This window comes from Citrobacter sp. FP75, assembly GCF_018342065.1.
Taxonomy (GTDB): Bacteria; Pseudomonadota; Gammaproteobacteria; order Enterobacterales; family Enterobacteriaceae; genus Citrobacter.
Genome location: NZ_JAFDOE010000004.1, coordinates 402230 through 486128, shown reverse-complemented (window position 1 = coordinate 486128; position 83899 = coordinate 402230). Strand labels below are relative to the sequence as shown.

Below are 83899 nucleotides of genomic sequence, written 5' to 3'. Positions count from 1 at the left end.
GCGGCTTGTAATCCGTTGTTCCGTGTCAGTGGAGGCGCATTATAGGGAGTTATTTCAGGCTGACAAGGGGAAATTTAAAATAACTTTCTGAGTGCGTATTTTTTCATCAAAAGCGTCATTAACGTGCCATAAAATAAGCAACTTGCCGTTTTTGCAACCGCAATCACACTTCCTGGTGGCATACTAATGAATAAGAGAAAGAGTAAGGAAGAATATTCATGCCTTTAAATGCCCAACAATTAGCCGCACAGAAAAACCTTTCCTATGTTCTGGCCGAAAAGCTGGCTCAGCGAATATTAAAAGGTGATTACGCGCCAGGCTCTATCCTGCCTGGTGAAATAGAACTGGGCGATCAGTTCGGCGTGAGCCGTACTGCAGTAAGGGAAGCGGTAAAAACGTTAACGGCAAAAGGAATGGTATTACCGCGCCCGCGTATCGGTACTCGCGTTATGCCCCAGGCAAACTGGAACTTCCTCGATCAGGAGCTGCTCACGTGGTGGATGACGGAAGATAATTTCCCTCAGGTCATCAAACATTTTCTGGTGATGCGCATTAGCCTGGAGCCCCAAGCCTGTTTACTGGCTGCCACCATCGGCACGGCGGAACAAAAAGCGCACCTGAATACCTTAATGAAAGAGATGGTCGAGCTAAAAAAGAACTTTAAGCGCGAGCGCTGGATTGAAGTTGATATTGCCTGGCATGAACACATTTATGAAATGAGCGCGAATCCATTCCTTACCTCCTTCGCATCATTGTTCCATTCTGTGTACCAGACCTATTTTACCTCTATTACCTATAACGACGTGGTGAAGCTGGATTTGCATCAGGCCATTGTGGATGCCATAGAGGACAGCGATGGCGATCGCGCCTTCACCGCCTGTCAGGCATTACTGATAGCCCCCAATGATCTCCCGGACAAATAACATGCCAGAAAAGAAATCACGCAGTATGGCCGGGTTGCCATGGATCGCCGCCATGGCTTTTTTTATGCAGGCATTAGACGCCACTATCCTTAATACTGCGTTACCCGCCATCGCACACAGCCTCAACCGCTCCCCACTCGCCATGCAGTCTGCCATCATCAGCTACACCCTGACGGTAGCGATGCTGATCCCGGTGAGTGGCTGGCTGGCAGACCGCTTCGGGACCCGACGTATCTTTATGATTGCCGTGAGCCTGTTTACCCTGGGCTCACTTGCCTGTGCGCTATCTGGCTCTTTAACCGAACTGGTTGTTTTCCGGGTGATACAGGGTATTGGTGGCGCAATGATGATGCCGGTTGCCCGCCTGGCGCTACTGCGCGCCTACCCGCGTAGTGAACTACTCCCGGTACTTAACTTCGTGACCATGCCGGGACTGGTGGGGCCGATTTTAGGCCCGGTTTTAGGCGGGGTTTTGGTTACATGGGCCAGTTGGCACTGGATCTTCCTGATTAATATTCCAATTGGCATTGCCGGTATCTTCTATGCCCGCAAATATATGCCGAACTTCACCACACCACGCCGTGGCTTTGATATGACCGGTTTCTTTCTCTTTGGTCTGAGCCTGGTGTTGTTTTCCAGCGGAGTGGAGTTGCTCGGTGAGAAGCTTGTCGCCAGTTGGATAGCGCTGAGCATTATTCTTGGCAGCATTTTGCTGCTGCTCGCCTACATCCGCCACGCGCGCCACCATCCAACACCGTTAATTGCGCTCCCGATCTTTAAGACCCGAACGTTCTCGGTCGGTATCGCCGGAAACCTTGCCACACGACTGGGGACGGGATGCGTGCCTTTCTTAATGCCGCTGATGTTGCAGGTAGGTTTTGGCTACCCGGCGCTAATAGCCGGTTGCATGATGGCACCGACAGCGCTGGGGTCCATTCTGGCGAAATCGATGGTGACACAGGTCCTGCGTCGGCTTGGCTACCGCACAACGCTGGTCGGCGTGACGGTATTTATCGGCCTGATGATTGCGCAGTTCTCTTTGCAATCTCCCGCCATGCCAATCTGGATGCTGATCCTGCCGTTGTTCATTTTAGGTATGGCAATGTCCACCCAGTTTACCTCGATGAATACCATTACCCTTGCGGATCTGACCGATGAAAACGCCAGCAGCGGCAACAGCGTGCTGGCCGTTACTCAGCAGTTATCAATCAGTTTAGGGGTCGCCATCAGCGCCGCTGTATTGCGTATCTATGAAGGCATGGAAGGAACCAATACGGTCGAACAGTTCCACTATACCTTTATTACGATGGGCGCTATTACGGTGATATCAGCGCTAATGTTCATGCTGCTAAAAGCCAAAGATGGCCGCAACCTGATCAAAGAGCGGCATAAGTCTAAACCGACCCCCGCACCATCAGAACAGGAGTAAGCTGCAGGCGCTGTTGCTGCAAGGTGGGTTGCGCCATACGGTGGATTAACACATCGATGGCCAGCTCGCCCAGTTCATCTTTAGGTTGATGGATGGTCGTAAGCGGCGGCGTCATGTAGCGCGCCAGTTCAATATCATCATAGCCTACCACCGCCATATCCTGCGGGATGCGCAATCCTGACTGGTACAAAGCCTGATACGCCCCCACCGCCATTGCATCATTGCCCGCGAAAACGGCCTGTGGTCGCTGTTTATGCGACAACAGCGTTTGCATGGCTTCAAATCCGCCGCCAAACTCGAAATCACCTGTAATTTCGTAGCCTTGCGGAATCGCTAACCCAGCCCGTTTCATTGCCGCGCGATATCCTTCCAGACGTAAACGTGCCGGCGTTTTATCCAGCGGCCCGGTGATACAGGCAATGCGCGTAAAACCTTTTTCGATAAGATGCTGAGTAGCTAAATCCCCACCCAGCAGGGAATTATCCTGAATCAGGTCGCTTTCACCCTCAAAAGGTGACCAGTCCATCATCACGGTGGGAATAGAAGGGTAACGCTGCATGATCTCCATGGAAGGCTGATGGGTTTCGGTGCAGAGCAGCAGCAAGCCGTCCACCCGTTTTTGCATCAACGTTTCCAGATTACGGTTCATGCGCTGTTCATCGCCTTCGGTGTTGCATAACACCAGGCTGTAGCCGCGTTCAAAACAGCTACGCTCAACGCCGCGCACCAGTTCGGAATAAAAGGGGTTGGTACTGGCAGTAATTAACATGCCGATGGTGCGGGTCTGATTTAACTTAAGGCTACGCGCCAGCGCGGAGGGCGCGTAGTTAAGCTGTTTAATCGCGGCGTCAACTTTGTCGGTGATAGCCTCGCTGACAAACCGGTCTTTATTAATGACGTGAGAAACCGTCGACGTGGAAACACCCGCCAGGCGGGCAACGTCCTTCATTGTAGCCAAGCGTTACCTCTGCTGACCTAAAAACGCCTCAATTTCTTCGCGCCACGGAACGGAAGGCTGTGCACCTTTACGCGTTACCGCAATCGCTGCGGCCGCATGTGCAAAGCGAATCGCCTCAGGCAACGGTGTCTCTTCCAGCAGCGCGGTAATTAACGCGCCGTTAAAGGTGTCTCCGGCAGCGATGGTATCAACAGCGTCCACTTTAAAACCAGGAACACGGTGACCATCACCGTTTACGCTGGCCCACACACCACGACTTCCTAAGGTAATTAGTACGGTGTGAATACCCTTCGCGTGCAACGCCTGCGCTGCTTTAGCGGCATCTTCATCGTTTTCTACCCGGATCCCTGTCAGCTTTTCAGCCTCGGTTTCATTCGGGGTAATGATGTCCACCAGCGACAACAGCTCGTCAGAAAGTTCTCGTGCCGGAGCCGGGTTAAGCGCAACCGTGGTGTTATGTTGACGCGCAATTTTTGCCGCAGCCAGTACGCTTTCGATGGGCGATTCTAACTGCATCAGTAAGGCCGAAGCCTGCGCAATACGGTCTCGCTGAGCTTCCACCAGCGCAGGAGAAAGTGCGGCATTCGCCCCGGCATGAATAGCAATAACGTTCTCGCCTTCAGCATTGACAAAAATCAGCGCCACACCGGTCGCTTCGCCAGAAATCACGCTAATAGGTGTAATATCAATGCGATCGCTGGCTAATTGTTTACGTACACTTTCACCAATATCGTCATCACCCGTACAGGCAATGAATGAGATATTTGCGCCACTACGACCCGCAGCAACCGCCTGGTTCGCGCCTTTTCCGCCAAATGCGACCTGATATTGGCTACCGGTTACGGTTTCGCCTGGTGTCGGAAAAGAGTTAAGGTTGAGGATATGATCGGCATTAATGCTGCCAAGAACAACGAGGTTGCCTGCGGTTTTCATGTTCGGTATTCCAAGTCAAAGTGCGCCACCGGGTTAGGGTGGCGCGTGCCCTGCTTTTCTTTTTACGCTTTCATCTTCAAATATCTGAGGATGGCGTATTTATGTCGCCATCAGGCCGTTCACTGCCTGAATCGCTATTACTGCTTGATGACCAGCTTCAGGTCAACCGGATATTTAGCCTGAACCTTCTCGCCTTTCAGTACCTTATCCGCAGTCTCAACGCCTTTCGCGCCAATCTGATCCGGTAATTGAGCGATGGTCGCAGCCAGTTTGCCATCATTTACGGCTTTTTCGCCATCAGGCGTGCCGTCAAATCCAACCACCATCACATCAGATTTACCCGCAGTTTGCAGAGCACGCAGCGCGCCCAGCGCCATTTCATCGTTCTGAGCAAATACGGCCTGCACATCAGGGTGCGCGGTCAGCAGGTTCTGCATGACGTTCAGACCTTTGGTACGGTCAAAGTCTGCTGGCTGGCTGGCCAGCACGTTAAATTTGTGTGCAGCAACGGCCTGCTGGAAACCTTCTCCACGCTCACGCGCCGCTGATGTTCCGGCAATACCTTGCAGTTCAATGACTTTCGCGCCTTCACCTGCTTTCTTCGCAATGTAATCACCGGCAATTTTGCCACCCAGCACGTTATCAGACGCGATATGGCTGACAACTTCACCTTTACTTGCCTGACGGTCCAGGGTGATCACCGGAATTTTCGCCTGGTTAGCCATTTTCACGGCATTACCCACGGCATCGGAGTCGGTCGGGTTAATCAGCAGAATTTTAGTACCACGAACAGTTAAGTCCTGAACGTTCGCCAGCTCTTTCGCCGGGTTGTTCTGCGAGTCCAGAATCACCAGGTTGTAACCCAGCTTATCGGCTTCTTTTTGCGCCCCATCCTTCAAAGAGACAAAGAACGGGTTGTTAAGGGTGGAGACCACCAGCGCAATGGTATCTTTTGCCATCGCATTCGCACTCACGGTGGCGCTCAGCGCAACAGCAGAAACCAGGGTAGCCAGTTTTTTCATGTTCATATTTAAGATGTCCTGTAGTCGTTGTTACTGCTTTTTGTTGTCTACCAGTACCGCCAGCAAAATCACCACCGCTTTAACGATCATCTGGTAATAGGAGGAAACACCTAACAAATTCAAACCATTATTGAGGAAACCGAGAATCAATGCGCCGATCAGCGTCCCAACAATACGTCCTTTACCGCCCGCCAGGCTGGTACCGCCTAATACCACCGCCGCGATAGCATCCAGCTCATAGCCAGTACCCGCCGTCGGTTGCGCAGAGGAGAGACGCGCCACTTCGATGATGCCTGCCAGCGAGGCCAGCAGCCCACAGAGTGAATAAACGATAATTTTGATTTTACTGACGCTGATACCGGACAAACGCGTTGCCGCTTCGTTGCCACCCAGCGCATAGATATAGCGACCCAGACGCGTATGGTGCAGCATGTACCACGCCGCCAGGAAGACAATTCCCATAATCCACACCGGCGTAGGGACGCCTAACGGACGGCCAATACCAAACCAGCCAAACAGATCGGCATTTTCGGTAAAACCGGTGTTTACCGGGCTGCCGTTGGTATACACCATGGTCACGCCGCGTAGCAGCAGCATCATAACCAGGGTCGCGATAAACGCCTGCACCCGGCCTTTTGCCACAATTACCCCGGTCACGGCACCAATTGCCGCGCCTGCTGCCAATGCAGCCGCAACGGCCACCAGAGCGTTAACTTCAATCCCGACAATTGAAGCAGCAATCGCACCGGTGAGCGCCAGCAGAGAACCGACGGATAGATCGATACCCGACGTCAGAATCACCAGCGTCATGCCAACAGCCATAATGGCGTTGACCGACGTTTGCTGGAGAATGTTGAACAGGTTATTAACGGTAAAAAAGTTGGGGCTCATGGTGGAAACAATCGCGATCAGCACTAACAGAGCAATGAGCGACTTTTGCTCCAGAAGCCATGCTTTAGTGAAATAACGGCGACCAGAAACAGCCTGGGTAGTCATCTTTTTACTCCTGATTCACGCGATTAAGCTTGCCCACAGCGGCAGCCATTAATATTTCCTGAGTGGCCTGCTCGCGAGTAAACTCACCGCCGAGATGCCCTTCATGCATGACGATAATGCGATCGCTCATGCCCAGTACTTCTGGCATCTCCGAGGAGACCAGAATGATGCTCAGCCCATCGGCCTTAAACTGGTTAATAAGCTGGTAAATCTCTTTCTTGGCCCCAACATCCACGCCACGCGTTGGCTCATCGAGAATCAGCACTTTGGGTCGGGTCATCAAACCACGCGCAATCGCCACTTTTTGCTGATTGCCGCCGGAGAGCAGGCCGATAGCCTGTTCCATTGAAGGCGTTTTAACATTGAACAGACGGATAAAATCATCCACCGCCTGCTGCTCATCTTTATGTTTCAGGCTGCCGCCCGCACGACTGAAGTAACGCAGCGCGGTCAGTGACATGTTCTCTTTCACCGACATGCCCAGCACTAAACCATCGCGTTTACGGTCTTCAGAAATATAGACGATGCCGTTAGCCAATCCATCCTGCGGCGAACGGGTAACAACTTCATGGCCATCAAGCGTGACGTAACCGCTGGTGCGCGGCAATGCGCCGTACAGCACTTTCATCAGTTCGGTACGTCCGGCGCCCATCAGCCCCGATACGCCAAGGATCTCACCTTTGCGCAGCGTGAATGAAACATCGTTTACGCCAGGGCCGCACAGGTTATCGACCTTCAGGCGAATATCACCCGGTGCTTTATCCAGCCGCGGATACTGATCTTCTAGCTTACGTCCCACCATCATTTCAATGAGCGAATCTTCGGTCAGCGAGGTCACTTCACGTTCGGCAATAAACTGCCCATCGCGGAACACCGTCACGTCATCGCAAATCTCGAAAATTTCTTTCATACGGTGAGAAATATAGACAATGCCGCGCCCCTGCGATTTCAGCTCGCGGATCACGCGGAACAGGGATTCGGTTTCGGTGTCGGTCAGCGCATCCGTCGGTTCATCCATAATGATGACTCTGGATTCAAAGCTCAGCACTTTGGCGATTTCGACCATCTGCTGATCGCCAATCGACAGCTCACCGACCAGTCTGTCGCTTTTAAAACGCAGATTGAGTTTGGCGAGCAGCAAATCGGCTTCGGCATACATCTTCTTCCAGTCGATTTTGCCAAAGCGATTCACAAACTCACGGCCAAGGAAAATATTCTCGGCGATGGTGAGTTGCGGGATCAGGTTCAACTCCTGGTGGATGATGCCGATCCCCGCTTCCTGAGAGGATTTAGGACCGTTAAAGGTGGTTTCTTTCCCCAGCCACAATAACGAACCGGCATCACGAGTGTAGATCCCGGTCAGCACTTTCATCATGGTGGATTTACCCGCACCGTTTTCGCCCACCAGCGCCATAACGCGGCCTGAGTAGACATTTAACGCGGCGCCGGATAGCGCTTTAACGCCCGGGAACGCTTTATCGATCCCTTTGAGTTGCAGTAATGCGTTCATGATGGCCTCAGAACGTGACGCCAGCACAAAGAATGATATTCGCATACGGAGAACATTCTCCGCTGCGAATTACCGCCTGACTGTCTGCGGTCTGTTTTTTAAATTGTTCATGCGTGGTGTAACGAATTTCTATGGTATTTCCCTGGTGTTGTTGCAGTTGCTCAATGTGGCTGAGCAACGTTTCGTGGAGTTGTGGATTATGTTGTTTGATTTCCGTCGCGAGAATGGCCGTCTCGACCTGCATTTCACGTGTGACCACATCCAGTACCTGCATAAAAGAAGGTACGCCCTGGGTTAATGCCATATCGATACGCGTTGTGCTGTTCGGGATGGGTAAACCCGCATCACACACCACCAGCGTATCGGTATGCCCCAGACGGGAGATCACCGATGAAATTTCAGAGTTGAGTACCGTGCCTTTCTTCATTTTCTTTCCCCACTAGCGAAACGTTTCGCTGAGAATTAGTTTAGTCTGAAGGATGCACAGAAAACCACCTCGAGGTTACGAAAATGTGATCGCCATCGAAACGTTTCGCAAGCCGTATCATCGGATGAAAGGAAAAGGGTGAGGGAGAAAACAAAACGCCCCCTTTCATGAGGAAAGAGGGCGTCATTAACGTTAAATCTCGACCTGAGTACCGAGTTCAATCACCCGGTTCGGTGGGATCTCAAACTGGTCCGGCGCACGCAGCGCATTGCGCTGCAACAGCAAATACAGCTTACCGCGCAGACGTAAGTACCACGGACGCTTGCCGACAATCAGCGACTCGTGCGACATAAAGAACGAGGTTTCCATCATCCGACAGCTTAAACCTTCCAGACCGCAGCGATGGAACACTTCCTCGACGTTCGGCGTTTCGCGCCAGCCGTAACTGGCAACCACGCGCCAGAAGGTTGGCGACAGCTGCTCAATTTGCACCCTACGCACATTATGAACATACGGTGCATCTTCTGTACGCAGCGTCAGCAGGATCACGCGTTCATGCAGCACCTTGTTATGTTTGAGGTTATGCAGAAGTGCAAACGGGATGACATTCATGGCACGGGACATATATACCGCCGTACCCGGTACGCGCACCGGCGGCGATTTCTCCAGGGAAGCAATCATCGCCTCCAGAGAGTTGCCGTGCTCATGCATACGACGCAGCAGACGGAAGCGTTCGCTTTTCCAGGTAGTCATGATGGTAAACATCACCAGACCCAGCGTCAGCGGTAGCCAACCGCCAGAAATCAGTTTATCGAGGTTCGCGGAGAACAGCGGAATATCGATGCACAGGAAGGCCACCAGAATAAGGAAAACGAAGTATTTGTTCCAGTGCCAGTTTTTGCGTGCCACGGTAGTCGACAGAATAGACGTCAGCACCATCGTCCCCGTGACCGCAATACCGTACGCGGCGGCCAGGTTACTGGAGTGTTCAAAGCTGACAATCACAATCACCACTGCGATATACAGCATCCAGTTGACGAACGGAATATAGATCTGCCCGGATTCCATCTCTGAGGTATGGATGATGCGCATAGGCGACAGATATCCCAGACGTACCGCCTGACGCGTCAATGAGAATACGCCGGAGATAACCGCCTGCGAGGCGATAACCGTGGCCAACGCGGCAAGGATAAGCAGGGGAATCAACGCCCAGTCCGGTGCCAACAGGAAGAACGGGTTTTTGATCGCTTCAGGATGTTTTAACAGCAACGCTCCCTGACCAAAGTAGTTCAGCACCAGCGAAGGTAACACCACGGAGAACCACGCCAGGCGAATGGGGAATTTACCAAAATGGCCCATATCGGCGTACAGCGCTTCAACGCCGGTTATCGACAGAACCACCGCCCCCAGCGCAATAAATGATAGCGTTTTGTATTCGAGGAAGAAATGCACTGCCCACATTGGGTTTAACGCCTGCAGCACTTCCGGGTTAGCAATAATGCTACGCACGCCCAACACCGCCAGTACCAGGAACCAAACCAGCATAATGGGAGCAAAAAGCTTACCCACTGTTCCGGTACCGTGCTTTTGAATCATAAACAGCAGCGTCAGGACAATAATAGAGAGTGGAACTATCCAGGTATCCAGCTGTGGCGCCACTATCTCCAGACCTTCAATCGCCGACATCACCGAAATGGCAGGCGTAATCACCACCTCACCATAGAAGAAGCTGCCGCCAATCAACCCCATAATAACCAGCATCGAGGTCGTTCGCGCCGACGTATTGCGACCGGCCAGCGACATCAACGTCAGGATCCCGCCTTCCCCGGCGTTATCGGCGCGCATGACAAACGTCAGGTATTTGATGGAGACAACAAAGATCAGTAGCCAGAAAATCAGCGAGAGGAAACCAAACACCGCATCGCGTTCAACGCCAAAACCAAACTGCCCGGACAAACATTCACGGAGTGTATAAAGTGGGCTGGTACCAATATCACCGTAGACAACCCCAATCGCCGCGAGGGTAATCGCAGACAATGATTGCTTATTATCAGTGCTCATAGACTCGTCTTTCGTTTATACACATCATCATTCAGGCCACTTTCATTGACTTCACTCGTTATTCCGCCCATCCCAGGAGATAACTCATTTACCGTCTTAGCGTAGCTTGATTGATTTGGTGTATATATAAGAAATGTGTGCGTAGTCCCTTGGCCCACAAAAAGGCGCACAGTATGCACGATTAATCGCAAAATCGTACCCCTAAATGAGGCCAGATTAATCTGGCTCAAAGAAAAATAGGCGCACCTTCAGTCTATTACTGCACTGGTGTGAAGCATCTATACTCGCAGTTTACGCAGTACATTTGGCGAAAGGACGCCACTTCATTATGGCTCACCCACATTTATTAGCGGAAAGAATTTCCCGTCTGAGCAATGCGCTGGAAAAGGGACTTTATGAACGTAGCCACGCCATTCGTCTTTGCCTGTTGGCGGCTCTTAGCGGTGAGAGTGTGTTCTTACTCGGCCCGCCCGGAATCGCAAAAAGCTTAATTGCGCGTCGACTGAAGTTTGCGTTTAAAAACGCGCGCGCGTTTGAATATCTGATGACGCGCTTCTCTACGCCAGAAGAAGTTTTCGGCCCTTTGTCAATTCAGGCCCTGAAAGATGAAGGACGCTATGAGCGCTTAACAGCAGGTTATCTTCCAGAAGCTGAAATCGTCTTTCTCGATGAAATCTGGAAGGCGGGCCCGGCAATCCTCAACACGCTGCTGACCGCCATTAACGAACGCCACTTCCGCAACGGCGCCTTTGAGGAAAAAATCCCAATGCGTCTGCTGGTGGCGGCCTCCAACGAGCTGCCTGAAGCAGACAGCAGCCTGGAAGCACTGTATGACCGTATGCTGATTCGTCTGTGGCTGGACAAGGTGCAGGACAAGGCCAACTTCCGCTCCATGCTGTTAAGCCAGCAGGATGAAAGCAACAATCCGGTCCCGGCAACATTACAGGTGACGGATGAAGAGTATTACCAGTGGCAAAAAGATATCGGCACCATTACGCTTCCCGATCGCGTCTTTGAGCTGGTCTATACGCTGCGCCAGCAGTTGGATGCGCTACCGAACGCCCCGTACGTTTCTGACCGTCGCTGGAAAAAGGCAATCCGCCTGTTGCAGGCCAGCGCCTTCTTCAGCGGACGCGAGGCAGTTGCACCTATCGATCTTATCCTGTTGAAAGATTGCCTGTGGTACGACGCGCAAAGCCTGAACCTGATGCAGCAACAGCTTGAAATATTGATGACCGGACACGCCTGGCAGCAGCAGACAATGCTAACGCGTCTCGGCACTATTGTGCAGCGCCGCCTCCAGCTACAGCAGCAACAGAGCGATAAAACAGCCTTTACGGTCATTCGTCAGGGTGGGATGTTCAGCCGTCGTCCTCATTATGATTTACCTGTGGACGTTAATGCGTCGGTTGTGACATTACTGCTGCAAAAGCCCTTAAAGCTGCACGATATGGACGTTATCCATATTGCGTTTGAACGTAGCGCGCTGGAACAGTGGCTGACCAAAGGCGGTGAGATCCGTGGCAAATTAAACGGGATCGGCTTTGCCCAGACGCTGAATATGGAAGTTGACAGCGATCAGCATCTGGTCGTGCGCGACGTCAGTTTGCAAGGCTCCCGCCTGGCGCAGCCGGGTTCATCAAAAGAGAGCATACCCAGCGAGATAAAAGAGCAGCTTGAAGCGCTCGATAACGAGTGGCACCAGCAGCACCGCGAGTTTAGCGAACAGCAAAAATGTCTGTTTATTCATAGCGACTGGTTAGGTCGGATTGAAGCCAGCCTACAGGACGTCGGTGAGCAGATCCGCCAGGCACAACAATGCTGACCCTTGATACGCTCAATATCATGCTGGCGGTAAGCGAAGAGGGGATGATCGAAGAGGTGATCCTCGCGCTGCTGGCCTCTCCACAGCTGGCGGTTTTTTTTGAAAAATTCCCCCGGCTAAAGAAAGCGATAGCCAACGATCTTCCCCGCTGGCGCGAAGCATTGCGCAACCGTCTGAAAGATACCCGCGTGCCGCCAGAACTGACGGAGGAAGTGATGTGCTACCAGCAAAGCCAGCTCCTTTCCACCCCGCAGTTAATCGTCCAGTTACCGCAAATATTATCGCTACTGCACCGGTTGCATTCCCCCTACGCCGGGCAAGCCCAGCAGTTAGTCGATAGCAATAGTACATTCACCCCTGCACTGCATACGCTGTTTCTACAGCGCTGGCGTTTAAGCCTGGTGATTCAGACCACCACGTTGAATCACCAGTTACTGGAAGAAGAGCGCGAACAGCTGCTCAGCGAAGTTCAGGAGCGGATGACGCTGAGCGGACAATTGGATCCGGTACTGGCGGAAAACGACACCGCTGCAGGTCGTTTGTGGGACATGAGCGCAGGTCAAATCAAACGCGGCGATTACCAGCTGATTGTGAAGTACGGCGATTTCCTGACGCAGCAACCCGAACTCCAAAAATTGGCCGATCAGTTGGGTCGCTCCCGGGAAGCCAAATCGGTACCGCGTAAGGACGCGCCAATGGAAACCTTTCGCACACTGGTACGAGAACCCGCCACCGTCCCGGAGCAGGTTGATGGCATCCAGCAAAGCGACGATATTTTGCGTTTACTCCCCCCGGAACTGGCAACGCTTGGCATCACCGAGCTGGAGTATGAGTTCTATCGGCGGCTGGTGGAAAAACAGCTGCTGACGTACCGCCTGCACGGCGAAGCCTGGCGTGAGAAAGTCACCGAGCGTCCGGTTGTGCATCAGGATTTTGACGAGCAGCCTCGCGGGCCTTTTATTGTCTGTGTGGATACGTCGGGCTCAATGGGGGGATTTAACGAGCAATGTGCGAAAGCCTTTTGCCTGGCGCTGATGCGTGTTGCGCTAGCAGATAATCGTCGCTGCTTCATTATGTTGTTTTCTACCGAAGTGGTGCGCTATGAGCTGTCCGGCCCGGAAGGAATTGAGCAGGCGATCCGCTTTCTGAGCCAGCGTTTTCGCGGCGGTACGGACATTGCCAGCTGTTTTCGCGCCATTATTGAAAGGATGCAGGGACGGGAATGGTTTGATGCCGACGCCGTCGTTATTTCGGATTTCATCGCTCAGCGATTGCCCGATGAGGTCGTCAGCAAAGTAGGGGAATTACAGCGGGTGCACCAGCACCGTTTTCATGCGGTCGCCATGTCAGCCCATGGTAAACCCGGCATCATGCGCATTTTCGATCATATCTGGCGCTTTGATACCGGGATGCGAAGCCGCCTGCTCAGACGCTGGCGGCGTTAATTTTTACAGCAGAGAGGCGACGCTTTCGCGGACCTGCGCTGGCCATACACCACACTGAACTTGACCAATATGTGGTAACTGCAGCAGCAGCATGGTCAAACGTGACTGGCCAATACCACCGCCAATGGTCTGCGGCATTTCGCCACGCAGCAGCGCCTGGTGCCATTCCAGACTCAGGCGATCTTCGTCACCGGTCAAAGACAGTTGGTGTTTTAATGCGTCGGCATCCACACGGATCCCCATTGAAGACAGCTCAAACGCATCTTCCAGAACCGGGTTCCAGACCAGAATATCGCCGTTCAGACCGGCATAACCCAGCTCGGAAGCAGAACTCCAGTCATCATAATCAGGTGCACGCACATCATGACGATGACCGTCACTGAGCTTGCCGCCTATCCCCACCAGGAATACCGCCCCCAGATCTTTCGCGATTGCGCGCTCACGCCCTTTTGCATCGAGATCTGGGTAGCGAGATAGCAGCTCCTGGCTGTGAACAAAATGGATCTGTTCTGGCAGGAACGGTGCCAGACCAAATTCTTTGCTTACCGCCGCTTCGGTCGCTTTAATTCCCGCCCAGATAGCCTCTACCGTGCTTTTCAGAGTGGAGAATTGACGTTCGCCGTCGCCCATTACGCGCTCCCAGTCCCACTGGTCCACATAGACCGAGTGAAGCGGAGAGAGGCGGTCTTCATCCGGGCGCAGGGCTTTCATGTGCGTGTACAGCCCTTCGCCTGCGCTGAAGTCGTGTTGTCCCAGCGTTTGACGCTTCCACTTCGCCAGTGAATGCACCACTTCGAACTGGGCGTCTGGCAAGGCTTTCACTTTCACCTGCACCGCTTTTTCACAGCCCGACAAGTTATCCTGCGTGCCATCTCCTACCCGACTCAGGATCGGTGCCTGGACTTCAATCAGTCCCAGACGCTCTTCCAGTTGACGAGAAAAGTGAGATTTCACGAAGCTAATTTGACGTTGTTTGGCAATGTAAGCGGTTTTCATTATGTTTACTCCTGTGTCCTGTTGCCTATGATTAAGCAACAGAATGCGGTCAATATTCAATAATCAACAAACAAAAAGCCGCATTAGATTTTGATTCGTTAAAATTACCCGCTAAAATAGAGTGAATCATCAATCTACATAAGAAAAACCTATGGAAAATTATCAGATCGACAATCTGGACCGCGGCATTCTTGACGCCCTGATGGAAAATGCCCGTACCGCCTATGCAGAACTGGCCAAACAGTTTGGCGTCAGCCCGGGAACGATCCACGTACGTGTAGAAAAAATGAAGCAGGCCGGGATCATTACCGGTGCGCGCATTGACGTCAGCCCTAAACAGCTGGGTTATGACGTTGGCTGTTTTATCGGCATCATCCTGAAAAGCGCGAAGGACTATCCGTCCGCACTGGCCAGGCTGGAAAGCCTCGATGAAGTGACCGAAGCGTATTACACCACCGGCCACTACAGCATCTTTATTAAAGTCATGTGCCGATCCATCGATGCCTTACAGCAGGTACTTATCAACAAGATCCAAACAATCGATGAAATTCAGTCCACTGAAACCCTGATCGTCCTGCAGAACCCGATTATGCGTACTATTCGTCCATGATCGTTTTTTTTAATCCCCTATTTTTCCACAGGTAGATCCCAGCTCGTTCACAGCGTACAATAGCCCCTCTTTATCAGGATGGGCTTTTATGGCGGACATTACTCTTATCAGCGGCAGCACCCTTGGCGGTGCCGAATACGTTGCAGAACATCTGGCTGAAAAGCTGGAGGATGCGGGTTTTTCAACCGAAACCTTGCACGGCCCGCAAGTAGAGGAGCTCTCACCCTCTGGCATTTGGCTGGTGATCAGCTCAACGCACGGAGCGGGAGACATTCCGGACAACCTGCTTCCCTTCTATAAAGAACTTCAGTCTCAGAAAACCGATCTTTCCCAGGTTCGTTTCGGTGCAATAGGTATCGGCAGCCGCGAATACGACACCTTCTGTGGCGCGATCGATAAATTACAGGCTGAACTGACCTCTTCAGGTGCAAAACAGATCGGCGAAACGCTCAGGATCAACGTCCTCGAACACGATATTCCGGAAGATCCCGCAGAGGTTTGGCTCGGATCCTGGATTAATTTACTCAAAAATGTGTAAAGATCGTGCGATCGAGTGTGGATAACTCTGGTAGTAAGCTTGGATCAACCGGTAGTTATCCAAAGAACAACCGTTGTTCAGTTTTTGAGTTGTGTATAACCCTTCATTTTGATCCCAGCTTATACGGACCAGGATCACCGATCATTCACAGCTAATGATCCTCCACAACGTGTTGATCTTATTCAGAGGATCGCCCTTATCCACAGAAAGTCGCGATCCTAATAAGAGATCACAATAAAACAGATCTCTAAATAAAAAGATCTTCTTTTTAATACCCAGGATCCTAGGTCTTTCTCGATCGACTAAAGTTGAGTAGAATCCACGGCCCGGGCTTCAATCCATTTTCACACCGCGTTATGCGAGGCAATTACCATGTTTTATCAGGATCCTTTTGACGTCATCATCATTGGCGGGGGTCATGCAGGCACCGAGGCCGCGATGGCTGCGGCGCGAATGGGTCAACAGACCCTGCTGTTGACACACAATATCGACACTCTGGGGCAGATGAGCTGCAACCCGGCTATCGGCGGTATTGGGAAAGGACATCTGGTAAAAGAAGTGGACGCACTCGGTGGGTTGATGGCCAAAGCGATCGACCATGCAGGCATTCAGTTTAGGATACTAAACGCGAGCAAAGGACCGGCAGTTCGCGCCACCCGTGCTCAGGCCGATCGTGTCCTGTATCGCCAGGCCGTACGCACCGCGCTGGAGAATCAGCCAAACCTGATGATCTTCCAGCAGGCAGTTGAAGATCTGATTGTGGAGAACGATCGTGTTGTCGGCGCCGTGACCCAGATGGGCCTGAAGTTCCGTGCCAAAGCCGTGGTCTTAACCGTGGGAACTTTCCTCGACGGTAAAATACATATCGGTCTGGACAACTACAGCGGTGGCCGTGCGGGCGATCCGCCGTCTATTCCACTGTCACGCCGTTTGCGTGAACTGCCACTGCGCGTCAGCCGCCTGAAAACAGGTACTCCGCCGCGCATTGATGCGCGCACTATCGATTTCAGCGTGCTCGGTCAGCAAAACAGTGATAACCCAATGCCGGTCTTCTCGTTTCTTGGCAATGTCTCTCAACATCCGCGCCAGATGCCGTGTTATATCACGCACACTAACGAGAAAACCCATGACGTTATCCGTAATAACCTCGATCGGAGCCCGATGTATGCAGGCGTGATCGAAGGGATCGGCCCACGCTACTGTCCGTCGATCGAAGACAAAGTGATGCGGTTTGCCGACAGGAACCAACATCAGATCTTCCTCGAGCCGGAAGGACTGACTTCCAACGAAATTTATCCGAATGGCATCTCCACCAGCCTGCCGTTTGATGTGCAGATGCAAATTGTTCGCTCAATGCAGGGGATGGAAAACGCCCGAATCGTCCGCCCTGGCTACGCAATTGAGTATGATTTCTTCGATCCGCGCGACCTGAAACCCACCCTGGAAAGCAAATTCATTCAGGGCCTGTTCTTTGCCGGGCAAATCAACGGTACAACAGGCTACGAAGAAGCCGCTGCACAAGGTCTGCTGGCGGGTCTTAACGCTGCTCGCCTGTCAGCCGACAAAGAAGGCTGGGCGCCAGCGCGTTCTCAGGCTTACCTTGGCGTGCTGGTGGACGATCTCTGCACGCTGGGCACTAAAGAACCGTACCGCATGTTTACCTCACGCGCGGAATACCGTTTGATGCTGCGTGAAGACAATGCCGATCTTCGTCTGACCGAAAAGGGACGTGAGCTGGGCCTGGTGGACGATGAACGTTGGGCGCGCTTCAATGAAAAACTCGAGCGCATTGAACAAGAACGTCAGCGCCTGAAATCGACCTGGGTGAACCCGTTAGCCGAGACAGCTGCCGAAGTGAACGCTTACCTGGCGACACCGCTGTCACGTGAAGCCAGCGGTGAAGATCTGCTGCGTCGTCCGGACGTAACCTACGCGCAGCTGACGTCTCTGGCTGCGTTTGCGCCTGGTCTTGACGATGCTCAGGCCGCTGAACAGGTTGAGATTCAGGTTAAGTACGAGGGTTATATTGCCCGACAGCAGGAAGAAATTGAAAGACAGCTGCGTAATGAAAACACCCTGTTGCCTGCGACCCTGGATTATCGTCAGGTCTCCGGCCTGTCGAATGAAGTTATTGCTAAACTGAACGATCACAAACCTGTGTCAATCGGTCAGGCATCGCGCATTTCTGGCGTGACACCTGCTGCCATCTCCATTTTGCTGGTATGGCTGAAAAAACAAGGTATGCTGCGCCGCAGTGCTTAATACGTTGGAAATTGCCCGGTGGCGCTGCGCTTACCGGGTCTACAAATATCTTCTGTAGGTCGGATCGGGCGAAACCGTTATCCGGCGGAATTAAAACAGGTAACGACCGTGCTCAACAAACTCTCTCGTCTGCTGGCTGACGCCGGTATTTCTCTTACCGATCACCAGAAAAATCAGCTGATAGCGTATGTCGATATGCTGCACAAATGGAACAAAGCGTACAACCTGACGTCGGTACGGGATCCCAACGACATGCTGGTACGCCATATTCTGGACAGTATTGTCGTCGCACCTCACCTGCAGGGGGAGCGTTTTATTGACGTCGGTACCGGCCCTGGTCTGCCGGGTATTCCGCTCTCCATTGTGCGCCCTGAAGCTCATTTCACTCTGTTAGACAGTCTGGGAAAACGCGTACGCTTTTTGCGTCAGGTTCAACACGAACTCAAGCTGGAAAACATCACCCCTGTACAAAGCCGGGTTGAGGACTTTCCTTCGGATCCGCCTTTTGATGGCGTGATCAGCCGTGCATTTGCCTCGCTGAACGATATGGTGACCTGGTGCCATCATTTGCCCGGCCTGAACGGACGCTTTTATGCGTTAAAAGGGGTGTTACCTGCGGATGAAATTGCCTCTTTGCCCGCTGAATTTAGCGTCGAATCTGTTGAAAAATTGCGTGTCCCACAACTGGATGGTGAACGTCATCTGGTGGTGATTAAGCCAAACAAAATTTAATATTTGTCAAAAAAAATAGAAAAAAAACGGTGCTTCAGGTGTTAAAAAACAGGGGGCATCGTGTGGTCAAATGTTGTTACATTACACGGGTGACTTACTGTTTTGCATCATAACTATAACGTACCGTTTTTTGTTAAAAGTGAAACAAGTCAACTGTGAAAATATCAGGCTGCTAAAAATAGAACCGAAGAACCACTGAGTTATGTTAATTTTTTATTATAAATGTCAATGAGTGGTTTTTTTGTTGTTGGTTGATATTTTTAAAAGAGTAACGAAATTTAGGCTTAAATATCAAAAAGATGAAAAGGCATCATTTGACACGTAATTAAATTATGCGAAGGTATAAATGTTTAATATGTGATCTGATGCACGCTTTGTAGCCAGTGTTTACGTGGTGTTTGCAGTTTTGCATGATCGTTCACAGTTTGCCAAAAAGTAATAAATGTGGCCCAGAGAAAAATATTTAAACATTTATTCACTTTTTAGCTACTTATTGTTTGAAATCACGAAGGCGCACCGTATAATTTGTCCGCTTTTTGATGCTTGACTCTAAGCCATAAAGAACGTTTTATACGACACGCGGCATACCTCGAAGGGAGCAGGAGTAATAACGTGATGTCTATGTCGCTCTTGAGTCGAAACGTTGCTCGTAAGCTTTTGCTCACACAGCTTCTGGTGGTAATGGCAAGTGGATTGCTGTTTAGCCTCAAAGACCCTTTCTGGGGCATCTCCGCATTATGCGGTGGATTGGCAGTGTTACTGCCTAATATGTTGTTTATGATATTTGCCTGGCGTCACCAGGCGCATACACCAGCAAAAGGCCGAGTGGCCTGGTCGTTCGCCTTCGGCGAAGCCTTCAAGGTGTTAGCGACGCTGGTTTTGCTGGTGGTGGCGTTGGCGGTTTTGAAGGCGGTGTTTATGCCGCTGATCGTTACGTGGGTTTTGGTGCTGGTGGTTCAGATACTGGCACCGGCTGTAATTAACAACAAAGGGTAAAGGCATCATGGCTTCAGAAAATATGACGCCGCAGGATTACATAGGACACCATCTGAATAACCTTCAGTTGGACCTACGTACATTCTCGCTGGTGGATCCGCAGAACCCCCCAGCCACCTTCTGGACGCTCAATATTGACTCCATGTTTTTCTCGGTGGTTCTGGGTCTGTTGTTCCTGCTTATGTTCCGTAGCGTGGCCAAAAAGGCGACCAGCGGCGTACCAGGTAAATTTCAGACCGCGATTGAGCTGGTAATCGGCTTTGTGCATGGTAGCGTGAAAGACATGTACCATGGCAAAAGCAAGCTGATTGCCCCTCTGGCCCTGACGATTTTCGTCTGGGTATTCCTGATGAACATGATGGACTTACTGCCTATCGACCTGCTGCCATACATCGGCGAGCATATCTTTGGCCTGCCGGCTCTGCGTGTGGTTCCGTCTGCTGACGTGAACATCACCCTGTCGATGGCGCTGGGCGTATTTATCCTCATTCTGTTCTACAGCATCAAAATGAAAGGCATCGGTGGCTTCACGAAAGAGTTGACGCTGCAGCCGTTCAATCACTGGGCGTTCATTCCTGTCAACTTAATCCTTGAAGGGGTAAGCCTGCTGTCCAAACCTGTTTCTCTTGGTTTGCGACTGTTCGGTAACATGTATGCCGGTGAGCTGATTTTCATTCTGATTGCTGGTCTGTTGCCGTGGTGGTCACAGTGGATCCTGAATGTGCCATGGGCCATTTTCCACATACTGATTATCACGCTGCAAGCCTTCATATTCATGGTTCTGACGATTGTCTATCTGTCGATGGCGTCTGAAGAGCATTAATTTACCAACACTACTACGTTTTAACTGAAACAAACTGGAGACTGTCATGGAAAACCTGAATATGGATCTGCTGTACATGGCTGCCGCTGTGATGATGGGTCTGGCGGCAATCGGTGCTGCGATCGGTATCGGCATCCTCGGGGGTAAATTCCTGGAAGGCGCAGCGCGTCAACCTGATCTGATTCCTCTGCTGCGTACTCAGTTCTTTATCGTTATGGGTCTGGTGGATGCTATCCCGATGATCGCTGTAGGTCTGGGTCTGTACGTGATGTTCGCTGTCGCGTAGTAAGCGTTGCTTGAATTAAGAGCAATATCAGAACGTTAACTAGATAGAGGCATTGTGCTGTGAATCTTAACGCAACAATCCTCGGCCAGGCCATCGCGTTTGTCCTGTTCGTTCTGTTCTGCATGAAGTACGTATGGCCGCCGTTAATGGCAGCCATCGAAAAACGTCAGAAAGAAATTGCTGACGGTCTTGCTTCTGCGGAACGAGCACATAAGGATCTTGACCTTGCAAAGGCCAGCGCGACCGACCAGCTGAAAAAAGCGAAGGCGGAAGCTCAGGTAATCATCGAGCAGGCGAATAAACGTCGCGCTCAGATCCTGGACGAAGCCAAAACTGAAGCAGAGCAGGAACGTACTAAAATCGTGGCACAGGCGCAGGCGGAAATTGACGCCGAGCGTAAACGTGCTCGCGAAGAACTGCGTAAGCAAGTCGCTATCCTGGCTGTTGCTGGCGCCGAGAAGATCATCGAACGTTCCGTGGATGAAGCTGCTAACAGCGACATCGTGGACAAACTTGTCGCTGAACTGTAAGGAGGGAGGGGCTGATGTCTGAATTTATTACGGTAGCTCGCCCCTACGCCAAAGCAGCTTTTGACTTTGCCGTTGAGCACCAAAGCGTTGACCGTTGGCAGGATATGCTGACGTTTGCCGCTGAGGTGACGAAAAACGAACAAATGGCAGAGCTTCTCTCTGGCGCGCTGGCGCCGGAAACGCTCGCTGAGTCGTTTATCGCAGTCTGCGGTGAGCAGCTGGACGAAAGCGGCCAAAACCTGATTAAGGTGATGGCTGAAAATAATCGTCTGAATGCGCTCCCGGATGTTCTTGAGCAGTTTATTCACCTGCGTGCAGCCAGTGAGGCTATCTCTGAGGTAGAAGTCACTTCTGCCAATGCGCTGAGTGATGAACAGCTTGCGAAGATTAGCGCAGCGATGGAAAAACGTCTGTCACGCAAAGTTAAGCTGAATTGCAAAATCGATAAGTCTGTAATGGCAGGCGTAATCATCCGTGCGGGTGATATGGTCATTGATGGCAGCGTACGCGGCCGTCTTGAGCGCCTTGCAGACGTCTTGCAGTCTTAAGGGGACTGGAGCATGCAACTGAATTCCACCGAAATCAGCGAACTGATCAAGCAGCGCATTGCTCAGTTCAGTGTTGTGAGCGAAGCTCATAACGAAGGTACTATTGTTTCTGTAAGTGACGGTGTTATCCGCATCCACGGCCTTGCCGATTGTATGCAGGGTGAGATGATTTCCCTGCCGGGTAACCGTTACGCTATCGCACTGAACCTGGAGCGCGACTCCGTAGGTGCAGTTGTGATGGGTCCATACGCTGACCTCGCCGAAGGCATGAAGGTTAAGTGTACGGGTCGTATCCTTGAAGTTCCGGTAGGCCGTGGCCTGCTGGGTCGTGTGGTGAACACTCTGGGTTCCCCAATCGACGGTAAAGGTCCGGTTGATAACGATGGCTTCTCGCCAATCGAAGTTATCGCACCGGGCGTAATCGAACGTCAGTCCGTCGATCAGCCGGTGCAGACCGGTTATAAATCCGTTGATGCCATGATCCCAATCGGACGTGGTCAGCGTGAGCTGATCATCGGTGACCGTCAGACCGGTAAAACCGCGATGGCAATCGATGCGATCATCAACCAGCGTGACTCCGGCATCAAATGCGTGTACGTGGCTATCGGCCAGAAAGCGTCCACCATTTCTAACGTGGTTCGTAAACTGGAAGAACACGGCGCACTGTCCAACACTATCGTTGTTGTGGCTACCGCGTCTGAATCCGCTGCACTGCAATACCTGGCGCCGTATGCCGGTTGCGCAATGGGCGAATACTTCCGCGACCGCGGTGAAGATGCGCTGATCGTTTACGATGACCTGTCCAAACAGGCTGTTGCTTACCGTCAGGTTTCCCTGCTGCTCCGTCGTCCGCCAGGACGTGAAGCATTCCCGGGCGACGTATTTTACCTCCACTCCCGTCTGCTGGAGCGCGCATCCCGCGTTAACGCGGAATACGTTGAGAAATTCACCAATGGTGAAGTTAAAGGTAAAACCGGCTCCCTGACCGCTCTGCCGATTATCGAAACTCAGGCGGGTGACGTTTCTGCGTTCGTTCCGACCAACGTAATCTCCATTACCGATGGTCAGATCTTCCTGGAAACCAACCTGTTCAACTCCGGTATTCGTCCGGCAGTTAACCCGGGTATCTCCGTATCTCGTGTAGGTGGCGCAGCGCAGACCAAGATCATCAAGAAACTGTCCGGTGGTATTCGTACCGCACTGGCACAGTATCGTGAACTGGCCGCGTTTTCTCAGTTCGCTTCCGACCTGGATGAAGCTACGCGTAAGCAGCTGAGCCATGGTCAGAAAGTAACTGAACTGCTGAAGCAGAAACAGTATGCCCCAATGTCTGTTGCACAACAGGGTGTAGTGCTGTTTGCGGCTGAACGCGGTTACCTCGAAGATGTGGAACTGGCGAAGATCGGTAGTTTCGAAGCTGCTCTGCTGGCTTACGTCGACCGTGACCACGCTCCGCTGATGCAAGAGATTAACCAGTCCGGTGGCTATAACGATGAAATCGAAGGTAAGCTGAAAGCTATCCTCGATTCCTTCAAAGCAACCCAGTCCTGGTAACGTCTGGCGGTCTGTCTTAGGACGGACCGCAAGGCATTGAGGAGAAGCTCATGGCCGGCGCAAAAGAGATACGTAGTAAGATCGCAAGCGTCCAGAACACGCAGAAGATCACTAAAGCGATGGAGATGGTCGCCGCTTCCAAAATGCGTAAATCGCAGGATCGCATGGCGGCCAGCCGTCCTTATGCAGAGACCATGCGCAAAGTGATTGGTCACCTTGCGAATGGTAATCTGGAATATAAGCACCCTTACCTGGAAGAACGCGACGTTAAACGCGTGGGCTACCTGGTGGTGTCGACCGACCGTGGTCTGTGCGGCGGCTTGAACATTAACCTGTTCAAAAAGCTGTTGGCGGATATGAAAGCATGGTCCGATAAAGGCGTTCAGTGCGACATCGCAATGATCGGCTCTAAGGGCGTGTCTTTCTTTAACTCCGTTGGCGGTAACGTGGTTGCTCAGGTAACCGGTATGGGGGATAACCCTTCCCTGTCCGAACTGATCGGTCCGGTTAAAGTGATGCTGCAGGCCTACGATGAAGGCCGTCTGGACAGACTGTACGTTGTCAGCAACAAATTTATTAACACCATGTCACAGGTTCCGACGCTCACTCAGATGTTGCCATTACCGGCATCAGAAGATGACGAGTTGAAACAAAAAGCCTGGGATTACCTGTATGAACCCGACCCGAAACCGCTGCTGGATACCCTGCTGCGTCGTTACGTTGAATCTCAGGTTTATCAGGGCGTGGTAGAAAACCTGGCCAGCGAGCAGGCCGCACGTATGGTGGCGATGAAAGCCGCGACCGACAATGGCGGCAGCCTGATTAAAGAGCTGCAGTTGGTATACAACAAAGCTCGTCAGGCCAGCATTACTCAGGAACTCACCGAGATTGTCGGTGGTGCATCCGCGGTATAACCAGGTTAATTCGTAGAGGATTCAAGATGGCTACTGGAAAAATTGTCCAGGTAATCGGCGCCGTAGTTGACGTCGAATTCCCTCAGGATGCCGTACCGCGTGTGTACGAAGCCCTTGAGGTTCAGAATGGTAATGAAGTTCTGGTGCTGGAAGTTCAGCAGCAGCTCGGTGGCGGTATCGTGCGTACCATCGCCATGGGTTCTTCCGACGGTCTGCGTCGTGGTCTGGAAGTTAAAGACCTCGAGCACCCGATCGAAGTCCCGGTAGGTAAAGCAACACTGGGTCGTATCATGAACGTATTGGGTCACCCAATCGACATGAAAGGCGACATCGGTGAAGAAGAGCGTTGGGCTATCCACCGCGCGGCACCGTCCTATGAAGAGCTGTCCAGCTCTCAGGAACTGCTGGAAACCGGCATCAAAGTTATCGACCTGATGTGTCCGTTTGCGAAGGGCGGTAAAGTGGGTCTGTTCGGTGGTGCGGGTGTAGGTAAAACCGTAAACATGATGGAGCTGATCCGTAACATCGCGATCGAGCACTCCGGTTACTCTGTGTTTGCGGGCGTGGGTGAGCGTACTCGTGAGGGTAACGACTTCTACCACGAAATGACCGACTCCAATGTTCTGGACAAAGTATCCCTGGTATATGGCCAGATGAACGAGCCGCCGGGAAACCGTCTGCGCGTTGCGTTGACCGGTCTGACCATGGCTGAGAAGTTCCGTGATGAAGGTCGTGACGTTCTGCTGTTCGTTGATAACATCTATCGTTACACCCTGGCCGGTACGGAAGTATCCGCGCTGCTGGGTCGTATGCCATCAGCGGTAGGCTACCAGCCGACCCTGGCGGAAGAGATGGGTGTTCTTCAGGAACGTATCACCTCTACCAAAACCGGTTCTATCACCTCCGTTCAGGCGGTATACGTACCTGCGGATGACTTGACTGACCCATCTCCAGCCACCACCTTTGCTCACTTAGATGCAACCGTGGTACTGAGCCGTCAGATCGCATCCTTGGGTATCTACCCGGCCGTTGACCCGCTGGACTCCACCAGCCGTCAGCTGGATCCGCTGGTTGTTGGTCAGGAACACTACGACACCGCGCGTGGCGTACAGTCCCTGCTGCAGCGTTATCAGGAACTGAAAGACATCATCGCCATCCTGGGTATGGATGAGCTGTCTGAAGAAGATAAACTGGTGGTAGCACGTGCGCGTAAAATTCAGCGCTTCCTGTCCCAGCCGTTCTTCGTTGCGGAAGTATTCACCGGTTCTCCGGGTAAATACGTTTCCCTGAAAGACACCATCCGTGGCTTTAAAGGCATCATGGAAGGCGAATACGACCACCTGCCAGAGCAGGCGTTCTACATGGTTGGTTCTATCGACGAAGCCGTGGAAAAAGCGAAAAAACTTTAACGCCTTAATCGGAGGGTGATATGGCAATGACTTACCACCTGGACGTCGTCAGCGCAGAGCAACAAATGTTCTCTGGTCTGGTCGAAAAAATCCAGGTAACGGGTAGTGAAGGTGAACTGGGGATTTTCCCGGGTCACGCACCGCTGCTCACCGCCATTAAGCCTGGTATGATCCGCATCGTTAAACAGTTCGGTCATGAAGAGTTTATCTATCTGTCCGGCGGCATTCTTGAAGTGCAGCCTGGCAACGTGACCGTACTGGCTGATACCGCGATTCGCGGGCAGGATCTCGATGAAGCGAGAGCCCTGGAAGCGAAACGTAAGGCTGAAGAGCACATTAAAAGCTCTCATGGTGACGTGGATTACGCTCAGGCATCTGCGGAACTGGCCAAAGCGATCGCCAAACTGCGCGTTATCGAGTTGACCAAAAAAGCGATGTAACACCGGCTTGAAAACACAAAAACCAGTCTGATTTCAGGCTGGTTTTTTTTATCTTCGTTCTTTACCCCTCAAGACCAAATTGGTCTTATCCGCTTTTCGACGTCTACTGAATCACATAAATATAATCGCGCTTTATTGCTTCAATTCTTTATTCATGCGGCAAAAAAATAGCAAAAACATTAACCTAAGGCTTTAATAAGAGCAGTCTTCTGTTTTTGTTGAGACAAAAGGCGCATATATAGACGAAAATAGTGGATTAAACGATAGGTAATTTCCCCTATTGAACGTTTTATCTTCGGTCCATTTCACGATGAAAAAAATGTAGTATTTTCAATGTGAAACGGTATAAATTCGTTCTTAAATTACAGTCAGGACGTGTATGTTGAATAGTGCTATGAGCGTCGTGATCCTTGCCGCAGGCAAAGGCACACGTATGTATTCCGAACTCCCTAAAGTGCTGCACACCCTCGCGGGAAAATCGATGGTCCAGCATGTCATTGATGCTGCTAATGAATTAGGCGCAACCCACGTACATCTGGTCTACGGACACGGTGGTGATTTGCTGAAGCAGACGCTGAAAGATGGCAACCTGAACTGGGTTCTGCAGGCAGAGCAGTTAGGTACGGGTCATGCTATGCAGCAGGCGGCGCCATTCTTTGGTGATGACGAAGACATTTTGATGCTTTATGGCGATGTTCCGCTCATCTCCACCGACACTTTACAGCGCCTGCGCGATGCGAAACCGCAGGGCGGTATCGGTTTGTTAACGGTGAACCTGGATGACCCAACCGGCTACGGGCGTATTACGCGTGAAAACGGCAACGTCACCGGCATCGTCGAGCACAAAGATGCTACCGACGAGCAGCGCCAGATCCAGGAAATCAACACCGGCATCCTGATTGCCAACGGCGCTGATATGAAGCGCTGGCTGGCAAAACTCACCAATAATAATGCGCAAGGTGAATACTACATCACCGATATTATTGCGATGGCATATCATGAAGGGCGTGAGATTGCTGCGGTGCATCCGGCACGTATTAGCGAAACGGAAGGGGTGAATAACCGCCTTCAGCTTTCCCGTCTGGAGCGTGTTTATCAGTCCGAGCAGGCAGAAAAACTGCTGCTGGCCGGCGTAATGTTGCGCGATCCTGCACGTTTTGATTTACGCGGTACGCTTATTCACGGGCGCGATGTTGAAATTGATACTAACGTTATCATTGAAGGTAACGTGACCCTAGGCGATCGCGTCAAGATTGGTGCTGGCTGCATCATCAAAAACAGCGTGATTGGTGATGACTGTGAGCTTAGCCCGTACAGCGTAGTGGAAGATGCACGCCTGGACGCGGCATGTACTATCGGTCCGTTTGCGCGTTTGCGCCCGGGTGCTGAGCTGCAGGAAGGCGCGCACGTGGGTAACTTCGTCGAAATGAAAAAAGCGCGCCTGGGTAAAGGCTCCAAAGCCGGTCATTTGACGTATCTCGGCGATGCAGAAATTGGCGATAACGTGAACATCGGTGCGGGAACGATTACCTGCAACTACGATGGTGCCAATAAGTTTAAAACCATTATTGGTGACGATGTGTTTGTCGGTTCCGATACTCAGCTGGTGGCACCTGTCACTGTGGGCAAAGGCGCGACTATTGCCGCCGGGACCACCGTAACGCGTAATGTCGCCGATAACGAACTGGTTTTAAGCCGTGTACCGCAGGTCCATAAACAGGGCTGGCAGCGTCCGGTGAAGAAGAAGTAATCAATTTTTGTCGGGTGGCGTTAGCGCTCATCCGGCAGATATGGGCTGAGGAGGTAAATATATATCTCCCGCCCAAAGCAGTACCTATAAAAATAACCCCACTCTCTACAAGGCTCGGGGCGCCCGGAATACGGGTATTACCCAAAGTATTTCGCGCTGTAGCAAGGCGGCAAGCTTGGGAATCTACGGGAGCTTACTAAAGTAAGTGACCGTAGTGAGCAAGCGTAGCCAACGCAGCTACGGAGTGAAAGACGAAGGGGAAACAGGTTGACCGACAACGACAGGCATAATGCCTAAATTCGGAATCAAAAAATATGTGTGGAATTGTTGGCGCTATCGCGCAGCGTGATGTTGCTGAAATCCTTCTCGAAGGTTTACGTCGTCTGGAATATCGTGGTTATGACTCTGCCGGTCTGGCAGTTGTCGATGCTGAAGGCAAAATGACCCGTCTGCGTCGTCTGGGTAAAGTACAGATGCTTACCGCGGCTGCGGAAGAGCATCCGTTACATGGTGGAACCGGTATTGCTCACACTCGTTGGGCAACTCACGGCGAACCTTCAGAAGCGAACGCGCATCCGCATGTTTCTGAACACATTGTGGTGGTACATAACGGTATCATCGAAAACCATGAACCGCTGCGTGAAATGCTGAAGACTCGGGGTTACACCTTCGTTTCAGAAACCGACACCGAAGTGATTGCTCACCTGGTGCACTGGGAGCTGGAACAGGGCGGTACTCTGCGTGAAGCGGTGCTGCGGACTATCCCGCAGCTGCGCGGTGCATACGGCACGGTGATCATGGATACCCGTAACCCGGAAACCCTGCTGGCGGCGCGTTCTGGTAGCCCGCTGGTGATTGGTCTGGGCATGGGTGAGAACTTTATCGCTTCCGATCAGCTGGCGCTTCTGCCGGTAACCCGTCGCTTCATCTTCCTGGAAGAAGGCGATATCGCGGAAGTAACGCGTCGTTCAGTCACCATTTTCGATAAGTCTGGCGCCGAAGTGAAACGTCAGGATATTGAATCCAATCTGCAGTATGACGCGGGCGAAAAAGGTGTCTATCGCCACTACATGCAGAAAGAGATCTATGAACAGCCGAACGCGATCAAAAATACGTTGACCGGGCGCATCAGCCACGGTGAGGTGGATTTGAGCGAGCTGGGCCCGAATGCCAACGAGATGCTGTCTAAGGTTGAGCATATTCAGATCATCGCCTGTGGTACGTCGTACAACTCCGGTATGGTGTCCCGCTACTGGTTTGAATCGCTGGCGGGTATTCCGTGTGATGTGGAAATCGCCTCCGAATTCCGCTATCGCAAATCAGCCGTGCGTCGCAACAGCCTGATGATCACCCTTTCCCAGTCTGGTGAAACGGCGGATACCCTGGCGGGTCTGCGCTTATCAAAAGAGCTGGGCTATCTGGGATCGCTGGCGATTTGTAACGTACCGGGATCGTCGCTGGTGCGCGAATCCGACCTGGCAATGATGACCAACGCCGGAACCGAAATCGGCGTGGCCTCCACGAAAGCATTTACCACCCAGTTGACCGTTCTGCTGATGCTGGTGGCGAAATTGTCTCGTCTGAAAGGCCTGGATGCGTCGATTGAACATGACATCGTTCACGGTTTGCAGGCGCTGCCGAACCGTATTGAGCAGATGCTGTCTCAGGACAAACGCATTGCCGCCCTGGCGGAAGATTTCTCTGACAAACACCATGCGCTGTTCCTTGGCCGTGGCGATCAGTACCCAATTGCGCTGGAAGGCGCACTGAAGCTGAAAGAGATCTCTTATATTCACGCGGAAGCTTACGCTGCTGGCGAACTGAAGCACGGTCCGCTGGCGCTGATTGATGCTGATATGCCGGTTATCGTCGTGGCACCGAACAACGAACTGTTGGAAAAACTTAAATCCAATATTGAAGAGGTTCGTGCTCGTGGCGGTCAACTGTACGTCTTCGCCGATCAGGATGCGGGCTTCACCAGTAATGAAAATATGCATATCATTGAGATGCCGCATGTGGAAGAGGTGATTGCACCAATCTTCTATACCGTTCCGCTGCAACTGCTGGCGTATCACGTGGCGCTGATTAAAGGCACCGACGTCGATCAGCCGCGTAACCTGGCGAAATCGGTTACCGTAGAGTAATCCGGACTTAGCTGAACTGAAAATGCCCTGCTACAAGCGGGGCATTTTTTTAAACTTGTTCTGTTTTTAATCAATTATCCCGCCTGTTTTATGTGACAAACCGTCATCTTCAGCTACTGTTTTCAGTGTCATAAAAAGAAAATTTTAGCGAAATGTTATTGTCATTATGTCGACTAATATCTTGTTTTAAATGTGTTTTTCTCTAAAAAATTTCCCGTGTTTTTCATTGTCATAAAACTGTCATATTTCGTACATTTAACTGTCACCTGTTTGTCCTATTTTGCTCACAGTAGCAACTCAAACAACAATTTACGAAAACCGTGCAGGAGACATTATGAAAGTTATGCGTACCACTGTCGCAACTGTTGTCGCCGCGACCTTATCCATGAGCGCGTTCTCTGCCTTTGCTGCAGCGAGCCTGACAGGTGCAGGTGCAACTTTCCCTGCGCCAGTGTATGCCAAATGGGCTGATACTTATCAGAAAGAGACCGGTAGTAAAGTCAACTACCAGGGTATCGGCTCCTCCGGTGGTGTAAAACAAATTACGGCCAATACCGTTGATTTCGGCGCTTCTGATGCACCGTTGTCTGATGAGAAACTGGCACAGGAAGGCTTGTTCCAGTTCCCGACAGTTATCGGCGGCGTGGTGCTGGCGGTGAATATCCCTGGCCTGAAATCCGGCGAGCTGGTGCTGGACGGTAAAACGCTGGGTGACATCTACCTCGGCAAAATCAAGAAGTGGGATGATGAAGCCATCACCAAACTGAATCCGGGTCTGAAGCTGCCTTCGCAGAACATCGCCGTTGTGCGTCGTGCTGATGGTTCCGGTACTTCCTTTGTCTTCACCAGCTATCTGGCAAAAGTGAACGAAGAGTGGAAATCTAAAATTGGTGCCGGCTCTACCGTAAACTGGCCGACTGGTTTGGGTGGTAAAGGTAATGACGGTATCGCCGCGTTCGTCCAACGTCTGCCTGGTTCCATCGGCTACGTTGAATACGCTTATGCGAAGCAGAACAACCTGGCCTATACCAAACTGATTTCTGCTGACGGCAAGCCGGTAAGCCCGACTGAAGAAAACTTCGCTAATGCGGCCAAAGGCGCTGACTGGAGCAAAACCTTTGCCCAGGATCTAACGAACCAGAAAGGTGACGGGGCATGGCCAATCACGTCCACCACATTCATCCTGGTTCATAAAGAGCAGAAGAAACCTGAGCAGGGCGTTGAAGTGCTGAAGTTCTTTGACTGGGCGTATAAAAATGGCGGCAAACAGGCCAGTGACCTGGATTACGCCAGCCTGCCGGACAGCGTGGTTGAGCAGATTCGTGCTGCATGGAAGACCAACGTGAAAGACAGCAACGGTAAGGCATTGTATTAATTTAGCATTCTAACGAAAATAGCGGGTGGCGCTTGCGTTTACCCGCCAATTCGTAAACGCGTTTAACTTAAAGAGTGATTTATGGCTGCAACCAAGCCTGCTTTTAACCCACCAGGTAAAAAGGGTGACATGATATTCAGCGCGCTGGTAAAACTGGCTGCGCTGATTGTGCTATTGATGTTGGGTGGCATTATTGTCTCTCTGATCATCTCCTCCTGGCCAAGCATTCAGAAATTTGGTTTCTCATTTTTGTGGACCAAAGAGTGGGATGCGCCAAACGACATCTACGGCGCGCTGGTACCCATTTACGGTACGTTGGTGACCTCTTTTATCGCCTTGCTGATTGCCGTTCCGGTGAGCTTCGGCATCGCTTTATTCCTGACTGAGTTGGCACCGAACTGGCTGCGTCGCCCGCTCGGTATTGCGATTGAATTGCTGGCGGCGATCCCAAGTATAGTTTACGGCATGTGGGGTCTGTTTATCTTTGCCCCGCTGTTTGCAACCTACTTCCAGGAGCCGGTCGGGAACATCCTTTCCAACATTCCGTTTGTTGGCGCGCTGTTCTCCGGTCCGGCCTTTGGTATCGGTATACTGGCGGCAGGCGTGATCCTCGCCATTATGATTATTCCGTACATCGCGGCGGTAATGCGTGATGTGTTCGAACAAACGCCGGTACTGATGAAAGAGTCAGCCTACGGCATTGGCTGCACCACCTGGGAAGTCATCTGGCGTATCGTCCTGCCATTCACTAAAAATGGGGTGATTGGCGGCGTGATGTTGGGTCTTGGCCGTGCGCTGGGTGAAACCATGGCAGTGACCTTTATCATTGGTAACACCTACCAGCTCGACAGCGCTTCGCTGTATATGCCGGGCAACAGCATTACCTCTGCGCTGGCGAATGAATTTGCTGAAGCGGAATCAGGGCTGCATGTCGCTGCGCTGATGGAGTTAGGTCTGATTCTGTTTGTGATCACCTTCATCGTACTGGCGGCGTCTAAGTTCATGATCATGCGCCTTGCGAAAAACGAGGGGGCTCGCTAATGGCTACGCTTGAAATGCAAAACACCATCGCTCTGGCTGAATCCCGCCGCAAGATGCAGGCACGTCGCCGCTTGAAAAACCGCATCGCGCTGACGCTCTCAATGGGGACAATGGCGTTCGGTCTGTTCTGGCTGGTGTGGATCCTGTTCTCGACGGTGGTTCGCGGTATCGACGGTATGTCGTTGGCGTTGTTCACCGAAATGACGCCGCCGCCGAATACGGCGGGTGGCGGTCTGGCGAATGCCCTGGCCGGGAGTGGACTGTTGATTCTGTGGGCTACCGTGTTTGGTACGCCGCTGGGCATTATGGCGGGAATTTACCTGGCGGAGTACGGACGCAAATCCTGGCTGGCTGAGGTTATCCGCTTTATCAACGACATTCTGCTGTCTGCGCCGTCGATTGTGGTGGGTCTGTTTGTTTACACCGTGGTCGTAGCGAAAATGGAGCACTTCTCCGGCTGGGCAGGCGTGATTGCGCTGGCGCTGCTGCAGGTGCCAATTGTTATTCGTACCACCGAGAACATGCTCAAGCTGGTGCCGGATAGCCTGCGTGAAGCGGCCTATGCGCTGGGTACGCCGAAGTGGAAAATGATTTCTGCGATCACCCTGAAGGCATCTGTCTCCGGCATTATCACCGGCGTCCTGCTGGCGATTGCGCGTATTGCCGGTGAAACCGCTCCGCTGTTGTTTACATCGCTCTCCAATCAGTTCTGGAGCACCGACATGATGCAACCGATAGCCAACCTGCCGGTGACCATCTTTAAGTTTGCGATGAGTCCATTTGTGGAATGGCAGCAACTGGCCTGGGCCGGGGTGCTGATTATTACCCTGTGCGTACTGCTGCTGAACATTCTGGCGCGCGTTATTTTCGCGAAGAAGAAACACGGTTAATTTTTTACGGCGCGGCCAACGATGGCGGCGCTGGATGAGGATGAGATTGAAATGAGTATGGTTGATACTGCCCCAGGTAAGATTCAGGTTCGTGATTTGAACTTCTACTATGGCAAATTCCATGCCCTGAAGAACATCAACCTGGATATCGCTAAAAACCAGGTCACGGCGTTTATCGGGCCATCAGGCTGTGGTAAATCAACGCTGCTGCGTACCTTCAACAAAATGTTTGAACTGTACCCGGAGCAGCGTGCAGAAGGTGAAATCCTGCTGGATGGCGACAATATTCTCACTAATACCCAGGATATCGCGCTGCTGCGTGCCAAAGTGGGGATGGTATTCCAGAAGCCGACGCCGTTCCCGATGTCGATCTACGACAACATCGCGTTTGGCGTGCGTTTGTTTGAGAAACTCTCGCGTGCAGATATGGACGAGCGCGTGCAGTGGGCCTTGACCAAGGCCGCATTATGGAATGAAACCAAAGATAAACTACACCAGAGCGGATACTCTCTCTCCGGTGGTCAGCAGCAGCGTTTGTGCATTGCTCGTGGTATTGCCATTCGCCCCGAAGTGTTGCTGCTGGATGAACCGTGTTCAGCGCTTGACCCGATCTCTACCGGACGCATCGAAGAGCTGATCACCGAGCTGAAAGAGGATTACACCGTCGTTATCGTCACCCACAACATGCAGCAGGCTGCGCGTTGCTCCGACCACACGGCGTTTATGTACCTGGGCGAGTTGATTGAGTTCAGCAACACGGACGATCTGTTCACCAAGCCCGCGAAGAAACAAACTGAAGATTACATTACTGGCCGCTACGGTTGATCGGGAGAGAACTGTGGACAATCTGAACCTTAATAAACATATTTCCGGCCAGTTCAATGCCGAACTGGAAAGCATCCGCACCCAGGTGATGACTATGGGCGGCATGGTAGAGCAGCAGCTTTCTGATGCCATTACCGCTATGCACAACCAGGATAGCGAGCTGGCGAAGCGCGTCATTGATGGCGACAAGAACGTCAACATGATGGAAGTTGCGATTGATGAAGCTTGCGTGCGCATTATTGCGAAACGTCAGCCGACGGCGAGCGACCTGCGTCTGGTAATGGCAATCATCAAAACTATCGCCGAACTGGAACGTATTGGCGACGTGGCGGACAAAATCTGCCGTACCGCGCTGGAGAAATTCTCTCAGCAGCATCAGCCGCTATTGGTAAGCCTGGAATCACTGGGTCGCCATACCGTGCAAATGCTGCACGATGTTCTGGATGCGTTTGCGCGTATGGATCTCGACGAAGCGGTACGTATTTATCGTGAAGATAAGAAAGTCGACCAGGAGTATGAAGGCATCGTGCGTCAGCTGATGACCTACATGATGGAAGACCCGCGTACCATTCCAAGCGTGTTGACCGCGCTGTTCTGCGCCCGTTCTATTGAGCGTATCGGCGACCGTTGCCAGAATATCTGCGAATACATCTTCTACTTCGTGAAGGGGCAAGATTTCCGTCACGTCGGCGGCGATGAGCTGGATAAGCTGCTGGCGGGGAAAGATCCGAAAGAGTAATTCGTTGTTAATGGCCCGGTGGCGTAAGCTTACCGGGCCGACAGCATCTAACGCGTAATATCCCACCCGCGTGCTTTCCACAATGCCGGCAACTGTGCCAGATCGGTAAAGGTCGTCACTTTGGGATGATCGATTGGTTTGTTGTGCGGATCGGCGCAGAAGTAGAACACCTCCATCCCGGCATCAATCCCCGATTGCGCGCCCGCAGCAGAATCATCCACCAGAATGCAGTTCTGCGGATTGACGTTCATGGCCTTCGCCGCATGGAACATCAGCGCAGGATCGGGCTTCCAGCGTTGAATATCATAGCCGCTGAACAATAAGTCCGGGAAATGATGCAGCATGCCCAGCTTGCCCAACGAGTGCTGCATTTTGCTGACTGGACCGTTCGATACCACGCACATCGGCACAGCCATGCTATCCAGCAGCGCATTGGCTCCCGCAATAACCTCCAGTTCTGTATCGAACAGGCGTGCGACCTCGGCGCGGTAAATGGGTTCTAATTCGGCTTTTGCCAGTTCGACCCCGTGCTCTTCGTTGATAATGTCAATGATCTCGTAGAGTTTTACCCCTTTGAAACGTTTAAACGTCTCTTCAAGATCGAGCGTAATGCCGAACGCCTGGAACATGCTGACATACGCGCGAGAACAGATGACTTCACTGTCGACTAGGGTTCCGTCACAGTCAAAAAATACGGCTTCTATCTGGGACATGTCATTTCCGTTTTAACAAGTTTAACGTTTACGTAATGCATTATTGGGCGACGCAATCGTTGCCGTATAAGCAAAATCAATGGAAAAAAATCGCTCATAACCCACCCTATTGTCGCATTTTGGTATAGGATAGCGACGAATTTTCCCTCCTTGTTCGGAAATTGATAATGAGTCAACAACACACAACCCAGGCTTCTGGCCAGGGCATACTGGAACGCGTGTTTAAACTGCGCGAACATGGCACGACGGCACGGACCGAAGTGATCGCCGGTTTCACTACTTTCCTGACGATGGTTTACATCGTTTTCGTCAACCCGCAAATTCTGGGCGTAGCTGGAATGGACACCAGTGCCGTCTTCGTGACCACCTGTCTGATTGCGGCGTTGGGCAGTATCCTGATGGGCGTATTCGCTAACCTGCCGGTGGCGCTGGCGCCAGCGATGGGTCTGAACGCCTTCTTTGCGTTCGTCGTGGTACAGGCAATGGGCCTGCCGTGGCAGGTTGGTATGGGCGCGATCTTCTGGGGTGCGGTGGGTCTGCTGCTGTTGACTATCTTCCGCGTGCGTTACTGGATGATTGCCAACATTCCGGTCAGTCTGCGCGTCGGGATCACCAGCGGCATAGGTTTGTTTATCGGCATGATGGGGCTGAAAAATGCCGGCGTTATCGTGGCGAACAAGGACACGCTGGTTTCCATTGGTAACCTGACCTCCCACAGCGTGCTGCTTGGCGTGCTCGGCTTCTTTATCATCGCGATTCTGGCGTCCCGTAACATTCACGCGGCGGTGCTGGTATCGATTATCGTCACCACCCTGCTGGGCTGGATGCTGGGCGATGTGCACTATAGCGGCATCGTCTCTGCGCCACCGAGCATCACCACCGTGGTTGGCCATGTTGACCTTGCCGGGTCGTTCAACCTGGGGCTGGCTGGGGTGATCTTCTCCTTCATGCTGGTTAACCTGTTTGACTCCTCCGGTACGTTGATTGGCGTGACGGACAAAGCGGGCCTGGCTGATGAAAAAGGCAAGTTCCCGCGCATGAAGCAGGCGCTGTTTGTGGATAGCGTCTCCTCGGTTGCCGGTTCCTTTATCGGCACCTCTTCGGTTACGGCGTATATCGAATCGTCTTCCGGGGTTTCAGTTGGTGGGCGTACTGGCCTGACAGCAGTCGTTGTGGGGATCCTGTTCCTGCTGGTTATTTTCCTGTCACCACTGGCGGGTATGGTGCCGGCCTATGCGGCAGCGGGTGCGCTGATTTACGTCGGCGTACTGATGACCTCCAGCCTGTCACGCGTGAAGTGGGATGACCTGACCGAAGCGGTCCCGGCGTTTATTACCGCCGTGATGATGCCGTTTAGCTTCTCAATTACTGAAGGTATCGCACTGGGCTTTATTTCTTACTGTGTGATGAAAATCGGTACCGGACGCTTCCGCGACCTCAGCCCTTGTGTCGTGGTTGTTGCACTGCTGTTTGTGCTAAAGATTGTCTTCATCGACGCACATTGATTTGTTTGTCTCTTCAGCCTCAGAAAACGAGGCTGAAGAGATTCCCCATCCCCATCCCGTCTGCAATCCTCTCTCTTCCCTGATTTAAAACAATTCGCACGCGTCAATCGCGGTCTGGCGGCCTGTAGTTTCATTTAATCAAATATATTGTTAACAGTTTGAAATATTTTGCTTTCAATATTTTTGAAATATCAAAAATACCCTTAATAAATGCAGGGGCTGTTTCACCTTTCGCACTGGCTTTTTTCGTTACTGTTTCTCATCTCTATGAAAAGGAGTTTAGAAATGAAGAAGACTGCCATTGCGACGTTCTGCGTCTCTCTGTTTTTCCCACTATTCGCGTACTCAGCCACCAGCGTGACGCTGGATGGTCATTCGCTGACACTCGATGATGCCTGGGCTATCGCCCATGGGGAAAAACAGGTCGACATCGCTTCAACTGCGATGGAGCGCGTCGATAAAGCCAATAAATTATTGATGATCGCTGCTGGTAAAGGTGTTCCGGTTTACGGACTGACGGTGGGAGTGGGTCTCAATAAAGATAAATCACTGTTCGATGCGCATGGAAAACTGACTCCAGAAGTGATTCAGGCCTCTCGTGAGTTTAATATCAACGCGTTGCATGCGCATGCGGCGGGTGTTGGTCCTGATATGCCGGATGAACTGGTGCGTCTGGCAATGGTGATTCGCCTGAATACGATGTTAACGGGAAACACCGGCGCCCAGCCGCAGGTTGCCAAAATGTATCAGCAGTTTCTCAATAAACATATTACCCCTGTCGTGCCCTCGCGTGGTTCGGTTGGTGAAGCGGATATAACTCTTGCCTCCCATATTGGCGACGTGATGATTGGTGAATGGCGCGTACGCGTGAAAGGCGTCGAGATGGATTCGGCAAAAGCGCTGAAACAGGCGGGTATTGAGAAACTGGAACCGCTTGGCAAAGATGCGCTTTCGATTCTCTCCTCAAATGCGATATCAACAGCTTACTCCGCTCAGGCTCTGCTGGAGTCCAGACAGATTATTAACGTTACCCCAGCGGTGTTCGGCTTGTCGCTGGAAGCTCTGGATGGCAACGTTGCGCCATTCCTGTACCAAAGTTTAAGCGTACGGCCTTTCCCTGGAATTCAGGATACCGCCGGAAGTATTCGTACTGTGCTCACAGGTTCTTATCTCTGGCAGCATCAGGATGGACGTCCTTTACAGGATCCGCTCTCTTTCCGTACGACGGTATTTGTGCTTAATGAAGCGCGTCGTGAGTGGAATGAAGCTTATCAAATGCTGGACATCCAGATGAACAGCTCGGACGACAACCCGGCGGTAATAGTGAATGCCGATCGTTCATTGGCGGAAAATAGCCAGGTTGAGCAGTACTTCGTTAGCGCAAAAGAGGCCAATGGTGAAACCATCAGCGGTGCGATTTTCCCAACTTCTAATTTTGAACCGTTGCCTCTGGCGTTGGCGATTCAGAATCTGTCTTTGGCGATGGGGCATCTGGCGCATAACAGTGTTCAGCGCACTTTGCATTTATCTGACGATCATTTCACCGGGCTGAGTCGCTTCCTCGCTTCTGACACCAATCAGCAGGGACATGCTTTCGGCGCTATTCAGAAGCCTCAGGTTGCGCTACTGGCAGATATTCGCGACCTGGTTAACCCGGTATCACTAGATGGTCAACCGATGGCGGGCACGATTGAAGATACCTACACCAACAATCTTCGGGCGTCCAAGCGTTTGGGGCAAATCGCAGATAATATGCGCAACATATATGGTCTGGAACTATTGCACGCCAGTCAGGCTGTCGATCTACGGAAACAGAAAAATCCTGACCTGAAGCTGGGGGAGGTGACCGGCAAGCTCTTTGCTGCCTATCGCGAAAAGATACCTTTCGTTTCGCAGGATCGGATTTTCACTGACAACATTGCTGATTCATCCGCGTTAGTCGCATCGTTTCCTTCCGGTTCCCTGGTCAGTACGCAAGCAGGGAGCAAATGACGACAATGAAAAAAACCGTTAATGCGTCGCGGCGAGCCTTTTTAACGAAAAGCACGATTCTGGCGACCGGCGGCGCACTTACGGCGCTGACTGGAAAGGCGCTGGCGCAGGATAACTGCGCCCCATCGTCGGCGGTTCGTTACCATAAAGTTTATGATGTGATCGTCGTCGGCAGTGGTTTTGCTGGACTGGCCGCCGCGCTTGAAGCTTCCCAGGCAGGCCGCAGCGTGCTGGTGATTGAAAAGATGCCTGTTTTTGGCGGCAACTCCGCGATTAACGGCGGCGCGGTTGCCGTAGCCGGATCGCCTGCGCAGAAAAAAGAAGGGATCGTCGATTCACCAGAGTTGATGTTTAAGGACATGCTGAAAGCTGGGCGTGGGTTAAATGATAAAGATCAGTTAAAGATTCTCGTTAATAACACGAATGCTGCATATGAGTTCACCCTTAAACACGGCGTAAAATACAAACCGTTCGTGCAACACTTTGGTGGCCATTCTGTTCCCCGTACACTGCAAACGGTTGAGAGTTCTGGCGCGGGTATTACCCGACCGCTAAAAGAATCTGCCATGAAAATGGGCGTTGTTTTTCGCTCACAATGCAAGCTGGAATCTTTTTTGCAAAATTCACAAGGACGCGTTATTGGCGTGAGGGTGCGTGACGCTTATCGTTTCCCTGACGAACAGACCGGGCAGATTCGTCATTACGCCGCACGTTACGGTGTGGTGATGTGCTCAGGCGGTTTTTCCAATGATTTACGTTTTCGTAAAATGCAAAACCCCATGCTGGATGAGCGTGTCGATTCCACTAACCATCCCGGTGCTACGTCGGAATGTCTGGTACAAATGCTGCGTATTGGCGCAACGCCGGTACAGCTTGATCTTATCCAGCTAGGCCCATGGTCGTCGCCAGACGAACGTGGATTTGGTTACGTATCGCAGTTCAATACCATTTCAGGCTTTCCTAACGGGATTATGGTTAACCCGCGCTCTGGTCATCGCTTCACAAATGAACTTGCGGATCGTAAAGAGCGTGAAGAGGGCATTCTGGCGCAAGTGGATGAAAAGGGGGATCCGCTTTATCCCATCTGTTTCACCACGCTTGATGGCGCCAAACAGGCGCAGAGCCTTGGGCATGCCCTGCACTATGGCGTGGCCTGGCAGTTTGATTCACTGGATCAGTTGGCAACGCATTTCGGCATACCTTACGACGTACTGCAAGAAGAGGTAGATGCCTACAATGCGGCCGTCGCGCGCAAAGGCGGCGATCGCATGAAGAAAGATGTAAGTCGCGCAGTGCCGCTGGATAAAGGGCCATTTGTCGCCGTGCGCGTGTGGCCCAAAGTGCACTATGTCATGGGGGGAGTACAAATCAGTATGCGTACAGAGGTACTCAACGCGGCTGATAGTAAACCGATCCCTGGTCTGTACGCTGCCGGAGAGGCTACCGCAGGCTCACACGGTGGAAGTCGTCTGGGCAGTTGCGCCGTTGCTGATTGCCTGGTTTTTGGGCGGATTGCGGGTCTCAGCGTTGCCTCTGCGACCGCTGCGGATGATGCCTTTGATGTTGAGGGAATTTAACATGGCAAAATTATGGATAGCCCTGCTGCTGTGTATTGGTTGTTTTTCCCAGGCGATTGCTGCGGCCGATGACGAAGCTGCTTTTCATCAGCAACTGAATGCCATGAACGTCAAACCGTACCATCATTCTCTGGAGGCCACCGGACGCGATACATCATGTCAGTTATGTCATGGTTCCAGCACGCCTGTAGCAGCGCCGAATGATAAATCTTGCCTGAGTTGCCACGGTTCGCGCGACCAGATTGCCGGACTAACGCAACCCAACCTGCAGGACAAGAATGCAGAGCCCAACCCACATGACTCGATGCACTACGGCAAAGATGTTCCTTGTACCGCTTGCCATAACGAACATAAACCCTCGGTAATTTATTGTAATAATTGCCACCTCTTTAAATATCCGGATATGAAGCCATGAGGGACATCATGTGCGGATTGTTAACAAGGAGCTTATTTTTATTGCTGGTGGGATGGGTGCCCTTGTCGGGATATTCTGCGCCAGTGCCGACAGCACAACTCAATCAACCTTGTCTGGCATGTCACGCTGATGGCGATATCCAGGGGATCTCGACGGACAAAGTGCAGGCGAATTTGTTTGTCTCTGCGGATAAATACCACGACGGCGTGCACGGCGAGGTGCCGTGTATTGCCTGTCATCAGAGTAAACCCGGAAGCGCGGGATTTTCTGTCACTCCGCATGTCCTGAAGCCTGGCGATAATAAGAACTGCGAAAGTTGTCATGGCGTGGTAATGCGCGATACGGTGCATGCCGTACAGCAGAGCGTGCACAGTGAAAAAATCGCCAAAGGACTCTTCTCCTGTACTTCATGCCATAACGCGCACACCATGACGGCGGGAGAGCTAAATCACCCCGGTAAACAACGGGTTGCCGACGACAATTTGATGTGTACCAATTGCCATTCACGGGCTGGGGTTTTTACGCAGTTGTCAGGGGGAAAACGCTCTGCGTCTCAGGATATGGCGCACTCGGCACTGCCTTATGCCTCTGAGCATCTCAACAGCTTACGCTGCATTGACTGCCATGCTGATGTTGCGGATGCCTCTTTGCATCGCATTCTTCCTGCCTCACAAGCTATCAGTTGTGAACAGTGTCATGGTGACGGAATGCTGCTTACCGCTCGCCTGAAAACGTTCGCGCCGGATGAAAATGTCATTGCAGGTAGTTTGCTGGGGAAAGGGTTATTTGACGATATAGCTCTTAGAGAAAAACTTGCGACGGTAGCGGCCCCTGTCTCTGCGGTTCGTCAGATTGATGGCGCGTTGTTTACTGACACCTACATGATGGGTAATAACGGCAGCGGTCAGGCCGATCGCTTCATTGCCTGGGCGCTGGGCGGCTTCGTTGTTTTGCTACTTTGCCATAGTCTGGGACGACTTATCATGTCTCGCCGTGCCACTGATACGCCGTTGGAGAAACGTTATATCTATACGCTGCCTGTTCGTTGCTGGCACTGGCTGAATGCGCTCTGTTTTGCCGCGCTCGTCATCAGCGGTTGCGCATTGCACTGGGTGAGCACGCGATTTTCGCTGTGGGTTGATGTACATAATATTGCGGGCGTATCGTTATGTGTTATCTGGCTGGGCTTTATCCTGGTGGCGATGTGCGGCAACGGGCATCATTATCGGGTGCGTTGGCAGGGTATTGCGGGGCGGATCATCCGTCAGACACGCTACTATCTGTATGGTATTTTCCGTGGGGAACCTCACCCGGAGCATGCGTCGCCGGCGGCTAAATTCAATATCCTCCAGCAACTGGGTTATATTTGCGTGATGTTCCTGTTATTGCCGCTGCTCATCGTGACCGGGTTATTGATGATGTATCCTGGTTATACACCAGAAACGCTGTTTGCGTTGCCGGGCAAGCAGGTTGTGGCCTGGCTCCATTATGGTCTGGCTGTCGTCATGGCGGCATTCATCCTTGTGCATCTTTATTTGTGCAGTACTGGTGATACGCCGGGAGCGCTGATTAAAGGTATGCTTGACGGTTTCCACCGTGCCAGAAAACAAAAATAAAGGCTGCTCCCCTTTTCCTGAAGAGGGAAAGGGGACGTCAGATTATTTTTCTTTCACCACAATGCCCAGTTTTTTTATTTTGCTGTACAGCGTATTGCTGTTTACGCCAAGCAATTCTGCTGCTCCGCCTTTACCTGATATTTTCCCTTGGCTTTGTTGTAACGCCATTTGGATATGTTGACGCATCGCGTCATCAAGAGAGGAGATTGCTATTGAATTCCTTCCCCTCGGTAAAACAATGTGAAGCTCATTACTCGTGCAACGTAAAAACGCGTTTTCTAATAGTCCGATCAATTCCGTAATGTTGCCCGGCCAGTGATACTTCAATAATAAGCGTAGTGAATCATCACCCAGGACAGGCAAAGAGGAGTATTTATACTGGCTTGATAGCTTCCTCAGGTAGTACGTCAACAGCAGAGGAATGTCATCATAGCGATGCCGCAGCGGGGGCAATGTAATGACCTGACAAAGTGTGTTTGCATAACGTTGGTTTGTCAGACAGTGAGTGGATACATCGTGATTGAGTGTGTTTTTTACCATTGAAAATGGCTGGGTTTGCATGGCAATAATCTGTAATTGACAATATTCACGATAATTTGAATGAAGTTCCAGTAAAAAAGTTTGCCAGCGCTCTGGCAAAGAATTGATTTCCTTTATCAGTAAAGAACCCTGATGCAATATCAGAAATGAAGCAATGTTGGGTGGCTGGCTAAAATCGATAGTGATTGCGCGGTTCAGGATACCATTACGCATAATGACTAACTGTCCCTGAGGATTAATCACTCCAGAATACCCGCCGCGATTTGAACTTTGTTGTTGCAGTTCAGAGGCAAGTGTATTTTTTCCAACGCCTTTCTCACCCAGTAATAAAACAGGCAGTTCACTGTTCGCCAGCTTATTCAATGAATGATACAACTGAAAAAGAGGGAGATTAGTTTGACTAACGACAAATTTTTCACTTTCTTCTGTGGCAGATAACTCAGGAATAGCTGGTGGCGTATTATTCAATAAAAGGTTATGTCTGGACAGGGCAATAAAGGCCAACAAGGAGAGTTCTCCCCGCACTGATTCGAATAATTCAGCATGTTGAGGTGTGAAAGCATTAGCGTGGTGACTAAATATACCCATCGCACCCAGCCGTAGACCATCCAGGTGCATACGCATCAGGATCAGCGATTTGATATTACGAAAGCAGGTGTTAACGACATATTCAGTCAGCGGGCATTGGCTCAGAGTATCGATAAGTTGAGTGGAGAAATTATCTGAGTGATTGAATTGTCTGGCAATGTTTTCAGGGATTGGGATGACATCCCGTTTCAGTCGCGCTGTTTTGTGTGTCGCTAATGCTAAAAACTGGATACAGCGAATATCACTACGATAATAGTTAAAGAAAATACCATCACAAATAATTGAATCAGGTATCGACTGTAGACAGGCATACATGGATTTCTCCAGTTGTGTACTGCTACATAATGCGGTTCTTAGATGTGAAAATGTCCTGTCCATGGCATATCCATTGTTCACGGTAGACAAAATGTCGGGATAATATTAGATATATTGGTTGATATTATTGCAACTGCAATATCTGGTAACACTATGCCACAATAATGAAGGGGAAAAAACAGACAAAAGTGGGTTATGGACAGGTTTACGCAAATAAAAAAATAATCCAGAAGCATAGGCGCTTACTGGATTATTTAAGAGTACCAGGCAAATGTTGTTATCAGGCTTTTACACGCTGAATATACTCACTGAAGGCGGCCAACTGACCTGTCAGGTGATCCAGCGTACTTTGATCAATCACTTCGCCGGTTTGCGCATCCACCTTGTTCTGAATGACACCGCCCATAAATTCCGGCTTGTTCATTACCATTGCGTCGAGGAACACCAGAATCTGGCGCAGATGATACTGACAGCGTGCGCCGCCAATCGCGCCCATTGAGCTGGTCTGGATCAGCACCGGCTTACCCGCCAGCGGCTGATCGGGCAGACGGGACAGCCAGTCGATGCCGTTTTTCAGCCCGCCGGGTACCGAATAGTTATATTCCGGTGTGACAATCACCACGCCATCCGCTTTTCTGATCTGTTCCGCCAGCGCTTCTACGCTTGCCGGAAAACCCTCTTCCTGCTGGAAATCGGCATCGTAAAGTGGGATATCGCCAATCGACGGTAATGCGTTGACGTCCATCCCGGCAGGGGCAATTTTTGGCAGCGTACGGGCAACCATTGCATTAAACGAGCCTTTGCGCAGGCTCCCCAGTAACGTAACAACATTCAATGTTTCAGACATGGTTACTCCTGTTTCATCATGAAAGTTAAGTCAGTTAAGCGTATAGCTCTTCGCTGCGGATAATTGAGAGAAGCGGATAAGGCGGCCCGTTGGCTCATTGGCGCGAGTCTGGATATTGGGCAAACTTTTCCAGTCCTGTTTACCATCAAACTCCCAAACCTTGAGCTTTTCAATGGCTGGCGTCACCGCGACCGACCACACCAGCACGTCTTCGGCATCGCAAATGGCTTCTATTTGTGCCGTATGAGCGCATTTCAGACGCCCGGCGCCGGGTAATAGCTGGAGTTCACGCGGATCGTCATTGCTCATATCACCGGTGAGTTTGAGTACGCTCTGGCGTAGGGTAATGAGCTGCGCACGTGCTTCATTGGGATCGCTTTGGTTGTTGATCCACAGCTTTTCGTTACTGGAGAAGCGCCAGGTGCCCACCGAATGTGGAGAGTTAAACCCGCCGATCGCGCGCTGAAGTTCCATATCCAGGCCGCATGCGCCTTCTGTCGTCAGGGCAACACCGACGATATTTCCCGCATATGAAATCGAAAATCCTGGCAGATTTTTATCGCGAAAAACGGGTTTACCTTTGGCCTGAACAACGATTTCGGGCAGCGTGCTGGTGCCGTAAAGCATAAACATCAGTTCAGCGAGCAGGCTTCTGGAGGCCAGGAAGCGAGTTCGGCGATGCGTGGGTAGATTTTTTGCTTCGACATGACATGGAGAAGGGAGGCGAACTGAAACCAGGTGTCCCTCCGTAAGAATCCCTCTGGCAAAATGTGTCGCCATTTTTCGCTCCGTGATTAATGGTCCGTGATTATTACCAGAGTAACATTTACGTAGCCTATAGGCAGGCTTTGCTGCCTGAAAAACAGGCTAAAATGGGATACATTACGCGACTTTTACATTTCTGCTGCCAGAGTGGTTAATTTAGCAACAATGTGGTGACGGATAGTCAGGTCATATCGCGATAAAGCGTTTTGATCGTGTCTTTCAGCCAGACGATTTTCGGGTTATGGCTGTTGCGTTTATGCCAGAGCAGGGTGAACGGTACGCGCATTTTTTCCAGCTGTGCGGCATCAAAGGGCAGCGGGCGAGCCACAAGTGGAAGCTGGTGGAGTTGATTATAGCGCTGACAATAGACTGGGGCAGTGGCTATCAACGCGTGATCCGGTTGGGCGGCCATAAACAGCGACTGCTCAAACCCCGGCAGGCTCAGGGAAATAGTACGTTTGCGTCCCATCTCTTGCAGCACATCGTCCAGCGCCCAGGTGTCACTTTGTTCCCAACTGATGCTGATATGCGGGTAGCGCAGGAATGTTTCCAGGTTCCACTCTTCTTGTAACGCCGGATGATCTTCGCGCAGCCAGACGCAGGGGAGATCGGAAAACAGCACTTCATGGTCGATAGACAGCGGCAGCAGGCTCAGTAACTCGCGCGATCGCGGGTGGCTTTCACGCCCGGTAAAACCGATATCCACCTCTCCGCGAATAATGGCGTCCAGCGAATCGTAATCCCAGTTGCGCACTTTGATCGAGGCTTGCGGATAACGTTGATAGATCTGCTGTGAGAGTGAGTTGAACATGATCATCACTAGCGGCGTCTCGGCCACCAGATCAAACTTAAGCCCGCGCGGTGCTTCATGATGTGGCTTATCGAGCAGCTGATTGCCCATCTGCATCCATTCCGCCAGGCTCTGTTCCATACTGACCATCAGCGGCGTTGGCGTCAGCCCCAGAGGTGTGTTTACAAACAGTGGATCGTCAAACCAGGATCTCAGTTTTGCCAGCGATTTACTCACCGCCGACGGCGTGACGTTCATCCGTTTGGCGGTTTTGGTAACGCTGCGCTCCTGCATCAGGAGCTGCAGGCAGAGCAATAAATTAAGATCGAGACTGCTGAGGGATTTCTTCATGAGTGGGCGCGGACCGGTTAGGAGCAACAGTGAAAATCAGCATGATGCTCACTATGCTACAGCCAATCAGAATCCCGATCAGCATATTCAGCGCGTCGAGTCCGAGGATAGCCGCCAGCCAAATCCACAGCGATGAGCCACAGACCTGGGCAATGCCTAACGTTGAGCTGGCGACGCCTGCTCGCAGCGAGAACGGCCCCAGCGCCTGGCTCATGGCAACACCGAAACCGACCGAGAATCCGGCACAGATTAACGTCAGCCCAAACAGCGTGACGGCATGCGTGCTGGCGAGGGTTAACACCACGCCAGCGGCCAGGAACAGAACCTGCGAGGCCAGCATCAGGGTGCGGGGCTTAAACACACTCAGGGCGAACGGCGTGGAGAAAGAGACCGCCATACTGACGCCAGCGGTCATCGCCATTGTCGTGGCGTATTCGCCACGGTCGAAGCCCATCACTTCCATCAGCAGTACCGGAGAGGTATTCACAAAGGTCAGGATCACCGACACGCTCAGCGTGGTAATAGCCAGACGACTTAAGAAAAAGCGGTTTACCAGCGACTCGACTTGTTGATCAACTGCCTTCGACGTCGAGAGCCTCGCTGGGCGCGATTCTCGCAGGATAAACACCGACAGCAGGCAAACGACTACGCCCATACCGATCATCGTGTAGAACAGGCTCTGCCACGGGTATTTGAGCATAATCAGATGCCCCATCACCGGTGCCAGTACCGGCACGATACAGGTGATGCCGTTCAACAGAGACAGCACTTTTGCCCGGCGGCGATCGTCGAGCGTATCGCGCAAAATCGCAAATGCCACCACATAGCAGCAGCCTGCGCCAATCCCCTGAATGAAACGTCCTACCAGGAATGGCGTACCGCTTTCGGCGAATGAACACAGGGTGGAGGCGAAGATAAAGATCAGGGCGCCGACAATAGCGACCGGCTTGCGACCCGACTGGTCGGCGACCTTACCAGCGAACAACATCGCCGTGGCCATACCGGCCAGATAGACCGAAAATGCGATATGCAGCTGCGCTTCGCTGGCGTTAAGGTCGGCGGCAATACGCGGCAATCCCACCAGATACATATCAATACCGGCAGGATAAAGCAGAACCAGGGCAAAACTGCAGATTAAAAAGCGTGTCATAGCGACCTCATGAGGAATGTGGCGCTAAGAATACGGGGAGAGAGTCAGTAGCACGAGTTGCCATTCGGACAACAGTGATTTCCTGAGAGGAAATCTATTACTGCCTTAACCGGTACAGGGATCTTGTGAGCCCGGTAAGCATCGCGCCACCGGGCAACACAACGTTACTTACCTATACAGAAGCTGGAGAAAATCCGTCCCAGCAGGTCGTCGGAGGTAAATTCCCCGGTGATCTCACTGAGGTTCTGCTGCGCCAGGCGCAACTCTTCTGCCAGCAGCTCTCCGGCCCATGCACCCAACAGCTGAGCTTTGCCTTGCTGGAGATGCTCAGCCGCTTCTGCCAGTGCCTGCAGGTGACGACGGCGCGCCAGAAAGCCGCCTTCCATATTGGTTTCAAAGCCCATGCTCTGTTTGAGATGGTTACGCAGCACGTCCACTCCTTCACCAGTACGTGCGGAGAGGCGAACCAGTGAGTGGCCATTTACTTCGCTAAGGCCCAGCGTTTCGCCGGTGATGTCCGCTTTGTTGCGCACCACGGTGATCGGCAGCTTTGCAGGCAAACGCGCAATAAAATCAGGCCAGATGTCGGCAGGATCAACGGCATTGGTGGTAGTGCCATCCACCATAAACAACACGCGGTCGGCTTGTTCGATTTCCTGCCAGGCGCGTTCGATACCAATGCGTTCAACTTCATCGCTGGCATCGCGCAGACCGGCAGTGTCGATGATGTGCAGCGGCATACCGTCGATATGAATATGCTCACGCAATACGTCGCGAGTCGTCCCCGCAATGTCGGTCACAATCGCCGCCTCACGGCCTGCCAGCGCGTTCAGCAGGCTCGATTTCCCGGCGTTCGGGCGACCGGCAATGACTACCTTCATCCCTTCGCGTAGCAGACTGCCCTGACGCGCTTCGGCACGTACGGCATCAAGATCGGCCATCACGCTATTAAGTTGGGCTTCAATCTTGCCGTCAGAGAGGAAGTCTATTTCCTCATCCGGGAAGTCAATTGCTGCTTCCACGTAGATTCGCAAGTGAGTGAGTGCTTCCACAAGATGATTTACCCGCGCGGAAAATGCGCCCTGCAACGAATTCAGCGCCGAGCGAGCGGCTTGTTCTGAGCTGGCGTCGATCAGGTCGGCAATCGCTTCTGCCTGGGCTAAATCGAGCTTATCGTTAAGGAACGCGCGCTCTGAGAACTCACCGGGTCTGGCAATGCGCAGCCCGGGAATGGTCAGAATACGTTTTAACAGCAGATCAAGAATGACCGGACCACCGTGGCCCTGCAACTCTAAAACGTCTTCACCGGTAAAGGAGTTAGGGCCGGGGAACCACAGGGCAATCCCCTGATCCAGCGCGCTGCCATCGGCATCTTTAAACGGCAGATAGTCGGCATAACGCGGTTTTGGCAGTTTGCCCAGTACGGTTTCGGCGACCTCGCGGGCTTTGAGGCCGGAAATGCGCAGAATACCCACACCACCACGTCCCGGTGGGGTTGCCTGAGCGACGATGGTGTCGTTATGGCTCATGATATGTCTCTTCGTCATGCAATAAAAAAAGGCGGTCAAATGACCGCCCTTTACGTTATGTTCCGTTTGCCGGATGGCGGTTTCGCCTAATCCGGCCTACACCGAATCAGGAGTTTTTCTTCTCGCGGCTATGCAGGCCACGTTTCTCCAGACCACGGTAAATCAGCTGCTGCTGAATAATGGTTACCAGGTTGCTGACGATATAGTACAGCACCAGACCTGACGGGAACCACAGGAAGAACACGGTGAAGATGACCGGCATAAAGGTCATGATCTTCTGCTGCATCGGGTCGGTCACGGTGGTCGGAGACATCTTCTGAATGAAGAACATCGTCACGCCCATCAGGATCGGCAGGATGTAGTACGGGTCCTGTGCAGACAGGTCATGGATCCACAGAGCAAACGGCGCGTGACGCAGTTCAATGGAGCCCATCAGCATGTAGTACAACGCCAGGAAGATTGGCATCTGGATGATTAGCGGGAAGCAGCCGCCCAGCGGGTTAACCTTCTCAGCTTTGTACAGAGCCATCATTTCCTGGCTTTGACGCTGTTTGTCATCGCCCAGACGCTCACGCATTGCCTGAATCTTCGGCTGCAGCATACGCATCTTCGCCATGGAGGTGTACTGCGCTTTAGTCAGCGGGTACATGATGCCACGAACGATAAAGGTGATAACGATGATGGAGAAGCCCCAGTTACCCAGGAAGCTATGGATCCACTTCAGCAGTTTAAACAACGGCTGAGAGATGAACCACAACCAGCCGTAGTCCACGGTCAGATCCAGGTGCGGTGCAACGGCCGCCATTTTATCCTGAATTTCCGGGCCAACCCACAGGGTGCTGGTCATCGCGCTTGTCTGGCCTGGCTGAACCAGAACCGGCTGAGATTTATAGCCGATAGCGGCAATGCCGTTACCCAGATTTGCGGTATAGAAGTTATTGGTGCCGTCGTTACGCGGAACCCATGCCGTTGCGAAATACTGTTGCAGCATTGCAACCCAGCCGTCTTTAGCGTTGACGTTCAGGTTGTCGTTTTCAGCAATGGTGTCGAACTTGTATTTCTCATATTTCTCATCCGGCGTGGAGTACGCCGCGCCACGGAAGGTGTGCAGCGCAAAGTTGCTGCTACCGGTGTCGCGATGAGATGGCAGATTGATGGATTGCTTCAGCTGACCAAAGGTGGAGACTTCCAGCGGCTTCTCGCTGGCGTTCTGCACGCTGTAGTTAACGCTTACCGCATACTCACCACGCTTAAGGATAAACGTTTTGGTAAACGTGTTGCCTGCGGCGTCAGTATAGGTCATCGGGATCTGCAGTTCATTCTGACCGTCAGCCAGTACAAAAGCGTCTTTGTCGACGTTGTACAGCGGACGCGGGCCATTAGCCGGGTTATCCGGGCCGTCACGACCTGTCAGGCCACTCTGTGCCTGATAGATGAACTGTGGCGTGGTTTCCAGTAACTGGAACGGTTCGGTAGAACCGAGTTCTTTCGGGTAAGCTGGCAGTGAAGCCTGTTCCACATCACCACCACGGGTGTTGATGGTCAGATCAAGCACGTCAGTCTTAACCGTAATCAGTTTCCCCTGGCCACTGGCCGGTACGCCCTGGTCTGCGGCGCTACCCGCTGCGGTGGTCGTTGTCTGCGTGGTCTGCTGAGCCTGAGGTTGCGGATTTTTATCCTGCTCCCAAGCTTGCCAGATCATGAAAGACACGAACAGCAAAGCGATGACTAAAAGATTGCGTTGCGAATCCATCGTTAGTGTTCTCTGGTATCAAATGGTCCGGGCGGGACGGGATCGTCACCACCAGGGTGTAAAGGGTGGCATTTTAATACGCGTTTCACCGTCAACCAACTGCCTTTTATCACTCCAAACCTGCGCAATGCCTCAATTCCGTAGCTCGAACAGGTTGGAGTGAAACGGCAATGCGGCCCAAGCAGCGGACTGATCAGGCGTTGATAGACCCGAATGAGGGCTATCAGGACCCGCGAGCCAGGCGACAATGGCGACGCCATAATTTTTCCAACGCTTCCGAGAGAGCACGGTTATCGAGGTCGGCAACCCCTTTTTTAGCCACCACCACGAAATCCATTGCTGGAAGTTCGTGCTGACGTAAACGGAAGCTTTCACGCGTCAGGCGTTTAATCCTGTTGCGTTCATGCGCACGTTTAACATTTTTCTTGGCGACCGTGAGACCGATGCGGGGATGCCCCAGCGAATTCAGGCGGCCGAGGATGGTGATTTGCGGCGTGCCAGCCCGTTGTGGCTGCTGGAAGACGAATGTGAAATGAGTGGGAGTTAACAAACGTAACTCCCTGGGAAATGCGAGCTTAACCACTCAGGGGCTAGCTTTTATTACTTAGAAACGGTCAGACGAGAACGGCCTTTAGCACGACGACGTGCCAAAACCTGACGACCATTTTTATTAGCCATACGAGCACGGAAGCCGTGAGAACGGTTGCGCTTCAGTACAGACGGTTGAAAAGTGCGTTTCATGGCGATTTCTACCTAAACTTGAATAAATTCACTGACTTTTGCGTATACCCGAACGAATATCGAACGACTTACGCCACAGTGTGGGTGATTAAAGAGGCCGGATTGTAATAATTGTACACTCCAGAGTCAATTCTCTTTCCTTAATTCCCGCTTTTTTCCGCATGGATTCGCGTAAAAAACAGGCAGCGTTGACGCCGTGAGGCGACCATTACTCGCTGGGGGTAAGAATTATACGGGCTGGTGGATAAAGCGCAAGGATCGCACGGGATCTTTATTAGATCGTTTAAGCAGTAAAGCATCTTTACTCATTAATTTTTTCAATATGCGCGCGAAAACCTGCAGCACTTCTCCAGGATCGTTTACACTTAGCCGATTCTGGATCATCCTGTGGATAAATCGGGAAGAATCTGTGAGAAACAGAAGATCTCTCGCTCAGTTTAGGCTATGATCCGCGGTCCTGATCGTTTCAATGGATCCTGATCGGGCATATAACCGCAGACAGCGGTTCGCACGTCACCCTCATGCAGGGTCTTTTCGACGTGCGCCAACAATCATGAATGTTTCAGCCTTTGTCATTTATCGACTTTTGTTCGAGTGGAGTCCGCCGTGTCACTTTCGCTTTGGCAGCAGTGTCTTGCCCGATTGCAGGATGAGTTACCAGCCACAGAATTCAGTATGTGGATACGCCCGTTGCAGGCGGAACTGAGCGATAACACGCTGGCTTTGTATGCGCCAAACCGTTTTGTGCTCGATTGGGTAAGGGACAAATACCTTAATAATATTAATGGATTGCTGAATAATTTCTGCGGAGCAGATGCTCCACAACTGCGCTTTGAAGTCGGTACAAAACCTGTTACGCAAACGCTGAAGACGCCGGTGAATAACGTTGTGGCGCCTGCGTATGTGACGCAACAAGTTCAGCCGCAACGTGCCGCACCGGTTGCGCGTCCTGGTTGGGATAACGTCCCGGCCCCGGCCGAACCGACCTATCGCTCTAACGTCAACGTCAAACACACGTTTGATAACTTCGTTGAAGGTAAATCTAACCAACTGGCGCGCGCGGCGGCACGTCAGGTGGCGGACAATCCTGGCGGAGCCTACAATCCTTTATTCCTTTATGGCGGCACCGGTTTGGGTAAAACCCACCTGTTGCACGCTGTCGGTAACGGGATTATGGCGCGCAAGCCGAATGCGAAAGTGGTGTATATGCACTCTGAGCGTTTTGTACAGGACATGGTTAAAGCCCTACAAAACAATGCGATCGAAGAGTTTAAACGCTACTACCGTTCCGTTGATGCGCTGCTGATTGACGATATTCAATTCTTTGCTAATAAAGAACGATCCCAGGAAGAGTTTTTCCACACCTTTAATGCCCTGTTGGAAGGTAATCAACAGATCATCCTGACGTCGGATCGCTATCCGAAGGAGATCAACGGCGTTGAAGATCGCCTGAAATCCCGCTTCGGCTGGGGGCTGACCGTCGCGATCGAACCGCCTGAACTGGAAACACGCGTTGCGATCCTGATGAAAAAAGCCGACGAAAACGACATTCGTCTGCCGGGTGAAGTGGCGTTCTTTATTGCCAAGCGTCTACGCTCTAACGTGCGTGAACTGGAAGGTGCACTGAACCGCGTGATCGCCAACGCCAACTTTACTGGCCGCGCGATAACGATCGATTTTGTGCGTGAAGCGCTGCGCGATCTGCTGGCATTGCAGGAAAAACTGGTCACCATCGACAATATTCAGAAGACGGTGGCGGAGTATTACAAAATCAAAATTGCGGATCTGCTTTCCAAGCGTCGATCTCGCTCGGTAGCTCGTCCGCGTCAGATGGCGATGGCGCTGGCAAAAGAGCTCACCAACCACAGTCTGCCGGAAATTGGCGACGCGTTTGGTGGGCGTGACCATACTACCGTGCTTCATGCCTGTCGCAAGATTGAGCAGTTGCGTGAAGAAAGCCATGATATTAAAGAAGATTTCTCCAATTTAATCAGAACATTATCTTCGTGACGCTATGAAATTTACCGTTGAACGTGAACATTTATTAAAACCGCTTCAGCAGGTCAGCGGCCCGCTGGGTGGTCGTCCTACGCTGCCGATCCTCGGAAACCTGTTGCTACAGGTTGCGGATGGAACGCTTTCTCTGACCGGTACCGATCTTGAGATGGAGATGGTGGCACGCGTGGCGCTGATCCAGCCTCATGAACCTGGTGCTACCACCGTCCCGGCGCGTAAATTCTTCGACATTTGTCGTGGGCTGCCGGAAGGTGCGGAAATTGCTGTCCAGTTGGAAGGTGACCGCATGCTGGTGCGCTCTGGTCGCAGCCGTTTCTCGCTGTCCACGCTACCTGCCGCCGACTTCCCAAATCTGGATGACTGGCAGAGCGAAGTCGAATTCACGCTGCCGCAGGCGACGATGAAGCGTCTGATTGAAGCCACGCAGTTTTCAATGGCGCATCAGGATGTGCGTTATTACTTAAACGGCATGCTGTTTGAAACCGAAGGCGAAGAACTGCGTACCGTCGCGACCGACGGTCACCGCCTGGCGGTGTGCTCAATGCCGGTTGGACAATCGCTGCCCAGCCATTCGGTGATCGTGCCGCGTAAAGGCGTGATTGAACTGATGCGTATGCTCGACGGCGGCGACAACCCGCTGCGCGTGCAGATCGGCAGCAACAACATCCGTGCGCACGTGGGTGACTTTATCTTTACCTCTAAGCTGGTTGATGGACGTTTCCCGGATTACCGTCGCGTCCTGCCGAAGAACCCGGACAAACATCTGGAAGCGGGCTGCGATATCCTTAAGCAGGCGTTTGCTCGTGCGGCCATTCTCTCTAATGAGAAATTCCGCGGTGTGCGTCTGTACGTCAGCGAAAACCAGCTCAAAATTACGGCCAACAACCCGGAGCAGGAAGAAGCGGAAGAGATCCTCGACGTCACCTACCCAGGGACTGAAATGGAAATCGGCTTCAACGTTAGCTACGTGCTGGATGTACTGAACGCACTGAAGTGCGAAAACGTCCGTATTATGCTGACCGACTCTGTTTCCAGCGTCCAGATTGAAGATGCAGCCAGCCAGAGCGCGGCTTATGTTGTTATGCCAATGAGATTGTAATGTCGCTCACCCGCTTGTTGATCCGCGACTTTCGCAATATCGAAAGCGCGGATCTCGCTTTATCTCCCGGCTTTAACTTCCTGGTAGGCGCTAATGGCAGCGGCAAAACCAGCGTGCTGGAAGCTATTTATACGCTTGGCCACGGTCGGGCGTTTCGCAGTTTGCAGATTGGCCGCGTTATTCGCCATGAGCAGGAGTCGTTTGTACTGCACGGGCGTTTACAGGGAGCCGAGCGCGAGACATCGATTGGCCTGACTAAAGACAAGCTGGGTGACAGCAAAGTGCGTATTGACGGCACAGACGGTCACAAGGTTGCCGAACTGGCGCACCTGATGCCGATGCAGCTGATCACGCCTGAGGGGTTTACTTTACTCAACGGCGGCCCCAAATACAGAAGAGCGTTCCTTGACTGGGGATGCTTTCACAATGAAGCCGGATTCTTTACCGCCTGGAGTAACCTTAAGCGGTTGCTCAAGCAGCGCAATGCCGCGCTGCGCCAGGTGAGTCGTTATGAGCAACTGCGTCCGTGGGATAAAGAACTTATCCCGCTGGCGGAACAAATCAGCACCTGGCGCGCGGAGTACAGCGCCGGTATCGCGCAGGATATGGCGGATACCTGCCAGCAGTTTCTTCCCGAGTTTTCTCTCTCCTTCTCTTTCCAGCGCGGCTGGGAGAAAGAGAGCGACTACGCTGAGGTGCTGGAACGCAGTTTTGAACGCGATCGCATGTTGACCTACACCGCACACGGCCCGCATAAAGCGGATTTCCGCATACGCGCCGACGGTGCGCCGGTGGAAGACACGTTATCGCGTGGGCAGTTAAAACTGCTGATGTGCGCCTTACGTCTGGCGCAAGGGGAGTTCCTGACTCGCGAAAGCGGACGGCGCTGCCTGTACCTGATAGATGATTTTGCCTCTGAACTGGATGATGCGCGTCGCGGACTGTTGGCCAGCCGCTTAAAAGCCACGCAATCTCAGGTCTTTGTCAGCGCAATTAGCGCTGAACACGTAATGGACATGTCGGACAAAAATTCGAAGATGTTCACCGTGGAAAAGGGTAAAATAACGGATTAACCCAAGATAAAATGAGCGAGAAACGTTGATGTCGAATTCTTATGACTCCTCCAGTATCAAAGTCCTGAAAGGACTGGATGCGGTGCGTAAGCGCCCGGGTATGTATATCGGCGACACGGATGACGGCACCGGTCTACACCACATGGTATTCGAGGTGGTAGATAACGCTATCGACGAAGCGCTCGCGGGTCACTGTAAAGATATCGTGGTGACGATTCACGCTGATAACTCCGTGTCCGTTACCGATGATGGCCGTGGTATCCCAACCGGTATCCACCCGGAAGAGGGCGTGTCGGCGGCGGAAGTTATCATGACCGTACTGCACGCAGGCGGTAAATTCGATGATAACTCCTATAAAGTGTCCGGTGGTCTGCACGGCGTGGGTGTTTCCGTGGTTAACGCTCTGTCGCAGAAGCTGGAGCTGGTGATTCGTCGCGAAGGCAAAGTGCATCAGCAAACTTACGTGCACGGCGTGCCGCAGGCTCCGCTGGCCGTTACAGGCGAGACTGAAGCGACCGGTACCCAGGTGCGTTTCTGGCCAAGCCATGAAACCTTTACCAATGTCGTTGAGTTCGAATATGAGATTCTGGCTAAACGTCTGCGCGAGCTGTCATTCCTGAACTCCGGTGTATCTATCCGCCTGCGCGACAAGCGCGACGGCAAAGAAGATCATTTCCACTATGAAGGCGGCATCAAGGCGTTTGTTGAATACCTCAACAAGAACAAAACGCCGATCCACCCGAATATCTTCTATTTCTCCACCGAAAAAGACGGTATTGGCGTTGAAGTTGCGCTGCAGTGGAACGATGGTTTCCAGGAAAATATCTACTGCTTCACTAACAACATTCCGCAGCGTGATGGCGGCACTCACCTTGCAGGCTTCCGTGCGGCGATGACTCGTACTCTGAACGCCTACATGGACAAAGAAGGCTACAGTAAAAAAGCGAAAGTCAGCGCCACCGGTGATGATGCGCGTGAAGGCCTGATTGCTGTCGTTTCCGTGAAAGTGCCGGATCCGAAGTTCTCCTCACAGACCAAAGACAAGCTGGTCTCCTCTGAGGTGAAAACGGCGGTTGAACAGCAGATGAACGAACTGCTGAGCGAATACCTGCTGGAAAACCCGTCTGACGCTAAAATTGTCGTCGGCAAAATTATTGATGCTGCGCGTGCCCGTGAAGCAGCGCGTCGCGCACGTGAAATGACCCGCCGCAAAGGCGCGCTGGACTTAGCAGGTCTGCCGGGCAAACTGGCGGACTGTCAGGAACGCGATCCGGCCCACTCTGAACTGTACCTGGTGGAAGGGGACTCAGCGGGCGGCTCTGCGAAGCAGGGGCGTAACCGTAAGAACCAGGCGATTCTGCCGCTGAAGGGTAAAATCCTCAACGTTGAGAAAGCACGCTTCGACAAGATGCTCTCTTCTCAGGAAGTGGCGACGCTGATTACCGCGCTGGGCTGCGGCATCGGTCGCGACGAGTACAACCCGGATAAACTGCGCTATCACAGCATCATCATCATGACCGATGCGGACGTCGATGGCTCGCACATCCGTACGCTGCTGTTGACCTTCTTCTATCGTCAGATGCCGGAAATCGTTGAACGCGGCCACGTCTACATTGCGCAGCCACCGCTGTACAAAGTGAAGAAAGGCAAGCAGGAACAGTACATCAAAGACGATGAAGCGATGGATCAGTACCAGATCTCTATCGCCCTTGATGGTGCCACGCTGCACACCAATGCCCACGCTCCGGCGCTGGCGGGTGAAGCGCTGGAAAAACTGGTTTCTGAGTACAACGCCACGCAGAAAATGATTGGTCGTATGGAACGCCGCTTCCCGCGCTCGCTGCTGAAGGAACTGGTTTACCAACCGACGCTGGCTGAAGCCGATCTCGCTGATGAAGCGAAAGTCACGGCCTGGGTTTCCCAGCTGGTTAACGTGCTGAATGAAAACGAAATGCACGGCAGCACCTGGAACAGCTTTGTGCGTAAAGACGCTGAACTGAACCTGTTCGAACCGGTGATCCGCGTGCGTACCCACGGTGTTGATACCGATTATCCGCTGGAGCATGAGTTTGTGACCGGTGGCGAATACCGTCGTATCTGCACGCTGGGTGAGAAACTGCGTGGCCTGATCGAAGACGATGCGTTTATCGAACGTGGCGAGCGTCGTCAGCCGGTTGCCAGCTTCGAGCAGGCGCTGGACTGGCTGGTGAAAGAGTCCCGTCGTGGTCTGTCTATTCAGCGTTATAAAGGTCTGGGTGAAATGAACCCGGATCAGCTGTGGGAAACCACCATGGATCCGGAAAGCCGTCGCATGCTGCGTGTGACCGTGAAAGATGCGATTGCCGCCGATCAGCTGTTCACAACGTTGATGGGCGACGCCGTTGAACCACGTCGTGCGTTTATCGAAGAGAACGCCCTGAAAGCGGCGAACATCGATATCTAATCGGCTAGTCGTAAAATCTGCCCGGTTGTTTGCGCAACCGGGTATTTTTTTGCCTGCAAAAGGGGCATCCGGTTTCCTTTTCTATCCCCCTTTTCGTTGCTGTTTTTTGAGCGGAATCGCGTTAGCATGAGTATGGACTCATTTAATCCGGGGAACTCATGGCTATCAAACTTATTGCTATCGACATGGATGGCACACTTCTGCTGCCCGATCACACCATTTCACCTGCGGTCAAAACGGCGATTGCCGCGGCGCGTGCGCGTGGGGTAAATGTAGTGCTGACCACGGGGCGTCCGTATGCCGGCGTCCACAGCTACCTGAAAGAACTTCACATGGAACAACCCGGTGACTACTGCATTACCTACAACGGTGCGCTGGTACAGAAAGCAGGGGATGGCAGTACCGTGGCGCAAACCGCGCTGAGTTATGATGATTATCGTTACCTGGAACAACTCTCCCGGGAAGTCGGTTCACACTTCCACGCCCTCGATCGCAATACGCTGTATACCGCCAACCGCGATATCAGTTACTACACGGTGCATGAATCGTTTATCGCGACCATTCCGCTGGTGTTCTGTGAAGCCGAGAAAATGGATCCGACAACCCAGTTCCTGAAAGTGATGATGATTGACGAGCCGGAAATTCTCGATAAAGCCATCTCGCGCATACCTGCAGAAGTAAAAGAGAAGTACACGGTGCTGAAGAGTGCGCCGTACTTCCTTGAAATCCTGGATAAACGCGTCAATAAAGGCACGGGTGTAAAATCGCTGGCCGATGCGCTGGGCATTAAAGCCGAAGAAGTCATGGCGATTGGCGATCAGGAAAACGACATCGCGATGATTGAATACGCGGGTGTGGGTGTGGCAATGGACAACGCCATTCCCTCAGTAAAAGAAATCGCCAACTTTGTGACCAAATCCAACCTTGAAGATGGCGTTGCGTATGCCATTGAGAAGTTTGCGCTGAAATAAGGCGTTATGGGCAAATGCTTTGCCGCATTTGCCCATTAAATTACTTATTAGCTATGACGCTGAGCGCTATTATCTGCAATGGCGATGTTACGATATCCAGAGTGATAGTGATGGGCAGCAGTGCGTTTGTGAGGCCTTCCGGCATCCCTGAGGTTTTATATTCGTAAAAACCAACGGTAAATGGATGATAAAATGTGAGCACCTGTGAGTAATCCTGTGTGGTGCTTTTCTTATGAATTGTCCCTTGCAAATTGTATAGTTTCTTCGTGCAATTTTGCGCTGTGCAATAAAAACCGTAGCCTGTGAGCACCTGCTTAACTTCCTGAGTTTCTCCGGTGTATTTGAGTGTTAATACGCCTTCAAATGTCTTTTTATTACTGCTGATGATGAATTCGGCGATATCAACAGCCTGTAAATTATGGCGATCGATTTGCGGATCTTGCAGCAGTTTCACCACACTTTCGGCGCCACTGGTCAGCAGATAATCAAACGTTTTACCGACAAAGACATAGCCTTCATTACCGTCATTATCTTTACCCGAAGATAAGCCGATAATGGAATCTGCTCTCCACCTTTCCTTCGTTGTTTGTGGATTGCTATTCGCGATCAGCATGATGCTAAAACATCCTGTTAGCATAGTGCTAAGTAATGACACGACCAAGGCTTTTACCAGTCCGCTATAATTAATCTTCAATTTAATCCCTTAAAAAAACGCGCAATAATATCATTGCCATACTACGCGGTTTATCACGCCTTTCTTTCGCTGGCGGGCGACTTTCAGATTTTGCCAAGGGAATATGCGCCACGCCGCTCTGCATTATCCATTTACGGGAAAACGCTGACGTGAGTGCCCGGCTTTTCAGGATTTTGCCATACAGTTTTAGACGTATTTTACGGGTAGCTTTGCGGTAAGCGAGATTCATATCAGGCGCATCCCGCAGCAGTACAGATTTGAGGATTTCCGCGCTATCCAGCGCATAGCTAATCCCTTCCAGTGAACTGGCGCTGATAAATCCAGCCGCTTCGCCAATTAAAAACGCGTTATCCTCACCGCAGACGAAGTCTTTCCAGCGTGACGGGAACAGCACCGTACATTTTTCGCTTTTCACTGGTTTGCCGAACTGGAAATGGAACGCTTCCATCTTAGATTTCAATGCGTCAAAGCGTGCCTGCCCATCCTTCATCGGATAGGCGCCACCGAAGATAAAATAACCGTCTTTGCTGATGCTCCATGAATAGCAGTCAGTTGCGTCATTATCAAAAATACAGGAATAGAACGGGACGGGATGCTTTTCCGCAAACCATTGTTGAATAGCGACATATTTACGGATTTGGTGCTGGGGATAGAGATGACGGCGTACCAGTGAATTGGCACCATCGGCACCCACCAGATAACGTGCGGTGATCTGCTGCTCCCAACCGTCGGCGCGGAATATCACGTGCCATTTATCTCCCTCGCGCCAGATTTTCCGACACAGGCTGTCGTGGTACACCTGCACATCGGCGGGAATAAGAGATTTAAGCCATAAATCAAAAGCATGGCGGTTGATGTTAATGTAGCTGCGCTGGTAGTTACGCGTCAAAGAGGCGGCAACATCAACCGTTTTAACGCTAAATATCTGTGGGTTGGCGATGACATCAACGGGCAAGGTTATCCCGTCGCGGATAAACGAGCGCTGGGCATCCGGGGCCAACAGACCACCGCAGGGTTTGGTGAAGCCTTCATTCCCGCACTGGCGTTTTTTATCCAGCGCGATCACGCGCATTTTCCCGCTCAACTGTCGCGCCAGCGCCGCACCCGCCGGGCCTAAACCGATAATCGCCACATCAAAATGTTCCATCTTTGCGCCCGTAATAACTGAGATGGGCATACGCTAAAGCCTGAAAGTGAAGTCCTTGTGAAGTATGATTGCTGAAATCGTCTCGTATCAGGACATCCCATGAAGCAAATCACTTTTACGCCGCGTAATCATCAGCTTACTAATATCAATACCTGGACCCCGGACAGCCAGTGGCTGGTTTTTGATGTTCGTCCTTCCGGCGCATCGTTTACCGGTGAGACGATTGAACGCGTCAATATTCACACCGGCGAGGTGGAGGTGATTTATCGCGCGGCGCAGGAGGCGCACGTCGGCGTGGTGACCGTTCATCCAAAGTCTGAAAAATATGTGTTCATTCATGGCCCAGAAAACCCAGATGAAACATGGCATTACGACTTCCATCATCGGCGTGGTGTCATTGCTACGCACACAGAGGTAGCGAATCTGGACTCGATGGATATTACCGCCCCGTACACGCCTGGCGCGCTGCGCGGCGGCAGCCATGTGCATGTTTTTAGCCCGAATGGTGAATTTGTTAGCTTCACCTATAACGATCATGTGTTGCGTGAGCGTTCCCCGGCACTGGATTTACGTAACGTTGGCGTGGCTACGCCTTATGGCCCGGTGACGGTGTCCGTTCAGCATCCGCGCGAGTACAGCGGGAGTCACTGGTGCGTACTGGTGAGTAAGACGACGCCCTCACCGCAGCCGGGCAGCGATGAGATTAACCGCGCCTATGAAGAAGGCTGGGTGGGGGATCATGCGCTGGCATTTATCGGTGATACCTTGTCGGCAAACGGGGAGAAGGTTCCTGAGTTGTTTATTGTCGATCTGCCGCAAGATGAAAATGGCTGGAAGCGGCCGGGTGATGCACCGCTGGAAGGCAGCGAATCGACAATGCCAGCGCCGCCGTCTGGTGTCGTTCAGCGCCGCCTGACGTTTACCCATGATCGTGCTTTCCCTGGGCTGGTGAATCAGCCGCGCCACTGGGTGCGCTGTGATCCAAAGGCATCTGAGATTGCGTTTTTAATGCGTGATGATAGCGGTATTGTGCAGCTATGGCTGATTTCTGTGCTGGGCGGTGCTCCGCGCCAACTGACTCGCTGTACGACTGATATTCAGTCAGCGTTTAACTGGCATCCGTCGGGTCAATGGCTGGGATTTGTGCTGGAAAACAGAATTGCCTGCTGCAATGCGCAGACGGGAGAGATTGATTTTTTGACGGAGAATCATAAAGCTCCGCCGTCCGCAGATGCGATCGTCTTTTCGCCTGATGGGCAGCAGGTTGCATGGATGGAAGATGTCGAGGGTTTCCGCCAGCTATGGGTGACAGAAACCGGGCGCTAACTTAAGGGGCAGGCATTTTGGCTGGGGGGATCACGTTGTTTGTGGCTTGCGTGCTCTCCTCACTTCTTTCTACGCGCGATCTCACCGAGCTATCGGTGCGAAATAAATCCCACGGAAGCAGCAGCGTATCCAGCACGGCGGTAAACGGCATATCAAGAATGGCCAGCGACTTCGTTCCCCAGTTTGTATCGCTTTCGCTTATCATCGTGGCGCTGGCACGCGTGCCGGGATACGTCCCCTCTTTGCCTCCGGTGTGTGACATGACGCTGGAACAGCCGCTCACGAAAACCATCCCGCTGCACATCATCAGTGTTAACAACATTTTTTTTATCATCATTTATTCATCTGTTAAACATCGGTGTTTGCATGGTGAGTTATAGCGATCCGTTGCGAAAAATAACATCACCATTCTGTCGCACTGTGGCGGCTATCGCACTCTAACGATAACAACTGTCCCCCCAGTGTATGCAATAGACAACAAACTGCAAAAAAAGTCAGATGAATACGCTTGAAAAGTTTGTATTAAGACCCATTTTTAGGGTGTAGACAAATGAAGGGCACGCCTGATGGGTGTCCTGGCTACCTGACCTGTCCATGATGGAAGGTCCAACATTCTCGCTGATTTCAGGAGCTATTGATTATGCGTAACTTTGACTTATCTCCGTTATACCGTTCTGCAATTGGTTTTGATCGCCTGTTTAACCTGCTGGAAAGCAATCAGAGCCAGAGTAATGGCGGCTACCCTCCGTATAACGTCGAGCTGGTAGACGAAAACCATTACCGCATTGCGATTGCCGTTGCGGGCTTTGCTGAAAGTGAGCTGGAAATTACCGCCCAGGACAATCTGCTGGTAGTAAAAGGCGCTCACGCGGACGAGCAAAAAGAACGTACTTACCTGTATCAGGGCATTGCCGAGCGCAACTTTGAACGCAAGTTCCAGTTGGCGGAGAACATTCATGTTCGCGGTGCAAACCTGGTGAACGGTCTGCTGTACATCGAACTTGAGCGCGTGATTCCGGAAGCGAACAAACCGCGCCGCATCGAAATAAACTAATTCAGTGGGCCGCTTCAGGCGGCCCTGCTAAGCAATCGGCTTGCCGTCAGGGAGCCGAAAGGTACTTACTCGCTTCTTAGAAGGAGAATGAATATGCGTAACTACGATTTGTCCCCATTGCTGCGTCAATGGATCGGTTTTGACAAACTGGCCAATGCACTGCAAAACACCGGCGAAAGCCAGAGCTTCCCACCCTATAACATCGAAAAAAGCGACGATAACCACTATCGCATTACGCTTGCGTTAGCCGGTTTCCGTCAGGAAGATCTGGATATTCAGCTGGAAGGCACGCGTCTGACGGTGAAAGGTACGCCGGAGCAGCCTGAAAAAGAGACCAAGTGGCTGCATCAGGGGCTGGTGACTCAATCCTTCAGCCTGAGCTTTACTCTGGCTGAAAATATGGAAGTCTCCGGCGCGAGCTTTACCAATGGGTTGCTGCACATAGATTTAATTCGCAACGAGCCAGAAACGGTCCCGCCGCAGCGGATCGCCATCAGCGAACGTCCCGCATTAAATAGCTAAATAGCTCCATGCCTTTGCCCCGCCAGAAATGACGGGGCTTTTTTGTGCTTTACCACCCATACATTGCGCCTGTACTCTGCCAGAATCCATTTACTTAATGATGTTATTCACAGGGAACAGAATAATGAGTGATATAGCATTGACGGTCAGCGTTCTGGCGTTGGTGGCGGTTGTCGGGTTATGGATCGGCAACATTAAAGTCCGGGGTGTGGGTTTTGGCATCGGGGGCGTGCTGTTCGGCGGAATTATTGTCGGGCATTTTGTCGATCAGGCTGGGATGACCCTGAGCGGCGATATGCTGCATTTTATTCAGGAATTTGGCCTGATTCTCTTTGTGTACACCATCGGTATTCAGGTGGGGCCTGGCTTCTTCGCATCACTGCGCGTTTCGGGCTTGCGCCTGAATATGTTCGCCGTGTTGATTGTCATTATGGGTGGCCTGGTTACCGCGCTGCTACATAAGATTTTTGCCATTCCTCTTCCCGTGGTGCTGGGTATATTCTCCGGTGCGGTAACCAATACCCCGGCGCTGGGCGCAGGGCAGCAAATTCTGCGCGATCTGGGTACGCCAATGGATGTCGTGGATCAGATGGGGATGAGCTACGCCATGGCTTATCCTTTTGGCATTTGCGGTATTTTGCTCACCATGTGGCTGATGCGTCTTATATTCCGCGTCAACGTCGAGGCAGAAGCGCAGCAGCACGAGTCAACGCGGACCAACGGGCAGGCGCTGATCCAGACAATGAACATCCGTGTTGAAAATCCGAACCTGAATAATATGGCAATTCAGGACGTCCCCATTCTGAACAGCGATAAAATCATCTGCTCTCGCCTGAAGCGGGAAGAGACATTGATGGTGCCGTCGCCGGGAACGATTATTCAGATGGGCGATCTGCTCCATCTGGTCGGGCAGCCCGCTGATCTGCACAATGCGCAGGTGGTAATTGGTCAGGAAGTCGATACTTCACTGTCGACGCGAGGCACGGATTTGCGCGTCGAGCGTGTGGTGGTGACCAACGAACAGGTACTGGGTAAACGGATCCGTGACCTGCACTTTAAAGAGCGCTACGACGTTGTTATCTCGCGTCTGAACCGTGCGGGCGTAGAGTTGGTTGCCAGCAGCGACGCCAGCCTGCAGTTTGGCGATATCCTCAACCTGGTGGGGCGACCCTCATCCATCGATGCCGTCGCGAATGTTGTTGGCAACGCGCAGCAAAAACTGCAACAAGTACAGATGTTGCCGGTATTTATCGGTATCGGGCTTGGCGTTTTGCTGGGTTCTATTCCGCTGTTTATACCCGGCTTCCCGGTGGCGTTAAAGCTGGGGCTGGCCGGCGGGCCGCTGATTATGGCGCTGATACTTGGGCGTATTGGCAGTATCGGTAAGCTGTACTGGTTTATGCCGCCGAGCGCTAACCTGGCGCTGCGTGAACTGGGGATTGTGCTCTTTCTTGCGGTGGTTGGCCTGAAATCGGGTGGTGATTTTGTTGATACACTCACCCAGGGAGATGGTCTGAGCTGGGTGGGCTACGGCATTTTCATCACTGCCGTTCCGCTGATTACCGTCGGTCTGCTGGCGCGCCTTCTCACCAAAATGAACTACCTGACGCTGTGCGGAATGCTGGCCGGCTCAATGACCGATCCCCCTGCGCTGGCATTTGCCAATAACCTGCATGCCACCAGCGGGGCGGCTGCGCTCTCCTACGCCACTGTTTATCCACTGGTAATGTTCCTGAGGATTATCACCCCACAACTGCTGGCGGTGATTTTTTGGGGAATGGGTTAACGACTCATTTATAGGCCGGGTATGCAATGAGCGTATCCGGCCTACAGAGATGCCTCTCTTTTCCCGCCCCCATCACATTAAGCTGCCTTACGTTTGAGAATCCGGTTCATACTCCTTTACTGTTTCGGTATAACCGACTAGCAACAATATTGAAGGAGTTGTAATGAAAATTTCCCGTCTCGGGGAAGCACCCGATTACCGCTTCTCGCTGGCAAATGAGCGTACCTTTCTGGCGTGGATCCGTACCGCGCTGGGATTTCTGGCGGCGGGTGTGGGCCTCGACCAACTGGCACCGGATTTCGCCACGCCGGTCATTCGTGAGCTGTTGGCGCTGCTGCTGTGTATGCTTGCGGGCGGCCTGGCGATTTACGGTTATCTACGCTGGCTGCGTAACGAAAAGGCGATGCGCCTGAAAGAGGATTTGCCCTACACCCATAGCCTTTTAATCATCAGCCTGATTTTGCTGATGGTTGCTGTGATTGTCATGGGACTGGTGCTGTATGCCGGGTAGCCGTAAATCGCGACGTATCGTTGACCCAGGGTTACAACCTGAGCGCACATCGCTGGCCTGGTTTCGCACGTTGTTGGGCTATGGCGCGCTAATGGCACTGGCGCTAAAACATAATTGGCATCAGGCGGGATTACTGTTCTGGACCTCTATTGTCGTGTTGGCGATTGTGGCGATTATTCTCTGGCGCTATACCCGTAGCCGTAATCTGATGGATGTCACTCATAGCGATTTTTCTGAATCTCGCGCGGTGCGTGACAAATTTATGATCTCCCTCGCGGTGTTATCCCTCGCAATACTGTTTGCTGTAACCCACATTCGCCAACTTATCGTATATATCGGGGATTTTGCATGACAGGCAGTAAGGACATGGAGGTTAGTGAAAGGAGAATTAAGGTTGTGGTTGATCGGCAAAAAAGTCTGCAACCGGTTGAGTTATATCGTAATTTACAGCAGAACGGTATTCGTTCAGTACAGTTTGTTCCCATGGTTGAATGTGATGAAAACGGTTATCTGAACGCTGAGTCTGTTACGTCAGAAGATTGGGGACGGTTTTTAAAAGCGGTGTTTGATATCTGGGTTCGTGAGGATATTACCCGAGTCTCCGTGCAGCTTTTTGATAACACGCTGAACCAGTGGTGCGGTCGACCAGGGCATATCGATCGACAAGAGATTTCACCGTTGAGTGCGCGCTGCCAGGCGTGCTCCCTGCTGCAATTCTACCGTGGTGACTGCCCTGCGCTTTGTCATGATAGCGGGAGGAGTGGGTTATGCGCGGGATATCAAGCCTTCTTTAATCACTCATCACCGCATATGCGCGTGATGCGCGATCTGATCAAACAGCATCGCTCACCGGCAGAACTGATGGCGATGCTGCGTTAAGATCAACGGCGTTTAGCGTCCTTTCGCCAGATACTTCGCCATTTCGGCTTCCGGTACCATGCCGCCGCCGGTGGCCCAAACCAGATGGGTGGCGTTAGTAAGCTGTTCCGCGCTGAATCCGTGCATCTGCTGATAATCCGTAGAGGCACAAACGCGCTGAGGTCCAGCCATACCCGCCAGCGCCGACGGCTCCAGACGAATCCCTTCTTCCTGCGCCAGCCAGCCCAGCATGTCGTACATCGTCTGGTCATCAAGTGTGTACAGACCATCAAGCAGACGCTCCATTGCCCGACCAACAAAGCCCGATGCACGACCGACCGCCAACCCATCTGCCGCCGTCAGGTTGTCGATACCAATGTCCTGCACGGAAATCGTATCGTGCAACCCGGTGTAAATCCCCAGCAGCATACACGGTGAGTGGGTCGGTTCTGCGAAGAAGCAGTGCACGTTGTCACCAAACGCCAGCTTCAGGCCAAACGCCACGCCGCCAGGGCCGCCGCCGACGCCGCACGGCAAGTAGACAAACAGCGGATGGTCGGCATCCACTACGCGCCCCTGCTGCGCGAACTGCGCCTTCAGACGTTGCCCGGCGACCGCATAACCTAAAAACAAAGTGCGCGAGTTTTCATCGTCGATAAAGAAGCAGTTGGGATCGGACTGTGCCGCCTTGCGCCCCTGTTCAACCGCCACACCGTAATCTTCTTCGTACTCCACCACTGTGACGCCGTGACTGCGCAGTGTGGCTTTTTTCCATGCGCGGGCGTCAGCCGACATATGCACTGTCACCTTAAAGCCAATGCGTGCGCTCATGATGCCAATCGACATCCCGAGGTTGCCGGTCGAGCCGACCGCGATGCTGTACTGGCTGAAGAACTGTTTGAACTCAGGCGAAAGCAGAACGCTGTAATCGTCTTCCGTGGTCAGCAGGCCGGCTGCCAGCGCCAGCTTTTCGGCGTGGGTCAGCACTTCATAAATACCGCCGCGGGCTTTAATCGAGCCGGAAATCGGCAGGTGGCTGTCTTTTTTGAGCAGTATTTCACCGTTGATGTGCTGTCCGAACTCTTTTTCCAGTCGTTTTTGCATAGCCGGAATAGCGGCCAGCTCAGATTCGATAATCCCGCCGGTGGCAGCGGTTTCCGGGAATGCTTTTGCCAGATATGGCGCAAAGCGAGCCAGTCGGGCGTGAGCATCCTGAACGTCGTGATCCGTCAGGCCAACATAGGGTAAACCTGCCGCAAGAGAGGTGGTGCCCGGGTTAAACCAGGTCGTTTCTTTGAGAGCAACCAGATCTTCCACTAAAGGATGCTGGGCGATAAGTGTTTGAATGTTTTCCATAGTCAGTCTCTTCGCGCTTAGATAATAAAGGAAAGCAGGAATGTGCAAGCCAGTGCAATAACGGACGCGATAAATGTCGCGGTCGTATAATATTTAAAGGTCTCATTCAGGGTAGCGCCACAGTATTGCTTCACCAGCCAGAAGAGGGAATCTGTGACGATCGTGCAGCCAATAGCGCCGGAACCGATGGCAATGGCGATGATCTCCGGGCTGACGTTGGGATAGAGCGGCAGCATCGGTGCCACAATCGCCGTTGCGCCCATCATGGCCACCGTGGCAGAGCCCACCGCAGCATGCAGGATTAACGCCACCAGCCAGGCCAGCAGAATCGGGTGCATATGCATGTTGGAGAGGATCAGCGCCAGGGTATCCGCCAGTCCGCTGCTCTTGAGGATAGCGTTGAATGCGCCACCTGCGCCGATAATCAGCAGAATGTTAGCAATGGAGCCAAAACCGTTTTCGGTGTGGGTCAGCAGTGCCCCCATGCCGATGTGCTGGCGCAAGCCGAGAATGTAATAGGCAACAAATACGGCGATGAACATGGCGGTGATCGGGTTGCCGATAAACTCCAGCAGCGTGTACATCGTGCCGCCTTTATCCATGTTCAGCTCAGCGACAGTTTTCACCAGCATCAGGCCAATCGGCAGCAGTACGGTAAACAGCGTTGCGCCGAGCGACGGCAGTGTACTTTCGTCGCGAACTTTAAGATCGGAAAATTCAGCCGGCACCGGTTTAAACGGCAGACGGTTACCGAGAAATTTCAGGTACAGCGGCCCACCGATCAGCGAGGCCATCAATCCCACCAGTAAACCGTAGACAATCACGGTACCAATATCCGCGCCCAGCTTGTTCGCCACGAACAGGGCCGCTGGATGCGGTGGGACGACGCAGTGCACCGCCATCAGCGCGGTACACAGCGGGATCGCCAGCTTCAGTAACGAGGTATTGGTTTTTTTGGCGATAGAGAATGCCAGCGGAATCAACAACACCACGCCAACCTCAACAAACAGCGTGATCCCGCAAATCAGCCCGACCAGCACCATAATGACGTCGGCGGAAAGCCAGCGACAGCGCTGGAGCGTCAGGCCGATGCGTTCTGCCGCGCCGGACACTTCCATCATTTTGCCAAGGATAGTCCCGAGGCCGATAACCGCAGCGAGGAAGCCCAGCGTACCGCCGATGCCACTCTCAATGGCATTGACCATATCCAGCGGCCCCATGCCCATCATCGTCCCCACGAAGAAGCTGGCTAACAGCAGCGCCAGAAACGGGTGGAATTTGAACTTCACGATGGTCAAAACGATCAACACGATGCTTATCAGCAGCGTGCTCACAACCCAGATTTGAGAGTGCATAACTCACCTTGCCCTGTGATTAACCTGACTTTATAGCCTGGGTCTATTGGACAAAAATAAGGCACGTTCTGACAAACGATATAAATCCTCTTTCACATGAGTCAGATTGAATCAAATGGGTGATTTACGTCTAATAATGGCTGGATAATGCGACATGATTCACTCTGATTCATCTTTATGCTGATTTTTACCGCAGATCTTTTTACACTTCGACGAAAGATTCAGGATGACAGAGGTGAGTATGGATCCCCTGCGCGAGGTTAGAAATCGGCTGCTCAATGGCTGGCAGCTGTCAAAGCTCTATACTTTTGAAGTGGCGGCTCGCCACCAGTCGTTTGCGCTGGCGGCAGATGAACTGTCATTAAGTCCCAGCGCCGTCAGCCACCGTATTAATCAGCTGGAAGAGGAGTTGGGCATCCAGCTGTTTGTCCGCTCGCACCGTAAGGTGGAGCTGACTCACGAGGGTAAACGGGTGTTCTGGGCGCTGAAATCATCGCTGGATACGCTCAATCAGGAAATCCTCGACATCAAAAATCAGGAGCTGTCCGGAACGCTGACCGTGTACTCGCGGCCCTCTATTGCCCAGTGCTGGCTGGTTCCGGCGCTCGGCGATTTTACCCGCCGCTATCCGTCAATTTCGCTGACCATGCTAACCGGCAACGACAACGTCAATCTGCAACGTGCCGGAGTTGACCTGGCTATCTATTTTGACGATGCGCCTTCGGCGCAGCTCACGCATCATTTTCTGATGGATGAAGCGATACTGCCGGTATGCAGCCCGGATTATGCCCGCCGCTATGACCTTACCGGTTCGCTGGTGAATTTGCCGCACTGCACGTTGCTGCACGACAGGCAGGCATGGAGTAATGATTCAGGTACGGATGAATGGCACAGCTGGGCGCAGCATTTTGCGGTAAATTTGCCGACATCATCTGGCATTGGCTTCGATCGTTCTGATTTAGCAGTGATTGCGGCGATGAACCATATCGGCGTGGCGATGGGGCGCAAACGGCTGGTACAAAAACGCCTCGACAGCGGCGAGTTGGTCGCTCCCTTTGGCGATATGGCGCTGAAATGTCATCAGCACTATTACATCACCACGCTACCCGGCAGGCAGTGGCCGAAAATCGAGGCGTTTATTAGCTGGCTGCAGGAGCAGGTAAAATAATCGAGGCAAGCCTGGAATATTTTTACGCTTTCTCTCTACACCCGGCGTCAGAAATCATGCTAAATACGTGAATAACACCTGATGATTTTCTTAAGGACCACCGTGTTAAAGCCGCTTATTTCCCTCTTACTGGCCGCCAGCGCCACCGTCTATGCGGCACAGCCACCGCTGACGGCGGCGCACTATGTGCAGCAACTGGGCGTAGGGATGGACGTTGACTGGGCGCGCACCGAACGGGGCATCCGCGAGTTCGATCCGCTGGTGGTGCGAGATTTTCAGGCGAAGGGGATCGGTCATGTGCGTATTCGCGTTGCCGGAGAGCCAACAGAAGCAAGGCTTATCCATCTGCGTAAGCTGGTGGAAGCCTGCGAGCAGTATGGCGTGATCCCGATTATTGCGTATCAGGCGGATGAGTATAAAAAAGACCCCAGTGCCAGCAATGAAAAAGAGGTGGTCAACTGGTGGGTGGCGGTGGCGCATTACTTTGGTCAAGATTCGCCGTTATTGGGCTTTGACCTGATCTACGAACCAGCCGATAAGCTTAATCACAATCTGGCGTCACTCAATCGGGTGTACGACAAAACGATTCGCATGATTCACGCCATCGATCCCCAGCGCATGGTTTTTGTCGCACCACGCCTGCGCGCCGCGCCGGAGGATTTGTCGAGCCTGAAGCTGCCGCCGCAAAGTCAGAACAGCGTGCTGGCCGAGTGGCATATCTTTCCATGGGGGCCGCTGAAAAATAACGGCAAGTACCCGTGGACGTCGGGTACGGCAGCAGAAAAGGCGGCTATACGCGCCCGAATAAATGGCGTTGTTCACTGGCAGCAGAAAACGGGACATGTGAGTTGGGTCGGCGGATGGGCACCGGGTGAGACGATCAAAAATGCGCCTTCTGCTTCACAGATGGCGTTTGCCCGCTTTATGGCGTGTGAGCTGAATAAAGCAAAAATTCCCTATGCTATCAATGCAGATACGCAGTTTTATGATGGTGAGGAAGGGGCCTGGCGTCCGGCGCTGGAGCCGTTACTGAATACGATGATTACGCCTGAATGTGAACAGCCCGGCGTAAAACCGGGCCATCACATACTTAAACCGCCTGTTCCTGATGAGACACGCGTGACGCCAGCGGCAACCAGCACACCAGAATTAGCACACCCATAAGGGTCATCAACAGTCCCAGACTGGCCTGCCCGGTCTGTGGCAGCATCGCGGAGAGCCACGCCAGCACGCCAGAACCAATATTTTGCAATCCACCCACCAGCGCCCCGGCGGTACCGGCCAGGAACGGGAAAGGCTCCATTGCACCGCTGGTGGCGAGCGGGAACAGCATTCCGGCACCGAAGAAGAACAGCGCGGCGGGAACGAGCAGCGTCCAGACGTTCATCACGTCAAACAGGCCGGGGATCCACATCATCAAACCGGCAGACAGACAGCAGATAACCGACTGCCACATCAGCGTCGAGAAACGCTTGTTCGGTCGACCGGCAAACCACGCGCCGAAAAACGCCGCCGGGATGGGCAGAATAAACAGAATACTGACCACCATGCTGCTTAAACCCAGTCTTGCGCCCAACAATACCCCGGAGCATGCCTCAAAGACCGCAACACCCGCCAGGCCGCCGATCAGCATCAGCACGTAACAGGTGAAAGAGCTGTTGCCAAACAGGGTTTTGTAGCTGGCGATAAGCCGTGGACGCGGCGCACCCGCAGGGCGCGTTTCCGGCATCCAGCGCGCCATGCTAAACGTCACGCCCGCACACAGAATCAACAGGAAAATATAGCAGGCACGCCAGTTCCACATCGTATCCAGCACACCGCCAATCAGCGGCGCCAGCAGAGGGCTGACAAGAATACCCATGTTTAACAAACTGTTAGCGTGGCGTAACTGAGTACCTTCATACAGATCGCGCGGTAAAGTTCGCGCCATCACACCGCCGACGCCCGTTCCCATCCCCTGAATCGCGCTGGCGATAATCAGTACCGTCAGGCTATGGGTGGTGATGGCAACCAGCGTGGCCAGCATAAAAATAGACATCCCGGTGAGGATCACCGGACGGCGCCCTACGCGGTCTGAAAGGGGGCCGTAAACCAATTGCGACAAGCCGTAGGTCAGCAGGTAAGCTGCCATTACGCTTTGTACCGCCCCTTCGCGAACGTTGAGTTCACGCGCCATATCGGCAATGGCGGGGATATAAATGGTTTGTGCCATCTGGCCTACCGCCACCAGGAGTACCAACATCAACAACAAATTGACGCTTCTATGCCTTTTCATTTCGCTGATTACTTTTAAAAAAGAGAAAAAATAAGAATAAGATTCTGCACTTTCCCGTAAATGCGCGTGGAATCTACCACATTAAAAAAAGAAGGCCATATTGATCACTACAAAGGCAGGAAGGATAACGGCAGGAAATGTAAACAAATAGCGGCAATAAATGTTGCCGGAATTAATCAGCTCATTCCGTAAGCCAAATAAGATGCGATCACGATAAACGTAGCAAAATTGCCCCGACGGCAATGCCCGCTGCGGCGATAAGGCGAATCCCGGCGACTTTCTCTTTCAGCAGCAGCCAGGCGAGCAGCGCGCCAAACAGGATGGAGGTTTCCCGCAGCGCAGCGACTACCGCCAGCGGGGCCTGCGTCATCGCCCACAGCGCCAGCCCGTAGGACCCCATGGTGCCTATGCCGCCCAAAATACCTTTCTTCCACTGCTGTGCCAGATAGCGCGACGCTTCACGACGTCGGGCGATCATCGCCCAGGTTAGCAGGCAGGAGCCGTTCAGAAAGAAGGTCCACAGCGTATAGCCCAGCGCAGTCTCTGAGAGCCGTACGCCGGTGCCGTCCACCAGCGTATAGCCAGCGATAAAGCAGGCATTGATCAGTGCCAGCACAATCCCCCGCTGCGAGCTGCTGCGTCCGTTAAATGCCATGCCGAGAATAGCCAGGCAAATGGTGGCGATCCCCACCCAGGCGATTATTGACAGACTATCGCCGAGAAACAGGACGCTGATGATGGCAACCAATAGCGGAGCCGTGCCGCGCATTAAGGGATAGGTCTGGCTCATGTCCGAGACCTGATAAGTCTTGGCGACCAGCACGGTATACACCACCTGTAAAGCGGTTGAGACAGCTAAGTACGGCAGGCTGGCGGCGGAAGGTTGTGGTGCAAAAGGTAAGAAAATTAGCGCCATAACCGCAGCGGTGCCGCTAACGCTGATGGCGGAATACAGCTTGTCGTTTCCCGCTTTTACGATGGCGTTCCAGCTGGCATGAAGCAGCGCGGCGAATAGTAAAATGCAGAAAACAGAAAGTGTCATAGTGGTTTTCATCCCTGATGAATGTCATAAAAACGTAACATATTGGCGCGGCACACGCACCAGGGCAACGGTGAAAGGGGAGTGGTTGCCCACTCCCCTTAGGTGCGACTTGAATCTGAATTATTTAATGTACTTCAGAACAGCATCAAGCAGTTGCAGTGCAGCAACAATGAGTTTCAGGATAAGAATGGTGATATCCACGAGGCTCATACGCTCTCCTTTTGGTACAAGGAGCACGATGCTGGCGTACCTCGCCGCTGCCTGTTGCCAGCATCTTTGTTGACATAACACAGTGTGCTCACACGGGGGTTAAGGCGCTGACGGCACCACCCGTTTCAGCCAGGACTTTGTTGCGCCGGTTTACTCTGCGGCCCCCGCATAACACATTGCGTACGGTGACATTATAGATAATTACTGTATAAATAAACAGTAATTATTAGACATTATGCTATGGCTACGCCATACTCAAAAACGTCAAAATTCGTGCCGAAATTGCGAGTTCTTCGCGAAACGCGTATACTTTTTGCGTTGACATAACACAGTGTGCCCGGCGGCAACCAACCGTACAACGCTGATAAAAACCTCGCCTCGGCGGGGTTTTTTGTTTTTGCACGACATACAATGAAATGTGATCGTTGAGGCATTTTTGTGCAGATGAAAATTTTTCCATTGTCACGCTGAATAACCTGTGTTTGTATAAATCCTGCTAACCAACAAACAGACAAGGTCCCTAATGAACCCTTCCATGCTGACTGCGACCCTACTAAAAACTGCGCCATCTCGCGCAGTGGTCGTCGTGCGTGTGGTGGTGGTCGTCGGCAATGCGCCGTAGGGTCCGGAACACACGATTCCAAAACCCCGCCGGCGCAAACCGGGCGGGGTTTTTCGTTTAAGAGACCTGCCCGGAGCAAAGGCCCAGAATAAAAGGACTGGAGCATGGCAAGTTCGGGCATAACATCCAAGCGTACGCGCTTTACGGGCGCAGAATTCATCGTTCATTTCCTGGAGCGTCAGGGAATCACGGTGGTCACCGGTATTCCTGGCGGCTCGATTCTCCCCGTCTACGACGCCTTAAGCCAAAGCACGAAAATCCGTCATATCCTGGCGCGCCACGAGCAGGGCGCGGGGTTTATCGCGCAGGGGATGGCGAGAACTGACGGCAAGCCCGCCGTGTGTATGGCCTGTAGCGGACCGGGTGCCACAAATCTGGTGACCGCCATTGCCGATGCGCGTCTGGATTCCATCCCGCTGGTGTGCATCACCGGCCAGGTTCCAGCCTCGATGATCGGCACTGACGCCTTCCAGGAAGTCGACACCTACGGCATCTCTATCCCCATCACCAAGCACAACTATCTGGTCCGCCATATCAATGAATTACCACAGGTCATGAGCGATGCGTTCCGCATTGCGCAGTCCGGACGCCCGGGCCCGGTGTGGATAGACATTCCTAAGGATATTCAAACCGCCGTATTTGAAATTGAAGAGATGCCGGAGCCCGCGCAGAAAATGGCGGCGCCGGAATTCAGCCAGGACAGCATCCGTGATGCCGCCGCGATGATCAACGCCGCCAAACGCCCGGTGCTGTACCTCGGCGGCGGGGTGATTAATGCGCCGGAGCGCGTACGCGGGCTGGCCGAAAAAGCAAAGCTGCCTACCACCATGACGTTGATGGCGCTCGGCATGCTGCCAAAAGCGCATCCGCTGTCGTTAGGCATGCTGGGGATGCATGGCGCGCGCAGTACCAACTTTATTTTGCAAGAAGCTGATTTACTGATTGTTCTGGGCGCACGTTTTGATGACCGGGCGATTGGTAAAACAGAACAGTTCTGTCCGAATGCTAAAATTATCCACGTGGATATTGACCGCGCGGAGCTGGGTAAAATTAAACAGCCACACGTGGCGATTCAGGCCGATGTGGATGAGGTGCTGGCACAGTTGATCCCGCTGATTGAAGCGCAACCGCGTGAAGAGTGGCATCAACTGGTGGCAGACCTGCAACAAGAGTTTCCGTGTGCGATCCCGCAGGAAAAAAATCCGCTCAGCCATTACGGGCTGATTAACGCCGTTGCCGCCTGCGTGGACGACAGCGCGATCATCACCACCGACGTCGGCCAGCATCAGATGTGGGCGGCGCAGGCTTACCCGCTGAACCGTCCGCGGCAATGGCTGACCTCCGGTGGCCTGGGGACCATGGGCTTCGGTCTGCCTGCTGCAATTGGCGCGGCGTTGGCGAATCCGGATAAAAAAGTGCTGTGCTTCTCCGGCGACGGCAGCCTGATGATGAATATTCAGGAAATGGCGACTGCCAGCGAGAATCAGCTGGATATTAAAATCATTCTGATGAATAACGAGGCATTGGGGCTGGTGTACCAGCAACAAAGCCTGTTCTATAAGCAGGGCGTTTTTGCCGCCACCTATCCGGGGATGATCAACTTTATGCAGATTGCCGCCGGTTTCGGCCTTGAAACCTGTGATTTAAACCACGAAGCCGATCCGCAGGCGGCGCTGCAGACGATTATTGATCGCCCGGGACCGGCGTTGATCCACGTGCGCATCGACGCCGAAGAAAAAGTGTACCCGATGGTGCCGCCGGGTGCGGCGAATACAGAGATGGTGGGGGAATAAGCCATGCAACAGCAGACTCATGACAACGTAATTCTTGAACTCACCGTGCGTAACCACCCCGGCGTAATGACTCACGTTTGCGGCCTGTTCGCCCGCCGCGCGTTCAACGTGGAAGGCATTCTTTGTCTACCGATTCAGGGCAGCGACCAGAGTCGCATTTGGCTACTGGTCAACGATGACCAGCGTCTGGAACAGATGATAAGCCAGATTGATAAACTGGAAGATGTGGTGAAAGTCGCGCGCAACCAGTCCGATCCATCAATGTTTAACAAGATCACCGTCTTCTTCGAGTAGTCCGCTCAAGGCTTGAACAGCAAAGCACTTATCGTTAAGGTAAGCGCTTTTGCCGGATGGCGGCATTAATGCCTTATCCGGCCTACAACGGCACCAGCCCGTAGGCCTGATAAGCGCAGCGCCATCAGGCATGCCTTAGCGCCAGGATGAACCCATGATTACCGTTGCCCTTATTGACGATCACACTATCGTCCGCTCCGGCTTTGCCCAGTTGTTGGGGCTGGAAGCTGATTTGCAGGTCGTCGCCGAATTCGGTTCTGGCCGTGAGGCGCTGGCGGGATTACCGGGACGTGGTGCGCAGGTGTGCATTTGCGATATTTCAATGCCGGATATCTCCGGGCTGGAGCTGATAAGCCAGCTTCCCAAAGGCATGGCAATTATCATGCTCTCCGTCCACGACAGCCCGGCGCTGGTGGAACAGGCGCTGAATGCCGGGGCGCGCGGCTTTCTCTCCAAACGCTGTAGCCCCGACGAGTTGATTGCCGCCGTGCATACCGTGGCGACCGGCGGTTGCTATCTCACGCCGGATATCGCCGTTAAACTGGCGGCTGGGCGTCAGGATCCGCTCACCAAACGCGAGCGCCAGGTGGCGGAAAAGCTGGCCCAAGGCATGGCGGTCAAAGAGATTGCCGCCGAACTGGGGCTGTCGCCGAAAACGGTGCATGTGCATCGCGCTAACCTGATGGAAAAACTGGGCGTCAGCAACGACGTTGAGCTGGCCCGCCGGATGTTTGACGGCTGGCAATGAATACCTTTCTCTCTCGCTTAATTACCGTTGTCGCCTGTTTCTTTATCTTCTCCGCCGCATGGTTCTGCCTGTGGAGCATCAGCCTGCATCTGGTGGAACGCCCGGATCTGGCGGTTATGCTGTTCCCGTTTGGCCTGCGGCTGGGGATGATGCTGCAATGTCCGCGCGGCTACTGGCCAGTGCTGTTGGGGGCGGAATGGCTGTTGATCTGGTGGCTGGCACAGGAAGTTGCGCTGGCGCACTCCTCCCTTTTGATGATCGGTAGTCTGCTGACGCTGTTGCCCGTCACGTTAATCTGGCGCTATCGTCATCAGCGCGACTGGCGTACCTTGCTGTTGCAAGGGGCGGCGTTGATCGCCGCGGCGCTGTTACAGTCGCTGCCGTGGTTGGGGCAGGGGGAAGAAGCGTGGAACGCGCTGCTGCTGACCCTGACCGGCGGGCTGACGCTGGCCCCTGTTTGCCTGGTGTTCTGGCACTATCTGACCAGCACCACCTGGCTGCCGCTTGGCCCGGCGGTGGTGTCTCAGCCGGTGAACTGGCGCGGCAAACACCTGGTGTGGTACCTGCTGTTGTTTAGCGTCAGTCTGTGGCTGCAGCTCGGTCTGCCGGATGAGTTGTCGCGCTTCACGCCGTTTTGTCTGGCGCTGCCGATCATCGCGCTGGCCTGGCACTACGGCTGGCAGGGGGCGTTGATTGCCACGCTGATGAACGCCATCGCGCTGATTGCCAGCCAGACCTGGCACGATCACCCCGTTGATTTACTGCTCTCACTGTTGGCGCAAAGCCTGACCGGGCTGCTGCTCGGCGCGGGGATCCAGCGCCTGCGTGAACTTAACCAGTCGCTACAAAATGAGCTGGCGCGTAACCATCGGCTGGCGGAACGCCTGCTGGAAACCGAAGAAAGCGTGCGTCGCGACGTGGCGCGCGAACTGCATGACGATATCGGCCAGACCATCACCGCCATTCGCACCCAGGCGGGCATCGTCCAGCGCCTGGCCCCGGAGAATACGGGGGTGAAGCAGAGCGGGGTACATATCGAGCAGCTCTCGCTGGGCGTCTACGATTCTGTACGCCGCCTGCTCGGGCGTTTACGCCCACGGCAGCTAGACGATCTGACGCTGGAGCAGGCCATTCGCTCGCTGCTGCGCGAAATGGAGCTGGAAAGTCGCGGCATCGTCAGTCATCTCGACTGGCATATTGATGAATCGGCTCTCAGCGAAAGCCAGCGGGTGACGCTGTTCCGCGTCTGTCAGGAAGGGCTGAATAACATCGTCAAGCACGCCAACGCCAGCGCGGTGACGTTACAAGGCTGGCTGCAGGATGAACGGTTGATGTTGGTGATTGAAGACGACGGCAGCGGCCTGCCGCCGGGCTCGAATCAACAAGGATTTGGCCTGACCGGGATGCGTGAGCGCATTACAGCCCTTGGTGGAACGCTTTCAATTTCCTGCACGCACGGCACGCGGGTCAGCGTGTCTTTGCCTCAACGCTACGTGTAAGGAGCATTAATGCTGACGTTTTTTAAAGCCCCGGCCAATGCGCCGCTGATTGCCGATAAACGCGAGGTCGATGCCCGCTACCGCTACTGGCGGCGGCATATTCTGACCACCATCTGGCTCGGCTACGCGCTGTTTTATTTCACACGCAAAAGCTTCAACGCTGCGGTGCCGGACATCCTCACCAGCGGTGTGCTGACCCGCAGCGACATTGGCCTGCTGGCAACGCTGTTTTACATCACCTACGGCCTGTCGAAGTTTGTCTCCGGCATCGTCAGCGACCGTTCCAACGCCCGCTATTTTATGGGTACTGGGCTGATTGCCACCGGGGTGGTGAACATCCTGTTTGGCTTCTCCACCTCGCTGTGGGCCTTTGCCGTACTGTGGGCGCTCAATGCCTTCTTCCAGGGCTGGGGATCGCCGGTGTGCGCCCGTCTGCTGACGGCCTGGTATTCGCGTACCGAACGCGGCGGCTGGTGGGCGCTATGGAATACCGCGCATAACGTCGGTGGGGCATTAATTCCGATGGTGATGGCAGCCGCCGCGCTGCACTACGGCTGGCGCGCCGGGATGATGATTGCCGGAATGGTGGCGATTGTGGTCGGTATTTTCCTCTGCTGGCGGCTGCGTGACCGCCCGCAGGCCATCGGCTTACCACCGGTCGGCGACTGGCGACATGACGAGCTGGAAATTGCTCAACAGCAGGAAGGCGCTGGGCTGACCCGTAAAGAGATTCTCACCAAATACGTGCTGCTGAATCCGTATATCTGGTTGCTGTCGCTGTGTTACGTGCTGGTGTACGTAGTCCGCGCGGCGATCAATGACTGGGGCAATCTGTACATGTCGGAGACGCTCGGCGTGGATTTGGTCACTGCGAATACGGCGGTCACCATGTTTGAGTTGGGCGGATTTATCGGTGCGCTGGTGGCGGGCTGGGGCTCGGACAAACTGTTCAACGGCAACCGCGGCCCGATGAACCTGATTTTCGCCGCCGGGATTTTGCTCTCCGTCGGTTCGCTGTGGCTGATGCCGTTTGCCAGCTATGTGATGCAGGCGGCGTGCTTCTTCACCACCGGGTTCTTCGTTTTCGGCCCACAAATGTTGATTGGCATGGCGGCGGCGGAGTGCTCGCACAAAGAGGCTGCGGGCGCGGCGACCGGGTTTGTCGGGCTGTTTGCTTATCTGGGTGCGTCGCTCTCCGGCTGGCCGCTGGCGAAGGTGATGGAAGTCTGGCACTGGACCGGATTCTTTGTGGTGATCGCCATCGCGGCGGGCATTTCCGCGCTGCTGTTACTGCCGTTTTTAAACGCCCAGGCGCCGCGCGACGTCAGCGAAGCGTGATGCACCTCACCTTTTTGCCCCGAGTAGAGCAAAACTAAGAAATTTTCTCGGTTTCACCTGGACGCTGTCTCAGGCATCTCTCCTGGCTGATTTTTACAATGCCTGCCATTCGCAGGTATAAAAATCAGCTCAGGAGCAAACCATGCTGGCCTTCCTCAATCAGGTGCGCAAACCGACCCTGGATCTGCCGCTCGATGTGCGGCGCAAAATGTGGTTCAAACCGTTCATGCAGTCCTATCTGGTGGTTTTCATCGGCTACCTGACCATGTACCTGATCCGCAAAAACTTCAACATCGCGCAGAACGACATGATCTCTACCTACGGGCTGAGCATGACGCAGTTGGGGATGATTGGTCTGGGCTTCTCCATCACCTACGGCGTGGGTAAAACGCTGGTTTCCTACTACGCTGACGGCAAAAACACCAAGCAATTCCTGCCGTTTATGCTGATCCTCTCAGCGATTTGTATGCTCGGCTTCAGCGCCAGCATGGGCGCGGGTTCAACCAGCCTGTTTCTGATGATCGCCTTCTACGCGCTGAGTGGCTTCTTCCAGAGCACCGGCGGCTCGTGCAGTTACTCGACCATCACCAAATGGACGCCGCGCCGTAAACGTGGATCGTATCTCGGTATGTGGAACATTTCCCACAACCTCGGCGGTGCAGGTGCGGCGGGCGTGGCGCTGTTTGGCGCTAATGTGCTGTTCGATGGACACGTCATCGGGATGTTTATCTTCCCGTCGATTATCGCGCTGATCGTCGGCTTTATTGGCCTGCGCTACGGTAGCGACTCCCCGGAATCGTATGGCCTCGGCAAAGCCGAAGAGTTGTTCGGTGAAGAGATAAGCGAAGAGGACAAAGAAACCGAAGAAAACGAGATGACCAAATGGCAGATCTTTGTTGAGTACGTGCTGAAAAACAAAGTGATTTGGCTGCTGTGCTTCTCCAACATCTTCCTGTACGTGGTGCGTATCGGTATCGACCAGTGGTCCACCGTGTACGCCTTCCAGGAGCTGAAGCTGTCTAAAGAAGTGGCGATTCAGGGTTTTACTCTGTTTGAAGTGGGGGCGCTGGTCGGCACCCTGCTGTGGGGCTGGCTGTCGGATCTCGCGAACGGTCGCCGTGCGCTGGTGGCCTGCGTCGCACTGGCGCTGATTATCGCTACCCTGGGTGTCTATCAGCATGCCAGCAACCAGTATATTTACCTGGCTTCCCTGTTTGCCCTTGGCTTCCTGGTGTTTGGCCCGCAACTGTTAATTGGCGTGGCGGCAGTCGGTTTCGTACCGAAAAAAGCGATCGGCGCTGCCGATGGGATTAAAGGTACTTTCGCTTATCTGATCGGTGACAGCTTTGCCAAGCTGGGCCTGGGGATGATTGCCGACGGTACGCCGATCTTCGGCCTGACCGGCTGGGCGGGCACTTTCGCTGCGCTGGACACTGCCGCTATCGCTTGTATCTGCCTGATGGCTATCGTGGCCGTCTTCGAAGAACGTAAAATCCGCCGCGAGAAGAAAATTCAGCAGTTAAAAACCGCTTAAGTGTGTATTGGTAACTTTTTGCCCGCCTTCATGGCGGGTTTTTTTATGGTGTGGCGTTCATCCATCGACAGAGATAAATTTGCCGCTATGATGGGCATCCTGTCGGGTAAGGGATGTGCGCATGATTTGGATAATGCTGGCCACGTTGGTTGTTGTTTTTGTTGTGGGTTTTCGGGTACTGACGTCCGGGGCGCGACGTGCGATTCGTCGGCTAAGTGAACGTCTGGGTATTGATGTGATGCCGGTAGAATCAATGACCGATCAGATGGGAAAAGTGCAGGGCGAAGCATTTTTACAGTATCTTCACCGGCCTGACGAATCGCACCTGCAAAATGCCGCGCAGGTGCTGTTGATCTGGCAAATCGTCATTGTCGACGGTAGCGAACAGAACCTGTTGCAGTGGCATCGTTTACTGCAAAAAGCTCGGCTGGCTACGCCGATTACCGACGCGCAGGTGCGTCTGGCTCTGGGGTTTCTACGCGAAATGGAGCCAGATATGCAGGAGATCAACGCCTTCCAGATGCGCTACAACGCTTTTTTCCAGCCCGAAGACGGCGTGCACTGGCTGCACTGATGTTCATGCCTGATGGCGCTATGCTTATCAGGCCGACAAAGGGGCTCAGACGTAGGCCGGATAAGACGAAGTCGTCATCCGGCGGTGAAAGTTGTTGAAACGTTAAATACGTCACATTTTTAATGTTACACTGCGTAACTTTTCTACAATAACCCCACGCAGGTAACAAAATTGAGTGAAGCTATTGAACAAAAATCCCGCGCTGAGGTGAATGCCCGACCTAACTGGTCGGCGGTATTCGCCGTGGCGTTCTGCGTTGCCTGCCTGATAACCGTTGAGTTCTTGCCCGTCAGTTTACTGACGCCGATGGCGCAGGATCTGGGTATTTCAGAAGGTGTTGCCGGACAATCGGTGACGGTGACGGCATTTGTCGCCATGTTTGCCAGCCTGTTTGTGACGCAAATAATTCAGGCGACCGATCGTCGCTATGTGGTGATCCTGTTCTCGGTACTGCTGACGCTCTCCTGCCTGCT

At 52.8% G+C, this 83899-nt stretch carries 80 protein-coding genes, 1 pseudogene and 1 other annotated feature (1 of these 82 only partly in view); of the genes and pseudogenes, 52 read left to right on the top strand and 29 right to left on the bottom strand.

The genetic code is table 11. The annotated features are described in order from the left end of the window. The first annotated feature begins 218 nt into the window (after positions 1-218). Both JQ822_RS16865 and mdtD read left to right on the top strand, forming a co-directional pair. Positions 219-923, top strand: a complete 705-nt coding sequence (locus JQ822_RS16865) for a FadR/GntR family transcriptional regulator (RefSeq protein ID WP_213134416.1) — start codon at positions 219-221, stop codon at positions 921-923. Between the two features lies 1 nt (position 924). Continuing rightward, positions 925-2352: a multidrug transporter subunit MdtD gene (gene mdtD / locus JQ822_RS16860; protein ID WP_213134415.1), complete on the top strand. Its 1428-nt coding sequence runs from the start codon at positions 925-927 to the stop codon at positions 2350-2352. Here mdtD and rbsR read toward each other — a convergent pair. The 7 genes from rbsR to kup form a co-directional block, all read right to left on the bottom strand. Beyond that, positions 2318-3310: a ribose operon transcriptional repressor RbsR gene (rbsR, locus tag JQ822_RS16855; protein ID WP_213134414.1), complete on the bottom strand. Its 993-nt coding sequence runs from the start codon at positions 3308-3310 to the stop codon at positions 2318-2320. The genes mdtD and rbsR overlap by 35 nt on opposite strands. 3 nt (positions 3311-3313) lie before the next feature. Then, positions 3314-4243, bottom strand: coding sequence for a ribokinase (rbsK, locus tag JQ822_RS16850; RefSeq protein ID WP_213134413.1), 930 nt, complete (start codon positions 4241-4243; stop codon positions 3314-3316). Positions 4244-4380: 137 nt separating this feature from the next. Next, positions 4381-5271 (bottom strand): ribose ABC transporter substrate-binding protein RbsB, encoded by an 891-nt coding sequence (gene rbsB, locus JQ822_RS16845; RefSeq protein WP_196208910.1) that lies wholly within the window; start codon positions 5269-5271, stop codon positions 4381-4383. A 24-nt stretch (positions 5272-5295) separates the two neighbouring features. After that, positions 5296-6261: a ribose ABC transporter permease gene (rbsC, locus tag JQ822_RS16840; protein WP_135323766.1), complete on the bottom strand. Its 966-nt coding sequence runs from the start codon at positions 6259-6261 to the stop codon at positions 5296-5298. A gap of 4 nt (positions 6262-6265) precedes the next feature. After that, positions 6266-7771, bottom strand: coding sequence for a ribose ABC transporter ATP-binding protein RbsA (gene rbsA, locus JQ822_RS16835; RefSeq protein WP_213134428.1), 1506 nt, complete (start codon positions 7769-7771; stop codon positions 6266-6268). Positions 7772-7778: 7 nt separating this feature from the next. Then, positions 7779-8198 (bottom strand): D-ribose pyranase, encoded by a 420-nt coding sequence (gene rbsD, locus JQ822_RS16830; RefSeq protein ID WP_213134412.1) that lies wholly within the window; start codon positions 8196-8198, stop codon positions 7779-7781. Between the two features lie 192 nt (positions 8199-8390). Further along, positions 8391-10259 carry a low affinity potassium transporter Kup gene (kup, locus tag JQ822_RS16825; protein ID WP_096758970.1) on the bottom strand — a complete coding sequence of 623 codons (1869 nt, stop codon included), beginning with the start codon at positions 10257-10259 and terminating at the stop codon, positions 8391-8393. 328 nt (positions 10260-10587) lie between these two features. On the opposite strand from kup, the gene ravA reads away from it, so the two are divergent. Together ravA and viaA are read left to right on the top strand one after the other, a co-directional pair. Further along, positions 10588-12084 (top strand): ATPase RavA, encoded by a 1497-nt coding sequence (gene ravA, locus JQ822_RS16820; protein ID WP_213134411.1) that lies wholly within the window; start codon positions 10588-10590, stop codon positions 12082-12084. After that, entirely contained in the window at positions 12078-13529 is a 1452-nt protein-coding gene (viaA, locus tag JQ822_RS16815) for an ATPase RavA stimulator ViaA (RefSeq protein WP_213134410.1), read from the top strand. Before ravA ends, viaA begins: the two co-directional genes overlap by 7 nt. A gap of 3 nt (positions 13530-13532) precedes the next feature. On the opposite strand, the gene asnA is transcribed toward viaA, so the two are convergent. Further along, entirely contained in the window at positions 13533-14525 is a 993-nt protein-coding gene (asnA, locus tag JQ822_RS16810; protein WP_135323771.1) for an aspartate--ammonia ligase, read from the bottom strand. A 151-nt stretch (positions 14526-14676) separates the two neighbouring features. On the opposite strand from asnA, the gene asnC reads away from it, so the two are divergent. The 20 genes from asnC (at position 14677) to phoU (ending at position 34931) form a co-directional block, all read left to right on the top strand. Further along, positions 14677-15135 carry a transcriptional regulator AsnC gene (asnC, locus tag JQ822_RS16805; protein ID WP_045449013.1) on the top strand — a complete coding sequence of 153 codons (459 nt, stop codon included), beginning with the start codon at positions 14677-14679 and terminating at the stop codon, positions 15133-15135. Between the two features lie 88 nt (positions 15136-15223). Further along, positions 15224-15673, top strand: a complete 450-nt coding sequence (gene mioC, locus JQ822_RS16800) for an FMN-binding protein MioC (protein WP_213134409.1) — start codon at positions 15224-15226, stop codon at positions 15671-15673. 372 nt (positions 15674-16045) lie between these two features. After that, the gene (gene mnmG / locus JQ822_RS16795; RefSeq protein ID WP_213134408.1) at positions 16046-17935 is read left to right on the top strand and encodes a tRNA uridine-5-carboxymethylaminomethyl(34) synthesis enzyme MnmG; all 1890 of its coding nucleotides are present in this window, start codon (positions 16046-16048) and stop codon (positions 17933-17935) included. Between the two features lie 108 nt (positions 17936-18043). Then, positions 18044-18667: a 16S rRNA (guanine(527)-N(7))-methyltransferase RsmG gene (gene rsmG, locus JQ822_RS16790; protein WP_213134407.1), complete on the top strand. Its 624-nt coding sequence runs from the start codon at positions 18044-18046 to the stop codon at positions 18665-18667. Between the two features lie 615 nt (positions 18668-19282). Further along, positions 19283-19663: a F0F1 ATP synthase subunit I gene (atpI, locus tag JQ822_RS16785; RefSeq protein WP_213134406.1), complete on the top strand. Its 381-nt coding sequence runs from the start codon at positions 19283-19285 to the stop codon at positions 19661-19663. A 7-nt stretch (positions 19664-19670) separates the two neighbouring features. Then, complete coding sequence (gene atpB, locus JQ822_RS16780; RefSeq protein WP_135323776.1) at positions 19671-20486, top strand: F0F1 ATP synthase subunit A; 816 nt, start codon at positions 19671-19673, stop codon at positions 20484-20486. 46 nt (positions 20487-20532) lie between these two features. Then, positions 20533-20772: a F0F1 ATP synthase subunit C gene (gene atpE / locus JQ822_RS16775; RefSeq protein WP_000429386.1), complete on the top strand. Its 240-nt coding sequence runs from the start codon at positions 20533-20535 to the stop codon at positions 20770-20772. Positions 20773-20831: 59 nt separating this feature from the next. Next, complete coding sequence (atpF, locus tag JQ822_RS16770; protein WP_003827022.1) at positions 20832-21302, top strand: F0F1 ATP synthase subunit B; 471 nt, start codon at positions 20832-20834, stop codon at positions 21300-21302. Positions 21303-21316: 14 nt separating this feature from the next. Beyond that, positions 21317-21850 carry a F0F1 ATP synthase subunit delta gene (gene atpH / locus JQ822_RS16765; RefSeq protein ID WP_096758979.1) on the top strand — a complete coding sequence of 178 codons (534 nt, stop codon included), beginning with the start codon at positions 21317-21319 and terminating at the stop codon, positions 21848-21850. A gap of 12 nt (positions 21851-21862) precedes the next feature. Beyond that, positions 21863-23404: a F0F1 ATP synthase subunit alpha gene (gene atpA / locus JQ822_RS16760; RefSeq protein WP_003827026.1), complete on the top strand. Its 1542-nt coding sequence runs from the start codon at positions 21863-21865 to the stop codon at positions 23402-23404. A gap of 50 nt (positions 23405-23454) precedes the next feature. Continuing rightward, the gene (atpG, locus tag JQ822_RS16755) at positions 23455-24318 is read left to right on the top strand and encodes a F0F1 ATP synthase subunit gamma (protein ID WP_213134405.1); all 864 of its coding nucleotides are present in this window, start codon (positions 23455-23457) and stop codon (positions 24316-24318) included. Between the two features lie 26 nt (positions 24319-24344). Beyond that, positions 24345-25727, top strand: coding sequence for a F0F1 ATP synthase subunit beta (gene atpD, locus JQ822_RS16750; RefSeq protein ID WP_096758981.1), 1383 nt, complete (start codon positions 24345-24347; stop codon positions 25725-25727). A gap of 20 nt (positions 25728-25747) precedes the next feature. Then, entirely contained in the window at positions 25748-26167 is a 420-nt protein-coding gene (locus JQ822_RS16745) for a F0F1 ATP synthase subunit epsilon (protein ID WP_005121460.1), read from the top strand. Between the two features lie 379 nt (positions 26168-26546). Beyond that, the gene (gene glmU, locus JQ822_RS16740) at positions 26547-27917 is read left to right on the top strand and encodes a bifunctional UDP-N-acetylglucosamine diphosphorylase/glucosamine-1-phosphate N-acetyltransferase GlmU (RefSeq protein ID WP_213134404.1); all 1371 of its coding nucleotides are present in this window, start codon (positions 26547-26549) and stop codon (positions 27915-27917) included. Between the two features lie 314 nt (positions 27918-28231). Next, positions 28232-30061 (top strand): glutamine--fructose-6-phosphate transaminase (isomerizing), encoded by a 1830-nt coding sequence (gene glmS, locus JQ822_RS16735; protein ID WP_135323779.1) that lies wholly within the window; start codon positions 28232-28234, stop codon positions 30059-30061. Positions 30062-30395: 334 nt separating this feature from the next. Beyond that, entirely contained in the window at positions 30396-31436 is a 1041-nt protein-coding gene (gene pstS / locus JQ822_RS16730; protein ID WP_213134403.1) for a phosphate ABC transporter substrate-binding protein PstS, read from the top strand. Between the two features lie 81 nt (positions 31437-31517). Beyond that, entirely contained in the window at positions 31518-32477 is a 960-nt protein-coding gene (pstC, locus tag JQ822_RS16725; protein ID WP_135323781.1) for a phosphate ABC transporter permease PstC, read from the top strand. Next, positions 32477-33367 carry a phosphate ABC transporter permease PstA gene (pstA, locus tag JQ822_RS16720; protein WP_213134402.1) on the top strand — a complete coding sequence of 297 codons (891 nt, stop codon included), beginning with the start codon at positions 32477-32479 and terminating at the stop codon, positions 33365-33367. Before pstC ends, pstA begins: the two co-directional genes overlap by 1 nt. A 51-nt stretch (positions 33368-33418) precedes the next feature. After that, complete coding sequence (gene pstB, locus JQ822_RS16715) at positions 33419-34192, top strand: phosphate ABC transporter ATP-binding protein PstB (RefSeq protein WP_003023821.1); 774 nt, start codon at positions 33419-33421, stop codon at positions 34190-34192. Positions 34193-34205: 13 nt separating this feature from the next. Then, on the top strand, positions 34206-34931 hold the full coding sequence (gene phoU / locus JQ822_RS16710; protein ID WP_196208225.1) for a phosphate signaling complex protein PhoU: 726 nt from the start codon (positions 34206-34208) through the stop codon (positions 34929-34931). Positions 34932-34978: 47 nt separating this feature from the next. Here the strand turns inward: phoU and yieH are convergent, their stop codons facing one another. After that, positions 34979-35644, bottom strand: a complete 666-nt coding sequence (gene yieH / locus JQ822_RS16705; protein WP_213134401.1) for a 6-phosphogluconate phosphatase — start codon at positions 35642-35644, stop codon at positions 34979-34981. A 167-nt stretch (positions 35645-35811) separates the two neighbouring features. On the opposite strand from yieH, the gene JQ822_RS16700 reads away from it, so the two are divergent. The 5 genes from JQ822_RS16700 to phsC all read left to right on the top strand — a co-directional run bounded on the left by JQ822_RS16700 (position 35812) and on the right by phsC (position 42749). After that, positions 35812-37149 carry an NCS2 family permease gene (locus JQ822_RS16700; RefSeq protein ID WP_213134400.1) on the top strand — a complete coding sequence of 446 codons (1338 nt, stop codon included), beginning with the start codon at positions 35812-35814 and terminating at the stop codon, positions 37147-37149. A gap of 285 nt (positions 37150-37434) precedes the next feature. Further along, positions 37435-39141: an HAL/PAL/TAL family ammonia-lyase gene (locus JQ822_RS16695; RefSeq protein WP_213134399.1), complete on the top strand. Its 1707-nt coding sequence runs from the start codon at positions 37435-37437 to the stop codon at positions 39139-39141. Continuing rightward, entirely contained in the window at positions 39138-40718 is a 1581-nt protein-coding gene (locus JQ822_RS16690; protein ID WP_244848963.1) for a flavocytochrome c, read from the top strand. Before JQ822_RS16695 ends, JQ822_RS16690 begins: the two co-directional genes overlap by 4 nt. 1 nt (position 40719) lies before the next feature. Continuing rightward, on the top strand, positions 40720-41133 hold the full coding sequence (locus JQ822_RS16685; protein WP_213134398.1) for a cytochrome c3 family protein: 414 nt from the start codon (positions 40720-40722) through the stop codon (positions 41131-41133). A gap of 83 nt (positions 41134-41216) precedes the next feature. Then, on the top strand, positions 41217-42749 hold the full coding sequence (gene phsC / locus JQ822_RS16680) for a thiosulfate reductase cytochrome B subunit (protein ID WP_342344249.1): 1533 nt from the start codon (positions 41217-41219) through the stop codon (positions 42747-42749). Positions 42750-42791: 42 nt separating this feature from the next. Here phsC and JQ822_RS16675 read toward each other — a convergent pair whose 3' ends face one another. The 11 genes from JQ822_RS16675 to JQ822_RS24665 all read right to left on the bottom strand — a co-directional run bounded on the left by JQ822_RS16675 (position 42792) and on the right by JQ822_RS24665 (position 52427). Then, a complete protein-coding gene (locus tag JQ822_RS16675; protein WP_244848961.1) occupies positions 42792-44255 on the bottom strand; it encodes a sigma 54-interacting transcriptional regulator in 1464 nt (487 codons plus the stop codon). 217 nt (positions 44256-44472) lie between these two features. Further along, on the bottom strand, positions 44473-45039 hold the full coding sequence (locus JQ822_RS16670; protein ID WP_213134396.1) for an NADPH-dependent FMN reductase: 567 nt from the start codon (positions 45037-45039) through the stop codon (positions 44473-44475). Positions 45040-45069: 30 nt separating this feature from the next. Beyond that, the gene (locus JQ822_RS16665) at positions 45070-45819 is read right to left on the bottom strand and encodes a 4'-phosphopantetheinyl transferase family protein (protein WP_213134395.1); all 750 of its coding nucleotides are present in this window, start codon (positions 45817-45819) and stop codon (positions 45070-45072) included. Positions 45820-45985: 166 nt separating this feature from the next. Beyond that, on the bottom strand, positions 45986-46945 hold the full coding sequence (gene yidZ, locus JQ822_RS16660) for an HTH-type transcriptional regulator YidZ (protein WP_213134394.1): 960 nt from the start codon (positions 46943-46945) through the stop codon (positions 45986-45988). Next, complete coding sequence (locus JQ822_RS16655; protein ID WP_213134393.1) at positions 46914-48095, bottom strand: MFS transporter; 1182 nt, start codon at positions 48093-48095, stop codon at positions 46914-46916. Before JQ822_RS16655 ends, yidZ begins: the two co-directional genes overlap by 32 nt. A 164-nt stretch (positions 48096-48259) precedes the next feature. Next, a complete protein-coding gene (gene mnmE / locus JQ822_RS16650) occupies positions 48260-49624 on the bottom strand; it encodes a tRNA uridine-5-carboxymethylaminomethyl(34) synthesis GTPase MnmE (protein WP_213134392.1) in 1365 nt (454 codons plus the stop codon). 106 nt (positions 49625-49730) lie between these two features. Further along, positions 49731-51377 (bottom strand): membrane protein insertase YidC, encoded by a 1647-nt coding sequence (yidC, locus tag JQ822_RS16645; protein WP_213134391.1) that lies wholly within the window; start codon positions 51375-51377, stop codon positions 49731-49733. Between the two features lie 2 nt (positions 51378-51379). Next, on the bottom strand, positions 51380-51637 hold the full coding sequence (gene yidD / locus JQ822_RS16640) for a membrane protein insertion efficiency factor YidD (protein WP_003023846.1): 258 nt from the start codon (positions 51635-51637) through the stop codon (positions 51380-51382). Continuing rightward, positions 51601-51960: a ribonuclease P protein component gene (rnpA, locus tag JQ822_RS16635; RefSeq protein WP_003844432.1), complete on the bottom strand. Its 360-nt coding sequence runs from the start codon at positions 51958-51960 to the stop codon at positions 51601-51603. The genes yidD and rnpA overlap by 37 nt, the downstream gene beginning before the upstream one ends. 17 nt (positions 51961-51977) lie before the next feature. Continuing rightward, complete coding sequence (gene rpmH / locus JQ822_RS16630; RefSeq protein ID WP_003023858.1) at positions 51978-52118, bottom strand: 50S ribosomal protein L34; 141 nt, start codon at positions 52116-52118, stop codon at positions 51978-51980. 228 nt (positions 52119-52346) lie between these two features. Beyond that, positions 52347-52427, bottom strand: coding sequence for a hypothetical protein (locus tag JQ822_RS24665; protein WP_418221920.1), 81 nt, complete (start codon positions 52425-52427; stop codon positions 52347-52349). Between the two features lie 297 nt (positions 52428-52724). Between JQ822_RS24665 and dnaA the strand changes: the two genes are divergently transcribed. The 5 genes from dnaA (at position 52725) to yidA (ending at position 59720) form a co-directional block, all read left to right on the top strand. Beyond that, complete coding sequence (gene dnaA / locus JQ822_RS16625) at positions 52725-54128, top strand: chromosomal replication initiator protein DnaA (RefSeq protein ID WP_213134390.1); 1404 nt, start codon at positions 52725-52727, stop codon at positions 54126-54128. Positions 54129-54132: 4 nt separating this feature from the next. Further along, positions 54133-55233 (top strand): DNA polymerase III subunit beta, encoded by a 1101-nt coding sequence (gene dnaN / locus JQ822_RS16620; protein WP_096758997.1) that lies wholly within the window; start codon positions 54133-54135, stop codon positions 55231-55233. Next, a complete protein-coding gene (gene recF, locus JQ822_RS16615) occupies positions 55233-56306 on the top strand; it encodes a DNA replication/repair protein RecF (protein ID WP_213134389.1) in 1074 nt (357 codons plus the stop codon). Before dnaN ends, recF begins: the two co-directional genes overlap by 1 nt. Positions 56307-56334: 28 nt before the next feature. Continuing rightward, a complete protein-coding gene (gene gyrB / locus JQ822_RS16610) occupies positions 56335-58749 on the top strand; it encodes a DNA topoisomerase (ATP-hydrolyzing) subunit B (RefSeq protein WP_213134388.1) in 2415 nt (804 codons plus the stop codon). Between the two features lie 158 nt (positions 58750-58907). After that, positions 58908-59720 (top strand): sugar-phosphatase, encoded by an 813-nt coding sequence (gene yidA, locus JQ822_RS16605; protein ID WP_213134387.1) that lies wholly within the window; start codon positions 58908-58910, stop codon positions 59718-59720. Positions 59721-59760: 40 nt separating this feature from the next. Here yidA and JQ822_RS16600 read toward each other — a convergent pair whose 3' ends face one another. Together JQ822_RS16600 and cbrA are read right to left on the bottom strand one after the other, a co-directional pair. Next, complete coding sequence (locus tag JQ822_RS16600; protein WP_213134386.1) at positions 59761-60414, bottom strand: YidX family protein; 654 nt, start codon at positions 60412-60414, stop codon at positions 59761-59763. Position 60415: 1 nt separating this feature from the next. Next, complete coding sequence (cbrA, locus tag JQ822_RS16595) at positions 60416-61561, bottom strand: colicin M resistance lipid reductase CbrA (protein WP_213134385.1); 1146 nt, start codon at positions 61559-61561, stop codon at positions 60416-60418. Positions 61562-61660: 99 nt separating this feature from the next. Between cbrA and JQ822_RS16590 the strand changes: the two genes are divergently transcribed. Beyond that, positions 61661-62887 carry a DUF3748 domain-containing protein gene (locus JQ822_RS16590; RefSeq protein WP_213134384.1) on the top strand — a complete coding sequence of 409 codons (1227 nt, stop codon included), beginning with the start codon at positions 61661-61663 and terminating at the stop codon, positions 62885-62887. Between the two features lies 1 nt (position 62888). Here the strand turns inward: JQ822_RS16590 and JQ822_RS16585 are convergent, their stop codons facing one another. Next, the gene (locus JQ822_RS16585; RefSeq protein ID WP_213134425.1) at positions 62889-63221 is read right to left on the bottom strand and encodes a YceK/YidQ family lipoprotein; all 333 of its coding nucleotides are present in this window, start codon (positions 63219-63221) and stop codon (positions 62889-62891) included. Between the two features lie 240 nt (positions 63222-63461). Further along, positions 63462-63534 (top strand) — a sequence feature (ROSE (Repression Of Heat Shock gene Expression) occurs in the 5'-region of heat shock genes and acts as an RNA thermometer to modulate expression.). On the opposite strand from JQ822_RS16585, the gene ibpA reads away from it, so the two are divergent. The 6 genes from ibpA (at position 63528) to JQ822_RS16555 (ending at position 67639) form a co-directional block, all read left to right on the top strand. Then, positions 63528-63941, top strand: coding sequence for a small heat shock chaperone IbpA (gene ibpA, locus JQ822_RS16580; protein WP_045448945.1), 414 nt, complete (start codon positions 63528-63530; stop codon positions 63939-63941). It overlaps the preceding feature by 7 nt. Positions 63942-64034: 93 nt before the next feature. Further along, positions 64035-64463: a small heat shock chaperone IbpB gene (gene ibpB / locus JQ822_RS16575; protein ID WP_135323804.1), complete on the top strand. Its 429-nt coding sequence runs from the start codon at positions 64035-64037 to the stop codon at positions 64461-64463. 124 nt (positions 64464-64587) lie between these two features. Next, entirely contained in the window at positions 64588-66249 is a 1662-nt protein-coding gene (locus JQ822_RS16570; protein WP_213134383.1) for a putative transporter, read from the top strand. A 163-nt stretch (positions 66250-66412) separates the two neighbouring features. Continuing rightward, positions 66413-66760 (top strand): YidH family protein, encoded by a 348-nt coding sequence (locus JQ822_RS16565; RefSeq protein ID WP_213134382.1) that lies wholly within the window; start codon positions 66413-66415, stop codon positions 66758-66760. Then, positions 66750-67112: a DUF202 domain-containing protein gene (locus tag JQ822_RS16560; RefSeq protein ID WP_213134381.1), complete on the top strand. Its 363-nt coding sequence runs from the start codon at positions 66750-66752 to the stop codon at positions 67110-67112. The genes JQ822_RS16565 and JQ822_RS16560 overlap by 11 nt, the downstream gene beginning before the upstream one ends. Continuing rightward, positions 67109-67639, top strand: a complete 531-nt coding sequence (locus JQ822_RS16555) for a radical SAM protein (protein ID WP_213134380.1) — start codon at positions 67109-67111, stop codon at positions 67637-67639. The genes JQ822_RS16560 and JQ822_RS16555 overlap by 4 nt, the downstream gene beginning before the upstream one ends. Positions 67640-67651: 12 nt before the next feature. Here the strand turns inward: JQ822_RS16555 and dsdA are convergent, their stop codons facing one another. Both dsdA and dsdX read right to left on the bottom strand, forming a co-directional pair. After that, positions 67652-68974, bottom strand: coding sequence for a D-serine ammonia-lyase (dsdA, locus tag JQ822_RS16550; protein WP_213134379.1), 1323 nt, complete (start codon positions 68972-68974; stop codon positions 67652-67654). A 17-nt stretch (positions 68975-68991) separates the two neighbouring features. Further along, positions 68992-70329: a D-serine transporter DsdX gene (gene dsdX, locus JQ822_RS16545; protein ID WP_213134378.1), complete on the bottom strand. Its 1338-nt coding sequence runs from the start codon at positions 70327-70329 to the stop codon at positions 68992-68994. A gap of 241 nt (positions 70330-70570) precedes the next feature. Between dsdX and dsdC the strand changes: the two genes are divergently transcribed. Next, positions 70571-71497: a DNA-binding transcriptional regulator DsdC gene (gene dsdC / locus JQ822_RS16540; RefSeq protein ID WP_213134424.1), complete on the top strand. Its 927-nt coding sequence runs from the start codon at positions 70571-70573 to the stop codon at positions 71495-71497. A gap of 81 nt (positions 71498-71578) precedes the next feature. After that, on the top strand, positions 71579-72661 hold the full coding sequence (locus JQ822_RS16535; protein ID WP_213134377.1) for a cellulase family glycosylhydrolase: 1083 nt from the start codon (positions 71579-71581) through the stop codon (positions 72659-72661). Here the strand turns inward: JQ822_RS16535 and emrD are convergent. The 3 genes from emrD to tisB all read right to left on the bottom strand — a co-directional run bounded on the left by emrD (position 72588) and on the right by tisB (position 75024). Next, positions 72588-73772 carry a multidrug efflux MFS transporter EmrD gene (emrD, locus tag JQ822_RS16530; RefSeq protein ID WP_213134376.1) on the bottom strand — a complete coding sequence of 395 codons (1185 nt, stop codon included), beginning with the start codon at positions 73770-73772 and terminating at the stop codon, positions 72588-72590. The genes JQ822_RS16535 and emrD overlap by 74 nt on opposite strands. A 208-nt stretch (positions 73773-73980) precedes the next feature. Beyond that, positions 73981-74814 (bottom strand): DMT family transporter, encoded by an 834-nt coding sequence (locus tag JQ822_RS16525; RefSeq protein ID WP_213134375.1) that lies wholly within the window; start codon positions 74812-74814, stop codon positions 73981-73983. A 120-nt stretch (positions 74815-74934) separates the two neighbouring features. Beyond that, the gene (tisB, locus tag JQ822_RS16520) at positions 74935-75024 is read right to left on the bottom strand and encodes a type I toxin-antitoxin system toxin TisB (protein WP_115257124.1); all 90 of its coding nucleotides are present in this window, start codon (positions 75022-75024) and stop codon (positions 74935-74937) included. 523 nt (positions 75025-75547) lie between these two features. Here tisB and ivbL point away from each other — a divergent pair. The 3 genes from ivbL to ilvN all read left to right on the top strand — a co-directional run bounded on the left by ivbL (position 75548) and on the right by ilvN (position 77733). After that, entirely contained in the window at positions 75548-75646 is a 99-nt protein-coding gene (gene ivbL, locus JQ822_RS16515) for an ilvB operon leader peptide IvbL (RefSeq protein ID WP_096759014.1), read from the top strand. Positions 75647-75750: 104 nt separating this feature from the next. Further along, positions 75751-77439 (top strand): acetolactate synthase large subunit, encoded by a 1689-nt coding sequence (ilvB, locus tag JQ822_RS16510; RefSeq protein WP_213134374.1) that lies wholly within the window; start codon positions 75751-75753, stop codon positions 77437-77439. A 3-nt stretch (positions 77440-77442) separates the two neighbouring features. Beyond that, positions 77443-77733 (top strand): acetolactate synthase small subunit, encoded by a 291-nt coding sequence (gene ilvN, locus JQ822_RS16505; protein ID WP_045448917.1) that lies wholly within the window; start codon positions 77443-77445, stop codon positions 77731-77733. Here ilvN and JQ822_RS24660 read toward each other — a convergent pair. Beyond that, a pseudogene (locus JQ822_RS24660) lies at positions 77698-77865 on the bottom strand (hypothetical protein); the annotation flags it as partial. The gene ilvN and the pseudogene JQ822_RS24660 overlap by 36 nt on opposite strands. Positions 77866-77887: 22 nt before the next feature. Here JQ822_RS24660 and uhpA point away from each other — a divergent pair. The 6 genes from uhpA to nepI all read left to right on the top strand — a co-directional run. Next, positions 77888-78481: a transcriptional regulator UhpA gene (uhpA, locus tag JQ822_RS16500; RefSeq protein ID WP_213134373.1), complete on the top strand. Its 594-nt coding sequence runs from the start codon at positions 77888-77890 to the stop codon at positions 78479-78481. Continuing rightward, positions 78478-79980 (top strand): signal transduction histidine-protein kinase/phosphatase UhpB, encoded by a 1503-nt coding sequence (gene uhpB / locus JQ822_RS16495; protein ID WP_213134372.1) that lies wholly within the window; start codon positions 78478-78480, stop codon positions 79978-79980. The genes uhpA and uhpB overlap by 4 nt, the downstream gene beginning before the upstream one ends. 9 nt (positions 79981-79989) lie before the next feature. Then, positions 79990-81318 (top strand): MFS transporter, encoded by a 1329-nt coding sequence (gene uhpC, locus JQ822_RS16490; RefSeq protein ID WP_213134371.1) that lies wholly within the window; start codon positions 79990-79992, stop codon positions 81316-81318. Between the two features lie 142 nt (positions 81319-81460). Continuing rightward, a complete protein-coding gene (gene uhpT / locus JQ822_RS16485) occupies positions 81461-82852 on the top strand; it encodes a hexose-6-phosphate:phosphate antiporter (protein WP_213134370.1) in 1392 nt (463 codons plus the stop codon). A 121-nt stretch (positions 82853-82973) separates the two neighbouring features. Then, positions 82974-83426, top strand: coding sequence for a DUF1198 family protein (locus JQ822_RS16480; protein WP_213134369.1), 453 nt, complete (start codon positions 82974-82976; stop codon positions 83424-83426). A 171-nt stretch (positions 83427-83597) separates the two neighbouring features. Continuing rightward, positions 83598-83899 carry the start of a purine ribonucleoside efflux pump NepI gene (nepI, locus tag JQ822_RS16475; protein WP_213134368.1) on the top strand. 892 nt of this gene lie beyond the right edge of the window, so the window shows 302 of its 1194 coding nt (coding positions 1-302); the start codon lies at positions 83598-83600; its stop codon lies beyond the right edge, outside the window.

Bases quoted from the DNA above. Each gene is read 5' to 3' on its own strand.
- JQ822_RS16865 (WP_213134416.1), top strand. From the start codon at position 219: ATGCCTTTAAATGCCCAACAATTAGCCGCACAGAAAAACCTTTCCTAT.
- mdtD (WP_213134415.1), top strand. From the start codon at position 925: ATGCCAGAAAAGAAATCACGCAGTATGGCCGGGTTGCCATGGATCGCC.
- rbsK (WP_213134413.1), bottom strand. From the start codon at position 4,243: ATGAAAACCGCAGGCAACCTCGTTGTTCTTGGCAGCATTAATGCCGAT.
- rbsB (WP_196208910.1), bottom strand. From the start codon at position 5,271: ATGAACATGAAAAAACTGGCTACCCTGGTTTCTGCTGTTGCGCTGAGC.
- rbsC (WP_135323766.1), bottom strand. From the start codon at position 6,261: ATGACTACCCAGGCTGTTTCTGGTCGCCGTTATTTCACTAAAGCATGG.
- rbsA (WP_213134428.1), bottom strand. From the start codon at position 7,771: ATGAACGCATTACTGCAACTCAAAGGGATCGATAAAGCGTTCCCGGGC.
- rbsD (WP_213134412.1), bottom strand. From the start codon at position 8,198: ATGAAGAAAGGCACGGTACTCAACTCTGAAATTTCATCGGTGATCTCC.
- kup (WP_096758970.1), bottom strand. From the start codon at position 10,259: ATGAGCACTGATAATAAGCAATCATTGTCTGCGATTACCCTCGCGGCG.
- ravA (WP_213134411.1), top strand. From the start codon at position 10,588: ATGGCTCACCCACATTTATTAGCGGAAAGAATTTCCCGTCTGAGCAAT.
- viaA (WP_213134410.1), top strand. From the start codon at position 12,078: ATGCTGACCCTTGATACGCTCAATATCATGCTGGCGGTAAGCGAAGAG.
- asnA (WP_135323771.1), bottom strand. From the start codon at position 14,525: ATGAAAACCGCTTACATTGCCAAACAACGTCAAATTAGCTTCGTGAAA.
- asnC (WP_045449013.1), top strand. From the start codon at position 14,677: ATGGAAAATTATCAGATCGACAATCTGGACCGCGGCATTCTTGACGCC.
- mioC (WP_213134409.1), top strand. From the start codon at position 15,224: ATGGCGGACATTACTCTTATCAGCGGCAGCACCCTTGGCGGTGCCGAA.
- mnmG (WP_213134408.1), top strand. From the start codon at position 16,046: ATGTTTTATCAGGATCCTTTTGACGTCATCATCATTGGCGGGGGTCAT.
- atpI (WP_213134406.1), top strand. From the start codon at position 19,283: ATGTCTATGTCGCTCTTGAGTCGAAACGTTGCTCGTAAGCTTTTGCTC.
- atpB (WP_135323776.1), top strand. From the start codon at position 19,671: ATGGCTTCAGAAAATATGACGCCGCAGGATTACATAGGACACCATCTG.
- atpE (WP_000429386.1), top strand. From the start codon at position 20,533: ATGGAAAACCTGAATATGGATCTGCTGTACATGGCTGCCGCTGTGATG.
- atpH (WP_096758979.1), top strand. From the start codon at position 21,317: ATGTCTGAATTTATTACGGTAGCTCGCCCCTACGCCAAAGCAGCTTTT.
- atpA (WP_003827026.1), top strand. From the start codon at position 21,863: ATGCAACTGAATTCCACCGAAATCAGCGAACTGATCAAGCAGCGCATT.
- atpG (WP_213134405.1), top strand. From the start codon at position 23,455: ATGGCCGGCGCAAAAGAGATACGTAGTAAGATCGCAAGCGTCCAGAAC.
- atpD (WP_096758981.1), top strand. From the start codon at position 24,345: ATGGCTACTGGAAAAATTGTCCAGGTAATCGGCGCCGTAGTTGACGTC.
- JQ822_RS16745 (WP_005121460.1), top strand. From the start codon at position 25,748: ATGGCAATGACTTACCACCTGGACGTCGTCAGCGCAGAGCAACAAATG.
- glmU (WP_213134404.1), top strand. From the start codon at position 26,547: ATGTTGAATAGTGCTATGAGCGTCGTGATCCTTGCCGCAGGCAAAGGC.
- glmS (WP_135323779.1), top strand. From the start codon at position 28,232: ATGTGTGGAATTGTTGGCGCTATCGCGCAGCGTGATGTTGCTGAAATC.
- pstS (WP_213134403.1), top strand. From the start codon at position 30,396: ATGAAAGTTATGCGTACCACTGTCGCAACTGTTGTCGCCGCGACCTTA.
- pstC (WP_135323781.1), top strand. From the start codon at position 31,518: ATGGCTGCAACCAAGCCTGCTTTTAACCCACCAGGTAAAAAGGGTGAC.
- pstA (WP_213134402.1), top strand. From the start codon at position 32,477: ATGGCTACGCTTGAAATGCAAAACACCATCGCTCTGGCTGAATCCCGC.
- pstB (WP_003023821.1), top strand. From the start codon at position 33,419: ATGAGTATGGTTGATACTGCCCCAGGTAAGATTCAGGTTCGTGATTTG.
- yieH (WP_213134401.1), bottom strand. From the start codon at position 35,644: ATGTCCCAGATAGAAGCCGTATTTTTTGACTGTGACGGAACCCTAGTC.
- JQ822_RS16700 (WP_213134400.1), top strand. From the start codon at position 35,812: ATGAGTCAACAACACACAACCCAGGCTTCTGGCCAGGGCATACTGGAA.
- JQ822_RS16695 (WP_213134399.1), top strand. From the start codon at position 37,435: ATGAAGAAGACTGCCATTGCGACGTTCTGCGTCTCTCTGTTTTTCCCA.
- JQ822_RS16690 (WP_244848963.1), top strand. From the start codon at position 39,138: ATGACGACAATGAAAAAAACCGTTAATGCGTCGCGGCGAGCCTTTTTA.
- JQ822_RS16685 (WP_213134398.1), top strand. From the start codon at position 40,720: ATGGCAAAATTATGGATAGCCCTGCTGCTGTGTATTGGTTGTTTTTCC.
- JQ822_RS16675 (WP_244848961.1), bottom strand. From the start codon at position 44,255: ATGGACAGGACATTTTCACATCTAAGAACCGCATTATGTAGCAGTACA.
- JQ822_RS16670 (WP_213134396.1), bottom strand. From the start codon at position 45,039: ATGTCTGAAACATTGAATGTTGTTACGTTACTGGGGAGCCTGCGCAAA.
- JQ822_RS16665 (WP_213134395.1), bottom strand. From the start codon at position 45,819: ATGGCGACACATTTTGCCAGAGGGATTCTTACGGAGGGACACCTGGTT.
- yidZ (WP_213134394.1), bottom strand. From the start codon at position 46,945: ATGAAGAAATCCCTCAGCAGTCTCGATCTTAATTTATTGCTCTGCCTG.
- JQ822_RS16655 (WP_213134393.1), bottom strand. From the start codon at position 48,095: ATGACACGCTTTTTAATCTGCAGTTTTGCCCTGGTTCTGCTTTATCCT.
- mnmE (WP_213134392.1), bottom strand. From the start codon at position 49,624: ATGAGCCATAACGACACCATCGTCGCTCAGGCAACCCCACCGGGACGT.
- yidC (WP_213134391.1), bottom strand. From the start codon at position 51,377: ATGGATTCGCAACGCAATCTTTTAGTCATCGCTTTGCTGTTCGTGTCT.
- yidD (WP_003023846.1), bottom strand. From the start codon at position 51,637: ATGGCGTCGCCATTGTCGCCTGGCTCGCGGGTCCTGATAGCCCTCATT.
- rpmH (WP_003023858.1), bottom strand. From the start codon at position 52,118: ATGAAACGCACTTTTCAACCGTCTGTACTGAAGCGCAACCGTTCTCAC.
- JQ822_RS24665 (WP_418221920.1), bottom strand. From the start codon at position 52,427: ATGAGTAAAGATGCTTTACTGCTTAAACGATCTAATAAAGATCCCGTG.
- dnaN (WP_096758997.1), top strand. From the start codon at position 54,133: ATGAAATTTACCGTTGAACGTGAACATTTATTAAAACCGCTTCAGCAG.
- recF (WP_213134389.1), top strand. From the start codon at position 55,233: ATGTCGCTCACCCGCTTGTTGATCCGCGACTTTCGCAATATCGAAAGC.
- gyrB (WP_213134388.1), top strand. From the start codon at position 56,335: ATGTCGAATTCTTATGACTCCTCCAGTATCAAAGTCCTGAAAGGACTG.
- yidA (WP_213134387.1), top strand. From the start codon at position 58,908: ATGGCTATCAAACTTATTGCTATCGACATGGATGGCACACTTCTGCTG.
- cbrA (WP_213134385.1), bottom strand. From the start codon at position 61,561: ATGGAACATTTTGATGTGGCGATTATCGGTTTAGGCCCGGCGGGTGCG.
- JQ822_RS16590 (WP_213134384.1), top strand. From the start codon at position 61,661: ATGAAGCAAATCACTTTTACGCCGCGTAATCATCAGCTTACTAATATC.
- JQ822_RS16585 (WP_213134425.1), bottom strand. From the start codon at position 63,221: ATGATAAAAAAAATGTTGTTAACACTGATGATGTGCAGCGGGATGGTT.
- ibpA (WP_045448945.1), top strand. From the start codon at position 63,528: ATGCGTAACTTTGACTTATCTCCGTTATACCGTTCTGCAATTGGTTTT.
- ibpB (WP_135323804.1), top strand. From the start codon at position 64,035: ATGCGTAACTACGATTTGTCCCCATTGCTGCGTCAATGGATCGGTTTT.
- JQ822_RS16570 (WP_213134383.1), top strand. From the start codon at position 64,588: ATGAGTGATATAGCATTGACGGTCAGCGTTCTGGCGTTGGTGGCGGTT.
- JQ822_RS16565 (WP_213134382.1), top strand. From the start codon at position 66,413: ATGAAAATTTCCCGTCTCGGGGAAGCACCCGATTACCGCTTCTCGCTG.
- JQ822_RS16560 (WP_213134381.1), top strand. From the start codon at position 66,750: ATGCCGGGTAGCCGTAAATCGCGACGTATCGTTGACCCAGGGTTACAA.
- JQ822_RS16555 (WP_213134380.1), top strand. From the start codon at position 67,109: ATGACAGGCAGTAAGGACATGGAGGTTAGTGAAAGGAGAATTAAGGTT.
- dsdA (WP_213134379.1), bottom strand. From the start codon at position 68,974: ATGGAAAACATTCAAACACTTATCGCCCAGCATCCTTTAGTGGAAGAT.
- dsdX (WP_213134378.1), bottom strand. From the start codon at position 70,329: ATGCACTCTCAAATCTGGGTTGTGAGCACGCTGCTGATAAGCATCGTG.
- dsdC (WP_213134424.1), top strand. From the start codon at position 70,571: ATGGATCCCCTGCGCGAGGTTAGAAATCGGCTGCTCAATGGCTGGCAG.
- JQ822_RS16535 (WP_213134377.1), top strand. From the start codon at position 71,579: ATGATTTTCTTAAGGACCACCGTGTTAAAGCCGCTTATTTCCCTCTTA.
- emrD (WP_213134376.1), bottom strand. From the start codon at position 73,772: ATGAAAAGGCATAGAAGCGTCAATTTGTTGTTGATGTTGGTACTCCTG.
- JQ822_RS16525 (WP_213134375.1), bottom strand. From the start codon at position 74,814: ATGACACTTTCTGTTTTCTGCATTTTACTATTCGCCGCGCTGCTTCAT.
- tisB (WP_115257124.1), bottom strand. From the start codon at position 75,024: ATGAGCCTCGTGGATATCACCATTCTTATCCTGAAACTCATTGTTGCT.
- ivbL (WP_096759014.1), top strand. From the start codon at position 75,548: ATGAACCCTTCCATGCTGACTGCGACCCTACTAAAAACTGCGCCATCT.
- ilvB (WP_213134374.1), top strand. From the start codon at position 75,751: ATGGCAAGTTCGGGCATAACATCCAAGCGTACGCGCTTTACGGGCGCA.
- ilvN (WP_045448917.1), top strand. From the start codon at position 77,443: ATGCAACAGCAGACTCATGACAACGTAATTCTTGAACTCACCGTGCGT.
- uhpA (WP_213134373.1), top strand. From the start codon at position 77,888: ATGATTACCGTTGCCCTTATTGACGATCACACTATCGTCCGCTCCGGC.
- uhpB (WP_213134372.1), top strand. From the start codon at position 78,478: ATGAATACCTTTCTCTCTCGCTTAATTACCGTTGTCGCCTGTTTCTTT.
- uhpC (WP_213134371.1), top strand. From the start codon at position 79,990: ATGCTGACGTTTTTTAAAGCCCCGGCCAATGCGCCGCTGATTGCCGAT.
- uhpT (WP_213134370.1), top strand. From the start codon at position 81,461: ATGCTGGCCTTCCTCAATCAGGTGCGCAAACCGACCCTGGATCTGCCG.
- JQ822_RS16480 (WP_213134369.1), top strand. From the start codon at position 82,974: ATGATTTGGATAATGCTGGCCACGTTGGTTGTTGTTTTTGTTGTGGGT.